This is a genomic window from Raoultibacter timonensis (genome assembly GCF_022845715.1).
Lineage (GTDB): Bacteria > Actinomycetota > Coriobacteriia > Coriobacteriales > Eggerthellaceae > Raoultibacter > Raoultibacter timonensis.
Genome location: NZ_AP025564.1, coordinates 2133843 through 2249185, shown reverse-complemented (window position 1 = coordinate 2249185; position 115343 = coordinate 2133843). Strand labels below are relative to the sequence as shown.

Below are 115343 nucleotides of genomic sequence, written 5' to 3'. Positions count from 1 at the left end.
CTAAGGGCTCGCGCGTCCGCATGGTGGTCGAGGAGCTGCGCAACGAGCGCGTCGACGTGATCCAGTGGGACGAGAATCCCGCAACCTACGTTTCGAACGCGCTTTCCCCGGCTAAGGTGACGCGGGTCACCATCGACGAGGATAACCATTACGCTACGGTCGTCGTTCCCGACGATCAACTTTCGCTCGCCATCGGCAAGGAAGGCCAGAACGCGCGTTTGGCCGCCCGCCTTACCGGTTGGCACATCGATATCAAGAGCGCATCGTTCGCCGGAGAGCCTCCCGTGGTCGACAACATGCTCATCGACGAGGATGCTGCCACCGATGAGGAACTGGTGTGCGCCCACGTGAGCGAAGATGGCGTGCGCTGCCGCAACCACGCCCGTCCGGGCAGCCGCTACTGCGGTATCCACGCGGGGGACGAGGCGTAGGCGGAAAACGATGGTCGAGATGCAGGACAAGCCGAAACGCCAACGCAGCTGCATTGCCTGCGGCGGTAAGGCGGGCAAAGGCGATCTGCACCGCATCGTGCGTGCAAGCGATGGAACCATCGCATTCGATGCAACGGGCCGTGCAGCCGGCAGGGGAGCGTACCTATGCTCCGAAGCCTGCCTCGAGAAGGCGGTTGCATCGAAAAGGTTGGATCGGGCGCTTCGGGCGTCGCTGACCGATGAGGATTACGAACGGGTTGCCTCCGATATGAAACAGGCGATCCGCGGAGCTACAGGATAGAATGAGGAGAATGTATGGCCAGCATGCGTGTACATGAGTTGGCAAAAGAGTTCGGCATGTCCAGCAAGGAACTGCTCGATAGGCTCGCGGAGATGAAGATCCCCGCTAAAAGCCATGCGAGCATGCTTGCCGATGCCTACGTTGCCAAGATCAGGAAGAACCTGGAACCTGAGATAAAGCAGCGTGCCGGCCAGCTCGAAGATACCGAGGCTGCCGAGCTCGCCGAAGAGCAGCGCGCCCAGGCAGAGAAGAAGGCCGAAGAGGAGCGCAGGCGCCGCGAGGCCGTCGAGGAGGAACGCAAGCGCCGCGAGGCGGAACGCGCTCGCCGCATGGGCGGATCCCCTGCAGCATCGCAGGACGACGAAGGCGACGAGCCAAGCGAGGGCGAAGCGTCCGACGCTTCCTCGCACACGGCGCCGTCATCGGCGTTCGAGAGGCTTGCGAGCCAGATCGAAAGCGAGAAAGAACGCGTTGCGCGCGAAGCCGAAGAGGCGAAGGCGCGTGCGCGGGCTGCCGTTGCGGCGAAAGAGGTCGCCAAGAAGCAGGCGGTAGCCGAGGCGCTGGCGGCGCGCAAGGCAGGCGGCAAAGGCGCCAAGCACAGCGAGCCCGCCAAGAAGGCCCCGGTTCTCGGTGCGAAGCCCAAATCGTCATTCGATTCGCTGCTTTCCCAGATCGAAAGCGAGAAGGCCCGTATCGAGCAGCAGAAGGCCGAGCGCCAGAACGCTCCCAAGCAAGGGGCTGCGAACCAGCAGCGCCAGAAGCCCCAGCGCGTTGATAAGAAGCAGGGTGCTCCCAAGCCGCAACAGCAGTCGAAGCGTTCGTTCGAACCCGAGGTTCCCGAGTTGAACCAGCAGGCCACGGGCGAGGATCGCTATGCCCAGATGGCCGTACAGGCCGAGAAGCTCCAGCGTGACAAAGTGCTCGCCGAGGCGCGCGCAGCCGTCGAGGCGGCAACGCAGGAGGGTGGCGAAGGCCGCCGCAAGAAGCGCAAGGAAAAGCGCGAAGCCGAAAACCGCGAGCGCTTGGAGCTCGAGGCCATCGAGAAGGGCCTCGATCCCACGCTCGTGCTCGACGATTCGGTCGTCGAGGTTGCGCAGGGTACTACGGTTTCCAAGTTCGCCGAGCTGCTCGGCGTGCAGCCCAACGACATCATCAAGCGCCTGTTCATGCTCGGGCAGGTGCTCACGCTCACGCAGTCGATGGGAGACGATCTCATCGAGCTTATCGCCGACGATATGGGCCGCAAGGTTCGCGTGGTCTCCCCCGAGGAGGAGTACGCCGTCGTGTTCCACGACAAGGAAGAGGATCTCAAGCCCCGTCCGCCGGTTGTGACCGTTATGGGGCATGTCGACCACGGCAAGACCTCGTTGCTCGACGCGATCCGCCATACCGGCGTTGCCGAGGGCGAGGCGGGCGGCATCACCCAGCACATCGGCGCATCGGTCGTCGAGATCGACGGGCGCCAGATCACGTTCATCGACACGCCCGGCCACGAAGCCTTTACGGCGATGCGCGCTCGCGGCGCGCAGGTGACCGACGTCATCGTGCTCGTGGTTGCCGCCGACGACGGCGTCATGCCTCAGACCATCGAGGCGATCAACCACGCGAAAGCGGCGAACGTGCCCATCGTCGTGGCTGTGAACAAGATCGACAAGCCCGGTGCCAACCCCGATCGGGTACGTCAGGAGCTTACCGAATACGGCGTCATCCCCGAGGAGTGGGGCGGTACGAACATGTTCGTGGAGGTTTCCGCAAAGCAGAAGCTCCATATCGACGACTTGCTCGAAACGATCCTTTTGCAGGCGGATGTGCTCGAGCTCAAGGCGAACCCCGATGCGTTCGCGTCGGGGTTCGTCATCGAAGCGAACCTCGACAAGGGCCGCGGCCCGGTTGCCACGGTGCTCGTGCATCGCGGCACGCTGCGTCCGGGCGATTCGATCGTCGCGGGTACGTCGTACGGCCGCGTCCGCGCCCTCGTGAATCCCCGCGGGTCTCACGTCAACGAGGCTCTTCCCGCCGATCCGGTCGAGATCCTCGGCTTGAACTCCGTACCGACCGCCGGCGACGAATTCCGCGTGTTCGAGGACGAGCGCGACGCGCGCAAGCTCGCAGAGGAACGCGCTCTGCGCGCCCGCTTGGCCGAGCAGGAGACCAAGTCGCACATGAGCCTGGACGATCTGTTCAGCCGCATCGAAGAAGGCAAGCAGACCGACCTGAACCTCATCGTGAAGGCCGACGTGCAGGGTTCCATCGAGGCGCTGCGCGATGCGTTCGAGAAGATGGACCAATCCGAGGTGCGCATCAACATCGTGCACTCGGCGGTCGGCGGCATCACCGAGACCGACGTTACGCTGGCGAGCGCTTCCGATGCCATCATCATCGGCTTCAACGTGCGCCCGACCGGCAAGTCGAAACTGCAGGCGGAGAAGGAAAAAGTCGATATCCGCCTGTACCGCGTCATCTACCAGGCCATCGAAGAGATCAATGCCGCGCGCGTGGGTCTGCTCTCGCCCGACATCGTCGAAGAGGACACCGGCATCGCCGAGGTCCGCGAGACGTTCAAGGTTCCCAAAGCGGGCACCATCGCCGGCTGCTACATCATCGAGGGCGAGATTTCGCGCGACGACAAGGTCCGCGTGGTCCGCGACGGCACCGTCGTATTCGAGGGCACGATCGATTCGCTGCGCCGTTTCAAGGACGATGTGAAATCGGTCCGCAGCGGCTACGAGTGCGGCATCGGCATCACCGGCTACCAGGATATCAAGATCGGCGACACGATCGAAGGTTACAAGATCGTGGAAGTCGAGCGCACCGAGTAACAACGGATACGAAAAGCGCTACCATATGCCGATGGCTCGGAGTACGTTGTGCCGGGCCATCGGCGTTTACCATTCGCCTCTTCTTCTGAAAGGAGACGGACACCATGAAACAGAGCTCATCCAACAGGAAGGTGAACGAGCAGGCGAGGGAAGTGATCGCGAGCATCCTCTTGTTCGAGATTTCCGATCCCCGGCTTACGCTCGTCACCATCACCGGCTGCGAAGTAAGCTACGACCGCAGCGTATGCAACGTGTACTACACGACCGAACCCGAGCGCTACGAAGCGGTGGCCGATGCGTTCTCGAAGGCGTCGGGTCGCATCCGCTCGCTCATGGCCAAGGACCTCTCGTGGCGTGTGGCGCCCGAGTTGCGCTTTCTGCTCGACAAGAGCGTTGACGAGGCGGAGCGTATCGCAACGGCCTTGCAGCGCGATGCCGCGCGCAACGAGGCGAGCGCACGCGATGCCGAAGATGCCGAGGACGACGCCGCGCAGGGCGAATCCAAGGGGGAAGAATAACGTGGCAACGACGCCGCAGACGAACACCAGCCTCGAAGCGATCGCCGAGATTCTTCGCGGGGTCGAAAGCGTTGCCGTATGCGGGCATGTGAGCCCCGACGGGGATTGCCTCGGCTCGCAGCTCGTCGTCTACCATGCTCTCGAGAATCTCGGCAAGAACGTCACGTGCCTGCTTGCGAAAAGCGATCCGGTTGAAGCGGGCTTGAGGTTTCTGCCCGGCATCGACTCGATGGTTCCCGCCGCTGAATTCAGCGGGACGCCCGAGGCGTTCGTGGCCGTCGACGTTCCGACTGTCGAGCGCATCGGCGATGCGGCAGCCGCCGTGCAGGCGAAATGCCCCATCACGGTCACGGTAGACCACCACGCGAGCGATACGGCGATGTCGGCCTACACCTACGTGGACCCTGACGCGGCCGCAACGACGATGCTCGTCTGGAAGCTGGCGGAACTGCTCGGTGCGCAGCGCACGCCCGAGATGGCCCTGTGCGCCTATACGGGCCTCGTCACCGATACGGGGCGCTTTCAGTTCCAGAACACCGACAAGGCGGCTTTTGCCGCCGCGTTCGAAATGGTGAGCGCGGGAGCCGATCCGGCAGCCGTAGCGCGCGAGGTGTTCCAGAACCGCTCGATCGCTTCGCTCGAGCTCGAGCGCATCATGCTCTCCCGTATGCGCTTCGGCTTCGGCGGCGCTTACGTTGCCAGCTATCTGACGCGCGCCGATTTCGAACAGACCGGCGCCGTCAAGGCCGATGCCGAGCCGCTGATCAATTCCATCAGGGCAATTTCAGGCGTGCGCGTAGCGTGCATGCTGCGCGAGGAGCCCGAGCACATCCGCGGCAGCTTCCGCGCGAAAGACGATACCGATGTGGCGGCCATCGCGAACACCATGGGCGGCGGCGGCCATAAAGCGGCGGCCGGCTTCACGCTTCACGGGCCGCTCGAACAGGCTATCGAACGCGTCGATGCGGCGGTCGCCGCGGCGCTCGGAGTCGATGGCGAGGCCGACGGATGGAAAGCGGGGGATATTCGCCTGTGAAGCGCGGAGCATCGGGACTTTCCCTCGTGGTGGGAATCAACAAGCCTGCAGGCATGAGCTCCCATGATGTGGTGAACCGCTGCAGGCGCATATTCGGCGAGAAACGCGTCGGGCACACGGGTACGCTCGACCCGTTGGCCAAAGGAGCGCTGCTCGTATGCGTGGGTCCGGCAACGAGGCTCGACCCGTTCTTTACCGAGCACGATAAGCGCTACCGGTTTCGCGTGTCGTTCGGCATCGGTACCGATACCGACGATGCTGCGGGGGAGGTCGTCAAGCGCGGCGATGCACCCGTGTGCGTGCTCGACGAGGAGTACGCCGAGCGCTTCGTGGGAGATCTGGTTGGCAAGCATAAGCAGATACCGCCGGTGTATTCGGCCATCAAGGTGGACGGGCAGCGCTCCTACAAAGCAGCCCGCGCGGGGAAGATCATCGATCTTGCTCCGCGCGACATCGAGATATACGAGGCTCGGCTCGAATCCGTGATCGCCGAGGGCGAGGACGGCTTGCCGGCATGGGATGTGGCCGTGTCCGTTTCGAAGGGAACCTACATCCGATCGCTTGCCCGCGACATCGGCAACATGATAGGGTGTCCTGCGTACGTCAGCATGCTTGAGAGAACGCAGGCGGGCTCTCTCGACTTGGCCGAATGCGTGACGCTCGAAACGCTCGAGGAGCGCGGTATCGCCGCCGCACTCGATCCCGTGAGGCTGCTCGGGTTCAGGTTCGTGTTCGCCGACGAGGCAACGGCGCGCGCCGTTTCGAACGGATCGCCGCTTCGCGCCAGCGAATGCGCCGTATTCGAGCGCAGGAGGGCAACGGTCGCCGCCGAGCTCTGCGCCTGCACGGCCGGCGTGCGCCAAAGCGATAAACCGTTAATGTCCGGCGAGGTTATCTCGGTGATCGCCGAGAACAAGCTGGTTGCACTGTACGAATACGATGAAACGCGCCGCGCGCTCATGCCGCGCTGCGTGTTCGCTCTGGGGGTTTCACGTGGCAGAGATTCTTAAGTGTGACGAGACGTTCGATCATACGTACTTTTCCGGGTCGTCGTGCGCATTCGGCGTGTTCGACGGCGTCCATTGCGGCCATCGATACCTGCTGTCGTGCGCGCAGCAGACGGCCTGCGAAAGCGGGGGAGCGAGCATAGCGCTCACCTTCGACATCGATCCCGACGAGGTGTTTCATCCCGAACGCCTCAAAAAGCTCATGACCAACGAGGAGCGCATCAAGGCGCTTTCCGAAAGCGGCGTCGATGCCGTAGTCGTACTTCCCTTCACCAAGCGGTTTTCGGCCTCTACGCCCGAAGAGTTCCTCCTGAACACCTTCAACGGCCATGCGCCGTCGTATCTGCACGTCGGATTCGATTTCAGGTTCGGTGCGCGGGCGAAGGGCACGGTCAGGGAGCTTTCGAATTGGGCGGAAGCCGCGGGAACCGAGGTCTGTGCCCACGATTTGGCGAGCGCAGACGGCGCGCCCATCACGGCGACGCGCATTCGCCTTCTGCTCGGCGAAAACGATATCGCCGAGGCGAACAAGCTGCTCGGGCATCCGTACTACGTTGTGGGTACCGTTGAGCAGGGTCGCGGCGAGGGCAAGGAGTTCGGGTTCCGTACGGCCAACCTCAAAGTGCCCTCGCAGCTGCAAGCGCTGGGCGCGGGGGTGTACGGCGCGTATGCCTACGTGAACGGGCGGCGGTACAAGGCGGCTGTGTCGGTGGGCGTGTCGCCCGTTTTCGAAGACCGTACCGACGCAACGTGCGAGGCACATCTGCTCGATTTCGAAGGGGACCTGTACGGAAAGCCCATCAAAGTCGAGTTCCACCATTTCCTGCGCCCCATGATCAAGTTCGAAACGCTCGACGAGCTCATCGCCACCGTCAACGGCAACATCGCCTGGGTGCGCGAGAACATGTAGCCGTTCTGCGGGTACGCGGCACCAGACGATCGCGCGTCTTTTGCGCCCCGCTGTGCAACCGGGCTTCGATCAGGAACCGAAGAGCAGGCTGTGCTGTACGATTTCCAATCGCGCGAGCGCCTCGGCCGTCTCGTCGGTTTCGCTTCCGTCGTAGCGTTCGTTGAGCCAATGCCATGAACCCCCCGCATCAAGGTAGCCGTTCACGTTCACTACGGGCAGGTCTTTCTGCGTATCGAGGAGGAGCCGATGGTAGGGGTCGAGCGGGAGCTCGGCCGCAGCGAGCATGTGGGCGCCAAGGTAGTTGAGGCTCATGGCCGTCGCATCGGGGTACAGGGGGCGTTCGAGCGCCTCGAGCTCGGATTCCTGGGTTTCGGCGACGAAGGAGCCGTCCAGGGCGCTGACCCGATCGGTTTCGTAGTTCGTCCATATGAGATACGGGACCTCGTAGCGCGCCTGAACCTCTTCGATCGAGAAATCGGCAAGCTCCTTGTCGAAGGCAAGGCTCGATAACCAATCGGAGAAACCCGGCTGGTGGTCGCCGAACAGGCAGAGCACGATCGGCCGATCGATCGCGGAGAGCGATTCGATCAGGTATTGCAGATCGAGATCCGATTGCTCGATGCAGCTTGCGAATTCTTCGAGTTCGGCCGTACGGCTCGATTCAAGCGGTATCGAAACCCCCATGCCATCGGGGATGAGCCCGGTGTCGTAGCCGCCGTGGTTCTGCAGCGTTACGTCGAAGATGAACTGGGGCTCGTCGGCGTCGGCGATGATCTGCAGTATGGCATCGTACGTTTCCCGATCGGTCGTGAATCCGCGCAAGGTATCGGCACCTTCGAAATCGGTGACGTCGAGGAAGGTGTCGAAGCCGAGCTGCTCGTACACCGTGTCGCGCCTCCAATTGGTCGCATCGGCGGGATGGATGGCGGTCGTCTCGTAGCCGAGCGCTTTGAAATATGTGGCGAGGTTCTCGGTGCCGTCGAGGTCGTAGAGCATATAGGGGTATACGCCTTCCCCGAGGTTTGCCATGGTTGTTCCCGTCAGGAACTCGAACTCGCTGTTGCAGGTACCGGCACCGAGTGCCGAAACGTATGCCGTGCCTTTAAGGTATGCATCCTGAATCGAATTGAAGAAGGCGGGGCCTTCGTAGATGTCGGCGAGGTTCGGGTAGGTCGAGAGATCCGAAAACGTTTCGTTCATGACGGCGATGACGATGGGCTTTTCCTCGTCGGAAAGATCGGCGAACCCGTCGGTGTCGTTCGCGTACGGTGCGAGTATGTCGGCGGCGGCTTCGGGGGAGTACCCTGCCGGTTCGGCTGGCTGGAGGTCCTGCATGCGCTTGAGGAAGCAGAGCACCGAGCCCTGCTGCGAGTACGAATCGGATGCTGCCCAGCCGTCGACTTGAATCCCGTAGGCTTTTTCGATGTCGAAGTGCGAGAACCAGAAGCCGAACGACGCGACGCAGAGGGCGGCCACGGCGGTGTTCGCGACGCCGCGCTTGACGGCGAACTTCGTTTTCGGGAGGTACATGACGAGCGCGATCCCGCATGCGAGCGCGCAGAATGCCACGGCGACGTTATCGTTGACGGCGTAGGTGTAGCCGCCGCCCACCGCAGCAGCCGTGCTGAGAGCGAACAGGTCGGCGGGAAGGACGGGCTGTCCCTTGAACGCGATAACGAAATAGTTCGCAATGCCCGCTATGAAGCACAAGCTGAGAAAGGCGATCGCTGCCGCTTTGGTTTGCTGGCCCGCGAAGTAGACGATGGCGAAGAGCGCCGCGATAACGCAGAGGTTTACGAAGGCATAGTAGGTTCCGATATCGAACAGGGCGGCGTTGTAGGGCTTTTCAAAGAGGTAGAACGCCAGAAAAACGAGTCCGACGAGCACGAAGGGCTTCGCCTTCGAAAAACCGTCTTCAAAGCGGTTTGCGAGGTGAGGTCGGACCATGAGCGCGGCCAGGAGCAGCACGAAAACCGCGATGACGAGCGGGGCCGTCCACGCGTTGTCGTGCATGACGAGACCTGCGGCCTCGAAGGCGCAATATGCGGCAAGAAGGATAACGAACGAGACGATGCTTGCAACCGTCGGCTTATCCCATGATGCCGTGAGGGACTTGAGAACGTGCATGATGTGCGATGCTCCAACGTATTCGTGGCGATTCGCGTAGGCGAGTCGCGGTAGTAATCTCTTACATTGCTCATCGTTATTGTACCAGATCCGCCCGTTTCCTCGCTCGATCGCCGCAAAGGCGGCGCAATGTCATCCTGTGGGAGTAGGGCTATTCGCCGCGCCGAGCGGCTAGGCTGGCGAAAAATGCCGCATTCGCAGTTCACGAGCGGGGGCAAATATCCTAGAATGGGCAGCGTGCATTCTTCCGGCCTCGATGCCCGGCTCGAAGAATCCACGGAACTGTAAGACAAATCAAGGAGGAAACAAGTGACCGTCCAAGTCGCATGGATGGCTCCCATCTGCGCTCTCATAGGCATTTGCATGGCGGGCTACCTCGGTTCATGGGTCCTGAAACAGGATCCGGGTCCCGAAAAGATGAACAACATCTCGCTGAAGATCCAGCAAGGTGCAAAAGCGTTTCTGATGAGCGAGTACAAGCTGCTCGTCATATTCATGGTGATCGTAGCCATCGTTATGGCCGTTGCCCTTTCGCCGATAACCGCCGTCGCTTTCGTTACGGGCGGCATCCTTTCGGCTCTTGCCGGCTACATCGGCATGCATGTGGCGACGCGCGCCAACACCCGTACCGCCTACGCGGCCGAGGAGAGCGTGGCGAAGGCCCTGAACATCTCGTTCAAATCGGGTCTCACCATGGGTCTTTCCGTGGCTTCGTTCGCGCTTCTGGGCCTGTCGCTGTGGCTCATCATGCTCGTGTTCGGCGTTGATACGTTCGAACTCATGCACGAGCACGTCGGCATGGTCGAAGGCTTCGCCACCGGTGCTTCCGCCGTGGCGCTCTTCGCCCGTGTGGGCGGCGGCATCTACACGAAGGCTGCCGACGTGGGCGCCGACCTCGTGGGTAAAGTCGAGGCGGGCATCCCCGAAGATGACCCCCGTAATCCCGCAACCATCGCCGACAACGTGGGCGACAACGTGGGCGACGTAGCCGGCATGGGTGCCGACCTGTTCGAATCCTACACCGGCTCCATCCTGGCTCCGACCATCCTCGCCGTCACGTTCGGCGCGCTCGGGTACTTCGGGGGCGTCGGTACCGTCGATGCGACGTGGGCGATCGTCGTTCCCGTCATGATCGCGGCCTGCGGCATCATCACCTCGATCATCGGTTTGTTCGCAGTGCGCACCAAGGAGGGCTCCGAGCTCCATAAGGCGCTCAACCGCGGCACCTATCTGGCTGCGGGCATCGAGATCATCGCCATCTTTGTGATCTTCTTCATGTGGAACGGCCAGAGCGACAACCAGCCCATCTGGCTGCTCGGGTCGGTGCTGTGCGGTCTGGTTGCCGGCCTGCTCATCGGTAAGACGACCGAGTACTTCTGCTCCGATCACTACAAGCCCGTCCATCAAATCGCCGAGGCGTCCGAGACGGGCCCTGCCACCAACATCATCCAAGGCCTCTCCACGGGCATGCTCTCCACGATCATCCCGATTCTGCTCGTGGCGTTCGCCATCATCGGCGCGTACACGTGCGGCAACATGGCGTTCCCGAACATCGTCACGCCTGAAGGCGGCATCGCCGTCGGGCTGTTCGGCGTTGCGCTCGCTGCGACGGGCATGCTCTCCAACACCGCCATCACCATCGGCGTCGACGCGTACGGCCCTGTGGCCGACAACGCGGGCGGCATCGCCGAGATGGCGGGGCTTCCCGAGGAAGTGCGCGAGCGCACCGACTCTCTCGACGCGGTTGGCAACACCACAGCCGCTATCGCCAAGGGCTTCGCCATTGCGAGCGCGGGCCTCTCGGCCATCTCGCTGTTCGTGTCCTATCAGGCGACCATGCACCACTCGATCCCGAACTTCGAGCTCACGCTCACCGATCCGCTCATCATCGCGGGTATCTTCATCGGCGCCATGATTCCGTTCATGTTCGCCGCGCTTACCATGGGCGCTGTTTCCCGTGCCGCCCACGCGATGGTCGAAGAGGTTCGCCGCCAGTTCCGCGAGATCAAGGGCATCATGGAGTTCAAGGCCGAACCCGAGTACGACAAGTGCGTGGCCATCTCCACCAACTCGGCACTGCGCGAGATGATGCTTCCGGGCATTCTCGCCATCGTGATCCCCGTGGTCATCGGCTGCTTCAACCCGGCTATGCTCGGCGGCTTTTTGGCCGGTGCCGTGGCGACGGGTATGCTGCTCGCCATCTTCATGTCGAACGCGGGCGGTGCCTGGGACAACGCGAAGAAGTACATCGAGGGCGGTGCCCACGGCGGCAAGGGCTCCGAAGCCCATAAGGCCGCCGTCGTCGGCGATACCGTGGGCGATCCGTTCAAGGACACCTCGGGCCCGTCGATGAACATCCTCATCAACCTCATGACCATCGTGTCGTTGACGTTCACCCCGCTCTTCATCGCCATCCAGGCTATGCTGTAAGCAGGTAAAGCGCATTCGGGCTCGGACGGTAGCGCCGAGCATCGGCTCGGCCCCGGCGATCGCGTCGAGGCCGAGTTTTTTTCGACCTCTAGCCGTGCGCCCGGAGGGCCGCGTGGCCGGAAAGCGGTGTCGGGGCAAGCGCGGGAGCCGTTGCTACAGCGCGAGCCCCATGGCTACCGAGGCGAACGCCACGAGCACGCCGACGACCGACTCGCCGCCGAGCAGTCCCGACGCGATCACGAGTCCCGATTCGTCTTGGGCCTTCCGCTTGGCTTCCGCTTGTTCAGGCGAGAGCTTTGCGCGGCGGCGTTTGCACGCCAGATCGTAGGCGACCTTCGCCATCGCGCCGAGAAACGCGGTGAACGACATGTAGAAGGGCAGGTAGATGCCCAGACCGAGCATCATGACCGGGAGTCCCAGCAAGTAAAGCACGCATCCGACCGCAAGGCCGACGGCGAAAGCGGGAACCGACGGGATGCCCGACACCATGGTGGCGACCACCGACGCCTGTGCGGCAACGAACGAACCGCCCAACCCGAAGGCGTCGGCACCGTAGGCTGCTACAAGCACGAACATGACGGCCACGGCCACGAACGCGCCGAGAACGCCGCCGATTGCCTGGCCGATCCATTGGGCCTTCGGATCGGTGCCGAGCACGTGTCCCGCCTTGAAGTCGTTCATGACATCGCCTGCGAGACCGCATGCGACGGCGATGATGCCGGCAACGAAGAAGAGCTGCGCCTGCGCTACGTTGGATACCGCTGCAACGATCAGAAGCACGATGAGGCCGAAGATCTCCATGGGGTCGATGCCGGTCTGCCCGACGCTCTGCGCGCTCATGGCGGTGGTCACCCAGGCGAGCAGCACGACGATGATGCTCGCAAACGGATCGAGCCCGAGCCCGATGCAGAGCAAGAGCGCCACGGCGGCCGCCGCGCACGCGATGATGCCGGCGGTCAGTCTCATGCGCCTGCGTCCGGCGGTCGGTGCCGTATTGGTGCGGGATGTGCCGCTTGGGGTCGATCCGAACGTAGCCGCGCCTGCGCCGCTTCTAATCATCGAGAGGGCTTTCGGGAGGATGTGCTTGAGGATGACGCCTACGCCGCAGCCCATCATGACGCCCATGCCGAGGCTCGAGGCGAGCCCCTGTCCGGTGGCCGTATCCCACAGACCGAGACCCGATCCGCCGACGATGATGCCGAAGTTGCCGATGATCGCCCCGGCGAACCACACGACGACCGATGCGGTCCCCACGAGGAATCCGACCGCGAGCAGCATGGGGGAGTTGTAGATGCCGAAGGCGACTCCGGGGATCGGCACGTTGCCGAAGAACATCGCGGGGATCACGCCGAACCAATCGCGCAGCGCCGTGTAGATGCCGGCAATGCCCATCGAACCGAAGAGCTGCTTGCCGACCTTGCCGCCCGCATCGCCCGCTTTGAGCGTCTGGGCAGCCGCCATGCCGATGGGAAACTCGAGTTCGGCATCTTCGATGAAGTACCGTCGCATGAAAACGGTGCAGACGAGGCCCAGGGTGACGCCCGCGAGCGCTACGATGAGCATTTCCCACCAATCGACGGTGTTCGCTTTGGTGATGATCCAGATGCCGGGGATGGTGAACGCGAGGCCGCCTGCGACCATCGCTCCCGCCGACATGATCGTGTGCGTGACGTTCGCTTCGTGCAGGTTCGTGTTGCCGAGTGCTTTGAGGAAGAAGAGAGAGATGATTGCGGCAAAGATGATGGGCCAGGGAAGCGCCCCCATTTTGAGGGCCGTGTACGCCGAAGCCGCTGTGATGATTGCGCAGCCAACGCAGCCTATGGCGACGCCGCGCGCAGTCAACTGACCTTTCGCAGGTTTCATGATCGAAAGCTCCTTCTTGTATATCCGCTTCCTTCGGAAGTCGGGTTACTGAACGGACTCGTACAGTATAATCCCTTCAGAAGGCAATCGAGCCGAACATCGGCGAAGGAAATGCGAGAAGGCGGGTGGTAGCGCTATGGAGGCGAACACGGGCGAAAGCGCAGCGTTTGTGCTGGCGGTCGATGTGGGGAACACGGCTACGCGGTTCGGCCTGCTCGACGGGCTCAAGTTGTCGGCATCGTGGGAGTTTGCCACGCGAAGCCGCATGACCGCCGATGAGACCCGTCTGGAAATAGCCAATTTCCTCACTATGCTCGAGCGCGATTGCGCAAGAGGCATCGTCGATTGCCCAGGGTTCGCACCTGAAAGCGGGGGCGGGATCGCCGCGGGGCCTGCCGATGCCATTCTGTCATCGGTCGTCCCCGATCTGACGGACGTGTGGGTCAGCGCGCTTACGATAGAATGCGCCCGCAGGCCGTTCGTCGTAGGCCCGGGGCTGAAAACCGGCTTGAAGATGCATTACAACGATCCTTCGGAAGTGGGGCCCGACCGGGTGGCTACGTTGGTCGCGGCGCGCGAGGCCTACGGATATCCCCTTGTCGTGGTCGATTTGGGAACGACGACGAACTTCGATGTGCTCGACGAGCACGGTGCGTTCGCCGGCGGCGTCATAGCCCCCGGCCTTGCGCTTTCGGCCCACGCGCTCGCTCAAGCCGCCGCCCGCCTGCCCGTTATCGAAATCAAGGTACCTTCGTCGGTAATCGGGAAAAGCACGCGGGAGGCGATGCGGGCGGGCGTCGTTCTCGGTGAAGCGGCGCGCATCGACGGACTCGTCGATGCGATCGAGGAAGAACTCGGTTGCAAGGCGCGCGTCATCGCAACCGGCGCACATGCGGCTGCGGTTGCCGCGCTGTCGGAACGGATCGAGCGCGCCGACGAATCGCTGGTGCTGCGCGGGCTCGGAATGCTGTTCGCGCTGAACAGCAAGCGTTGAGCCCCTGGGTTCCCTACCGAGGGCCCGGCATGCCGCACGGCTTTCTGAACGGGCGCGTTGTTCGAAGTTCGGCAACGCGACCGGGTTCGTGCCCCGAGCCGCACCGCTCCGCGCAGCTACAGCGAGGATACGTGTTCGCAGAAATCGCCGTAGAGCGCATACGCTTCCCCGGCGTTGATCTCGGTTCCGTCGTAGGGATCGAGCGCGGTGAAGTTGCCGAGCTCGAGGTTGTCGGGATCGCTCGCATCGTGGTAGCCGATGAGGGTTATCCAGTGCTCGCCGTAGGCGCCTGCGACGTGGATGACGGTCGGTTTGCCTGCTGCTATCTGGTCGTAAGCCTCACGGAGAAGCGCCTCGTTCGAGCCGAGGGAGCGAAACGACGAGTTGCCGCCGCCCCAGCCGGGCCAGGTGCACATGCCGCATCCGTAAGCCGCATGATCGGTTGCCGTTCCCTGTACGATCGCGTCGCCGTACGCGCAAGCGTAGCCGGGGCAGCAGATGGTGTGCCCGCTTGAAGCCTGGTTGCCGATGGCAGCGATGGCCTCGGGGTCGTAGGCGAGCAGCTTATCGCTTGCTTCGAGCGCGGCAAGCCGCGCGGCCTTCTGCTCTTCTTCGGCGAGTCTCTGCTCGTAATCGGCCTTCATCTCGTCGAGCGGAGCGGCTTGATCGATATCGAACGACGAAAGCGGAATTGCGGTCGAAGGGGATAAGGCCGCTTCGTAAGCCTTTTCGGCATCGATGGGCTTATCGGTGCTGACGGGGCCGACTGGCTCTTTGGCTTTTTCGGAGATTGCGAGCACGGCGGGTGGCAGCGCATTCGGGTCGGCGATCGAATCGGCGGATGCGGAGTTGAGGGGAAGGGAGCACGCGATGGCCGTCGCAAGTGCGATGGCTGCTCCGGGAAAACGACGTTCCAGCAAGTCGGTTCCTGCCTTTCTGGACCGGGTAGGCGAATAAGTGGTGTGATTCCGGTCACGAGAACGGGCAGTATGCTATCCGAAACGGAATGGGAACGCAGCAGCTTGGACGAATCTTGCAGCGAAGCGCCACAAGTGCTGCATGAAACCAACATAACGGTTCGGCAACGGTTACTGCGGCCCTTTGAGGGTGCGATACTCGCGTGGACTGATGCCCTGACAGCTCTTGAAGGCTTCGGAAAAGCTGCTTTGTCTCGTGTATCCGATCGATGCGGCGATTTCGGCCATCGTCAAATCGGTAGTCGCGAGCAGTTTGCACGCTCGGTCCATGCGAAGGTCGCGCAGGTGCTCTTGGGGCGTTTTACCTTCGGCCCGCCTGAATATCCCGGTGAGCTTCGTTGCGCTCATGCAGGCGATGCGGCAGAGCTCTTCGGTTGAAACGGGTCGATCGAGGTTGACCTTCATGTGGTCGAATACGCGGGCGAGCGCAGCGCGGTCGGCTTTGCTCATCGCGGCATTCGGATAGTGCGTGCGTGCTACCTGCCAGTCGACGAGAAGCGCTGTGCACTCTAAGACTTTGCCCCCGAAGAAAGCCGGAGCAGCAACCGCTCCCGGCCGTGCAGTCCTTATTTCGTCGAGAGATTTGACGAGCGGGGGAATGGCGTGCGTGCCATCGAGTGCGGCGATCGCCGAAGTGAGTACGAGTGGATCGCAGTGGCATGCAAGGCTGAGCTTGCGCACGGCGGGGGGTAGCAGCGCTATGCCGTACGTTTCGACGGTCTCGTTTGCCGCGATGTCGATCATGGGGGGAGGCGCGCAAGCTTGCTGAACTCGACCGACGGGAGCACGGTTTACGCGGTTCGACGTAGCGGTGCGGGGGCCGGGCAGCCGGGTGCAGGTGCCGAAAAGAAAGCAGTCGAGGGCGCGGGCTGAGGTTCTGACGGCCTGGGCAACCGCAAAGTCGCACGAAAAGAGGGCGGTTGCGTCGTCGATGGAAAAACACCAGAGCGTTCCATGACCGTAGGGTGCAGTGATGTGCCATGAAACGGTCGCGCCCCCGCAGCCGAGGGGGTCGGCGATCGGCTCGGCGTGGGTTACGAGCGCGAGATGCTCGATCAACGATGATGCGGTTGTGCGTATGCGTGAATCCTGCTGATTCACCGATGTCTCCTCGCTGGTTGAAGGCTGGTATGCGGTACTGTCTGCTTGCTTGCCGCGTCGAATAGTAACCAATGGCTAACAAACAGGACGAGTATAGCAAAGGATCGGGGCGGTGCGACGGCAAAGCCGTCTGTTTCGGGATGCAGATTCGCTGCGCCTTTGCCGGATGCCGATCGAAAGCGAACACGTTGTGCGCCTAGGCGTTCGCTCGTCGTCTTGCTCTGAATTCTCTCGGGGTTACGCCGAAACGTTCTTTGAAAGCTTCCGAAAAACTGCCCTGACGCGCGAAACCGAGCTTTTCCGCTACATCCGAAAGGGGAATGTCGGTTTCTTCGAGCATCCGGCATGCCCGATCCATGCGAACCGACCGAGCGTACTCTTGGGGCGTCATGCCTTCGGCCTGCTTGAAGAGGCGCGTGAGCTTGCTTGGGCTCGCACAGGCTATCCTGCAGATTTCATCGGTTGATACATGTCGTTCGACGTTGTTTTCGATATGCGTGCGCGCTCGGTTGAGCGCGCTGCGGTCGGACGGGCGCAGCGCATTGCGGGGTTCCTGGGCGCGCAGCAGGTTCCAGTCGAGCAAAAGCGAGACCGCTTCGGTGATCTTCGCCTCGTAAAACGCATGCGCCGTCACGGCGCTCGGCCGAGCTTGGCGTATTTCGTCAAAGACTTGGTTGAGCCCCAGCACGTCGCGGTTTCCGTCGAGCGAAGCTATCGCGCGGGAGAGAACGAGCGGGTCGCAGTGGCAGCGCATGCTCATGAGCTGCATTGCTTTGGGTAAAAGCACGATGCTCGTTACATCGTACTGTTCGTCTGCCTTAGTTGTCTGAACGTAGGGCTGGCCTGCCCATGCGTAGCCGAGCAGCGTCCTATCGGCGGGGTCGGTGTTCTTTCCAAAGTAGGGCACCATGTTTTTGCCGTAGGATCCGAAACAGAAGAAGTCGGGCGTTTCGCAGGAAAACTCGAGCGGTGTTTTGAAGATGAAGTCGTACACCGCGACACCCATTATGTCGTCGATGGCATAGAACCAGTAGGTTCCGTTGCCGAATGATTCGTCGATCTCCCATAGCCTTCCGACCCGTCCCCGCAGAGGCGGCTCGATGGGAATGCCGTGTAAGGCGGTAGCCTGGGGCACGAAAAGCGCATCGAATTTCGTATCGAAGCGAGCCTTGGGAAAGGTGCGTTTCATTTCGGCATGATCGTTGGGTATTTCGTCTGAAACGTCGCGTTCTGTCATCGTTCTGCATACCTTTCGGGCGATTCGCTAAATTATTAGCCATGACTAACTTTAAGCATACATCAGATGCAGCCGTTGCGGCAAGCACATGGCTGCACGAAGGCACCGAATCCCCAAGGACCGCTCGCCGACTTGATCCGCGCGTGTCTCTTTCGATTCTCGTCTTACTCAACCTGATCGCGTTTGCGCCGACGAATCGCCTGGTCGAGATAAGCGCCGTTGTCGTGTGCGCCGCGGTCATGGGGTGGTGCGGCCGACGCTCTGCCATGTTCAGATGGCTTGCTGCTTACGCGGTTATCTTTGCGGCAGGGTACGCTATCGTGCGGTTTCCCAATGACGTAACAGCATCGTTTGCCGCCATGATCATCACATTTCGTCGGGTGTTCTGTGTGGGAATGTTCGCTTCGAACATGATCGCAACGACGCGTGTGGGCGAGATGGCCTCGGCTTTGCAGCGCATCCGTGTTCCGCGCGGCATGATATGCGGGCTGTGCGTTGCATTGCGCTTTTTCCCCACGATGGGAAAGGAGTTCGTATCGGTTGTTGAGGCTATGAAGGTTCGCGGATTCGCCCTTACGCCGGCTTCGATCCTGCGTCGTCCTGCGGCAACGGTGGAAAACCTTTTGATTCCCGTTATGAGCAGGCTTGCGATCGTGGCCGATGAGCTTTCGAACGCGGCCATAGTGCGCGGGATCGACTCGGACGAGCCGCGAACGTCGTATTACGATTTGCGCTTTTCGGGCATCGATGCCGTATTCTTGCTCCTGTTCTGCGCAATCGCCGCCTCCGTTGCCCTCGCGAAGACCGGGGTGGTCGCATGAGCGCGCCAGAGCAGGCGGCAGGGAGAGCCGAATTCGCCGTCGATATAGAAAACGTCTGCTTCTCGTATGCTTCGGATCCGGGGGTTCGCGCTCTCGACGGCGTGACGCTTCGGGTTCCCTGGGGGCAATGCATCGTGCTTACGGGATCGTCGGGCTGCGGGAAAACAACGGTGACGCGATTGGTGAACGGGCTTATCCCCGCTGCTTACGGCGGAGTGCTCGAGGGCGGGGTGGGCATAGCGGGCACGTCGCTTACCGACTGGTCCGCCGACAAGCTGTGCCGTCGGGTCGGCTCGGTGTTTCAGAATCCACGCAGCCAGTTCTTCAACCTTGATACCACGTCTGAGGTTGCGTTCGGATGCGAGAACCTCGGACTGCGGCGCGACGATATCCGTCGCCGTGTCGACGAGGCGTTTCGGATGCTCGGGATCGGGCATCTGAAAGACCGCGACATCTTTGCCCTTTCGGGAGGCCAGAGGCAGATGGTCGCCATCGCCTCCGCGTGTGCCATGGGGCCCGACATCCTCGTATTCGACGAGCCGACCGCTTCCCTTGACGTCGCCTCGATGCGCCTGCTCGCCCGCACCATCGCGCGACTGAAGGCGCTTGGGAAAACGGTGATTGTAGCCGAGCACCGATTGTGGTGGCTTGCGGAAGTTGCCGATAGGGTGGTGGTTATGCGGGAAGGCCGAATCGACCTCGATTGCGATGCGTCGTCGTTCTCCCGTTTGGATGCGGGGGAGCTCGCGCGGCTCGGGCTGCGCGCTTGGAATATCGAGCAGACGGGCTTGCCGCCTGCTTTCCTCGGAGGCGATGCGGGCGGTGTGGGGCTCGAGGTCGAGAATCTCCGCGCCTCCTATCGGACGGGCCCCGAGGTTCTCAAGGGCGTCGAAGCATCGGTGGAGCGGGGCGCTATCGTTGCTTTGGTCGGGAGAAACGGCGGAGGCAAGACGACGTTTGCGCGCTGCTTGGTCGGCCTTCACCGAGAGTCGGCGGGAACCGTAAGATTCGGAGCGACCGTACCGAAGCGCCGTGCGCGCCCCGAGCACGCTTTTCTTGTTATGCAGGAACCGGGATACCAGCTTTTCGCCTCCAGCGTTCGCGGCGAGCTCGAAAGCGCGCTTGGGCAAGGGGGTTCGAAGCGGGAACCTGGTGAAATCGACGATACGGTTGACGGAGCGCTCGAACGGTTCGGGCTTGCTCATCTCGCCGATCGCCATCCCCTTTCGCTTTCGGGCGGGCAGCGCCAACGGCTTGCCATCGCGGCGGGGACTTCTCAGGGTGCCGAACTGCTCGTCTTGGACGAGCCGACAAGCGGACTCGATTGCGAGAACATGAAGCGGGTCGCACGCGAGCTGCGGCTCGCGTGCGAATCGGGTACGTGCGCCATCGTCATAACGCATGATTTCGAATTCATCGAAACGGCGTGCCAGTCGGTCCTGCACCTCTCTGACGGCGTCATCGGGGAAACCTTCCCCGTCGACACATCAACATTGCCTCGAATCAGAAGCATTCTCGGATTCGGCGGTTGAACCAACAGGCTTGAAAGCCTGAAATCCGGTAGCAAGAGAAAAGGAGTACGCATTATGGGAAGCGCTGTGCAAGCAAAAAAACCAAGTACGGTAGTGGGGGCTGGGAACGCCTCGGGAAAACTCGTTGGAAAAGACTACATTACGATAGCCGTGTTCGGCCTGCTCATGTTTTTGGTTTTCTTCGCCTTCTCGATGGTGCTCGGCATGAACGCGAACGCGTTCTGGTTCACCCATGCGGCAGGGTCGCTCGTTGCGGGTATCGTCTGGATGTACGTAGCCGCCAAGGTGCCCAAGCGCGGCGCATTCGCCGTTATGGCGGTGCTCGTAGCGGTTGTCGCGCTGCTGCTCGGCATGGTGTGGACGGGCCCCGCTGGCATTGTGGTGGGCGGTCTCGCAGCCGAAGCCATTGCCGGGGCAGGGGACAAGAGGACCGCAACGCGCAGCATCGTCGCCTTTGCGGCGTTCACGCTTTGCTTTTGGGTCGGGCAGGAATCCATGGTGATTATGGCGGGGCAATCCTACGTGGATATGGTGGTGGAAATGGGCATGAGCGCCGAGTACGGCCAGACGTTGGTCGATTTCACGAAAAGCCCGCTTGCTTTGGTTGCCTTGGCTGCAACGGCGGTGTGTCCGCTTATCGGCGGCTGGATCGGCTCGAGGCTTTTTTGCAAGCACTTCGCCCGCATCGCCGCGTGAGGGCATGGCTTTCGGAATGATGCGCCGGTATTTCGGCTTCATCGTCAATTCGGCGCAAGGCGGTGCTCTATTTCGGCTTGGTCGTTCTATAGTTTGCCTAATCTAACAAATGGGACTCGCTCTATGCGGGCCGCATCGCAGGTTTCATCCGATGCGGCCCGCAGGCGCGTTGCAGCAAGAGAAAGGAAATCTTATGGCCGACGATGCGGGCTCGACGCCGCAAACCCATCCATCCCGGGGCCCGGGCGCAGCTTTTGGCGTTTCAGGTTCCGAAGCATCTCACCGGAAAAACCCCCTTATGCGGTTGCTCGATTTTGCGGGACCGCATAAACGGCTGACGATTTTGGGCTGCGTGCTTTCGGCGGTAAACGCGCTTCTGTCCATCGCAATGCTCGTGTGCGTGTGGTTCGTCGTGCGCGACCTTGTGGCCGTCGCCCCCGATTGGGCCGCCGCCCAAAGCGCCCCGCTATACGGCGCTGGGGCGCTCGGATGCGCGCTTGCGGGGCTTATCGTGTACTTCTGCGCGCTTATGTGCACGCACCTTGCAGCGTTTCGCACTGCCACGAACATGCGCAAGGCGGCGCTCGAGCATCTTGCGAAGGTGCCGCTCGGGTTCTACAGCGCGCGTTCGACCGGCGAGCTGCGCCGCATCATCGAGGGGTCGACGGGGCTTACCGAGGGCGTGCTTGCGCACCGCATCCCCGATTTTGTGGGTGCGCTTGTGACGCCGATCGCGTATTTGGCGGTACTGTTCGTGTTCGACTGGGTGATGGGGCTCGTCTGTCTCATCCCCATAGCCGCTTCGGCTTTTTGCATGTTCCTCATGATGGGCGGCGGCATGAAAGACAAGGACGGCGAGGGCAACTCGAATGCCATGTCGTTCATGATGAACTATCAAAACGCACTCGATCGGATGAACAAAGCGGCGGTCGAGTACGTGCGCGGCATCCCCGTCGTAAAGGTGTTCCAGCAGACCGTGAACTCGTTTCGGGCGTTCCGAGAATCGATCGCAGCCTACCGAGATTTTGCGACCGCGTATGTGAAGATGTGCGAGGCGCCCCAGGTCGCCCAGCTCGTAGCCATCAACGCGACGTTCTTCGTGCTCGTTCCGACGGGTATCCTTCTCGCCTATGCGGCGGGCGATTTCGGGGTGTTTCTCACGAATTTCCTGTTCTACGTCATCTTCTCGGCGCTCACCACCATGATGATGAGCAAGGTCATGTACGCTTCGCAGGCGGTTACCGAAGCGCAGGACGCCGTCGGCAGAATCGAGGGGATCCTCGGGGCGCCGCTCATGGCGGAGGTTCCCGTCGAGGGAGCCAAAGTTCCTGCTGACGATTCGATTGAATTCGATCGCGTAGGCTTTCGCTATCCCGGAAACGACGCATGGGCGCTCGACGGCGTAACCTTGCGCATACCGGCAGGAGCCACGGTCGCGCTGGTCGGCCCCTCGGGCGGGGGGAAGACCACGGCCGCAAGCTTGGTGCCGCGCTTCTGGGACGCTTGTGCGGGCCGTGTGCTCGTGGGCGGCGTCGATGTGCGCGACATATCGAGCGACCTGCTTATGGAGCGCGTGGCCTTCGTGTTTCAGAACGATCATCTTTTCAAACAGAGCCTCGCCGACAACATCCGTGCGGCAAAGCCGACTGCAACGCGTGCCGAGGTGGAGCGTGCAGCGCATGCGGCGCAGTGCGACGACATCATCGAGAAGATGCCCCAAGGGCTCGATACGGTGGTGGGAACCAAGGGCATCTACCTTTCAGGGGGAGAATGCCAGCGCATCGCACTTGCCCGCGCGATCCTGAAGGATGCGCCGATCATCGTGCTCGATGAGGCGACGGCGTTCGCCGATCCCGAGAACGAAGCGCTCATTCAAAAGGCTCTTGGGACGCTTACCGAGGGAAAGACCGTGCTTATGATTGCGCATCGGCTTTCGACGATCGTCGGCGCCGATTGCATCTACGTGCTCGATGGCGGCAAGCTCGTCGAATCGGGTACCCATGACGGATTGCTGGAATCTCGGGGGCTGTACGCCCGCATGTGGGCCGATTATCAAACGTCGGCTTCATGGCGCATCGAAGGAAGGGGGGACGGCCATGCTGCATAGGGTATTCGGCCTCACCGAGCAGGGTGCGAAAAACTTCAAACGCGGCGTTTTTTTCTGTACGCTCGCAAACCTCGTGCTCATGGCTCCCATAGGCATTCTGTTCATGCTGGTCAACGATTTCATGAACCATCTGACGGGGAACGCTCCGCTGCCCGATCCCTGGCTTTATCTAGCGGGCTGCGTTGCCATCCTCGTGGCCATGGCCCTCACCCAATGGGCCGAGTATGCGAACACCTACCACGTGGTATACGATGAGAGCGCTCGCAAGCGCACCGATCTGGCCGAACATTTGCGCGAACTGCCCCTTTCGTTTTTCGGCAGGCGCGACCTATCGGATCTGACGAACACGATCATGAAGGATTGCGCCGATCAGGAGCGTATGTTCATGCACGTCATGCCGCAGCTGTTCGGCACCGGTATATCGACGGCGATCGTCATCGTAGGCATTTTCTTCTATGATTGGAGGCTGGCGCTCGCGGCGTTCTGGGTTGTGCCCGCGGCTATCGGCATCATGGCGGTATCGGGAAAGCATCAGCAACGCAAGGCCAAGGTCATGGAGGATGCACGTCTCGCTATGAGCGACGGCGTGCAGGAATTTCTCGAGTGCGCTCAGGAGATCCGCGCGACCAACCGCTCGGGCGATTTCCTCGCCGAGCTGTCGGGTAAGCTCGATGCGTTCGAGCGCGGCCAGGTGGTCTCGGAGCTGACGACGGGGGCGTGCGTGACCTCCGCTCAAGCGCTGCTCAAGCTCGGCATCGGTACGACCGTTTTCGTCGGTGCTGCGCTGCTCGTCTCGGGCCAGGTCGATTTCATGACGTACTTTGCGTTTCTGCTCGTGGTTACGCGCGTGTACGACCCGGTCAACATCATCCTGCAATCGATCGGCGAACTTCTGGCCATGAAGCTTTCGATCCGCCGCACGCAGGACATCGCCGCCGAAGAGGCCATGCGCGGTTCGTCGACGTTTGCGCCTTCGGGCCACGATCTCGTATTCGACGATGTGACGTTCTCGTACAAGACGGGCGAGCGCGTGCTCGAAGGTGTGAGCTTCTGCGCGAAGGAAGGCGAAGTGACGGCGCTTGTGGGGCCGTCCGGCTCGGGGAAGTCGACCGTCGCGAAGCTTGCGGCGCGGTTTTGGGACGTCGATTCGGGCCGCGTGCTCGTGGGGGGCGTGGATGTGTCGGGGGTTGATCCTGAAACGCTGCTGTCGGATTACGCCGAAGTGTTCCAAGACGTGGTGCTGTTCGACGATACCGTAAGGGAGAACATTCGCCTGGGAAGACGGGGTGCGACCGACGAGGAGGTTCTTGCCGCTGCTCGGGCTGCAAACTGCGATGAGTTCGTCAGTCGTATGCCGCAAGGCTACGATACGCTTATCGGAGAGAACGGCACGCGTCTTTCGGGCGGCGAGCGCCAGCGCATTTCAATTGCGCGCGCTCTTTTGAAGGATGCGCCGATCGTGCTCTTGGACGAGGCGACCGCATCGCTCGACGTGGAAAACGAGAGCCAGGTGCAGGCGGCGCTCTCGCGCCTGCTGGCCGACAAAACGGTGCTCGTGATCGCTCATCGCATGCGCACGGTGGCCAATGCCGACAAGATCGTCGTTCTCAAGGAAGGCTCGGTGGCCGAACAAGGCTCGCCCGAAGAATTGATGGCGCAGCCCGGCGGCGTGTACCGGCGCATGGTCGAACTTCAAAGCGAGAGTGCGAGCTGGGCGATATAGAAACGGCGCAGGGCTTCGTTGTGAGAACGAAGCCCTGCGGCCTAAGGCGCTTTGGACGGGGGCTACGCTGCGAGCAGCGCCCCGAGGCGCACGCATTCGGAGGTCGCTTCATCGTCGGGATAGTCCTTCGCAATGACCGAGTCGACGAGCTCGAGACCTGCGCTGACGGCGCGATCTTCCCATAGCTCCATCCACTCTCCGTCGTTCCAGTCGTATGACCCGAACAACGCGACGGGTTTGCCTGCGAGCAGCGGCTCCACCTCGTCGTACATGGGTAAAAACTCAGAATCTTCGAGCTCCTCGTCGCCCATGGCAGGGCAGCCGAACGCGTAGGCATCGAACGCGTCGAGTCTGTTGGGGCCAAAATCGCTTGCGCAGATGAGCTCGGCGTGCGCTCCCTTGCCCCGAACGCCTTCGGCGACGAGCTGAGCCATGGCTTCGGTGTTGCCCGTGCCGCTCCAATAGACGATTGCTACGTTTTTCATAGTGCAAACTCCTTTACTGAGTCGGTTACCGAGACGGTCCTGTCGCATGCGGTGAGGCTTTCGAGGGTTGCGCCCCCGTCGAAGAGGTTCTGGTAGAGGTTCGTGCAGTTCCTGAATCGACAGAAGCAGGCTTGTGCGTCGTGCGCGTTCGCGTACACCTTCCAGCAGCCGCTGCACAGGCTGTTCTCGCCTCGATGCTCGATGAACCCGACGACGTCATCGAAGGGGTATCCGAGGAAGAAACCGATCTCGTGGGGGAACTCGCACGTTCCGCGCAGCCTGCTTTCGAGATCGGTCCCGCAGATGCGATGGTGCAAACGCTCGATGCAGCCGGCGAGGCAATCGGGGTCGTACCCCGCTTTTCTGAGATAGGATGCCACGTTGGGTTGCCGGATGCTTTCGCAGAGGATGGCGGGGCGGTAGACGAGCAGCAACGCTCCCGATTCCCGCCGTGCGAGAACCTCGAGACGTACGCCACGCGGCTCGAGCCGCGCTCGACAGGTGTTGAGCAGGCTCGGCTCGCATTCGAGTCTCGCCGCTTTGCGGGGGACGGTAAAGAGATTCGCCGGCTTAAGGCAGGCAAGGGTCGGGGTGCAGTGGCGCACGATCTTTCGCTCGAGCGAGCGGATCGGCGTGGTCTTTTCTTCCATAACGCTCCTTATCCACGTAGACGGGCGAATCTCACGGAGGGATGTCGCGCGCTGCGCTTGGGTAAGTTGACCAGCTGGCGGTCGAACAAAGTAAACTATGGTTAACATATAGGCGAGAAGGGGGATCAAGTCAAGGAAAAAAACGGTAGGGGAAGAAAACGCACGCATTCCGAAACCGTTGGTTTCTTCCGTCGGCAGGCGTGCGTGCGAAAACTGCGGGCGCGTTGGCGGGACTGACGCGGACGGCGGTTCCCGTTCCGAAACCGCAACCGTTCTTTCGGCGTGTGGCGCGCTGCGGCCATTGCCTCGGTTGCGCTGCTGTGCTATAAAGTTATCTATAGCTAACAATTGAAAGGGGCATGGGTGTCATGATGGAGTTCGGGGCGGCGGACGCCAACGGGGCGTTGGACTTCACGTGCGAAACCTGCACGACGAAGCAGACGTCAAAGCTGTTGCATGATCTGATCCAGAGCATTGTTTCGGCTCTTGAAGCGCGTGACCCGCATACCGCCGAGCACTCGTTGCGTGTGGGCGATATGGCTGAGAGGACATGCTCTCTCATGGGTTTGCCGGACGACGTTACGGCGACCATCCACATGGCGGCCCACGTACACGATATCGGTAAGATCGGCATTCCCGACAGAGTCCTTCTGAGAAACGCCCGTCTGACGCCTGCCGAGCACGCGCTACTGCGCAACCACCCGAGAATCGGCTACGACATCCTTTCGGGATGCGAGAGCCTCGACGGCGTCGCCGAGATCGTTCTGCATCATCACGAACGCTGGGACGGCTCGGGCTATCCCGACGGGCTGGCGGGCGAGCGCATTCCCCTCGGTGCCCGCATCGTTGCGGTGTGCGACTCGATCGATGCCATGCTGGGAAAGCGGCTGTGCAAGAAATCGATGGCGCCGCGCGAGTGCGTACAGGAAATATTCCTCAATGCGGGTTCGATGTACGACCCCGACATCGCCTGGTTTGTGCTCAAGCACTGGGACGCCATCGTCGGCCGCGTCGAGTTCAGGGATTTCATCGTTGCCGAACCGGGGGCCTATCATGCGCTGTGCTGCAGCGTTCCCGCTCCCAAAGCGCTCGACCTCATCGCTTGATCCGGTTTCTGCCGCACGCGAGGACGGTTGGGTTTTTCTCGCTCGACGGTCAGCGACTTCCACCGTATCGCTCGCACGTTTTTTCCTTTGACGTCACCAAGACCTTCCCTTTGTGGCACAATTTGGAAGATTGGGTTCGGACGGAACCGAACAGCCGCCGTGCGCGGCGTTTCGTAAGAAGGGGAGATGACACGTGAGCAAAAACAAGCCAACGCCCACTATGGGGGCCCAAGACAGCCCGGATGCGGTATACGATGCGCGTACGCTCGGTGCGCCGAAAATGGCATTGTTCGGTTTACAGCACATGTTTGCCATGTTCGGCGCGACGATCCTCGTGCCAACGTTGACGGGGTTGTCCGTGTCGGCAACGCTCCTGTTCGCCGGCGTGGGAACGCTTCTGTTCCACCTGCTGGCCAAGGGCAAGGTGCCGGCATTTCTCGGTTCGTCGTTTGCGTTCATTGCGGGTTATGCCGCTATCGCGCCGAACGGCGAGGCCGACCTGCTTCCGTACGCTTGCCTGGGCGTTGCCTGCGCGGGTCTTCTGTACCTCGTGCTGTCGGCGCTGTTCAGGATATTCGGCCCCACGCGCGTCATGCGGTTCTTCCCGCCCGTCGTCACCGGCCCCATCGTCATTGCGATCGGCCTCATCCTTGCAAGCTCGGCGATCGGCAACGCTTCGACCAACTGGGCCATCGCCATCGTTGCCATTGCGGTCATCGTGGTGTGCAACATCTGGGGCAAGGGCATGATCAAGATCATCCCCATCCTCCTCGGCGTTATCGTGTCCTACGTCGTGGCGGCGGTTGCGGGCGTGGTCGACTTCACGCCGGTGGCCGAGGCCGCATGGATCGGCGCTCCCTTCCAGTGGAGCGATACGGTGTTCTCCATCTTCGGAGCCGATTTCAACGCGGGCCTTGCGATCACGGCCATCATCACCATCATGCCGCTCGCGTTCGCTACCATGATCGAGCACATCGGCGATGTTTCGGCCATCTCGTCGACGGTTAACCGCAACTACATCGCCGAACCCGGTCTGCACCGCACGCTTCTGGGCGACGGCCTGGCCACCATTCTCGCGTCGCTGTTCGGCGCGCCCGCCAATACGACCTACGGCGAGAACACCGGCGTGCTTGCGCTCACGCGCGTGTTCGATCCGCGCGTTATACGCATCGCTGCCGTTTTCGCTATCGTGTTCTCGTTCTGCCCGAAGTTCGCGGCGGTCATCTCGGTCATGCCCGCCTGCGTCATCGGCGGCGTCTCGCTCGTGCTGTACGGCATGATCTCGGCGGTCGGCATCCGCAACCTCGTGGAGAACCACGTCGACTTCATGAAGAGCCGCAACGTCATCATCACCGCGCTCATCCTCGTGCTTTCGCTCGGCATCGCCTACAGCGCTGCAGGTGCCATCGTGGTTCCCGTCGGGGAGATCACCATCTCGCTGTCCGGTTTGGCAGTGGGCTCGATCGTGGGCATCCTGCTCAATATGATCCTGCCGGGACACGAGGACATACCGGGTCAAGAACCCCAGGCGCTCGAAGAATACGACGAGTTGGATCGATTGCCGCTCGAGGGATCGTATGAGGGGCTGGCGAACGCAGAGAAATAGCGTTTGCATCGCGCATGGCGATCAAGCAGTCAAGGAAGCGCCTTCGGGCGCTTCCTTTGTTTGGGCGAAGGTGCTGTGAGGAAATCGTGCTATTGGTGCCCATAAGTTAACAATAGCTAACTTATGGTATCATGGTTTCGGTACAGGTTGGCGAAAGGCGGTTTTCATGGTGGTTGGCGTTTGCAAGTCGCTTGAAGAGGGGCGGACGTATTCCTATGCGGATCTCAGCGAGCGGTTCGGTTTGCGCAAAGCGGAGTTCGAGCAGATCCTCGACTACCTGATCGACCGCGGCTGCCTGAAGCCGAAGCTGTTCGAATCCGTCTGTCTCGACGGGGCGACCGTCGTGACGTGCATCCCGTTCGAGCACCGCGTGCGTTGGGAGGCCTAGCGCCGCGCTTCGGCGGCGACGGCAGCGGGCGCTTCGTCTGAAGCGCACTGCCCGCCCGGCTCCGATTGCGGTATCATGGCGGTACTGCAGCGAATACGAGCCGGGGATCGGAGGACCATGCAACGAGACGACGCGCGGAACGGGGCGGGCGCGCGCGAGCGCGTCATGTCGTGTGCGGTGCGGGAGTTCATGGACAAGGGCTTCAACGGGGCCTCGCTCAGAACGATCGCCGCTGCCGCCGAGGTGACGACTGGTGCCATATACGGGTATTTCCCCAGCAAAGAGGCGCTGTTCGACGCTATCGTCGCGCCTGCCGGCGACGAGCTCCTCGCGCGCTACATCGCCTCCCAGGAACGGTTCTACGCGCTGCCGTTCGAAGATCAGACTTTCGAGGGCATGCAGGACTTCGAGAGGGGGCTCGTGCACGAGATGCTCGATTTCGTGTACGACCATCGCGGGGAGTTCCTGCTGATCTTCGCCAAGTCGGCCGGTACGTCGTGGGAGACCTACATGGAGCGCTTCGTCGACGTCGAGGAGGAGAGCACCCACCGCTACACGCGCGAGATGCGCGAGCGGGGCGTCGAGCTGGCCGCGATGTCTCCTGCGACGGCCCGCATCCTGTCGAGCATGTTCTTCCGCGGCTACTTCGAGCCGCTGCTCGCCGGCATGCCGCGCGGGGAGGCGCATGGTTTCATCGCCGACTACGAGCGGTTCTTCCATGCGGGCTACGTCGCGCTCATGGAGCCGCAGCAAAGCGAGGATTCGAAAGACGCGCAGTAGGGCGCGTGTTCCAGGGGCGGAGCGATGCGGGCGCTTGACGGGGCACTGACGCGCCTGCTAGGTGCGACCGCGCAGGCGAAGCGGGGGTTCGGTGCAAGAAATTGCGGTTTTGCGTTCTGGGACGGCCTCGAACGGTCGACACTCTCCATTACCGGTTGATTGCGCGTATAGCGCGTTTTCGTTTTCGCAGATGGCGCTTAATGCGCTGGCCTTTTTTGGTTCTGGGCGAACCTTCGATGAGCGCACAACGGCAGTTTCTTGTATCGAGATGGCGTTTTAAGCAATTGAAATGCCTTACCGAAATGAGATGTGCCGATGCGCCATGGCGAAAGGACAGCTTGTTTGAGCGGATCTTCCTTTCGGTGGCACGGCGTTTCGAGCGCAAAGCGGCGCAACGTTCGATCTCGCCGGATCCCGCAGCATTTGCGCGGGCAACGGAAAACCCTTTGGCCGTCTTCAAGTCATAGGGTTTTCCAAGACGGCGGTTATCAACCGCCGAGGCCGTTTTCATGCGAAAATTCAGCGTGGCATGTCTTGGGTGCCAAAAACGTGTCCCGGCGACAGAAATGTTCGGTTTGGGAGAGGTAAAGCGCGGATTTCTGTAAGTTCGAACATCATCTCGAGGCCTCTTGCGCATCTTCAGCTGCGTTATCCCTGGTGAGCGGTAGCCTGCAGTTGGACAGGACACCGATCATCGCCGTCCGTGCGTCCAAACCGAACATTTCTGCACGCAGAGACGCCTTTTACTGCCCGAGAGCCTGCCTTCGGCTCGGCGTCGGACCTTAGGCTCGAGGCGGAAAACGGAAGTTTTCGTCGCAGCGGGCATCCATGTAGAAGAATCGGCGAAAAATACGCGGTATCGGCTTGCCGTTTCCTCATTTCCGGATCAGCGAAGAGCCAAAGAAATCGATCGAAGGAGAAGCACGGAGCGGCGACGAAAAGCTTTTGCTTTCTGTTGTTCTCGGACTTCTTCGCTGTTAGGCGCAGGGCTGGACTCATGGGGCGCGTTGGATGCAGGTACGCAAGCGCATCGGATGCGGGTACGGAAGAAAAAGTTATCACTGTCTAACATAACAGTGTTATACTTCCCATGTAAGCCATAGATAACTTTCAATACGCGTGAAAGGACGAGCGTATGGATGTTGGAAACACGGTCTCGGCCGACGTGGCGGGTGCGACCGAAGAGGGAGTGAGTCTTGAACCGGTAGGCGCAACCGGGACAGTTGCCAGATCTGAAGCGGCGGGTACGCCTGAAAGGACAGGTGCACCCGTAGCGGCTGCCGAGCCCGAAGCGGGGGATGTGCCCGAAACTGCTGTGGAAGAGGGAAGGGGGCGGCCCGCAAACCCGGTTGCCTTGCTGCTCTCGTGGTCGGGTGAGAAAAGGTCGTGGTACGTTGCCTCCGTGCTGCTCGCCGTTATCGGGGTGGCGGGGAGTATCGTGCCGTACTTCGCGGTGGGTCAGATGATCGCAGGTGTGCTCGCCCAAACGCGCGATTTCGCGTTCTACCTCGGATGGTGCGGGATCGCTGCGGCGGGCTACCTCATCTACATCATCTGCCACAACGCTTCGACGACCCTATCCCACAAGGCCACGTTCGCCACCATCTCGAAGGTGCGTCGCCGCCTGGCGGACAAGCTCACGCGCGTGCCGATGGGATACGTGCTCGATACGCCGTCGGGTAAGCTCAAGAACATCATGGTAGAAAAGGTGGACAGCATCGAGACCACCCTCGCGCACGTTGTGCCCGAGATGACCTCGAACCTGCTCGTGCCCATCGCCGTGATCGTGTTCATGTTCACGCTCGATTGGCGCATGGCGCTTATTGCCCTCGTCACACTGCCCATCGGGTTCATCTGCTACATGGGCATGATGCGCGACTACGCGTCGTGGTACGAGAAGACCGTCCAGGCCGGTGAGGAGATGAGCGCGGCATCGGTCGAGTACGTGGGCGGCATCGAGGTGATCAAGGCGTTCGGCCAGTCGGCAAGCTCGTACGAAAAGTTCTCGAATGCGGTCACACGATACGCCCGCTCGTTCATCGATTGGATGCACCACTGCCAGATATTCCAGGACGGCGGCCTTGCCATCTGGCCGGCGACGCTCGTCACCGTACTGCCGGCGGGGTGCTTCTTCGTCATGGAAGGCACGCTTGATCCTGCTACGTTCGTCATGGTCGCCGTGCTCTCGCTCGGCATCTTCCCGCCCCTTTACGCCGCGATGAGCTTCATCGATTCGCTCGCCCAGATCGGGACCGTCGTCGAGCAGATCACGGGTATCCTCGATGTGCCCGAGCAACGCCGCGCAACCTCGCCCGCTGCAACGGACGGCACGCGCATCGAACTTGAGAACGTGCGTTTCTCCTACGGCCGCGAGGAGGTCGTCCACGGTATCGATCTGACAATCGAGCCGAATTCGGTGACGGCGTTCGTGGGGCCGTCCGGCTCGGGCAAGTCGACGCTCGCGCGGCTCATCGCGGGTTTCTGGGACGCGAGTTCGGGCGCGGTGCGCATCGGCGGCGTCTCGGTCAACGATATGCCGCCCAGCCAGCTTATGGATCTCGTCTCGTTCGTCGAGCAAGACAACTACCTGTTCGACGATACGGTTATGGAAAACATTCGCATGGGCAAACCCGGCGCCTCTGACAGCGAGGTTATCGAGGTGGCGAAGCAAAGCGGGTGCTACGAGTTCATAGAGAGCCTCGAGCACGGTTTCGAAACCGTGGTCGGCGGCTCGGGCGGACATCTCTCGGGAGGCGAGCGCCAGCGCATCGCCATCGCACGCGCCATGCTCAAAAGCGCGCCGATCGTGATCCTCGACGAGGCGACGGCCTACACCGACCCCGAGAACGAGGCGGTCATCGAGGCGGCGGTCGGCAAGCTCGTCGCCGGCAAGACGCTCATCGTGATCGCCCATCGCCTTTCGACCATCACCGACGCCGATTCGATCGTCGTGGTGGCGGACGGCCGCATCGAGGCGCAGGGGACCCACGGCGAACTGCTGGCGACGTGTCCGCTCTACGCGCACATGTACGAAGCCCACATCGATGCCAAAGACGCTGCGTAAGGAGGTTAAGTTGTTCTCAACGTTCAAAAAATACTTCGCCTTCGGCGGCAGCTATGCGAAATACCTCAAGCGGGGCATGGCGTTCTCGGTGCTCAACTCGTTCTTCGAGGCCTGGCAGATGATGGCGTTCGCCGTCGTGCTCTTTGCCCTTGCGAGGGGCGCCGTTACCCAAACGACCCTGTTGACCTCGCTCGCCATCATGCTCGCGAGCATCCTCGGCTGCTTCGTCACGGCGCACTTCAAGAGCGAGAACTTCTGCAAGGGGAACTTCTCGATGACCGGCGAGAAGCGCACGCAGATCGGCGACCGCATGCGGTACCTGCCGATGGGTTACTTCAACGAAAACAGCCTCGGGAGCATTTCGGGCACCATGACCAATACGCTCGACGACGTGCAGAACGCGGGCGGCATGGTGTACACCAACGTGATCTCCGGTTTCGTGTTCTCCTCGATTATGGCTATCATGCTGCTGTTCTTCGATTGGCGCATCGGGCTCATCGTCGTGGCGACGAGCGCGCTGTTCCTCGGCATCAACGCGCTCATGCAGCGTGCGTCCAAGAAGGTGACCGGGCGTCGCGTCGCAGCACAGAGCGCCATCGTCGGCGCCGTGCTCGAGTACGTGCAGGGCATCGGGGTGGTGCGCGCGTTCTCGCTCGTCGGCGACGCGGAGCAGAAACTCAAAGGTGCCATCGACGAGTGCGAGCGCATGAACGTCCGTCTCGAACTCAAGTTCATCAAATACGCGATCGCGCAGACGCTGCTCACCAAGGCCTCGAGCGTGGCGATGTGCCTCGTTGCGATATGGTGCTGGATTGCGGGCACGATGGAGGCGGGCGTTTGCCTCGTTATGATCGTCGCCTCGTTCATGGTGTACGGTAAGATCGAGATGTCGGGCGTATTCGCAAGTTTGCTGCGCATGATCGACATCAGCATGGACAAGGTGAACGCGATGATAACGACGCCCGTGATGGACGGGGGAGCGTGTGCTGCTAGCCCCGAAAACTTCGACCTCGTCGTGGAAGATGCGTCGTTCGGCTACGGCGAGCGTGCGGTCGTCGACCGCGTATCGCTGTCCATTCCCGAGAAGACCACGTGCGCGATCGTCGGCCCCTCCGGGTCGGGCAAGACTACGCTCACGCAGCTCATGGCTCGGTTCTGGGACGTGGATGCGGGCAGGATCACGCTCGGCGGCACCGACATCCGCGATTTCGAGGTGGACGCTCTGCTCGCGAACTTCTCGATGGTGTTTCAGGGAGTGTATTTGTTCGACGACACGATCGAGAACAACATCAAGTTCGGACGGCCGAGCGCGACCCATGCCGAGGTGGTCGATGCGGCGAAGCGCGCGTGCTGCACCGAGTTCATCGAGAGCTTGCCTGCCGGCTACGAAACGCGCATCGGAGAGGGCGGTGCGGCGCTTTCGGGCGGCGAGCGCCAGCGCATCTCGATTGCGCGCGCCATCCTCAAGGATGCGCCGATCATCATCCTCGACGAGGCGACGGCCAACGTCGATCCTGAAAACGAACGCGATCTGCAGCGGGCGGTCGCCGAGCTCACGCGGGAGAAGACCGTCATCATGATCGCCCATCGCCTGAAGACCGTGCGCAATGCCGACCAGATCATCGTACTCGATCGGGGACGCATCGTGCAGCGCGGCACGCACGACGAGCTCATGGGCGAGACGGGCATCTACGCCGACTTCGTGAGCATGCGCGAGCGCACCATCGGGTGGAAGCTCGCCGGCCGCACGGTAGCGGCGGCAGGGTAGGGCCGAGCGCTGCAGCTGTTGCGGGGTGCGGCTCGGGTGCCGTGCGAGGGCGCGGCACCCGTCTGGGCGCGCAAAGCGTCCCGACTTGCTTGCGCTCTGCGGTGGCGGCTGCTGCGAGGTCTATTTTCTCTTATACCCCGTATAGAGCGTCATGGCGGCGCATACCACGCCCGCCCAAGCCCAAAAACGATGCTGCTTCATGGATGGGCACCTCTCTTTCTGGCGGAAAATGTGAAGTTAACCACCGTTGACTAATTATTCTGACCGTATTATCGTATATAAAGTTAGGTTAATGCAACTTATTTGCATTAAAGGAGAAACGTTCAGGAAGACTGGAAGGCGGTTTCATGAAAACGAAAACGAAGGGCGGTTTGCTGGTGGGTGCAGGTTTCCTTCTGGGAACCGTGGGCGTGAAAGCCCTTACAAGCAGTACGGCGAAAAAAGCCTATGTGCAGGGCGTTGCGAAGGGGATTCAAGCCAAAAACTGCTACGAGAACATTGTCGAGCAAGCGAAAGCCCAAGTCGACGACATCGTAGCCGAAGCGCAGTACATCAGCGTGGCGTCGGGTGACGACGCTGCGGAAACGCAGGTGGCTGCCGAGGACGGCAAGGCGAAGGCACAGGCTAAATCTTCCGCGAAGAAGTAACGCATGCATTACGCGATAGAGCACGAAATACCGGGTCGCATACGGGTCCGGTTGCCTGGCAGCATCCCTGATCGGGATATCGACCCTTTGACAAGAACGCTCTGCCGATGCGACGCGGCTAAAAAGGTTGTGGTATACCCCCGTGCCGGGTCTGTAGCTATCGAGTATGCGGGGGTGGGCGGCCGTGCTCGGGTTCTCGAGAGGCTTTCGTCGCTCGACGCGGCCGAGATCGAGCATGCGCGCGACGATTGCGCCCTGGCTCTTGTTCCGCGAACCCATTCGCTTCTCATGGACATCGCAGCGCTTGTCGGATCTTATTTTGCGCGCCGGTGGTTTCTTCCCAAGCCGATTGCGGCGGTTGTCACCCTATGGCGCTACCGCACATTCCTCCGTGCGGCGATTCGTTCGCTCGGAAGATCGCGGCTCGACGTTCCCGTTCTCGACGCGGCGGCCATCGGCATGTCGTTTATCAAGCGCGATCCCCGGACAGCGGGCCAGACGATGTTCCTGCTCGACCTCGGCGAAACGCTCGAGGAGTACACGCGAGCGCGCTCCGAAAGCGAGCTCATCTACACGCTCCTCGATATGCCCGAAACCGCCCAGCTCGTCAAGGGCGGGCAAGAGGCGGCGGTTTCGTCGAGCTCGCTGTGCGAGGGAGATCTCGTGGTGGTGAGAACGGGTATGTCCATCGGCATCGACGGCGTTGTCGAGAGAGGCGTCGCCATGGTGAACCAGGCCACGCTGACCGGTGAGCCGCTCGCCGTCGAGCGTACGGTTGGCGACGACGTGTTTGCGGGCACCGCTGTCGAGGATGGCGAGATCTTCGTGCGGGTGAAAGCGAATACGGGCGACACGAAGCTGCGCTCGATCGTTTCGCTCGTGGAGCAATCGGAGGCATGCAAATCGGGGAGCCAATCGCGTATGGAGGCGCTTGCCGATAGCATCGTGCCGTGGAATTTCCTGCTTGCGGGAGTCGTCGCGCTTGCGACGCGCAGCCTGCTTAAGACATCGGCCGCCCTTATGGTTGATTACTCGTGTGCGCTTAAGCTGACCGGTTCGATCGCCGTGCTTTCGGCGATGAGCCAAAGCGCGAAGGCGGGCATAACGGTAAAGGGGTCGAAGCATTTCGAAACCATGGCTGCAGCCGATACGATCGTGTTCGATAAAACGGGTACGCTTACCGAGGCGTTGCCGAAGGTCGCCTGCGTGCTTGCGCTCGACGGATGGAACCGCCGCGAGGTCTTGCGTTTCGCCGCCTGCCTCGAAGAGCACTTTCCTCATCCCGTCGCTCGTGCGGTCGTGCGCGCTGCGGCGGAAAAGAACCTCAAGCACCGCGAGCGCCATGCTGCCGTCGAATACATCGTCGCGCACGGTATCGCCTCGTCGCTCGAGGGAAAGCGCGTCGTGATCGGATCGGAGCATTTCGTCGTGGAAGACGAGGGTGTTCCCATAAGCGACGAGCAGAAACAGAAGATCGCCTGCGAAACAGAAGGTCTCTCGCCGCTCTACCTTGCGGTTGACGGCGAGTTGATCGGCGTGCTCGGCATCGAGGACCCGCTGAAGGCGGGTGTGGCGGAATCGATCGACGAGCTTCGCCGGCTCGGGTTCAACCGTGTCGTGATGTTGACCGGCGACAACGAGCGGACTGCGGCGCGCATCGCCGAGGACGCGGGCGTCGTCGAATTTCACGCCAACATGCTGCCGGCAGACAAGCATGCGTTTGTGGAGGCCCTGCGTGCCGAGGGAAGTTGCGTGGTCATGGTGGGCGACGGCGTGAACGATTCGCCCGCTCTCTCTGCGGCCGATGTCGGAATAGCGATGGGGCAGGGAACTGCCATCGCCAAAGAAGTGGCCGATGTGACGCTTTCAGGCGGATCGCTCGAGGCGCTCGTAGAGCTTCGCAAGCTCGGCAGCGCGCTCATGTCTCGCATGAACGGTTCGTATGGGGGCGTTATGGTTGTGAACAGCGTTTTGCTGGCAGCGGGCATCGGGGGCCTCCTGCAGCCGCAGACTTCGTCGCTTCTCCATAATGCGACAACCGTTGCGTTGAGCGCGCGCAACGGTTCGGCATATCGCTTGAGATAAGGCAAGGGCGGGTTCGCGACGTGCCGAAAACGTAGGTGCAAGCCCGCCCAGCGGCTTGGGTGCGGGCGGTTGCGCGCGATAGCCCTGCATCGATTGCGCGTCCCGTTGCGGCGGGATGCGTTGCAACGGGGCATAGGGTTCTGTCACCCAAAAATTAGATATGGTTTACATTTTATCGATCTTTGGGTACCATGTCCCTATAAGTTAACTTAAGCAAACTAAAATGCGAGGCCGAGACGGAACTGCAAGGAGGCGGGTGCACGCATGAAAAAATTCGAGCTGGTCGGCGATGCGGTCGAGGGCGTGGCGGTCGAAACCGTCCCGACAGATGCGGCGCAATCGCCTCACGCTGCCAAAGCCAAGGAGCGCAAGGGCTATGCCAAGGCGCTTTGGGCGGCGGGCGGCTTCGCGTGTTTCGGGCTCGGGGTCGTCGGAGCAGTGCTTCCAGTCATTCCGACCACGCCGTTTCTGCTCGCTGCCGCGTTCTTTTTTGCCCGCAGCTCCGACAGACTCAATAGTTGGTTCAGATCGACCAAGCTCTACAAGCGGGTTCTCGAAGGCTACGCCACGAAGCGCTCCATGACGGTGAAGGCGAAGCTCGCCATACTCGTACCGGTGACGATTCTGCTTGCCATCGGGTTCGCCCTTATGGCGAACGTGCCGATCGGGCGTGTGGTGCTCGCCGCCGTATGGATCGGACACATCGTCTACTTCGGTTTCATCGTAAAAACCGACAAGGCGGGCTAACGGCCGCCCGGCTTTCAGCGCACTGTCTCGCCGCGATCCCTCGGCGTCTATCCCGTCGGTCTCTCGTCGGCGTACTCGGCAGTCTCTCGGCGAAAAGTTGACCAAATCTAACCGTATTGTGTTAGTCTAGGATAACTACTTAGATGCGACTGCAAAGGCGAGGTTCGATGTTCAATAAACGGCTTTTGGCCATGGTGCCGACGGCCATGCGCTATATTCTGGCTAACGTTGTGTTCCAATGGGTGTCCCTTATCGCCAACATCGCGATGATGGTGACTATCGGGCTTTTCATCTACGACACGCTTGCTGCGACACCGGGAGGCGTTACCCTCGGCACCGTGCTTCTCGTTGCCGCGGCCGCCATCGCCGTCCGCGCAATCTGCACGACGGCGGCCCAGTCGATGAGCTGCAAAGCCGCCTCCATCGCCAAGAAGACGATGCGCCAGGCGGTGTACGATAAGCTCACGCGGCTCGGTCCGGCCTATGCCGAGAAGGTGCCGACGAGCGAAGCCGTGCAGATGAGCGTCGAGGGCGCCGAACAGCTCGAGGTGTACTTCGGTTCGTATCTGCCGCAGCTGTTCTATGCGATCGTCGCGCCCATTACGCTGTTCTGCTTTTTGGCGCCGTGGAGCCTTCCCGCCGCTATCGTGCTGTTCGTGTGCGTGCCGCTCATCCCCGTTTCCATCATGGCCATACAGCGGATCGCCAAGCGGGTCGTGCGCTCCTATTGGGGCAAATACGCCGATCTCGGGGGAACGTTTCTCGAGAACCTGCAGGGTCTTACGACGCTGAAGATATACCGTGCCGACGGTGCGCGCCATAAGCGCATGAACGAAGAGGCCGAAGGCTTCAGGCAGGCCACCATGAAGCTGCTCTCGATGCAGCTCAACTCGATCAACGTCATGGACCTGCTTGCATACGGCGGCGCGGCGGTGGGCATCATCGTCGTGCTGTTCCAGTTTGCGGGGCAAGCGGCGTCGCTGGCGGCGGCGTTCGTCATCGTGTTCCTGTCCGCTGAGTTCTTCATCCCCATGCGCACGTTGGGCTCGTTTTTCCATACCGCCATGAACGGCATTGCGGCGGCTGAAAAGATGTTCGATCTCATCGACGCGCCTGAACCCGAGCGCGGGAGCGAGCGCATCGATCCCGCCAACTGCTCGATCGAGTGCCGCGGTCTCACGTACTCGTACGACGGCGTGCGCACCGTGCTCCGTGACGTCGACTTCGATGCGGGGCAAAACCGTTTCACGGCAATCGTGGGGGAGAGCGGCTCGGGCAAGTCGACGCTTGCCGGCATCCTCTCGGGCCGAAACGCCGCCTACGCCGGTTCGGTTACGATCGGCGGGACCGATGCGTTGGAGATTTCCCGCGAATCGCTCATGAGATCGCTCGTGACCGTGTCCTTTTCGAGCTACCTGTTCAAGGGGAGCGTGAAGTCGAACCTGCTCATGGGTAAGCCGACCGCCTCTGACGATGAGCTTTGGCACGCGCTCGACCGCTGTCGTCTCGGCGATTTCGTTCGCGCGGCGGGCGGTCTCGGCATGCCGCTTGCGGAACAGGCGGCGAATCTTTCGGGCGGCCAGCGCCAGCGTCTCGCCATGGCGCGCGCTCTGCTGCACGACGCCGACATCTACGTTTTCGACGAGGCCACCTCGAACATCGATGCGGAGAGCGAAGCGGCGCTCATCGAGACGATCGGCGAGCTTGCGCGCACGAAGACCGTCATCATGATCTCGCACCGCCTTACGGCCATCAAGGGCGCCGATCGCATCTACGCGATGGCGGACGGGCGCATTGCCGAAGCGGGAACCCATGACGAGCTTCTCGCGAACGATTCGGTGTATGCGCAGCTGTGGAACCAGCAGGCAAAACTCGAGGCGTACGCCGCCCGCGAGCATGCCGAAGCAGCGCCCTCGACGGCGGTGCCGATGGACGCGGCCGACGCGTCGCGGGTCGGCGGGCAAGGCGCAGACGGGCCGACCGATGCGGGGGGGATATCGACGGCGCCGGAGAAGAGGCGTTCGAACCTCTCCATCATGCTTCGGCTCATTGCGCTCGTCGGCCCCTTGCTGCCGTACATGGTCCTCGCCATCGTGCTTGGCGTAGCGGGCTTTCTGGCGGCGATCTTCCTCACCACGTTCGGTGCTTACGGCATCGTCGACGCAGCGGGGATGCCTGCCGGCATCGGCTTTACCGCAGCGTGCGTGCTCGTTGCGGTATGCGGCATCGTGCGCGGGCCCCTGCGCTACGGCGAGCAGCTCTGCAACCATTTCATTGCGTTCAAGCTTCTCGCGCTCATTCGCGATAAGGTGTTCGGCGCCTTGCGCCGCCTTGCGCCGGCGAAGCTCGAGGGTCGCGACAAAGGCAACCTCATATCGCTTTTGACCTCCGATATCGAACTGCTCGAGGTATTTTACGCTCATACCATATCGCCTATCGCCATTGCGATCATCGTATCGCTGATCATGACCGTGTTCATCGGAACGTTCTCGCTGCCGCTCGCTTTGTTGGCTCTGGGCGCTTACCTGGTGATCGGGCTTGCCGTACCCCTTGTTGCTTCGCGTATGGCGGGCAAAGGCGGGCGGGCGTTCCGCGATCAGGTGGGCGATATGAACACGTTCGTGCTCGACAGCCTGCGCGGATTGCGCGAGACGCTCCAGTACGGGCGCGAAAAGAAGCGCTCGGTCGAGCTCGAAGAGCGCACCGACGGGCTTGCGACGGTCGAGGCCGTGCTCAAGCGCAGGACGGGCCGCTTCATGGCGCTCACGGGCGCCCTTGTGCTCGCCTTCGATGTCCTCATGGTTGCGCTAGCCTTCGGTCTGTATGCGGCGGGGGAGGTCGGATTCCCGGGCGCGCTTATCTGCTCGATGGCCTTCATGTCCTCGTTCGGCCCGGTGATTGCGGTTGCCAACCTCGGCTCGACGCTGCAGCAGACGTTTGCTTCGGGCGCGCGCGTGCTCGACGTGCTCGATGAAAACCCGGAAGTCGAGGATGTGGCCGACGGCGCCGACATCGCCTTCTCGGGCGCTCGGGCGAACGGCGTCGGCTTCTCGTACGGAAGCGAACCTATCCTCGACGATGTGAGCCTGGAAATTCGACCGGGTACCGTCGTGAACATCGCGGGACGCAGCGGGTCGGGCAAGTCGACCTTCCTTAAGCTGCTCATGCGGTTCTGGGATGTGACGAGCGGATCCATCGCGCTTTCCGGTATCGACGTACGCAGCGTCAACACCGAGAGCCTGCGTGAAAACGAGAGCTACATGACCCAGGAAACCCATCTGTTCGCAGGAACCGTGCGTGAGAACATCGCGCTGGTGAAACCCCAAGCGAGCGATGCGGAACTCGACGAGGCCTGCCGAAAAGCGGCGATCCTCGACCTGATCGAACGGCTGCCGCAGGGCTTTGACACGCCGGTTGGCGAGCTCGGCGATACGCTGTCGGGGGGCGAGCGCCAGCGCATCGGGCTTGCGCGCGTGTTCCTCTACGATGCCCCGTTCGTGCTTCTCGACGAACCCACCTCGAACCTCGACAGCCTCAACGAAGCGTCGGTGCTTTCGGCGCTCGAGGCGAGCAAGGCCGACAAGACCATCGTGCTCGTGAGCCATCGAGCATCGACCTGCATGTTCGCCGATGCGACGTACTCGGTGGAAAGCGGACGGGTCAGCTGACGGGGTGCTTTGACCTCGCCGCCCTTCGTTTCGGATCCGCGATGTCCGCCAACCGCCTTCGTGCGATGAATCTCGGGGCACCATAGCATTATTCGGCCGCATCGTCGCAGGTCGCGGATAACGATTCCGATAATAGACGCCGAAAGGCCTCGCACGAAGGCGGTTGGCGGACATCGGGTGCGCGGCAAGGGAAAGCCCCCGATTCGAAAAGCCCCCGATTCGATCGCCAGGCGATGACGCGGGGGCTTTGGGGATTCGTGCGAAGCGGATTACTTCGCGGTTTTGAAAGCCTTCCAGATAACGGCGGCAAGAGCTGCTCCGACGAGCGGCGCGACAACGAACACCCATACCTGGGAGATCGCGGTCGGATCGATCGGGGCCATGAGCAGCGCGGGGCCGAAGCTGCGTGCGGGGTTCACCGAAGTTCCCGTCAGCGGAATGCCCATGATGTGGACGAAGGCGAGCGTGAGGCCGATGATGATGCCCGCGTAGGGGGCCGTCTTCTCGTTCGCGGTCGATCCGAGCACCGAAAGAACGAAGATGCAGGTGAGGATAACCTCGACGACCAATGCGCCGATCAGGCTTATGCCCACCGAAGACGCGGCTTCGTAGCCGTCGCATCCGAGGCCCGTTGCGGCCACGCCGCCGAGGCTCGCGCAGTTCGCGATGATGAAGTAGAGGAGCGCCGCGCCGACGATACCGCCGACGAACTGCGCGACCCAGTACCCGATCAGATCTTTGCCCGACAAGCGCTTGTCGAGGAACAGGCCGAATGAGACGGCGGGGTTGATGTGGCAGCCCGACGTCCCCCCGATTACGAACGCCATGGCGACGATCGACAGGCCGAACGCGAGCGCGATACCGAGCGTGCCGAGCACCGATCCCGCTACCGCTGCGCTTCCGCAGCCGAACAGGGTGAGCACGCAGGTGCCGAAAGCTTCCGCGGCGTACTTTTTGATGGAAGATGATTCCATGCTTTGTCCTCCTTGCAATGGTGGGTGTTTGTGCAAGCGCCCATGCTACCACCAAGGAAGGCGGCTTTTTTCTGGTTCATCTAACGGTTGCGGCGGACAGGCGACCCCAGATCGCGGGGCGGATCGCAGGGCTAAAGCGCGGCTTCGGCGATCGGTTCGCCCGAAAGAGCCTTGAGCGAGAAGACCCCGTCTTCGAACAGGGCGAAACTGCGGCTTCCGTCCTTCGGGATCGAGACGCTGCCGGGATTCACGAGCAGGATGCCGGCAGCGTTTTCACGCTCGAGCTGCTTTTTGTGCGTGTGCCCGTAAAGAAACGCACTGCCGAAGGCGAGGTAGGGAAGGTTTTCGGGGTTCCAGAGGTGGCCATGGGTGGCGAACAGCATCCTGCCCCGATCGTCGACGAGCTCGGTGTGGTCGGCCATGCAGGGGAATTCGAGCACCATTTGATCGACCTCGGCTTCACAATTGCCGCGCACGGCAACGATACGGTCTTTGAGATCGTTGAGGATGCGGGCGACGGTTTTCGGATCGTATCCGTCGGGCAGGGCGTTGCGCGGCCCATGGTAGAGCAGATCCCCCAAGAGGAGGATGCGATCGGGCGCTTCCTCGTCGATGCGGTCGGCGAGCGTGCTGCAGAAACGGGCGGAGCCGTGTATGTCGGAAGCTATGAGAATCTTCATGGTGGTCCTGTTCGCTTGGCGGTTTCATCGGTTTGAGGCTGTGCGCTCGGGGTGCTCAGCCTCGCAGGTCGGCGCAATAATCCTGCGTGATGATGTGCTTGTCGCTTTTCGGGAAGAGGAACTCGTAGAGGGTCGTGAAGTAGCTGTCGGTCATCGAGGCCATGTAGTCGACGACGATCTGATCGGGATTCTCGGCAAGGTACTCGTCGGCGCGGACCGTTCGCGATTTCGTGACGAGGTTCGCTATGTGGTGGCGGAATATCGGCGAGCCCTCGTCGCGCGCGACGAGCTGGGCGCGCAGCTTTCCGTACATCTCGGCGAACATCTCTTCGACGATGTTGCCGTAACCCGAGATCACGCCTTCGTTGAAGTAGATCTGCTCGTAGTTCTGCGTCTTTGCGCGCTTGAGGTCGTCGAATACGGCCTTGCTCATGGCGATGCGGTCCTTGCCGTAGCTGTTGTTCACGATATCGACGGTGAGGTTGTTGATGATCTGGGCGTTCCCTCGGCCGATCACCTGGGAGTCGAAGCTCGAAAGCGAACCGAGCACGCCCATGTCGATGGCGTCTTGGCGGTCTTTGCCGAGGTAGGCGATCATATCGCTCACGCGCACCACGCATCCTTCGAGCGTCGAGGGCCGCAGGGTCTTGATCGTCGTTTCGTCGGTGTAGCAGCGTTCCACGATGGCGTCGAACGTATCGAAATCGGGAAGGTCGCTCATGGAAAGCACTTGCTGGGCGAACTCTCCGTTGTGGCAGAGCACGCCGTCGAGCGTTTGCAGGCTGATGTTGCGCCTGAAGAGCTTGTCGAGCACGCGTACCGAGTGGACGTTATGGTTGAAGAAGCGGCCGGTGTTGGCGTGGTAGAGCTTGCCGAGGAACTTCTCGCCGGCGTGGCCGAACGGGGTGTGTCCCACATCGTGGCCGAGGGCGATCGCTTCGATGAGATCGATGTTGAGACCGAGTATTCCGCCGATGTTGCGGGCGATGCGGCTCACGAGCTGCACGTGCAGGCCGCGCCTCGAGATGTCGTCGTTCTGTATGAACGAGAACACCTGCGTTTTGTCCGCATAGCGGTTGTAGGCGGGAACGTTGATGATCTTCTCGATATCGCGTCCGAAAGCGGGACGGGTGAGCGTCGCTTCGTCGTGCTCGTTTGCCTGACGGCGAACGACGTGCTCGTCGTCGAATCGATAGGGGTTGCCGACACCGTTCGCCCGATCGCTGCGTATCGCATCGGCAATATCGGGATCGAGCGAAAGGTAGGGGATGGGGCTGCGGGCTTCCCGCCCGGGGTCGTTCGATGCGCTGCTCATGTCGTGTGCTCCTACTGTGCGGTGGCGATGCGCTCTCGGCGCTTGCTGTTCAGCGCTATTGTATCGCATCGGGCCCTTCTATACGGCAGCATGCGGGTTTCTTCGGATGTTTGGCTTTGACGCCGCGTCGCTTTGTCGTGGTACTATAGGCGCTGCGCGCCAGATTGCCGCACGATGGCCTGCGTGGCGAGTTTCTATCCGACAAACGAGGTAGCCGCATGAAGTTCGACCAAAGACCGGATCTATCCCTCAATCAGCATCTGCATCTCACCACCGAGCTCAAGCAGGGCATATCCATCCTGCGCATGTCGGCGGCAGAGTTGAGCGAGTACGTGCGGCAGTGCGTTGAGGAAAACCCGTTTCTCGACGAGGACGATTGGGTCGAACCGCGTCATCCGGCCATCCCCGAGCGCTATATGCAGGACGTGAGCGCCGATGCGCTCTTCGAAAAGCGGGGGCACGGCAGTCCGGAGAGTTTCGACAGAGAGCGAAGCGACATGTCGCAGCGATCCTTCTCGATCGACCGCTACCTGACAGAGACGGATTCGCTCGATGCGTTCTTGAGCGATCAGCTGCGCATTCAGTCCGATTGTACGAGGACGATGGTTGTCGGCAAGTACCTTATCGGCAACCTCGATTCGAACGGCTATCTTTGCATGTCCGTTGATCAGGTGGCAGCCGCCTTGGGAATCTCCGAGGGGGAGGTCGGACGGGTGTTGTCCCTTGTCCAGCAGTTCGAGCCGACCGGGGTGGCCGCACGAAATCTTGCCGAATGCCTCGAGCTGCAGCTGAGGAAGAGCGGCGATTTGACTCCGATGCTCGAGCGTTTGATAAAAAACTATCTCGCTGATTTCGAAACGCGAACCCCCGCTTCGATCGCCCGGGACATGGGAGTCACGCTTGCGGAGCTGAACGAGGCGCTCGATGTGATTCGGACGTGCAACCCGCGTCCCGCCGCGCAGTTCGGCCAGCCGTCGCGCCCCATTTGGCCCGAAGTGGTCGTGGAGCTGGACGCGGACGGTGAATATACGGTGAGCCTTCAGGATTTTTACCTTCCCCATATGAAAATCAACCCCACATACCGCACGTTGGCCTCGACTGCGAAGGAAAGCGAAGCGAAGGCGTATCTTACCGAGAAGCTCAAAGAAGCCGAAAGCCTTATCGACGGCATCAACTTCAGGCATGCTACGCTGTATAAGATCGCATGCTGCATCGTGCAGATGCAGATCGAGTTCTTTGTGAGGGGTTACGATTGCCTGAGGCCCCTCACTATGGCCCAGGTAGCCAACGCTTCCGACGTGTCCGAGTCAACGGTGAGTCGCATCGTCCGCGGCAACTACATGCAAACCCCCCGCGGCGTATTCGAGCTGAGGTTTTTCTTTCACTCATCGGCCTATCGGGCGGCCGATCGCGTGGTGTCGTCGGTGAGCGTCAAACACCGCATAAGCGAGCTCATTGCGAACGAGGACGCTTCGGCGCCGCTCAGCGATCAAGCGGTATCCGACCTGCTTGCGCGTGAAGGCGTTTCCGTTTCTCGCAGAACGGTCAACAAGTACCGAGACGAACTGGGCATTCCCGCCCGCGCCGCCCGTCGGCGCTGCTAGATCTTGCTTGCGAGCGAAGCGGCCGCTCTTCGCCCAAAGGCGCCGAGCGGATTTTCGCATGATCCGCTTTGCCTGAGCGCGGACTGATCCCCGCGTCTCAATCATTCTCATACATTCTCATATTGTGACGGACTGCTTTCATCCGTTTCGAAGGAATCCTTCCTGACCTGCCCTATTCGTGAAGCGGGAAAGTGGCATGGTTCTTGCATCGATACATACGAGGCGTCTTTGGCTTGGCTGGAAGGGACCAGCCGCACGAACGGGCGCGCAGCTTCTCGGGGGAATCGCGAAGCTGTTATCCCTGCATCCGTTCTAAGCGAGAGCGTTTTAGGAACCGGTTTCATGCATAGACGGGTATTGCCGGAATAAGGAGGAATCGGATTGACTAAAAAACAGAAGACGGCGGCCGCATGGGTCGTTGTGATCATCGCGTTCTTCGGCGGCTTTGCACTTGCCAACGTTCAAAACAAGACTCCACCGTGCCTCGACGTTATCATGCTGTACTTCAACATCGGCGAAACGGACGCAGGTTGGCTCACGTCCGTTTTCACTATCATGGGTATGGTCACAGCCATTCCCGCATCGATGCTCATGCGCAAGCTGGGCCCGAAGAAAATCGGCGCCATTTCGCTCGCATGCGCCGCCATCGGCGGTATCATCGGGGCTTTTGCTACCGATCTCACCGTGCTCATGGCGACGCGCGTTCTCGAAGGCGTGGGCGTCGGCATGATAGCCGTCGTCGGGCCCGCCGTGATCTCGATGTGGTTCCCGGCGGAGAAGCGCGGTCTGCCCATGGGCCTGTGGGGCTCGTGGATGATGTGCTCGCAGACGTTGCTGTTCTTCATTGCGGGAGGCCTGACCACCGCGTTCGGCTGGCAGGGCGTCTGGTGGTTCTGCGTGGCGTTCTGCGTCGTCGTTTTAATCCTGTACATGTGGAAGGTCGACGCGCCGCCCGCGGGCACGCCGAACTACGCCGAGGGCGAAGACGAGGAGGAGTTCAGGTTCGGCGACGGATTCAAGTCGTCTTCGACCTGGATCCTCACGTTGGCCGGCACCATCTTCACGTTCTGCTGCTTCGGGTTCGCCACCTACATCTCGCTGTACTGGGCGCAGACGTTCTTCAACGGGGACATGAACCAATCCAACTGGTGGGTATCGATCATGTACGCCATCGAGATTCCGGTCGTCATCCTGATCGGCTGGTTCTTGAACCACATCAAGCTCAACCACCGCCGCTTCGTCGGCACGGTGGGGTTTGCACTGTACACGTTCATCCTGTTCATCTGCTTCAGGCTCAACGAACCCGGCCTGCTGATTCCGTTCATACTCGTCTATCCGTTCCTCGAGGGCTCCATCCCGACCGTGTACTGGACGCTGTGCCCCTCGACGGCCAAGAAGCCTGAGTACTCGGGTACCGCCATCGGCATCCTGAACGTTGGATTGAATATCGGAACGCTGCTCGGACCCCCGGTGACCGGGTATTTTATCGAGTACTACGGATGGGCGACCGCTACGGTACCGCTGGCTGTAGCGTCCGTCATCGGCGCAGTGCTGTTCATTTTCGTTAAAACGTACGACCACGATTCGAGCAAGGCGGACGCTCGCGTCGGGCAGGGCAACGGCTAGCGATAGCCCTGAATCGTCAATGCAATCGGAAGGATTGGGATTTATGAAAACGAAACGGGCCTGGATCGTCGCGTTTGCGACCATCTTTGCCGGAGTGTCGTTGGCGCTCGTGCAGAACAAAGTAGCACCCAGCATGACCACCTTGATGGATGCCTTTAGCATCGATATGGCTACGGCCGGCTGGTTGAGTTCGCTTTTTTCGCTTGTGGGCATCGTGATCGCCATCCCCACGGCAGTCATTCTCAACAAGGTGGGTCCGAAGAAGGGCGGCATCATCGCCTTAGCGTGCGCCGTTGTCGGCTCCCTTATCGGCGTGCTCTCCGGCGGCAGCGTCGCGATCCTCATGGCGAGCCGCGTGATCGAGGGAATGGGCGTCGGCCTGATGTCGGTCATCGGCCCGTCGCTTATCGCGATGTGGTTTCCCGAGGCCAAGCGGGGCCTGCCCATGAGCATCTGGGCAGCGTATCAGATGGGCGCGCAGGCGGTCATGTTCTTCTTGGGCGCAATGCTCACGTCGAGCTTCGGCTGGCAGGGCGTCTGGTGGTTCGGGCTCGCTGCGTGCGTTGTCGCTCTTGTATTCTATATCCTGTGCGTGAAGAGTCCGCGGCCCGAAGACAGCTACGCGGACGTCGAGAGCGACGATGTATCCATTGCCGAGGGCATAAAATCGCCGTCGGCTTGGATTCTATCGCTCGCTACCATGCTGTTCTGCATCGGTTGCTTCGGATTCGTCAACTGGATCGCCACCTGCTGGGCGCAGACGTTCAGCTGGGGGGAGGGCGAGGCGAACATGTGGGTCGGTTACTTCTCCATCTTCGGCGTGGTGGCCGCCGTGATCATCGGCGCGCTGCTCAACCGCGTGAAGAACCGCAAGCTGTTCGGCGTCGTGATGCTCATCGCCTACGGCGCGGCTTCGGTGTTCGGCATGTTCATGGACAACCCGAGCTTCCTTATCGGCTTCGTGATCGTCTACGGTTTCGTCGATGCGGGCTTTCCGTGCGTTCTGTGGACGATGGCGGCCCAGACGGTCAAGAAGCCGGAGCTTGCGGGCGTGGCGCTCGGCGTCGTGTCGATCGGGTTCAACGTGGGCGTGCTGCTGGGCCCCCCGATCATCGGAGCCATCGTCGAGGCTGCCGGTTGGCATGCGGGCGCCATCGCCATCTGCGCCTCTTGCGTACTCGGCGCGGTGGTCCTGCTGTTCACGAAGCTCTACAGCGCCGACGGCGCGTCCGAGCACGAAGGGGCCGAGCGAACGGTTCCTTCGGCGCTTTAGCGAAATCGTTTACGGCGACAGCGCTTCCAGACGTCGCATGCGCCGAATCCCGAGGGTATGGCGGGCATCCGAGCACGGGTGCCCGCTTTGCCTTTCCGATGCGGCGTATTGTATCCGCCGGGAAGCGTTTCGCATCCTGAAGCGCCTGCGCTTTACCGAGCGTTCTCAATATGCGAGTCATTCGCATATCGAGAAGAGCCGAACCGAGAAGCGGTGCGAGAAAGACTGCGCCAACGGTTCCCAACCGCTGGAGGCAAATTCGCAAAAAAGAAAAATTAATCAATCTATCAGGTAGAACAGTAAATTTACCACCATGTTCCTTGAAGTTGGCACGGTGCATGCAACTACCTATAGCGAAAGGCCCGAACGGCTGAGTCGAAGTCGAACGAGCTTTGAACTTCATTGTATGCCATAGAACATGGCGCAGGTTTTTCGGAAGGAGGACTTTGGTATGGCAGATGAAAGAAAGGACTTGGACAAGGATTTCCAGCAGGACAGGAAAGCCAAGCACATGGCTGATCCGAACAAGAACAAAGAGGCTTGGGAGCAGAAAGCCCAAGACGCCTCTGGACGCGATTGGACGAAGCCTCGGCGTCCGACGCTGAAAGACGGGGAAGTGTAGATCGGCCAGACGAGGAGAATTTGAGAGAGAGGGATAGCAAGCTATGCTTACCAATGAACTCGAAGGCGTCAACAAAGACGTCTACAAAACCGATTGGCAGTGGCAGGAAGGCGAGTACACGGTCACGCGTACGAACATGTGGACCGCCCCCGGCTGCCATAACGGTTGTTCCGTTCTGTATTACACCAAAGACGGCAAGGTCGAGAAGATCGAAGGCGACCCGCTTTCGCCCTACAACCAGGGCCGTCTTTGCATGCGCTGCCTCGACGTCGTCGAGACGTTCTACCATCCCGACCGCCTGAAGTACCCCCTGCGTCGCGTAGGCGAGCGCGGCGACAACCAGTGGGAGCGCATCACGTGGGACGAAGCGTACGACGACATCGCCGAGCACGTTCGCGCGATCTGGGACGAGTACGGCCCGGAGAGCATCGTTTCCATGCAGGGCACCGGCCGTAACATCTGCTGGCAGACCCCGTATCTGAGCTACGCCGCGTTCGGCAGCCCGAACTTCGTTCTCGGCTTCCTCTCGGGCGATGCCTGCTACCTGCCCCGTACCACCATCGGCCACTGCTTCATGGGCGACTTCTTCGTAGCCGACTGCTCGCAGCACCTTGAGAAGCGCTTCGCCGACCCCGAGTACGTGTTCCCCGATTACATGTTGATTTGCGGCAACAACGCTCTCATCTCCAACGGCGACGGATTCTTCGGCCACTGGATCGTCGACGTCATGAAGGAAGGCGGCACGAAGCTGATCGTGCTCGATCCCTCGTGCACCTGGCTCGCTTCGAAGGCCGAGCACTGGCTGCAGGTTCGCCCCGGCACCGATGCCGCAGTCGTCATCTCCATGCTGGGCGTCGTCATCGAAGAGGATCTCTACGATCACGACTTCGTCGAGAACTGGTGCTACGGTTTCGACGAGCTGGCCGAGCGCTGCAGGGAATACCCGCCCGAGAAGGCGGCTGAGATCGCCGGAGTCGACGCCGAAGCCATCCGCGCCGCTGCCCGCGCCTATGCGAGCGGCAATCCCTCCACCATCCAGTGGGGCCTCAAGGTCGACCAGACCGTCTGCGGCATCCCGTTGGCCCAGGCGTTGCTTTCCCTGGGTGCCATCTGCGGCGACATCGACGTTCCCGGAGGCATGATGATCCCGCGCTGCGCCTACGACATTCCCGACTCGTACGGTTGCGGCATGTGGAACCTCTCCGATGAGATGCTCGGCAAGATGCTCGGCGTCGACACCTCGCCGCTCCACGCGCTCGGATTCGACCCGACGGCGAACGGCGATACCGTGCTCCAGGCCATCGAGACCGGCGAGCCCTATCCGATCCGCATGCTGTTCATCCAGTCCACCAACCCGATCGCCAACATGGCTTCCGACGCTCCCCGCGTGTACCGCGCCATGCGCTCGGTGGATTACAACGTCGTCGTCGACGTGTTCATGACCCCGACGGCCGTTGCCTGCGCCGACATCGTGCTGCCCTGCGGCATGAGTTGCGAGCGCAACTCCGCCCGCGTGTGGTGGTGGCCGCTGCGCTCCATCGTCAAGGTCGCCGACTACTACGAGGCCAAGTCCGACGAGCAGATCATCCTCGAGCTCGGCAAGAGGCTCAATCCCCGGCTGTTCCCGTGGGAGACCGACGTCGAGCTCATGACGTGGTGGATCCAGTCCGGCAACCGCTTCCATGCCGGTTGGCCGCACAAGACCGACCAGACGTTCCTCGACCTGACCGAGAAGGTCATCGATTGGCCGGACGACTGGGCGTACCGCAAGCACGAGCTCGGATGGCTGCGCGACGACGGACAGCCCGGCTTCAACACGAACACCGGCAAGTGCGAGCTGTTCAACACCCTGTTCGACGCATGGGGATTCGATCCGCTGCCGTACTACGAGGAGCCGCCGGAGAGCCCGATCTCCACGCCAGAGCTGTTCGCCGAGTACCCGTACGTTCTGACTACCGGCGCCCGTACGTGGGAGTACTTCCACTCGGAGGAGCGCCAGGTCGCACGTCTGCGCGAGTCGCATCCCGATCCGCTGACCGACCTGCATCCCGACACCGCCGCCAAGATCGGCGTGTGCGAGGGCGACTGGATCTGGGTTGAGAACATGCGCGGCAAGTGCAAGCAGCGCGTGCGCTTCAACGCGTCGCTCAAGCCCGACACCGTGCGCTCCGAGCACGGCTGGTGGTTCCCCGAGACGGACGGCGCAGAGCCCAACCTGTTCGGCGTATTCGATTCGAACATCAACAACCTGACGGTTCAGGGCGTTACCGGGCCTACGCTGTACGGTGCTCCGTACGCCAACCAGATTTGCAAGATATATCCGGTCACGAAGGAGAACGACTGCTCGCCCAGCGAGATCGTGACTCGCAAGGGAGGTTTCTAAGATGGCGGAGAAATACGGTCTTTTGATCGACTATACGTGGTGCACCGGCTGCCACTCCTGCGAGATGGCCTGCAAGGTCGAACATGGCTGGGAAGCCGGCGAAGCCAACGGCATCCAGCTGTTCGAGGACGGCCCGCGCAAGATGCCGAACGGCAAGTTCGAGTACAATTACCTGCCCGTTATGACGTCGCTGTGCGACCTGTGCGCCGACCGCACCGCAGCGGGCAAGCTTCCGACCTGCGTGCATCATTGCCAGTCGGCTTGCATGAAGTACGGTACCGTGGACGAGTTGGCTGAGATGGCCAAGGAAATGCCCCGTACCTGGGTCTACGTACCCGAGCAGTAAGCATCGAGTCTCATCGGCGCTCCGTGTTTCAGCGGAGCGCCGAATCTGAGAATTCGTATCAGTAAGGAGATTGCCATGTGTTACAGACCAGCCAACACCGTCACTATCGTCAAATGCCTCGAGTGCGGTGCGTTCAACAAACCCACGAACGAGACGTGCTCGAAATGCGGAGCCGATCTGAACGAGTCCCGCAAGGCGGCAGACGAGGCCGTGGCTCCCCCCGCGGGCAAGCCCAAAGAGATTTCCCTCACGCCGCAGGGCCTCGATGGCGCCCCCAAGGCACCGGGAGCTCCCTCGGCCCCAAAAGCACCCGGCGCCCCGAAACCGCCGACGCCGTAGGGTCGTCGGGTTCGACGGCGTACGCCGGATGTTTCAGGATGAGGCGAAGCAGCCATGCCTAATTGCAGGACATGCAGTCCGTGGTGCAGTCGTTGCCATAAAAAGGCGGAGTACAAGTTCCCCGTCGAGTGTCCGGAATGCGGGTGGTACAACCCCTACGAACGGGAAACGTGCAAGAAGTGCGGCTCACCGGTCCCCCACAACGAAGGGAAGGCGGTAACCCACCTCAACGCCGAGGTGAAGAAATCCTGCTTCTTCTGCACGCCGTTCGAGAGGCCCTTGTGCAACGAATGCGTTGAGAAGGGGCGCACGAAAGTCTGCCCGGAATGCGGCAGCTACGTGTTGGGAACGCGGACCGTATGCAAGAAATGCGGGCATGCATTCTGAGGCGATCTGCTGGGCGTAAGCTCGAACGGCGTCGAGGCGCAGCCTGATATCGAAGCGGGGCAGGGCGCGTAGAACCGCGCTGAAAAGGTTTATCGGGCTGGGACGTGGTTGCCACATGTTTCCAGCCCTTTGCCGTTCTGGGATTTTGCGGCGATCGCCGCAGGCGGGAAGACGTTTACGAGTCTTTGAGCTTACGGTAGAGCGTCGCCTTGCTGATGTCGAGGATGGCTGCAGCTGCGGCGATGTTGCCGTCAGCCTGCCTGATCGCCTCGTTGATGGCGATGCGCTCGAGGTCGCTGAGGGAAAGCGTCGGCAAAGGTGAATCCTGCGCGACGCAGAACGGTTCGCTCGCGGTGTTCGATGCGGGAGCGCAGCCGTCCTGTACCTTGACAGAAGAAGACGATTCATTTTGGGTCAAGGCCCCGGAAGGTTCGGAGCCGAGATGTTCCGCTGGGGCGCGGTGATTGAGGTTCTGCGCGATGTACAAGGGGAAATCGTCTATGTTGATCACGCCGTTCTCGCAGGTGTAGTACGCGGAATAGATAGCGTGTTTGAGCTGGCGAACGTTTCCCGGCCATGCGTAGACGCTGACGAAATGCGCGGCCTCGTCGGAGAGCGTGACCCTGCCGTTTCCGGTTCTGATCTGGCATTCGTTGAGGAAGAACCGCGCGAAGTAGAGCGCGTCGCCGATTCGGTCGCGCAGCGGGGGGAGATTGACGGTGAGCACCGATATGCGGTAGAGCAGGTCTTCGCGAAACCGGTGCTCGCTCACGAGCTTCGGAAGGTTCTGGTTCGTTGCGGCTATCAGGCGGAAATCTATCTGCTTGTACGTTTTCCCGCCGACGCGGATGACGCGCTTGTTCTCCAGGACGCGCAGCAGCGTGGCCTGGAGTTCGAGGGGCATGTCGCCTATTTCGTCCAAGAAAAGCGTGCCGCCCTCGGCAAGCTCTATCTTGCCTGGCTTGCCGCCCTTCTCGGCACCCGTAAAACTTCCGCTCTCGTAGCCGAACAGCTCGCTTTCTATGAGGCGGGGGGGAATGGCCGCGCAGTTGATCGACATGAAGGGGCCGTTCGGGCATGCTTGATTGTGAATGGCCTGGGCGAACAACTCTTTACCCGTGCCGCTCTCGCCCATGAGAAGGATGTTCTCGGTCGATCGGGCGAATCGCGAGGCGAGGGCTTTCGCCTTGTTGATCTGGGTGCTTTCCCCGAGTATATCTTTGAATAGGATGTCGGCGGTGTCGCCGACTTTGCCGCGCGAGGCTCCGAGCGTCGTACGCTTGGCTTCCTTGAGCGATATGATGAAGCCTTCGAGTTCGCTCTTACTGCCGAATATCTGCGAGATCTTGGTTTCGTGGAGCTCCTCGTCGATGATGACCGTCGTCGAACCGCCCTGTTCGACTATCTCTTCGAAGGAGCGTCCGTCGCCCACGAGCGAGCGTGCGTTGGTTCCCATCAGATCCTCGGGCGGTATCTTGAGCAGGTGCGCGGCTTCGGGGGTGGCAAGCGTTATCGATCCTTCGGCGTTGCAGATCAAAACGCCGTCCTTCACCGCGTTGATGACGGTGCGCGAGATGCTCTCGAACCGCTGGGCTTCAAGGGAGGCCTGGCTGTACTTCTGCTCGGTTTCGGCGAGCTTGACCTCTTGCTGGTTGATGCGCAGCTGGTCGCTCAGGGCGATGGCGAGCGACGACACGAGGCTCATGGCATGGACGAGAACCTTTTCGTCGGATGGCGAAAGCGGACCCTCCGGTATGGATTGCGTGAGCGTGAGCGCTGCGATGCTCGTATCGGACTGGTCGATAACCGGTGCGGCGCAGGCTATGAGGCCCTGCAGGGCGAAGCAGTAGTGCTCGGGTCCCACGACGACGAACGGTTTCTTGTAGCGCATGCACAGGGTATGCGCGTTCGTTCCCACGTTCCCTTCGTCGCAGCGGTAGAGCGGGCCGACGAACTGATGCTGGTCGAGGTTCCCGATCTGGACGAGCGCTATGCCGCTTGCGTCGAGCAGTTCGAAAATGTAATCGTTCTGCAGGTTCAGCGATTCGACGTTCTTGATGAGCGAGCGAGCAGTATCCGCTATCTCGGCGTTTTCGGCGAGAACGCGCTGAAGCTCATCCTCGGTGATGTGCTCCCCGAGGTCGGAGTCGTCGGGCTTGAGCCCGCTGTTGTACGAACGAACCCACGAGTCGGCTATTTCGGGTCGCACGCAGCTTGCTTGGAAGGGGTCGGCATCGTTGTTGAGGAAGTCGAGCTTGGCCTCGAAGATGCAGTCCCAAAATGAATCGTCTTCTCGAATGGATCTGATGAGTTGGAGGTCTTCCACGTAATCAGAGTCCACGGTACCTGCGGCGTTGTCCATAAGAGCCTCCGTGCGCTGGCAATAAAAGTGCTTCATGACATTATAGGATATCATTGTGCTTCAAGCTAAAGTAGAAGATCATTTCGAGAAAAGCCTCAAGGGCGAGAACCCGCCGACGTGCGAGTCGCCGTTGCGCGGCGCCGTCGGGCGCAGGCCCTGGGGGCTCGACGCCTTGGGCGCAGACGTCGAGCCCGCGGCGCTCTCCTTCGACCACGGCATCCGCCGTTCTCCTGCCGAGAAGCTCGTCTCAAAAGCATCTTCGGATTCGCCTCGGCGCTCTTGCGGGGCGGCGAATGCCCCCGAGCGGGTTTGCGGCGGGTACCGCTACCGCATCAACGGGTCAGGCGCAATCCGGCTGCTTGCCTACGACGGTTGCGCTGCCAGCGTGGACGTGCCGGAGCGCATCGACGGCGTAAGCGTGGTTTCGCTTGCGACCAACATCTTCAGAGGCCACGAGGAGATCGAGTGCGTCTCGCTGCCCGATTCGATCGAACATGCAGGCAACCACGTGTTCGACGGTTGCACCAACCTGAAGAGCGTCAGGCTGTCGGCGGCGCTCGCGGACGTGAACCCCACGATGTTTCTCAACTGCCCAGCGCTCGTCGAGGTCACCCTGACCAGCCCCGTGGTTCGCCTTGAGGGCAACTCGCTTTCCGGCGCTCCCGTCAGAACCGTTGCCTTCGGTCCGCTCGTGGAGGCCCTCGACGCGAAACCTCTCGGTCTGCCGCATCTCGAGAGGATACGGGTCGACTCCGAAAACAAGCGTTTCGTCACCGATGGGCGGGCGCTCGTCTCGAAAGACCGCCGTCGTCTCTACCGCCTTGTCGTTGCGGGCGAGACCTACGAGGTGCCCGAGGGATGCGAGGTCATCGACGAGCGCGCTTTCGATTCGCTTTCGGAACTGAGGGAGGTGACCCTGCCGAATACGCTGACCCGCATCGGCAGGATGGCATTCGCGAAAACGTCCCTGGCGAAGGTCCGCTTGCCCGCTTCGCTCGAGTCGATCGGGAGCAAGGCGTTCTTCCACTGTTCGAAGCTCGAGCACGTCGAGATGCCGAGCGGGTTGAGGGAGATCGGCCCCGAGGCGTTCGCTTTCACCGCCGTCTCGCGCGCCGAACTGCCGTGCGCCTTGGAGCGCTTGGGGTTTCGCGCGTTCGACCATACGCCTGCGCAAGAGCGCGTAGTCGATGGGCGCCTGCGCATTGACGCGGGCAATCCTTTGCTTGAGCTGGACGGCGAAGGCGGCCTGTATCGCCGCGGTACGTTCCTTGAGCTTATTGGGCCGGTTGGGCGCTACTGCGTGCGCCCCGGCACCCGCGCGATCGCAGACGAGGCGTTCAAGCGCCACGGGAAGGTGCGCGCGATCGAGCTGCCCGAAGGCGTGCTCGAAATCGGACGCGAGGCGTTTCGGGGCAATCGTCAGCTGCAGCACGTCGGGTTGCCCGAGAGCCTTGCGCGCATCGGTGACGGCGCGTTTCTCGACACCTCCATCCGATCGCTTCGCCTTTCGAAGAACGTGCGGCGCATCGGGGACGGCGCCCTGCTCGTCCAGGGCTCGAACCAGCTGATGCCGCGGGCTCCCCTCGGATCGCTGTTCCTCGATGCGGAAAACCCCGTGTTCTACGTGGAAAGCGGGCTTCTCTGCGAGCGGGGCGGGGCGAAGGCGGGCGGCGACGCGTGCATCCTGTACGTGGGCCCCGATTCCGTCGTGAGGATTCCCGATCGGGTGGTGCACATCGCCGGCCTCGCATTCTGCGGTACGTCCGGCGTAGACGAGCTTTACCTGCACGGCCATCTGCGCAGCATTTGCATCGGGGCCTTCTCGACGGCGCGCACCATTCCGCTCGTGCACGTGGAGTTTCCCGAGCCCGTCGACGGCTACGCGTCGGGCGATTTCCCGGTCCCCGACCTCTCTTCGCGGTACCGATCGCCGTCCTACCTGTTCGATGCGGGCCCGACGGGAACCGTCTTCGACTTCGACTACTACGACTCGTGGGCGACCCATGCGGCCGACGTCGGCCAGTTCGCCTCGGCGGCCCTCGAACGTCTGAGGCATCCGATGCGCCTCGCAGACCATACGCGCGGGCTGTACGAGGGCATCATTCTGCGGAAGAACCGGCCCGTGTGCCGCCACTTCGCCGAGCGGGGCGATCTGGAATCGTTGCTGTGGCTGGACGGCAGGGGGCTGCTCGACGCCGACAGCGTCGGGGCCGAGCTGGACGCGGCGATGCGAGAGGGGAGGACGCAAGCTACGGCATGCCTGCTCGAGCTTCGGCACCGATCGATGCCGAACGCGGGCGTGGACTTCAGCTTGTGAGACGCATGAAAGACCTGACACCCATAGCCGAGGGAGACGTGGTGCTCAAAGAGCGAAAGCTCGGGCGCGCCCAAGGCGACCCGGCGCCCAAGGTCGGCCTGTCTTCGGAGAAGCGCATGGCCGAGAAGCGCGAGCGCTACGAGCGCTGCTTGCCGGTGGCCGCCGACATCCTGGAAGAGGCGCGCGCATCGCTTGCGGTGCGCTTCCGCTTCCTCGACCGCGCGCTGTGGCGCATGCCGCTCGTGCCGAGCTTCGAGATCTACGGCCTTGCGAGCGACGGCGCGAAGCTGTACTTCGATCCCGAGTACGTGGTGGCGCGGTTCAAGATTTCGCCGAACGAGGTGGTGCGCGACGTCATCCACTGCCTGTTCCACTGCATATTCCGCCACCCGTTCATGCTGTACTCGGTCCTGCGCCAGCCGTGGGACGTCGCGTGCGACATAGCCATCGAGGCGTTGCTGCTCGACCTGGTGGGCGACTCCTTTCCCTGCAACATGGACAGGCGCGCCAAAGAATCGCTCAAGGTCATCGGAGCGCAGCTCGGCGGCGTGGTGACGGCCGAGCGGCTGTACCGCTTCTTCGCGAACGAAGGCAACCAGATAGATCTGCGCTCGCTTGCGCCCCTGTTCTACCACGACTCCCACGGCCTCTGGTACGGCGAGGGGCAAGACGGTGCGGCGGGGGGCGCCCAGGGCGCCGCGCGCCAGATGCCGGAGGATCGCGAGGGCGGCGAGCTGCCCGCAACCGAGGGGAGCGAATCCCTCGACGACGCGCTCGATGCTTCCTCGCAAGGGGAGGGGGGTGGGGATCGGGATGGCGAAGAGGCCGACGACCCGCAAGACGAAAGCGAGGCCGCCGACCAGCAGGAGCAAAGCGATGCCCCGGAAGACGAGGGCGGCGCGGAGGACGAAGGCGGCGCGGAGGACGCATCGGCACCCGACGAGGCGCTCATGGAGACGTGGGAGGATATCAGCCGGCGCATCCAGATCGAGCTCGAGGCGCATATGCTTCGGCAGGGCGACGGCGCGGGAAGCTTCGCCGCCGCGCTCGAAGCGGTCAATCGGGAACGCTACGACTACGCCGAGTTCCTCAAGCGCTTCGCCACGCTGCACGAGCGCATGCGCGTGAACCCCGACGAGTTCGACTACATCTACTACACCTACGGCTTGAACCGATACGGCAACATGCCGCTGATCGAGCCGCTCGAATACAAGGAGACGCGTTCGGTGCACGATTTCGCCATCGCCATCGACACCTCCGAATCGGTTTCGGGCGATCTGGTGCAGGCTTTCATCCGCAAGACCTACAACATCTTGAAGCAGGTCGAGAACTTCGCCGAGCGCGTGAACATCCACATCATCCAGTGCGACGCGCGGGTTCAGGAGGATACGGTGATCACCTCGCTCGACGAGCTGGACCTCTACATCGACACGATGGAGCTCAAGGGGTTCGGCGGAACCGATTTCCGCCCGGTGTTCGAATACGTCAACCTGCTGGTGGAAAAACGCGCGTTCTCCGATCTGCGTGGGCTCGTCTACTTCACCGACGGGCAGGGCACGTTCCCGCCGAGAAAGCCGGCCTACGAAGCGGTGTTCGTGTTCCTCGACGACGGCTATTCCGATCCGGCCGTACCCCCGTGGGCGCTGAAGGTCATCTTGGACGAGAGGGGGCTGCCGTGACGGATGGCGGTGCGAACAGCGGGCGGAAAGAACGACGGCAGGCGGATACGAGGAGCAGACGATGAACATTGCAGACGCTAAACAGCAGGTGAAAGATACGATAGAGGCGTATTTGGCCACCGATGCGCACGGGCGGCCCCTTTTGGACATCGCGCGGCAGCGCCCGGTGTTTCTCGTCGGCGCGCCCGGCATCGGAAAGACGGCCATCATGGCCCAGATCGCCCAGGAGCTCGGCATGGGGCTCGTGTCGTACTCCATGACGCACCATACGCGCCAAAGCGCGCTCGGCCTGCCGTTCATCGTGCACGAAAAGTACGAGGGCACCGAATACGAGGCCTCCGAGTACACCATGAGCGAGATCATCGCCTCGGTGTATGCGTACATGAAAAATACCCAGGTCAAACAGGGAATACTGTTCCTCGACGAGATCAACTGCGTATCCGAGACGCTCTATCCCTCCATGCTGCAGTTCCTGCAGTTCAAGACGTTCGGGCGCCATGCGGTTCCGGACGGGTGGATCATCGCCTGCGCGGGCAATCCGCCCGAGTACAACAAATCGGTGCACGAGTTCGACATCGTCACGCTCGACCGCGTCAAGAAGATCAGCGTCGAGCCCGATTTCGGGGCATGGAAAACCTATGCCGTGTCGAAGGGCACGCATCCTGCCGTCCTCACGTTCCTCGAGATCAAGAAGAACCGCTTCTACTCCATCGAGGCGTCGCTCGAAGGGAAGTCGTTCGTCACCGCGCGCGGCTGGGACGACCTCTCCGACATGATGGGGGTATTCGAACAGCTGGGCAAACCGGTCGATTTCGACCTGATCGTGCAGTACGTGCAAAACGATACGATCGCCCGCGAGTTCGCCGCCTACTACGATCTGTTCAACAAGTACCGCGACGACTACCGCATCGACGAGATACTCGACGGCGGCGACGTGGACGAAATTGCCGATCGAGCGGGTTCGGCGGAGTTCGACGAGCGCCTTTCCCTCATCGGCCTTCTGATCGACGCCGTGTGCGGCGAGATGGCGGCCGTTATGGGCGATACCGACGTGCTCGTCGCCCTGCGCGACGATATGCGCAGCGTGAAGGTTGCCGTCGAGGACGGGGGCGACGTGCGGGAGTGCATCGAGTCGGTTGAGCGCGGCCGAGCCTCGCAGCTCGAGCTTGCGGTGGCTGCGGGCACCATCGGGAAAGGCCGCCGCGAGACGGTCGAGCGCGTGCTCGATGATCTGGCCGATTTCAGACTCGCGGTGGGCAGTGCGGATTCCCCTGCGGGTTTCGCGTTCGTTGCGCAGGCGTTCGACGACAGGGTCGATGCGCTGCGGGCCCGCGCGGATGCCGTTGAAGCCCGGCTTGCGCGTGCGTTTTCCTTCGTGGCGGCCGCGTTCGGCGAGCAGCAGGAGATGCTCGTGTTCACTACGGAGCTCACGTCGCGTACGAGCTCGGCGCGCTACATAGCCCAGTACGGAAGCGAGTCGTATTTCGCCCACAACGCCGACATGATACTTTCGGAACGCCAGCGAGATCTGCGCCGACGCATCGAAGACCTGAGCTTATGACGCGTTCGATACGCGTTTCGATAACGGAAAGCACCTTAGAAAAAAAGGAGAAGGAACAATGAAGAAGTACACGCTCACCTCGTACGACCCGATCGAGCTCGACCTGCCGAAACCCCAGGTTCCCGAATCGCTGGTCGACGCCCAGATCGAGAAGCTGCTCGAGCCTTTGGCCGAGTACCGCGAGATCGCCGAAGATCGCGGGGTCGCCATGGGCGACCACGTGGTGGTGACGACCGTCGATGCGCGCATCGACGGCAACCCCGCCTCGAACTTCGTGCTGGAGCACTCGCTCTACCACGTGGGCGGAGGGGAGATGCCGCGCACGTTCGACGAGGAGCTCGTCGGCATGGCCGCGGGGGAAACGAAAGAAGCCGAGGCGAAGATCAAGCTCCCGCTCGCGCAGGACGGCGATGCATCGAGTTTGACCATGGCCGTGACCGTCGAGAAGATCCTCAGCTGCTGCGCACCCGAGCTGACCGACGAGTTCGTGGCCGAGCACTTCGCCCCCGCCACGACGATCGCCGAGTTCCGCGAGGGCGTCGCCAAGCAGTTCGGCAAGCCCGACATGGCCAAAGACGACGCGCAGTTTCCCGACCTCGTGCTCGACGAGCTGGCGAAGCGCCTGGTCGAGGAGCCCGATCCGGCCGACCTGCTGCCCGGCCAGCCCCTCGATGCGCTCAAGGTCACCTGCGCGATCGACGCGCTTGCCGAGCACCTGAACATCGAGTTGTCCGACGACGACATCACGGCCCAGATGCCCGGCAACGATCTCGAACAGCGCATCAAGATTCGCAAGCAGCTCGAAGAGCAGGGCTTGGGCGACGAGGCCGTCGTGTTCGCACGCCGCGAAGCCGCCTTGTCGTGGCTGGTCAACAACTCGCGCGTGTCGTATCGGTAGCCGAGTCCGCACAGCCGGGGTGATGAGCATGAACGAAGGACAGCCGATCGACGAGGGTGCCCTGAAAGCGCATTACGAGCAGACGCCTAGGGAGTACGGGTTCGCGAGCCAGTGCAAGATGGTGCTCTTGGGCGGCATTGCGGGCAAGCGCGTGCTCGATGTCGACTGCCGCCGGGGCAAGGGGGTCGTGAAGCTCTCCGACTACGTCGGATCTCGCGGCCATGTCGTGGGGGTCGATCCGAACCCCGCATGGATCGCCATCGCCGAATCCTTCGTGGAAGACGCGTGGCGCCGAAACGGGCTGCCCGAGAACAACATGGAGTTCCGCGTGGCGTACCCCGAGGATCTCGCGGCGGCAGGACTCGAAGACGATGCGTTCGATCTTGTGTTCGCCAACAGCAGCATCAACATCGACTACTGCCCCGAAGCGGTATTTCGCGAGCTTTTCCGCGTGCTGCGGCCCGGCGGAGTGCTCGTGTTCGACGGGGTGGTCGCCGCAGGGCCGCGCGATGCCGGTACGGTGGCCCGCGCCCGCGCCCTCGGCAACGCGGTGCAGGCGGCGCTTTCCCGCGCAGAGTTCGAAGCGCTGGTCGGCCGCGCGGGGTTCGAGCCTCCCGAGTACTACGAGGAATCGGACGTCGCCGCCGAGACGGGCTTCGAGAACGGTTTCGAGGTGCCGGTCGCCGAGACCGACGAGAAGGTGCGGTTCGTAAAGACCACGGCGCGCATCTGCAAGCCGCGGCGCTAGATTGGCCGTGTAAGGGCGCCCGTATGCGGGCGCCGAAGGCAAAGGCTGCGAGGCACATGCCTTAGCGGCAACGTATTCAAGGGGAGACAATGAACTATGAAGATCTGAAAGCGCAGGTCGAGGCAATGGATGCCCCGCAGGCGAAGGACTATCGCGAACTGTTGGCCCTGGCGAGCATCGCGGGCGGCGTTTGGCCCCAATTCGGCGAGCATCTCGAGCGGGCCGAGGATTGCCGAGGGTTCTTCAAGGCGATCTACGACGACGATGCCTGTCGCTTCGAGAACGCATGGGCGTATTGGGCGAAGATGAACAAGGAGCCCTGGGCCGATCGCTTCGAGCCCGAACGCGCGCTTCGGGGCGTGCTGCTCGAGAACAAAGGCCTCTTCCTCGAGGGCAAGGGAAACGAGCTGCTCATCCCGCTGCACGGCCGTGGGCACGGGGCGAACGTGTACCTGCTTGCCGACAGCGGGTTCAATGCGAAGGCGGCGGAGCTCTACGGCTCGATCAACGGGTCGTTCTCGTGCGTGGGCATCGAGCTCGAGGGTGCGTTCGACGTGTACCGCGGACACAGGACGCTCATCTTCGAGCGATGGACCATCGACAAGCTGAAGCGGCGTGCTCACGGGAAAGGCCAGGTCCGCACCGGTTGCGACTGCGCGACCCCATGGTAGGGCGCTTCGACGGAACGACGCTGGGCGCATCTTCGCCCTCGGTGCCCGACGGAGCGAACGGGCCGTACGCGCATTCACCGCGAGGGTGAGAGAAGGCGGGCGATCCTGCGAGCGGCGCTCTTGCCGGGCGGGTGCGAGCGCGGTTCTTCTCGCAGCCGCCCGGAGCGCTTCGCGGTGTGTTGTCTGCCGTGCGGCGTGCGTCGAGGCGCCGCATATGGGGTATACTGCAAAGGAACATACCGTTATAGGCGTTTCATGGCGAAGGAACACTCAGTCAGTGGCAGGATTCAGCGAAGAGGACATCCGAAAGGTCCGCGAGGCGAACGACCTCGTGTCGGTCGTCGGCGATCGCGTGCCCGTGCGCCAGCGTGGACGGGATTTCTGGTGCTGCTGCCCTATCCATGACGAGAAAACGCCGTCATGCAAGATCGATCCGGCATCCCAGCTGTGGCACTGTTTCGGATGCGGTGCGGGCGGCGACGTATTCAGCTTCGTCATGCAGGTTGACGACCTCGATTTTCCCGATGCGGTGCGCAAGCTCGCCGAGCGCGGCAACGTCCAGATCACCGAGAACGGCAAGCCTGCGGTAGCCCACGGCTACAAGGCCCGGCTCAAGGACATCTGCAAGGAAACCGCCGAGTTCTACCATACGCAGCTCATGCGCGGCAAAGATCCCGGAGCCGCCTCGGCGCGCACGTATCTGGCGAGCCGCGGGTTCGGCGGCGAAGTGCCCAAGCGCTGGGAGCTCGGATACGCGCCCGGTTCGGGCCAGCTTGTCCGCCATCTCAAGGCGAAGGGCTTCAAGGATAAAGAGCTCGTCGACGCGAATGTCGCCCTCGATGGCAGCGGGGACTCTCGGCGCGGCGGCCTGAAGGACCGGTTCTACAACCGCGTGATGTTTCCCATCTTCGACGTGCAGGGCGATTGCATCGCGTTCGGCGGTCGCATCATCGGGGACGGGCAGCCCAAGTACCTTAACTCGCAGGAAACCCCGGTGTTCCATAAATCGGAGGTGCTTTTCGGCCTCGACAAGGCGAAGACGGCCATGGCTTCCTCGGGCATCGCCGTGGTCGTCGAAGGCTATACCGACGTGATCGCGCTTCACGAAGCGGGAATCCAGAACGCGGTGGCGACGTTGGGGACGGCCCTCACGAACCAGCATATCCGGGCGCTTTCGCGGCACGCCAAGCGGCAGATCATCTACCTGTTCGATGGCGACGAGGCCGGCCAGAGGGCTGCTGACAGAGCCCTTGGGTTCATCGATCGGTCGATGACTCCCGAAGCGGGCCGTACCAAGATCGAGTTGGCGGCCGTCACGCTTCCCGACGATCTCGATCCGGCCGATTTCGTGGGCCAGCGCGGGGCCGATGCGCTGCGCGAGCTGCTCGCTTCGGCGCGCCCGCTGCTTAAATACGGCATCGAACGCCGCATTGCCAAGCACAACCTTGCTTCGGCCGAAGGCCGAGCCGCCGCGCTCGCCGACGCGCTCGCGGTGCTCGCGCCCATCAAAGACTCGATTCTCGCGAAGGACTATGCGATCCAGATCGCCGGCATGGTGCGTGCGCGGGAGGACGACGTGCTCGAACAGCTCGAACTGCTCGAGGCTCCTCGCCAGGCGCCTTCGCATGAAGAGCAGGCTGCGGGGGATAAACCGGTTCGCAGGCGGCCTTCGTCTGCGCTGCCGCAAAGCGAGCTGTCGCGCCGACGCTACGAGCGCGAGTTCTTGAGCCTGGTGGCAAGGCGTCCCGAAGAAGGCCTGCGCTTGGCAGACGCGCTCGCTCAAACGCAGTGGCACGAGCCGGTGCACGGGCTTCTTTCCCAAAGTATCCTTGCCGCTCTGGCCGACAACCCCGCTGCGAAAGGACCCGAAATCATCACCGCTGCACAGCAGGCGGTGCCCGCGGCGGCGAGCATCCTCACTTCGGGCACGATGTCGGAGGAGTCCGGAGCTGCGCAGGTCGCTTCGTTTCTGGCCGAAGAGCTCGCTATCGGCGATATGGAGGATGCGGTTGCGGCTCTCAAGGCAGAGCTTGCGCAGGCGGACAGGCTCGATCCCCAGGAGTACGAGTTGCTGTTCGAGAGCGCTGTTGCCATGCAGAAGGAGCTGGCGAAAAGAAGGCTCGCGCATACGTCGGGCGGACAGTCGTAGCGAGCCTTGCTGCGACGCGATGGGATCCATCCCGTTCGTCGCAGCGCATCGCTTTGCGTTCGGCGGCGTTGTCTTTGCGGGAGCGAAGCGTGTAGTATGAGTGGACGGGTTGCACAACGGCGTTGACTGACCTTATATGATATAGAATATATTACATTAATGAGAACGTACCGTTAGGAAAGGAGGCGCAATGAGTCCCTTCGTTTGGCTGGGGGTCGCAGCGGTAATGGGCATCGTGGAGGTGCTTTCGTTCGGCCTCATCACCATGTGGTTCGTCGTCGGCGCGCTTGTAGCGTTTCTCGCGAATCTGCTCGGCTACGACATCATCGTGCAGCTCGTCGTGTTCTTCGTCGTCTCGATCGTGTGCCTGATCGTGCTACGGCCGCTGTTCATCAAATACCGCAAACGCGGTGAGCAGGAAGAGCCCGACGTGGTCGGGCAGTCGGCTCTCGTGGTCGAAGCCATCGACAACGAGCGCCTTTCGGGCCGCATCGAAACCGCCAACCGCATGACGTGGGCGGCTCGAAGCGCCGATGGTTCGGTAATACCGGCCGGTGAAACGGTCGTCATCAAGGACAGGGAGAGCATCAAGCTCATCGTTGAAAGGAAACCCTCATGAATCTTCTGATCGTCGTTGCGGTGCTCGTCGTTTTGCTTGTCCTCTTCTCGGTCACCTGCATCAAGATCGTCCCCCAGGCGACCGCGGCGGTTGTCGAGCGCTTCGGATCGTATTTGACTACTTGGAACAACGGCCTGCACGTGAAGGTGCCGTTCATCGACCGCGTGCGCGGCGGCATCTCGCTCAAGGAGCAGGTGTTCGATTTTCCGCCTCAGCCCGTCATCACGAAGGACAACGTAACCATGTCCATCGACACCGTCGTGTTCTTCCAGATCATGGATCCGAAGCTGTACTGCTACGGCGTCGAGAACCCCATCATCGCCATCGAGAACCTCTCGGCCACCACGCTGCGCAACATCGTGGGCGATCTCGATCTCGATACGACGCTCACCTCGCGCGATGTGGTCAACGCGAAGATGCGCGCCATCCTCGACGAGGCGACCGATGCCTGGGGCATCAAGGTCAACCGCGTAGAGGTGAAGAACATCACGCCGCCTGCCGCTATCCAGCAGGCTATGGAAAAGCAGATGAAGGCAGAGCGTGAAAAGCGCGAGGCGGTGCTTTTGGCCGAAGGCGAGAAGCAGGCGGCCATCACGATCGCCGAAGGCAACAAACAGGCGATCATCCTCGCCGCAGAGGCAAACAAGCAGCAGACCATCCTCGCCGCCGAGGCGGAGCGCGAGAAGCAGATCCGCGAGGCCGAAGGCGAGGCCGAGGCCATCCGCAACGTCCAGCAAGCGACCGCCGACGGCATCCGCGTAGTGCGCGAAGCCGGGGCCGACAACGCGGTCCTCACTTTGAAGGCGCTCGAGTCGCTCGGCATTCTCGCCAACGGCACCGCCACCAAGCTCATCGTCCCGTCCGACATCCAGGGCATTGCGGGTCTGGCCGCATCGCTCAAGGAGGTATTCGTTGATGATGCTTCTGTCAAGCGCGATAAAACCGCTGGACAAGATCGCTGACCTGTTCGACAATGGCTCTGAATAACGGGGACCTGGCGGGCGCACGTGCCCGCAGGTCCTTTTACACATAACTCTGAAAAGGAAACGAATATGAACATCGTGCTCTCCCCAGACCCCATGCTCCGGCAAGTGTGCGAGCCGTGCCGGGTCGAGGATAAAAGCATCAAGAAGCTTGCAAAGCAGATGGCGAAGGCCATGTACAAGAACAACGGCTGCGGCCTTGCGGCGCCCCAGGTGGGCGTGCTCAAGCGCGTCGTCGTCGTCGATTGCGACACCGAATCCGACGAGAAGAACCCCATCTACATGATCAACCCCGAGCTGGTCGAGCTCCAGGGCGATCCTATCGTCATGGGCGAGGGCTGCCTTTCGTGCCCGGGCATCACCGTGGAGATCGCCCGACCGCCTTTTGCGAAGGTGCGTTTCCTCGATCTCGACGGCGAGGAATGGACGATCGAGGGCGACGGCCTTTTGGGTCGCTGCCTCCAGCACGAACTCGATCATCTTGATGGCAAAACCATGTTCGAAGTCTGCGATCCCATGACGAGGATCGAAGCGCTCAGGGCATACGAAGTGGCGCTTGCGAACGGCGCAAAGCCGGGAGAGACAGGTCCGGAGCAATGAGAATAGTCTTCATGGGCACGCCCGAATTCGCGGCAACCATCCTTGAGGACCTTGTGCAGCAGCACGAGGTCGTAGCCGCCTATACGCGCCCCGACGCCGTGCGCGGAAGGGGAGCCGAAGCGGTTGCGTCGCCCGTGAAGCGTGTTGCCGAGCGATACGGCATCGAGGTGCGCTGCCCCAAAACGCTGCGCGACGAATCCGAGCAGGACCATCTCGCCTCGCTTGCGCCCGACGTCGTATGCGTCGCGGCGTACGGCATGATCCTCCCGCCCGCCGTCTTGGACATACCGGAATACGGCTGCATCAACGTGCATGCGTCGCTGCTTCCCTCATGGAGGGGAGCAGCACCGGTCGAGCGCGCCATCCTCGCCGACGAGGTCGAGACGGGCGTATGCGTGATGCGGATGGAGGAGGGGCTCGATACCGGCGCCTACTGCATATGCCGTACGGCCAACATGGAGGATAAAAACGCCGACGAGCTGACCGACGAGCTGGCAAACCTCGGGTCGCACGCCCTTCTGACCGCGCTCGTCCATATACAGGAGGGCGCCGCCGAATGGATCGAGCAGGACGAGGACCGGGTCACCTATGCGGATAAGATCGGCAAGCACGAGCTCGACCTCGATCCGGCGGATCGTTGCCGCGCGCTTGTGCTGAAGGTGCGCGCATCGAGTGCGGCGCACCCGTCGCATGCGGTGGTGGCCGGCCGCGCGGTTACGGTTTTGGAGTTGAAGGATATCTCGAACGACGAGCGGGCTTCGGAACTTGCCGCAGGCATGGAGCCCGGGGAGGTGCGCTTCGCCGCCAAGAAACTGTTCCTCGGTGCGACGGGCGGCGCTGTGGAGGTTGTACGGCTCAAACCCGACGGAAAGCAGGCAATGGATGCGAAGTCGTTTGCGGCGGGCGTGCAGGGCATCAAAGACGGTCGTATGAGCTGGGGGGCGCCCGATGGCGTATAAGGGAACCGAGCGCGGGCGTGCGAGCGATCGGGTCTCCGGCCGGGCGAACGGCTCGGTCGGGGCGCAGCGCGCCGCCAAGGCGAGCCCCGCGCGAAGGGCGGCTCTCGAGGTCGGCTCCATCGTGCGTACGCGCAGCGCGTACGCGCAGGACGTCATCGCCAAGCACGTGGACGCCTCTTCGCTTTCTCCGGAAGACCGCGCGTTCGCAACCAAACTCGCGCTTGGCGTTGCGAGCAGCTCGGGAACGCTCGACGAGGTCATCGACCGCTGTCTCAAATCGCCGTCCGACATCAAAAGCGATGTGCGCGATGCGCTCCGTATCAGCACCTACGAGATCGTATTCCTCGACAAGAGTCCGCATGCGGCCGTCGATCAGGGCGTCGAGCTCGTCAGGGCGATTGCTCCGAAGGCGGCCGGGCTCGCCAACGCCGTACTGCGCAAGATCGTGGCCTCCAAGGCGGAGTTCCCGTTCGGCGATCCTGCAACCGATGCGGCGGCGCTTGCGCGGTCGCATGCGTTTCCCGTCTGGTTGGCGAATCGGCTCATAGCCGATCTCGGCCGTGACGGGGCGATTGACTTCATGGCGGCCTCGAACGAGCCCGCCCCCGTATTCGTTGCGGTGAACAGCTTGAAGGCAAGCGACGAGTCCGTGCTCGCTGTATTCGAGCGGGCTTCGGCGCCGCTGCAGACAGTGAGGATCGGTACCGAAGCCGTTGCCGGGTGCTATCGCCTTGCCGCGCCGAAGGCCTTGCAGGACGAGGGCGTGAAGCGGTTGTTCTCCGACGGCAAGATACTGGTGAGCGATGCCGCTTCCCAGATGGTGGCTGCGGGAGTCCTCTCGAAAAGCAAGAAGCCGGCAACGTTTCTCGAGATCGGGGCGGGGCGGGCAACGAAGACCATCCTGCTGCAGAGCAACGCGAACCGCCTGTACGAAAGCCAGCTCGAGTTGAGCACGCTCGACAACCACGAGTTCAAGACGAAGCTGCTCGTAGAGCGCGCGAGCCGCTACGGCGCGCGCGTTTCGGCGGCGCATACCGGCGACGCGACCAAGCTCGACGAGGTGCTGCCGGCAGCCGTCTTCGACGAGGTTTTCATCGATGCGCCTTGCTCGGGGCTCGGAACCCTCCGACGCCATCCCGAGATCCGATGGCGCATAACCGAGCAGGACATCGACAGGCTCGCCGAAACGGGTCTCGCGATGCTCGAATCGGCTGCCGGGCACGTAGCGCCGGGCGGCGTGCTCGCCTATGCCACCTGCACGGTGCTCAAGGCCGAGAACGCGGCCGTGGTCAAACGGTTCCTCGAAAGCGAGGCGGGCTCGCCGTTCGCGCTCGACGAGATATGCAAAACGCGCGTATTCTCTACGCGGCTCGCTCCGCGTTCTTCTGATGCGCATTTCGCGGTGCGTATGGTGCGCACCAGATGAGTGGTGTAGAATCGCGCTCATCAGCTCTACTCAATGGACATCTACGAAAGGGTAAGTATGCAAGCTGCACGAATCATGGAAATCCTCAACGTAGCCGAGACTGCAGCCATCGCGTGTGCCGATTGGTCGGGCAAGGGCGATAAGGTCGCAGCCGATCAGGCGGCGACGACCGCCATGCGCAACGCGTTCAACGACATCGAGTTCTCGGGACGCATCGTGATCGGGGAGGGCGAGCGCGACGAGGCCCCCATGCTCTACATCGGCGAGGAGCTCGGGCGCGGCGGCGAAGAGATCGATATCGCAGTCGATCCGCTCGAGGGTACGAACCTGTGCGCATACAACAAGCCCAATGCACTGACGACCATCGCCATTGCGCCGAAGGGTGCGCTCCTGTTTGCTCCTGACACCTACATGGAAAAGATCGCTGCAGGTCCGGCATGTGTCGGCAAGGTCCATATCGACAACACGCCCGAAGAGAACGTTCGCGCCGTCGCCGAGGCGCTCGGCAAAGAGGTTTCCGATGTGAACGTGTGCATCCTCGACCGCGATCGCCATAAGGATCTTATCCAGGGTGTGCGCGATGCCGGCGCCCGCGTGCGCCTGATCGACGACGGCGACGTGTTCGGCGCGATCGCTACGGCGGTTCCCGGAACCGGCATCGATTTGTACATGGGCTCGGGCGGCGCTCCCGAAGGCGTGCTCGCCTGCACGGGTCTCAAGGCTATCGGCGGTACGTTCATGGGGCGCTTCCGTTTCCGCTCCGACGACGAGCGCGCTCGTGCCGAGAAGACCGCCGAGGTGGATCTCGACGGCGTGCTTACCATGGATATGCTCGTTCGTTCCGATGACGCTGCGTTCCTCGCGTGCGGCGTAACCGACGGCGAGATGGTTTCCGGCGTTTCGAAAACGGACGGATGCATTACCACCGAATCGGTTGTTATGAACGCTGCCGACAAGACGGTTCGCTTCATCAAGACCTGCCGTCGCGGCGAAAACGGAGTCATCAGATTCCATTAAGCCCGAATGGTTCGGTCATAGACGACCGAAACGATAATATTTTTACCGAGAGCAGCTCAGGTTCTCGGCAAAGAGCATGATATGATGCCCTACGGACCATGCCGTAGGGCATCTTTTTTTACTTGAACGGAGCGAGCGTGCAGGAACGAAACACGTTGTTCGAATACATGTATCGCGATATCGCGCGCAAAATCGAAGACGGTACGTTGCGCGACGGCGATACGCTTCCGTCAATGAAAGACCTTTCAACGCGCTACCACGTCGGCCTCAGAACGGTTCGCGATGTGCTGAGCGCATTGCGAACCGACGGCTACATCGCCACCGAAGAGCGCAAACGCGCGACGGTAACCCATCGCACCGAAGCCGAAGAGGATGTCGAGGCAACTGCGCGAAGGGTGCTTGCTGGAAAACAGGATGTGCTCGAAAGCCTCAAGGCGCTCGAGCTCATCATGCCTCCCTTGTTCTACTGTGCCGCACAGCATTGCAGCGAAAGCGAGATCGGCGAGCTGTGCCGCGCTGTCAAAGGGAAGGAATTCGAAGTGTGCAAGGGCGATTGGCGCCTATCGCGGTCTTCGCTGGTGCTCCATGGGCTCCTCAACAAGACGGGCAATCCCTTGCTTTCGGAGTGCTATGCCAGTTTGGAACGCATCAGCATCGTTTCGGTGCACCCGTCTTTCGAGAGTCCCTACGAGAAAGCTTCGATTGATTCCGGTAACACGTTGCCCTGGATCTTCGAATCGCTGAAAAGCAAGGATTTCGATGAGGTTCAGTACCGCTTCGGGTCGATGTACAGCGGTACGGCGGCGTACATCGAATCGTATTTCGAGGAACTTGCGGCGGCGTATCCTTACGACGGTCCCCGGGAATTCGCGTATGAGTGGGATGCCAAAGCCGGGAAAAGCTACGTGTACGCGCAGGTTGCTCGCGATATGGTGAGCCGTATGGCGGTGGGCGAGTACGTCGACGGCGAGGCGCTTCCCTCGATCGCCGCGCTGTCCGAGGAGTACGGCGCATCGCCGTCGACCATCCAGAAGACGCTCGGCATGCTCAACACCATGGGCGTTGTGGAGACGGTGAACGGCCGCGGTTCGCGCGTGCGCCTGTCTAACGTGCGGCTCGATCCGCGCTCTGTTGCCGATAAGGTCTTCATGCGCGATGTCGATGTGTTCGTCAATGCGGCGAAGATGGTCTGCGTTATCCTTCCCGCAGTCGTGAATTCGGTCTCCGACGATTTGGGTGGCGTCGAGCGGGACGCGTTGGCGTACCTCTCGCAGAAAACGGGCGAATGGGTGGTGCCGAGCGCCTTGACGGAAAGCCTGATCGCGCACATCCCCATCCGCCCTTTGCGTGTCGTGATGACCGAGCTGAACGATCTGCTGATATGGGGGCATTTCCTCATGTTCATGGGGCCCTCGGAGGCACGGAGAAGCGAATTGCTCTCATACGGCTACGATGGCATCGATGCGCTGCGGGAGAGGGATCTGCAGGGTTTTTCCGACGCGATGGCAGGCTACTACCGTTGCATGTTCGCCGCCGTGCAGCAGTTTTTTGCCGCAACACGGCGGGCGAACGAGGCGCTTGCCGATCAGTAGCGATACAAAGCGGCGACACCAGTTTCGGCGGGCATGCGGTCGTGCGGGAGCACGAACACGTCGCCGCCTTGGGCGTAGGTTGCCTGAGCCAGGTCGTCGGTGAGGTCGTCGGAAGCGTCGAGCATATCGGCACCGTACGACAACGAGCCCGTTTCGGGATCGAAGCTGCCGGGGATGAGCTTGTCCTGCTCGACGAAGAGCGTTTCCACCTTCCGCTCTGCAAGCGCATGGCCTATTTCGCGTGGATCGGCCGAGGCGCGCCCTTGAACCGCTTCGTCACCGAACCTGCCGAGCCGCTCCCGGATGCGCGTTTCCTGTATGCCCTCGATGATCCGTACGGCGCGTTCGAGGAGCTCCTTCTCGTCCATAGACTCGACGGGCTTGTCGATGCTTTCGTTGAGAAGCGTGGGCATTGCGGCGACTTGCCTGAAAATCGCTTGGTTTTCGGGTAGTCCTACGAGCATTATCGGACAGGAGCGGAATTTGGCGAAGTGGTCTTCGACCGTCTTGGCCGCATAGCGGAAGTGCTCGGCGGTATCCTTTTCGTCGACGTTGCTCTTGTCGCCGTAGCGATGGTACGTGGGGGAATGGCTTCCCTGATGACCGTTCATGCCGGAGAGCGAGTTCGTATAGTCGTCGAACGCTTTGCGGAACTCGGTTTCGACGCCATCGGGCATTTCGAGCTTTTCTATGGAATGAAAATCCCCCTCGAAGAGCTCGAAGCCGTTCTCGTTGATCGCGAGCAGATAGTAGTGCGAGCCGAACTGGAAATTCCTGATGAGCGGCTTGACGTGGAACTTATCGGTGATGGAGACGAACTCGTCGACGGGATAGTCGAGGTGGTATACCGTCGTTTTGCTGTTCGAGGCAAGCACGGCGAGGCCGTCTTTCGCATGGGTCCATACATCGGCGTCGCGATACGCCTCGAGCAGGTCGAGCTGTGCAAGGACGCTCTCGTAGTCCTTGCGGTCGTAGTTGAGCTCGAGCAGGTTCTTCGCTTCGGTTACAAGGTTCTTGTACCGTATGGGGTCCTGACGGTTTTCCGGTGCATGGCGGTGGGTTGTCATATACAGCGATACGAGCGGCCCCTCGTGGTTCGAAAACAGGGCAGGGTCGAATTCGCTTTGTACGGTTATGTCCGACAGATCGGGTCTCATGGGTGCTCCCTTCGGGTGCTTGCTTGCAGGTTCGGTACCCGCAATCGATAGTGAACTTGATACCTACCATACTCGTTGCGCGTGTTGGGAGCCAGAGAACGAACGGCACTGTTTTTCGATGGTTGCGATGCTGTTGAATTGCGTATAAGAGGACAGCTTGTGTCCTCTCTGGACGGCTACGATGCTGCTACACTGGAAGGCGGACTGGTTTGCGCCCGCAGGGTCGGATGGGCACGGGAAAGCGAGCAACCTATGGAGATCATATCGGTAACACCCGACAACATCGATGCGGAGCACATCTGCTGCGCGATCACCGAGAAGAGGGGCGAGTCATGCGTCTCGCAGAAGAAGGTGTGGATGAGCGAGCGTTTCGCCGACGGGCTCGTCTTCAGAAAGCTCGATGCGAGGGGAAAGGTTTTCATCGAATACATTCCCGCCGAAAAGGCTTGGTGCCCCATCGAAGCCGACGGATACCTGCATATCGATTGCTTTTGGGTGTCGGGCCAGTACAAGGGGAGGGGTCATGCAACCGAACTGCTCGAAGCGTGCATAGCAGACGCAAGGGAGCAGGGAAAACTCGGTATCACGGCGCTCTCTTCGGCCAAGAAAATGCCGTTTCTCTCCGACCCGAAGTTCTTGCGGTACAAGGGGTTCGAAACCGCCGACACCGCAGAGCCGTTCTACGAGCTCTTGTACCTGCCGTTTTCCGAAGACGCTCCCGTTCCGCGTTTCATGAGCCACGTCAAGAAGCCCCGGGTGGACGAAGACGGCTTCGTACTCTACTTCACCAACCAATGCCCGTTTGCCGAGAAATACGCGATGGCGGCTGCAAGGGAGGCGAAAGCTCGGGGCGTACGGTTTGAGCTGCGCAAGATCGAGACGCTCGATCAGGCGAAAGCCGCGCCCGCGCCCTTTACCGCCTACACGCTTTTTCGCGATGGCGCATTCGTCACCAATGAGATTCTGAGCGAGAAGAAGCTTGCCACCTTGTTCGCGGCCGACTGAGACGGCGAGAGTGCGCTCGGTCGAGGAGCGTATCGCGCCCGTCGCGTAACGTGCACATGGAATCTCGACATTCTCGGAAACGCCCTTGACTTGGAGTCGGCTCCAGGATGCATGATGGGAAGCGAACTGCGAAACCATGCGATAAGGAGACATCCATGCTCGGTAATTTCAGCTACTGCAATCCGACCCGCCTTCATTTCGGAAGAGACGCCCTCGATCGTTTGAACGAAGAGCTGCCTCGATTCGGCTCGCGGGTGCAGCTCGTCTACGGGGGAGGATCGATCAAGAGGACGGGCTTGTACGACCAAGTCGTAAGCATACTCGAATCGAACGGAAAAGAAGTGTTCGAAGATGCGGGCGTCATGCCGAACCCGACGGTTGAAAAGCTCTACGAAGGCAGCCGCACCGCTCGGGAAAACGAAGTCGACCTGATTTTGGCCGTCGGCGGCGGATCGGTATGCGACTACGCGAAGGCCGTTTCGGTTTCGGCCTACTGCAACGAGGACCCGTGGGAGAAGTATTACCTGAGGTTCGAGGAGCCCGACTGCGCGATCGTTCCCGTGGGGTGCGTGCTCACCATGGCCGGTACCGGTTCCGAGATGAACGGCGGTGCCGTGATTACCAATCCGGAGACAAAGCAGAAGATCGGCCATGTGTTCGGAACCGAGGTGTTCCCGAAGTTCTCGATCCTGAACCCCGAGCTTACCTACACCGTGCCGCACTATCAGATGGTTGCCGGCATCTTCGACGTCATGTCCCATATCATGGAGCAGTACTTCTCGGGAACCGACGACAACACGTCGGACTACATCATGGAGGGCCTTATGCGCTCGCTCGTGCATAGCTCGCGCATCGCAGCCGAGAATCCCGAGGACTACGAAGCGCGCAGCAACATCATGTGGTCGGCTACCTGGGCGCTCAATACCTTCGTTGCCATGGGAAAGAGCACCGATTGGATGGTGCACATGATCGGGCAGGCCGTCGGTGGCTTCACCGACGCGACCCACGGCATGACGCTGTCGGCCGTTTCGGTTCCCTATTATCGCCATATCATGCCCTATGGGCTGCCGAAGTTCGTCCGCTTCGCCCAAGCGGTATGGGAGGTAGATTCCTCAGGGAAGACCGACGAAGAAACCGCGCAGGCGGGCCTTGCTGCCATGGAGGCATGGATGCGCGAGATGGGTCTTGCGATGAGCGTTTCGGAACTCGGCGTTACCGAGGGAATGCTTGCAGGCATCGCGGATGCGACGCTTGCCATGGACGGGGGATACCACGCTCCCGACCACGACGAAATCGTTGCTATCCTGAGGGAGAGCCTGTAGGGAATCGGGCGTTTCGGCCGCACCCTATGCAGGATGCGGCCGACAGGTCTCGCTGCTTGTCTGTGCTCTACTTTTCTACGTGACAGGTGTTGCATTCGTAAACATCTGCGTGATGGCAGTTTCTGCAAACAGCAGGTGCTGTTTCGGCTGGCCCCTCTGGTGCGTGGATCTTGTGGCATGAAGAACAGGTGATATCTGCGTGGTCTTCATGTTCGGGAAGCGCATGGGGGTTAACCGTGAGGCTGTTTTTGTCGGTAAGCACCGTGGCCGATGCGGTCGCATCGGCTAACGCGGTTGCGTCATGGCAGGGTATGCAGGTGTCGTTGCCGATTTCCGTTTTCTTAAGCGTTGCTTTCTTCTTTTTGCTGTCGAGCGTCACTTTCTCATGTGCTTTCGCCAGTCCGTCTTTATCATCGTGGCAGCTGAAGCAATCGTCTTTTTGATTCGCATGCAGCGATGCGGTGCAGGCTGCGTCGTCGAAAGAGGCCGCAGCGTTTCCATGGCAGGCTGTGCAGTCGCTGGTTTCCGACCAGGTGAATTCAGACGACATACTGCTTGAGTCTGCTTGGTCCGTTCTGTTATCGTCGTTTGGCGCCTGCTCTGGGGAGCACGCCGCGAGAAGCATGGCTATCAAGCAAATCGCAGCGGCTAAAACGAGCAGGACGGGCTTGCGCAAGTGCGCTGATGCCATTGGCTCCTCCTAGCTGAACGGGGTCGACCGCTTGGGTCGACCCCTGCCGATATTCTATATATTCAAAGCTATTGCTTTGCATCCCACGGCTCGAGGGCTGCGCATTGTTCTCCTGCAATGCGTCCCGTCGAAACGGCTTCGCTTATGTTCCCGCCGCCGTTGTACATGTATCCGTAGATAGAACCGAATTCACCTGCTGAGTACAATCGCGGAATGGGCTGTCCGTTAAGGTCGAGCACTTCGCTCATCCCGTTGCGTTTAGCGCCGCCTTGCGTGTTCAAAAGCCCAAGAGCGATTTCGATTGCGTAGAATGGCGGCTCAATAGGCTGGATAGGAAAGGCTTTTATGATTGCGGTCTCATCGCTCGACAGCTCTCCTTCGCCATAGGCGGTTGAGGCGTCTGCGGCATTGAAATAATAATCATCGTACACGGCATTGCCGCGGCCAAAGTCTTTATCTGCGCCTTCGGCACAATACTGGTTGTAGGTTGCGATCGTTTCCGCAAGCGTCTCTGGCGGATAGCCGATTTTTTCGGCAAGCTCTTCGATGGTGTCTGCCTTTATCATGATTCCCGCATCGATAAGTTCTTGGTTCGTTGTTTTTCCTGTTTCCATGATGACGGGCCATGCCATGTACGTAACGGCTCCGAGGATATCTTTTGCTCCGGTATCTTTGCCCATGATCATATAGGAGGGAGTCGGAACGGCAAGCAACGGCCAAACGCCCCGCTCTTTACCTTTTCCGTGGCGAAGGGTTCCCCGCAGTTCCTCGTACATGAATCGCTTACCTTCGTTGTTTACGTAGATGTAATCGACGCCCATGGGGTAAGGTATGTTGCATACAAGCGAATCGGGGGATTCAGCGCGGACGCAGGTGCTTGCAGCGGCGTAGCTGTTCATATGCCAGAGATCCGCTCCGATTTGTTGAGCCATTCTTACGCCGTCGCCAACATTGTAAGGACTGCCGCATACGAAACTTCTCGGACAGCCAAGCGAAACCGAATAGTTTTTCAGCATTTCAGGATTTGCGGCGAATCCGCCGCAAGCAAGCACGACGCCTTTGTTTGCCTTGATGGCTTTTCCGCCAGCAATCAAGCCGTATACCTCTTTGGTTTCGTAATTGTAGATAAGTTCGGTTGCGCGCGTGTCGTACATGATTTCAACGCCGAGTTCGTCGGCTGTATCTTTCAGCGGTAACCAGAGGGAGGACATACCGCAGATACCATCGACGTAATAGGTTTTTATCTTGTCGCCGCCGGGGATTCCGGGAAACTCCGGCGAGGCCGCCGTAGCGGGTTGCAGGTCGTAGCCGAGTTCGTCGGAGAGCCATGCCATGTTTTCGCATACCCCCTCGGCCCATGCCTTCATGAGGTCTTCGGGAACCTCATAACCTGCGTTTAGTTCGGTTTGGTAGGTTATTGCATCATCGACGGACTCGGGAATCATGAGCATGTCTCCCGATACGCGCGTTGTGCCGCCGGACAGTTCCTCGGGAGCTACCTCGAGTGCGAGCACGTGCTCGACGCCAGCCATCTTCGCTGCAATCGAGGCTGAAAGACCCGCAGCGCCGAGTCCGACCACTACGACATCGGCCTCCGAATCCCATGAGTCGGGAAGGTTGCCGGTCGGCTTTCCTTCGCTTTGGCCTCCGCACCCCGCGAGACCCGTTACCGCGAACCCTGCGGCGGCAACAGTTGTTCCCTTGAGGAAATTACGCCGCGAAATCCCCTGATTGGCTTGTTTGTTCCCCATGACCATCTCCCTTCAATCGTCTTAAGCGCCATATGCGCTTGGCTAGCGATTACGGTACTGGTGATCTGGGCTGAAGGGAAACGATGCCTGGGAATGGGATTGTGCCGTTTTGGAATAAGCGCAGGTTGGGATTCATCGGCCAAATTGTTCCAATTCGGCATAAGCGAAAGACGGTTGGGAATAAAGCCTGATCGAGCTATAAGCGACAGAAAAGATGCGGATAGGATGTACTATAATCTAATCGAGGGTGCCGCCTTAGGCGGTATGGATTTGAATTGCCGTAGGGGAGCAATAGGGGATGTCGCTATGGATATTGCCTACTGTAGGGAATTGATCGAATTGGCCGATCAGCTGAATTTCAGTAAAGCAGCCGAAAAACTCTATATCACCCAATCGACGTTGAGCAAGCATGTGGCGCTCATGGAGCGAGAGGTCGGGTTCAGGATCTTCGACCGGAGCACCTCGCGCGTCGAACTCACGAAGAGCGGCAGGGTGTTTATCGAGAGCATCCGAGATGTGGTCGATCGATACGACACGGCGCTCAAGGAAGGCCGTGATTTTGAGCGCGAGCGAGAGACAACGGTTCATATTATCGGCCCCTTGCTCAACGAACGCATAGTCGATCGGGTGACTACTGCAAGGACCGTTGTGGCGGCGATGGGCATTGACGTGAAGCTGTCGCTCGCCGATACGGGAGTGAGAGATTGCCATGAATCGCTTACGGATGGTCGTGCCGATATAGCCATTGGGTTCAGGTACGGGATTGACGAAGAGGGTCTCGAGTGCGTGCATCTGTCCGACATTCCTTTTGGAATCGCCTGCCATGGAACCCATGAACTGGCTCATAAAAATCTCTTGAGGTTCGGTGACATCGCTGGGCAAAAGATAGTGTCATACCCGATGGCGGGTCGAGCTCGATACCATGCTTTCGTTCGCGCCGTCTGCTCGAAGCATGGGATTGCCCAAGAGATGGAATTCCTAGAAGAAGGCGCCCTTTGCTTTCCCGATGCGGAGCGAAGCATCGTCTTCGGCATTCACTTTCCTGGATATGCTCGATACGGGGGGGATATGGTTGCCCGGGCGCTTGATGACACAAGCGACTCATTCGATGTATGCGTGATGAAGCGAAAAGGGAGGTCGGCGCCAGCGGTTGACGCATTGTTCCGCGCGATCGCAAAGAAGTGATTTGCGACAGGATAAGAAAGGACCTCCTTTGAGGTCCTTTCCGGTTCGTACGCTTGGGAGCAGAGCGGCTTTACTCGCTCTCGAGATCCTTGTTGCGGATGACGGCTCGGCGAATCTTGCCGTTGACGGTTTTCGGCAACGCATCGACGTAGTCGATGATGCGGGGGTATTTATACGGAGCGGTCTGGTGCTTCACCCACGTTTGCAGCTCCTTGGTGAGCTCGGCGTTGCCGGTGAATCCGGGTGCGAGCACGACCGTCGCTTTGACGGCGAAACCGCGCAGCTCGTCGGGGACGCCCGTGACGGCGCACTCGGCTACCGCATCGTGCTCGAGCATGACGCTTTCGATCTCGAAGGGCCCGATGCGGTAGCCCGACGACTTGATAACGTCGTCGTTTCGGCCCACGTACCAGAAGTAGCCGTCCTCGTCGCACCAGGCGGTGTCGCCGGTGTGATACCAGCCATCATGCATGGCGGCTGCCGTCTTCTCGTCGTCGAGGTAGTACTCGAGCATGAGGCCGGGCATCTTCGGCTCGCATTTGATGCATATCTCGCCGGTTTCGCCGGTGTTGCAACGGGTGCCGTCGTCGCGCAGGATGTGGATCGTGTAGAGCGGGACGGGCTTGCCCATCGAGCCGGGGCGAGGCACCGAGTTCGTGAGGTTGGCGATCGTCAGCGGCGTTTCGGTCTGGCCGAAGCCCTCGTAGATCGTAAGCCCGGTGTGCTCTTTCCAGAACTCGAAGATATCGGGGTTGAGCGCTTCGCCGGCGGTCGTCGAGTAGACTAGGGACGTCAGGTCGTAGGCGTCCACGTCATCCTGCATGAACATGCGGTACATCGTGGGCGGGCAGCATAGCGTGGTGATGCCGTATTTTCCGACGAGCGAGAGGATGTCGCCTGCGTGGAAGCGGTCGTAGTCGTAGGTGAACACGCAGGCCTCCATGAGCCACTGGCCGTAGTACTTGCCCCATACGGCCTTGCCCCAGCCGGTGTCGGCGATGGTGAAATGGATGCCGTCCGGGTCCACGTTGTGCCAATGCTTCGCGGTGATAAGGTGGGCGAGCGCATAGGCCGAATCGTGCAGAACCATTTTCGGGTTGCCCGATGTGCCGCTTGAGAAATACATGAGCATCGGATCGGCCGAAGCGGTTTCGCAACGCTCGAAATCCTCGGAGGCCTCTCGGACGAGCGTGTTGAAATCGAGCCAGCCCTCGCGGGGGGCGGGCTTGGCGCAGATCCCCTCGGGTCCCGAGAGCTCGGGTCCGATCGGATGGTCTTCGGGGGCGAATACGAGGTTATGGTCTTCGTCCTCGGGCGTGAGGCCGCCGCCTGCGCCGTTGACGATTATCTTCGTTTCGAGCGTGGGGCAGGCGTCCGCCACGTTGTCGCATACCTGCGTGATATCGCCGAGCGTCGTTGCGATGATAGCCTTGATCCCCGCGCCGTTGAGACGGTATTCGAGATCGTGTTCCTTGAGCATGAACGTGGCGGGAACCATGACCGCGCCGAGCTTGTGGAGCGCGGTGGCGACGAACCAGAACTGGTAGTGGCGCCGCAGGATGACCATGACCATGTCTCCGCGGCCGATGCCCTGGCCTTTCAGGAAGTTGGCCGTCTTGTCGGACCAGCGCTTCATGTCGGCGAACGTGAAGACGTGCTCTTCGCCTTCGGGGTTGCACCATACCATGGCGCGGCGGTCGGGATCGTTTTCGGCTATGTCGTCGACGACATCGTAGCCGAAGTTGAACGTATCGGGGCAGGTGACCGAGAAGGTTTCAAGTTGATCGAGGTCGTTGTACGTTTCGGAAACGTAGCGGAGGTTGATGTTTCGCATAAGACAATCTTTCTTTCGAGCAAACGGCACTGAGGCCGTGAACGGATGATGACGGGAATTCGGTTTGCGGCACTGTCGGCGCGTGCGGCAGTGCCTAAGAAATCTTGTCTTCGCCGGGCTTCATGACGATGGCGAGGAACGTACACGGCTCGCCGCCCGTTGCGATCATTCCGTGTCCGCGGCCCGAATCGTACATGAGCATGTCGCCCGCTTCGAGCTCTTCGACGTGGTCTTCGTACGCGAAGCGCATTTTGCCTGACAGGATATAGTCGATTTCCTGTCCGGCATGGCGGGAGAGGTGGATGGGCTGGTTCTGCTCCTCTTCGAGATACGGCGCCGTAACGAGAAACGGTTCGGCGAGCTTGTTCTTGAAGTGCGGAGCTTTGTGCAGGTATTCGAAGCCGGCGCGCCGCTTGATGGACAGGCCGTCGTTGGCTCGCGTGAGCGAGTAGCCGCTCAGGTGCGGGTTCTCTCCCGTGAGAAGCTCGATCACATCGACGCCGAACTTTTCCGCGCAACGGTACAAAAACGTGAACGAAAGATCGTGCTCGCCGGTTTCCTGTGCGGAATACTCGGCAACGCTGCGACCGGTTGCGTCGGCCATTTCCTGCATGGTGAGGTCCATGTCCTCCCTCAGCGCACGAATTCGACCCGCCACCTCTTTGATATTCGGCTCCATGAACAATGCACCTCTCTTTCTGTTTTCGCTGATTGCCGCCGCAGCATATCGGTGCGGCTCCGCATCCGATGTGCGGTTTTCCAATTGTATAGCAAGCGGTTCGGGATTAGCTTGAAGATCAAATAAATCTCCAAGGTGTTCCAGATAATCCGACAAGAGGCCGTTTCCGAGCGCGCCGTGCGGCTGTCGGGGTGTTCCGTCGGTGCCGTTTGCGCGGAAAACCACTGAACGCTTGACTTGGAGCCGACTCCAAGTGCTATAAAGGGCGCAAGGATAAACAAAAGCAACGATGCGAGGAGCGAACGATATGCTGATCGCCGAGGTAAGCAGGAAATACGATATATCCGCCGACACGCTGAGATACTACGAGCGCGTGGGGCTCATCCCCGCCGTCCATCGCCGCGACAACGGTATCCGCGACTACGACGAGGGCGACCTGAATTGGGTTGAATTCATCAAGTGCATGCGCTCGGCGGGAATCCAGGTCGAAGCGCTCATAGAATACGTTGCCCTTTACCAGCAGGGCGACGAAACCAACGAGGCCCGCAAGGAGATACTCGTCGAGCAGCGAGCCCAGCTCATGCAGCGCATGGCGGACATGGAATCTACGCTCGAGCGGCTCAATTACAAGATCGACAACTACGATCGCGTCATGAGGAACAGCATCGACATGTCGAAGTGCAAGAATTCGGACGGATAAGAAAGCTGCGGGCTTCACCGCTCGAGAAGGCGATGAGCCGTCGAGAAACTGTTTTTGCGCCGAGCCGCAAGCCGTGTCTGGTTCGTCCGATGTCCGCGAAGGGCCTTCGTGCGAGGAAAATCGGCGTGCTTCGGCTCGGTCGTCTGATATATTCGCAGGTCGGAAAAACCAAAGCCGCCGAAAGGCATCGAAAAACGTCGCACGAAGGCCCTTCGCGGACATACTGATATGCGGACGCGCGGACGGGTTTCCGAATCGAATGTCACCGAACATCGGGCCTCCATGCGAAGGGTCTTCGCGGACGTGCGGGCGGGCTTCGCCGATGTATTTCAGACGACAGCGAATTTTCCACCCGTGTTTTCAACCGCGGCTATCGCTGGGATGGTATAACGTGCCGATGGGGGCATCTTGCCTGCAGGTCGATGCCGGATGTGGTTGAATGGAGCTCTACTCGAAAGGATCAGCGTATGCGCGAAGGTACCGGAGAAGAACGATATCAGCCGAAGGCGACAACGGCTCCGCCGTTTCCCCTTGCGCCCATCACGGTGATCGTGGGGCATTACGGGGTGGGGAAAACGAACTTCTCGATCAGCCTCGCACTCGATGCCGTCGCGCAGGGGTGGGAGGTTACGCTTGTCGACCTCGATGTGGTGAACCCGTATTTCCGCTCAAGCGACTATCGAGAGCTGCTCGAAGAAGCGGGCGTTCGCGTGGTGAGTCCCGTCTTCGCTGGCACGACGCTCGATTCGCCGAGCCTCTCGGGTGCGGTGTACACGGCCATAGAGGATGCGATCAGGCAGGGTACCGGCGAGCGCAAGCGCGTGATCGTCGATGCGGGCGGCGACGATGTGGGCGCAACGGCGCTCGGGCGGTTCGCGCCGCGAATCGCCGAGCGCGACCATGCTGTCTGGTACGTGGTGAACCGGTATCGCAATCTCACGCAAACGCCCGAAGAGGCGGCGGCGCTCCTTGCGGAGATAGAGGCGAAAGCGGGTCTGCGCGCAACGGCGATCGTGAACAATTCGCACCTCAAGCAGGATACGGAAGAGGAGACCGTGATCGAGTCGTTGGGTTTTGCGCGGGCGGTCTCGGCGGCGCTCGGTTTGCCCATCGTGTGCACTGCGGTGCCAAAAGAGATCGTTGACCAGAAAAACGACTCGTTTTCGGAAAGCTGCGCTACCCAAAACGTGTATCCTGTGCAAGTGTATGTTCGTACTCCGTGGGGCACCTGAGAAACCCGGTACATAGTTGCACCGAGCGGCCGCGTCGAGCGGCCTTGGTTGTTCGTAGAGTGCGTATTCAGACGAGGAAGGTTGACCATGCCGAGAATTATCGTAGACGATCATTTCTGCAAGGGGTGCGGCTTGTGCGTCGACGCATGCCCGGTGGACATAATCGAACTGGATTACAAGAAGATCACCGCGAAGGGATACCATCCTGCGTATCTGACCGATGAAGACAAATGCACCGGGTGCATGTCGTGCGCCACGATGTGCCCCGATGTTGCGATTACGGTGGTGAGGTAGCCATGGCTGAGAAAGTACTGATGAAAGGCAACGAGGTTTTGGCCGAAGCCGCCTTGCGCGCCGGATGCCGTTTCTTCTTCGGTTACCCGATCACCCCGCAAACCGAGCTGGCCGCCTACATGTCCAAGCGCATGCCGAAGGTGGGGGGAACCTACCTTCAGGCTGAAAGCGAGATCGCGGCCATCAACATGGTCTACGGTGCATCGGCGGCGGGCGCCCGCGTCATGACGTCGTCCTCTTCGCCGGGAATCTCGCTCAAGGGCGAGGGCATCTCCTATATGGCGGGCGCCGATCTGCCGGGCGTTATCGTGAACGTGCAGCGCGGCGGCCCGGGTCTCGGCGGCATTCAGCCCTCGCAGTCCGACTATTGGCAGGCGACGCGCGCGACTGGGCATGGCGACTTCCAGCTCATGGTATTCGCTCCCTCGACGGTGCAAGAGATGGCCGATTGTGCGTTCCTCGCATTCGAGAAGGCCGACGAATACCGCATGCCGGTGATGATTCTCGCCGACGGCATGCTCGGCCAGATGATGGAGCCGGTGGTTCTGCCCGAGCCGAAGGCCGATCTCCCCGACAAGCCGTGGGCGACGACCGGCCATCAAGGTAAGCGCGAGCACAATATCGTAAACTCGCTGTATCTGCAGGCCGCCGATCTCGAGCGCCTGAACAACGAGCGTTTCGAGCGCTATGAGAAGATCAAGCAGACCGAGCAGCGAGCCGAGCTCTTTATGACCGACGATGCCGATATCGTGATCGTCGCTTTCGGGGCGTCGGCCCGCATCGCGCGCAGCGCAGTCGTATCCGCCCGGGAGAATGGCATCAAAGCGGGTTTGATCAGGCCCATCACCCTATGGCCGTTTCCGACGGACGCGATCGAGGGCGTTATCCCCCATGCGAAGGCGCTTCTGAGCGTCGAGATGAACATGGGTCAGATGGTAGACGACGTGCGACTTGTTTCTGCGGGTCGTGTGCCCGTCGAGTTCTTCGGCCATGCGGGCGGCATCATCCCCACGCCCGCCGAAGTGCTCGCTCAGATTGAAAAGCTCAACGGAAAGGCAGGTGCTTAAAGCCATGGCAACCGAAGAAAAGGTCATCTTCGAGCGCCCCCATGCGCTCCTTCCCGTCATAACGAACTATTGCCCCGGATGTCCTCACGGCATCGTTCACCGCCTTGTCGCCGAATCGATCGACGAGCTGGGCGTTGAGGGCAAGACCGTCGGCGTGGCCCCCGTCGGGTGCTCGGTTACCGCAACCGACTTCTTCGGGTGCGATATGATCGAGGCCGCTCACGGCCGTGCGCCCGCGGTGGCAACCGCGGTCAAGCGCGTGCATCCCGACAACGTCGTGTTCGCCTATCAGGGCGACGGTGACCTGGCGAGCATCGGCATGGCCGAAACGATCCATGCGGCCACCCGCGGCGAGAACATTACCGTCATCTTCATCAACAACGCGATCTACGGCATGACCGGAGGCCAGATGGCCCCCACGAGCTTGCCGCATCAGGTCACGCAGACAAGCCCCTACGGGCGCGACGTGTCGACGGCGGGCTATCCCATTCGCGTGTCCGAACTGCTCTCGTCGCTCGACGGTGTTGCCTACATCGAACGCGTGACGGTTGACAGCCCCAAAAACGTGCGCAAAGCGAAGAAGGCCATTAAGAAGGCGTTTCAGAACCAGATCGACGGCGTGGGATATTCGCTTATCGAGGTCGTGTCGACTTGTCCCACCAACTGGGGCCTGACGCCGCAGGATGCCTTCACGTGGATGCGCGAGAACATGCTGCCGTACTATCCGCTCGGCGTGTACCGCGACGTGATCGCGGACGGCTTCGAAAGCGTTGCCGCTGCGGCTGCGCAGCGTGCGAAAGATTGTCCGATCGCCGCAGGTGAGGGGAGATAGCCATGGCCCAACCGTACAACATCGTGCTCGCAGGATTCGGCGGCCAGGGCATCCTGTTCGCGGGAAAGATCATCGCGACGGCAGGCCTCATCGACGATCGCGAGGTGTCGTGGCTCCCCTCATACGGCCCCGAGATGCGCGGCGGTACGGCGAATTGCAGCGTATGTCTCGCCGACGATCCCATCGGCAGCCCCCTTGTGGTGACCCCCGATACGCTCATCGTGATGAACCAGCCTTCGCTGGAGAAGTTCATCGACACCGTGGCCGACGGCGGCATTATCGTTGCCGATTCGACGCTTGTGCAGGACATCCCCGAACGCGAGGGCGTCAAGGTGTGCGCGATACCGGCAACCGAGATCGCCGAAAAGGCAGGCCTGAAGGGTCTCGCCAACGTCGTGTGCGTGGGCAAGCTCTTCAAGGAGACGGGTTTCTGCAGCGAGGAAACGCTTGAGGCGGCCATCGAGAAGTGCGTGCCTGCATCGAAGAAGGGCATGCTCGACAAGAACAAGCGCGCGATCGCGCTCGGAATGGAAGCATAAGGAGGCCGCATGGTCACGGAGTTCGCCGAAATCGGCTTGCGCATCAAAGGGTTGCGCGAAGCCTGCGACGTTACCCGCGAAGAAATGGCGCAGGAGCTGGGCGTGCCGCTCGACACCTACGTAAACTGGGAGGAAACCGGCGCCGATGTGCCGATTTCCGCCATCTACCACCTGGCCCATAAGTTCGGTGTCGAATTTACCGAGATACTCACCGGCACGGCGGCTAAGCTCAACAGCTACCACGTGGTGAGAAGCGGGGAAGGCCGCGAGGTCGATCGCTATCCCGGATACCACTTCGAGGATCTGGCTTGGCGCTACAGCGGAAAGATCATGCAGCCGTTGCTCGTCGTACTCGACCCGAGCGACGAGACGGCAAAGCTCGTTTGCCACTCAGGTCAGGAGTTCAACCTTGTGCTCGAAGGCTGCGTGGTGGTTACCTGGGGCGATAAGGAGTTCGAGCTGTGCCCTGGCGATAGCATCTACTTCAACCCCGAATACCCGCATGGGCAGCGATGCGGTGGAGACGTGCCCGCAAAATTCGTTACGATAATCGCAGAATAGGATCGGCTCGTGAACTACATCTTAAACAAGTATTGCCCCCGCATCGACTTCGATTCGTACGAGGACTTCTTGGAGAACTTCAGGATCGATGTTCCCGCCGATTTCAACTTCGCCTACGACGTCGTCGACGAGTGGGCGCGCGTCGAACCCGACAAGCGCGCACTTCTGTGGTGCGACGACAACGGCGAAGAGCGCGAATTCACGTTCACCGACATCTCGAAGCTCTCGAACAAAGCGGCGAATGCGTTTTGGAAGCTTGGCATCCGCAAAGGCGATGTCGTCATGGTCATCCTGCGCCGTCGCTGGGAGTACTGGATCACCGCCATGGCCCTGTGTAAGATCGGCGCGACGATCATCCCCGCATCGCTGCAACTGACGAAGAAGGACATCGAGTACCGTGCTGCGAGCGCGAACGTCAAGATGATGGTTTGCGTGAACGACGAGTACGTGTGCACGCAGGTCGAAGAGGCCCTTCCGAGCTCCCCGAGCATACAGGAGCGCATCGTGGTTGCCGGCGATCGCGACGGCTGGCGGCGCTTCACGACGCTCATCGAGGAGGAGTCCGACGAGTGGGAGCGCCCGTTAGGCGATGCGGCCACGACGGCCAAGGACATCATGCTCATCTACTTCACGAGCGGCACGACCGGGCTCGCGAAGGCCGTCTCGCACAACTTCGCGCACCCGCTCGGCCACATCATCACGGCGAAGTACTGGCAGCAGGTTCAGGAAGACAAGCTCCACATGAGCGTGACCGACAGCGGTTGGGCGAAATTCGGTTGGGGAAAGATCTACGGGCAGTGGATAGCGGGAGCGTCCATCTTCGCCTACGACATGGACAAGTTCGTTCCGACTCATCTGCTTCAGAAGATCCAGGATTACAAGCTCACCACGTTCTGCGCGCCGCCGACGATGTATAGGTTCATGCTGCAGGAGGATGTGGCGTCCTACGACCTTTCGTCGGTCGAGAACTTCGCAACGGCGGGCGAGCCGCTCAACGCCGAGGTGACGCTCGCCTGGGAGCGTTTGACGGGCAAGAAGATCCGCGAGGGATTCGGCCAGTCCGAAGGCCCGGTGCTGCTTGCGACGTTTCCGTGGATCGATCCGCGGCCCGGCTCGATGGGCAAGCCCTCGCCGCTTCTGAACATCAGGCTGCTCGACGCGGAAGGCAACGAGGTCGACGACGGGGAAGAGGGCGCTATCTGCGTGACGAAGCTCAAGCAGGCGTATCCTCCCGGGCTGTTCGTCGGCTACTACAAGGACGAAGAGCGCACGCAAGAGGCGGTCGGCGGCGACTTCTACAACCTGCACGACATGGCATGGCGCGACAGCGACGGGTATTACTACTTCGTGGGCCGCGATGACGACGTGATCAAGTGCAGCGGCTACCGCATCGGGCCTTTCGAAGTGGAGAGCGCGCTCGTCGAGCACGACGCGGTCATCGAATGCGCGGTCACGGCAGCGCCCGACCCGATTCGCGGCAAGGTCGTGAAGGCCACCGTCGTACTCGCGAAGGGCTGGGAGCCGTCTGACGAGCTCGTCAAGGAGCTGCAGGATCATGTGAAGCATACGACGGCACCCTACAAGTACCCGCGTATCGTGGAGTTCGTCGACGAGCTGCCCAAGACCATCGGCGGCAAGATCAAACGCAAGCTCATTCGCCAGAACGACGGCATCCACGACTAAGGTGCTGTCGATTGCGGGAGCAAACGGGGGAAGTAAAAAACGGGCGAGCCAACGGTTCGCCCGTTTTCTTTCATGCGTGAGACTGGGGCTCGAAGTCAGTCGCGCCAGAGTGCCAAAATAAACGGCCCTATGCAGATCGCGCTACAAACGCGTGACGGTTTCGCAGGGGAGGGCGGCGTGTGCCTATGATGAAGAGGAACTTACTACCGAAGGGAGATTAACCATGAATGGCCCTCATGATACCTTTGTTTTGCGCAACGGATACGAGATACCCTGTTTGGGTTTCGGCACGTGGAAGATGCCCGAGGGGCAAGAAGCCATCGACGCCATCAACGTGGCGCTCGATGCGGGGTACCGCCATTTCGATACGGCGGCAGCCTACGGCAACGAAGAGAGCGTAGGGAAGGCCCTTAAGCAGTCGGGGATCGACCGCAGCGAACTTTTCGTCACCAGCAAGCTCTGGGCGAGCGATCGGGGCTACGAGAGCGCGCTTGCGGCGTTCGACGCGTCGCTGAAGAAGCTCGGCCTCGAGTACCTCGACCTCTACCTCATCCATTGGCCCGCAGCCAAAGGGTCCGACGAGGAATGGCAGAAGGAGAACGCCGATACGTGGCGCGCTCTCGAGAAGCTCTACAGCGAAGGCTATGTGCGCGCCATCGGTGTGAGCAATTTCAAGGCGCACCATCTCGAGCCGCTTATGAAGGCGAGCGAGATCGACCCGATGGTGAACCAGATCGAAATGCACCCCGGGTTTCCCCAGCAGGAAACGCGGAAGTTCTGCGATTTGAGCGGCATCCTCGTGGAAGCGTGGTCGCCGCTCGGCCAGGGGCGCGTGCTCGACGACGACCGGCTCGTGCAGATAGCGGTCAGCTACGATTGCACGGTAGCCCAGCTTTGCATTCGCTGGTGTTTGCAGAACGGCGCGGTGCCCCTGCCCAAATCGATGACGCCCGAGCGCATTCGCGAGAACGCAGATGTGTTCAGGTTCGATATCGGCGCCGACGACATGCGCAAGATCAACGAACTCGAGCAGTTCGGCATGTCGGGCCTCGATCCCGACGAGGTTGATTTTTAAGAGCGAGCTGCTCGCCGAAGTCGAACTGCATCTTGCGGCGGCAACCGCAATGGGCCCCCGATTATCGGGGGCCCATTGCTTCCGGCGCTGCAAAGAGGTTATAGCGAAATCGGAAGTTTGACTTCGATCTTCTCCTTGAAATTGTCGAATGCGATGTAGTAGTCTCCGCTGCCCTCGTAGGGGATGTCGAGCGTCGCCTCGATGGTTGCACCAGGGCGCGCGTCGCCCGCGAAAGCGATATCGGCTTCCATAAAGTAGCTCGATACGTCGTCGAGCTCGGTGCCGCTCGGGCCGAATGCTTTGTAGTAGAACATGTTGAGGCCCTTGGTCTCGTCCGAGTTGTTCGTGACGGAGATCGGTATCGCGGCAACCGTCGTTCCGTCGAGATCGCTGAACTGGTTCTCGAGCGTCGCAGCTTGAACGTCGGATCCGAATGTGATGGTGAGTCCGTCGAACTCGAACGGAACGTCAAACGTTATTTCGGCAGGCGCTTCGGGTTCGGCGACGGGTTCGCTCTTCGGGGCGCTCGATCCCGAAGAGTTTGCATCGCCGTCAGCGGGTTCCTTGTCGCCCGAAGACGAACAGCCGGCAAGGGCCAATGCCGTAATGCATACAGTTGCGCACAAGGCGATCAGTTTCGATTTTGCTTTCACGTGAGTTTCCTCTCTCTTGTTTGATCCGTTTGGGGATACGTGTCGATCATAGGGAAGCGGACGGTCTCATTCATTAGCTGCCAGCTAAGAAAAGGCAAGCGGATTTTAGGCGTTTTAGGAGGTGAGGCCATTAGCTGGCAGCTAATGAAAAGGGGTTAGGTTTTGTCTAGCATTGATAAATCTGGGCGATACTCTTCCCTTGAACGAAGCACGGCGATCGGACTCGTACCCAGAGGTCCGAATCGCTACAATGGAGCAACCGGTGATTCGCAAAAGAAAGCGACGTATGAAAGAACCTTTGACAGAAGAACTACTCCAAGAGCTGCTTGAGTCGTCCGATCCCCTCCGGTTCGCCGAGAAAAACAACATCGGCAAACGAAGCTTGCCCGAATACCTGCAGCAGCTTCTCGATGAGAAAGGGCTCGTGCGATCGGAGGTCGTGCGAAAGGCGAGCATCAACGAAACCTTTGGGTATCAGATATTCATGGGACAGAGAAACGCATCGCGAGACAAGATCCTCCAGCTTGCCTTCGCCATGGGCCTTACGCTCAAAGAGGCGAATCGCCTCCTGCAGGCGGCGGGGGCAAACGAGCTGTATTGTAAGAACAGGCGCGATGCGATCATCATCTTCTGCCTGGACAAGGGTTATTCGCTGCAAAAGACCGATGAGGAGCTTTACCGCTTCGGCGAAGAAACCATCTGCTAACATACTCGCATGACCTACGACGAGCTATCGGAACACCTGAATGCCCTGCAGCGCGATGATTGCTATCGTGTTGATACCGTTATGAAAGAGGGTCCGTACGAGAGAACCGAAAAGGTTTACTTCGTCGGAGCCAACGGGTCGGAGCAGGGTCCGTATGTGAGAAAGATCATCAAGGCGGAAAGCGGCCTCGGCTCGGCATACGAATGCATATTTCAGGCTCAGAAGAACGGCCGGAGATTCTCGTACCTTCCCCGGGTGGCCGAGTGCTACTCGACCGGATCGGACCGGGTCGTTGTCATGGAGTACGTGTACGGGGAAACGTTGCAGGATGTGGTATATCGGTGCGACCCATCGGTTGCGCTGGCCGTCGACCTGTTTCCGAAGCTCTGCAAAGCGGTCGAAGAACTTCATGCCGCGTTCAGCCCGCCCCTCATACATCGCGACCTGAAGCCTTCGAACGTCATGGTCTCACGCGACAGCTTGACGATCATCGACTTCGGGATCACGAGAACGTACAAAGATGGCGCCGATGCCGATACGAAGCATTTCGGAACGCGGGCGTATGCACCTCCCGAGCAGTTCGGCTTCGGGCAGACCGACGTGCGCAGCGACGTGTACGCGTTGGGGATGCTCTTGTACTTCTGCTTGACCGAGAAAACGCCCGATGCGAAAGCACGTGCCCATGCGTTCGCCGCTCCGGCGGTGCCCGAGGTGCTGAGGATGATCATCCAGAAAGCCGTCGAGCTCGATCCCGTCGATCGGTACCAAACGGTTGCGGAGCTGCTCGCGGCGTTCGACCGCGCTACGGCTGAACCCGCCTACGTTCTGAGCGGCGCGCGATACCGAAACGAAGCGAGCGGCTCGGCGGGTGCGGGGCATTTTCCGAGCGCTCCGGCAGCGCCCCAGAGTCCGCCGATCGCGTTTCCGGGATCGGTTCGGTCTTCCATGCCTCCTGGTGCCGGCGGATCGCATCTACGCCAAGCAGGCGGGCCTCTCTCCCGCATACCTGTGGGGTTGGGAATCGCTTGGGATATCGTGGTGCTGTTCGTACTGTGCATTTTTCTCGCAGCTACCGTCGGGCTGATCGCATCGCCTGATCCGACGGCGGTATACGCAGGGTATCCGCTGGCCAAGCGGATTGTTTTGTACGGTAGCCTGTTCGTTTTCTTCTTCGTTCCGCTCGCGTACTTCGTTTCCGATAGACGGCCTCTTAAGAAGATGGTTCCCGCTTTGGGAAAGCTTACGGTTCCCAAAGACGCCTTGATCCTTCTCGGCGGTTTTGCGCTTGCGGTTATCATCATCGTCGCCTGCACGGCTCTGTGATCGGCTCTCGATTGTCGGGTTTTGCATTATTGTTGACGTGGGCAATAAGCCGTTGCATGGTTTGGGATTTGAAACCTATTTTTAAGGTTTGTGCAGACAGTTGCGTAATTTTGTAGCATTTGCCTGGCGAAAAACCGCCAAATAACAGTATTGTGTTACCATAGCTATTCGAAGTCTAGTTCATTTTTATCCGAGGAGCATAGAGCGATATGGCCCTCGGTCCGCAGGCGCCGCCCCGCGCGTGGATGGCTGTCGCATCGGGCGACAGCGGGGCAAACATCCGCAACCACATCGGTGGTACACCGCATAACGGTCTTGTGCGCACACATTGACGGGCGACCTGCCGTGCTGCTTCAAGCAGCGCGAAGCGAGGCAAAGGAGATGCATTTTGAAGTGGAAGAACGAGATGAGGGAATGCGTTAGGACGCTTGAGGATCTGGAAGAGTTCGTCTGTTACGACGATTCGGAACGGGCGAGGATAGCCGAGATCCTCGAAAGGGCTCCCATGGCGGTTCCCCGGTACTATCTCTCGCTCATCGACTTCGACGATCCGGAAGATCCGATCAGGAAGCTCGCGATTCCATCGCTTCTCGAAGCGGATCCTTCCGGCAGTCTCGACACGTCGGGCGAAGCGGATAACACGGTGGTCAACGGCCTTCAGCACAAGTACCGCGAGACGGCGATGATGCTCTCGACCAACGAATGCGCCATGTATTGCCGCCATTGTTTCAGGAAGCGCCTCGTCGGCCTTCCGGACGAGGGCATCGCCCGCGATCTCGAAGCGATCGGCGCGTACCTGAGCGAGCACGACGAGATCACCAACGTGCTTGTCAGCGGCGGGGACGCCCTGCTCAACTCAAACGAGCACATCGCCGCCATCCTCGATACGCTGACCGCCATTCCTCATCTCGATTTCATCCGCATCGCGACGCGCGTTCCCGTTACGCTTCCGTCGCGCATCACCTCGGACGGGGCCCTGCTCGACGTACTCGGGCGGGCGCGGGAAAAAAAGCAGCTGTTCATGGTGACCCAATTCGATCATCCGCGCGAAGTGACGCCCGAGGCGGCCGCCTCCGTGCGCGCTGTGCTCGACCTCGGTATCCCGGTACGAAACCAGACGGTGCTGCTCCGCGGCGTCAACGACGATCCCGAGGTGCTCGGAAGCCTGCTCCAGAAGCTGACGTCCATCGGCGCCGAACCGTACTACGTGTTCCAATGCCGCCCCGTCACGGGCGTGAAGAACCAATTCCAGGTTCCTCTGAAGGAGGGCTGCCGCATCGTCGAGGGTGCGAAGGCGATGCAGAACGGCATCGGGAAGTCGTTTCGGTACTGCATGTCCCATGTGACGGGAAAGATCGAGATCCTCGGCGAGCTCGGCGACGGGTCGATGGTGTTCAAGTACCACGAAGCCAAGGACCGCAGAAACCTCGGGCGGGTGTTCGCTCGCGAGGTTGCGGACGACCAAGCGTGGTTCGAATAGGACGGGACGAAGGCCGGCGATTCCCGCGAGCGTTTATCCAAGAACCTACAAAACAATAACGGCTTAACAAGCAATGCGTGACATCGCTCGATTGCCGCTTTCCCGAGAGGTACAGTAAGCACGGGCAAGCCACCGAGACTGCGAAAGGCTCTGCCGCAGTAGGAGGCTGGTGCTATGAAAACCAAGACGTTGGAAAAAGCGAGCGGCGGGCAAGCGGGCAAACCCAAGCTCAGGCAGATCATGTCGGTTCCCGATATGGTTGTGTACGGACTCATTTTCATGGTCCCCATTGCCCCGTTCGGCATTTACGGCGGCATTTTCACCGAGTCGGGAGGCATGCCCACGCTTGTCTATATCGTCGGCACCTGCGCTATGGCGTTTACGGCGCTTTCGTATGCCTCGCTGGGAAGGGAATACCCTGTTTCGGGCTCGGTTTACGCATATGCAAGCAGGGCGATCGGGCCTGCGGTGGGTTTTCTGACGGGGTGGGCGCTGATGCTCGATTACATCTTAAGCCCCGTGCTGCTCTACGTGGTGTCGTCGGCGGCGCTTCACGGCATCGTCCCCGAAGTTCCCGCATGGGCCTTCGGCATCGTCTTCGTGGTCGCGAACACGTTGGTGAACGTACGCGGCATAGAGACGGCGTCGATGGTGAACCGCATCGCGCTGGTGCTTGAGATACTCTGCCTTGCCGTGTTTGCGGTCCTCGGAGTTCATTGGATCATGGCCGACCCGTCTTCGAAGGGATTTTCGCTCGACCCGGTGTTCAACGCGTCGACGTTCGATCCGAACCTCGTCATGAGCGCCGTGTCTTTGGGCGTGCTCTCGTTTCTCGGATTCGATGGTATCGCAACGCTCGCCGAAGAAGCGAAGGATGCACGCAGGGGTCCCGGCCGCGCGATGATGGTGTCGCTTGCGATCGTGGGCACCCTGTTCGCGGTGCAGACCTACATTGCCGGATGCATCAGCCCCGATGGCGCGGCGTTTGCCCATGATACGGATAATGCGTTTTACATCGTAGCGGGCATTGCGGGAGGAAAGGCGCTTTCGATTACCTGCGCGCTGGCGACCGCTCTCTCGTGGGGCATCTTTACCGCGTTGGCCGCGCAGACGGCCATTTCGCGGATTTTGTTCGCCATGGGGCGCGACGGCAATCTGCCTCGCGTGCTCTCGAAGATTCATCCTAAGTATAAAACGCCCTACGTGGCGACGCTGTTCGTGGGCGCGGTATCGCTCGTGCTCGTTCTCGCGTTGGGAAGGTTCGGCACCGATACGATATCGCTGTTCGTGAACTTTGGGGCGCTCACGGCCTTTCTGGTACTGCATGTAACCGTCATCTGGCACTTCTTCATCAAAAAGCGCGACGGAAAGGTATTCGCGCATCTGATATCGCCGCTGATCGGCTTTGCTGTAATCGCTTATACGTGGGTGAGTTTGAGCATGCCGGCGAAGCTGCTCGGCATTTCGTGGGTGGCGATCGGCATCGTCTACTATCTGGTCATGCGCAAGGTGCTGAAGAGGGAGGTGACGTTAGCGTGATTGCTTTCGTTGCTCCTTGTCGCGGTACATAGCTTCGTCTGCTTTGTCTAAAAGCTGCCAATAGCTCGTACCGTCTTCGGGGTAGTGAGCTATGCCGACGCTTCCTTTGCAGGCGATCTCCTTATCGTTGAGGACGAACGGTCGTCCGAGTGTTCCGAGGATGGCTTCGCGGTATTCGCACGCGCGAGTTGGCGACGTGTTCTCGAATAGGAATATGAACTCGTCGCCTCCGTACCGGTAGCAGCGGTCGGCGGTGAGCGCGTTTTCCAGGAACATATCTGCAACGTGCTTGAGCAGGTAATCGCCCCCGTTGTGTCCGTAGACATCGTTAACTTGTTTGAATCCGTCGAGATCCATGAACATGATGGCTATGCCTTCATCGCGCGCTTGGGCGTTGGAGAGAGCGTTTTCCATGTCTTCTTCGAATTTTCTACGATTGGGCATTCCTGTCAGCATGTCGCAGTACGCCATGCGCTTGATGAGCAGCTCGTTGTTTTTTGCCTCGTTGATGTCGGTGCTTGAAATGACATGGGCGAGTCTGCCGTCCGTCCACGTAAACGCCGTGCTGATAACGCGAAACCATTTTCCGTCGAAAGGGCGTTGGTAATCCCACGAGTACGTTTTGCTCGGGTTTCCCTGTTCGTCGATCAGATGCTTTTTCGGGCAATACGTGCATTCGTCGCTTTGCCCGCTGTAGAGCGCTTCGAAGCAGGTTTTGCCCCGCATGTTCTCCCATCCTCCGTAGGGCTTCGCCATGGACTTGTTGGCGTAGAGCATTTCGTGCGTGTCGAAGTCGTTTACGTAGATGTCGAACCCGATGTGGTCCATGATGCTTTCGAGCGTTGTGACAGCGTAGCCGAGCTTACGTTTGTAAACGCGCAGCCGAGCTCGTTCCGCGAGCGGCTTGAAAAGCATGTTCGCCTGATCGAGCTCGTCATCTTCAGGCGGTTCGTGACGTCGCGTGTCCGCCATCCCCACGCACGCGACGATCGCTTGGACGTCGTCGCTGATGAACACGATGAACATGCTTTCCGAGGCGAATAGCTCCCTTATACGGCAGGTTGTGTCGGTTTCGGCGGAACCGGGCGCGTCGGTGTAGAGAACGGGAAAATCGACGAGTTGAGCTGTCTGGTCGGCTGTAAACACCGAGTCGAGCGTGAAGCTTTCCGGCAGGTTCGTGCGGCCGGAGGTGCTGGCACTCTCCTGAAGCGTGAGGCGTCCCGATGGCTCGTGTTCGTAAACGAATGCGCTGTCGAAGCCGAAGTGATCTCTGATGTCGGCAAGCACGGTAGACAAAGCGGCACTGTCGATGTTCTCGTCTGCCACCTGAACGACGCGTACCAGCAGCTGGTAGAACGCAGGCGAGCTGTTGGCTGGGGGAGCGCTTCTTCTTTGAATCATCGGCATCGCCTTGTCGATCACGGGAATAACGTCGGACGAGCAGGTGGTTGACTGTCCGATTGATTGAATGCGTTGACTGTATCACGAGGTGATCGCCTTCGCAAGATCGCGGCGGGCAGTAGCCGTCGCGGCTTTGCCTGCCGTGTTCTATTCGATCGCTCTGCATATTTTTCCGAGAAACTTGCATAAAGGGGTTACAAAGCAAGTCGAAAGCGCATATACTGCGCTGCAGTCCTTTAAAAGCGGTACAGAGAGACCGACAAGGCTTGCAAGCTGCACCTACCCACATACGCAGTCAGCAACTCGGAAGCCTTTGTCTGTTGCAAAGGCGTTTTTTTTGCCTCGGCACAGGCAGGCGAGAAGCCTCGCGGCTAGGGCGGGGATTCGACGAGAGCCACCTGGTCCGTCTGTACGCACTCGAAGAAAGAAAAGGAGTGTGTATGAACGACAACGACAACGTCAAATCCGTGTGCATGGATGCGGAGGAGATCGAGCGATCGCTTACGCGCATCGCGCATCAGATCCTCGAGCACAACAGGGGAGCGGGCAACATCGCGATCGTGGGCATCGTGACTCGCGGCGATCTTCTCGCCAAGAAGCTCGCCGAGAAGATCGAGGAGATCGAGGGCGCGAAGGTGCCGCTCGGAAAGCTCGACATCAGCTTCTACCGCGATGACTTCCTGACCCACCTTTCCCCCGAAGTGCACGCAACCGACATCCTATTCAACATCGACGGCAAGGACATCATCCTCGTTGACGACGTCCTCTATACCGGCCGTACGATCCGCGCAGCGCTCGACGCCATTATGGACCTCGGTCGCCCGGCAACCGTTCAGCTCGCCGTGCTCGTCGACCGCGGTCACCGCGAGCTGCCGATCCGCGCCGATTTCGTCGGCAAGAACGTTCCCTCGTCGTCCGATGAGAACGTGCGTCTGTTCCTCGAGGAAGTCGACGGCGTGTCGGCTGTCGAAATACTGGATATCGAGGCGGGCGGCCGCGCGGGTTCCGCACCGCTGGGAGGTGAATAACCGTGGCGTTCAACCATAGGCATCTTATCGACATCACGGAGTATTCCGCCGATGACATCATGCTCGTCCTCGAAACCGCCGTGAAGTTCCGCGAGGTCAACGAGCGAAAGATTAAAAAGGTCCCCACGCTCAAGGGCTTCACGGTCGTGAACATGTTCAACGAGCCTTCCACCCGCACGCGCTCGTCGTTCGAGATCGCCGAGAAGCGCCTTTCGTGCGACAGCCTGAACTTCGGCGGATCGTCCACCTCGGCGGTCAAGGGCGAGAGCCTCGTCGACACGGTGGAGACGCTCTGCTCCTACAAGATCGACATGGTCATCGTGCGCGATAAGCATGCGGGCGTGCCGCGGCTCATCGCCGACGTGTCGGGCGCGCACGTGATCGACGCGGGCGACGGCAAGCACCAGCATCCCACCCAGGCGCTTTTGGACCTGTACTCAATCTGGGAGAAGAAGGGCGATCTTGCCGGTCTCAAGGTTGGCGTCGTAGGCGATATCGGGCATTCGCGCGTGTGCGGATCGCTCATCCCCGCGCTCAAGATCATGGGCTGCGAGGTGACCGTCATCGCTCCTCCTACGCTCATGCCCGCACGCCCCGACGTGCTCGGTGCGGATCATGTGACCTCTAACTTCGATGAGGCGTTGCCCGAGCTCGACGTGGTCTACATGCTGCGCATCCAACGCGAACGCCTCGAAGGCGCGCCGTATCCGAGCCTGCGCGAGTACAACCAGCTCTTCGGCCTCACCAAGGACCGCGAGCCGCTCATGAAGCCCGACGCGCTCATCTGCCATCCGGGCCCGATCAACCGCGGCGTAGAGCTCGACAGCTACATGGCCGACCATCCGAACCGGTCGGTTATCCTCGATCAGGTCTACGCGGGCATTCTCACCCGCATGGCCGAGATGTATCTACTTCTGGGAGGGAGCGAAGATGGCCTTACTGCTTAAGAACGCCCATGTGATCGACCCGCAGGTCGGGTTGAACGAAGTTGCCGATATCGCGATCCGCGACGGGAAGATCGTCGAGGTCGGCCAAGGCCTGTCCATCGAGAAGGGCATCGAAAGGGATCTGTCGGGCAAAATCGTCGTCCCGGGCCTGGTCGATATGCACGTTCATCTGCGCGAGCCCGGATTCGAGCAGAAAGAGGACATCGCGAGCGGCACGAGGGCTGCGGCCCATGGCGGGTTCACCGCGGTCTGCTGCATGCCCAATACGAAGCCCGTGACCGACAACGCGACCGCCGTCGAGTTCATCCAGGCTCGCGCAAGCGCGGTTGGAAAATGCCGCGTACACGTGGCGGGCGCCTGCAGCCAGGGGCTCAAAGGGGAGACGCTCTCCGAGATGGGCGATATGGTGGCGCACGGCGCCGTCGCCTTCACCGACGACGGCCGCGGCGTGCAGGACGCGGGCATGATGCGCCGCGTTATGGATTACGGCAGCATGTTCGACCGCGTGATCATGAGCCACTGCCAGGACGAGGCCCTTGTCGGCGACGGCCAGGTGAACGAGGGCATCGCCTCCACGCGCCTCGGCATGCTCGGTTGGCCTGCCGAGGGCGAGGAGCTTCAGATCGCCCGCGACATCGCGCTCTGCCGTCTGACGGGCTGCCCGCTGCACATCCAGCACCTGACCACGGCTCGGGGCCTCGATCTGGTGCGCGCCGCGAAAGAGGAGGGCCTGCCGGTTACCTGCGAGGTAACGCCGCATCATCTCTTCTTGAACGAATGGTCCATCGGCGACGATTACAACACCTTCCTCAAGGTGAACCCGCCGCTGCGCACGCCCGAGGACTGCAACGCGCTTATCGACGGCGTAGTCGACGGCACCGTCGACGCCATCGTTACCGACCATGCGCCGCATACTGCTTGGGAAAAGAACTGCGAGTTCGAGATCGCGCCGTTCGGCATGATCGGCCTCGAGACTTCGCTTGCGCTCATGCTGACGAACCTCGTGGATCCCGGGCATCTTTCTTGGGAGCGCGCCATCGAGCTTATGAGCGTGAACCCGCGGGCGATCCTGCGCGTCGAGCGCGTGGCGATCGAGCCAGGGAGCACGGCCGACCTGACGGTCATCGATCCCGAGGTCGAATGGACGGTGGATGCTGCGGACTTCCTCTCGAAAGCCACCAATTCCGGATTCATCGGCGAAGAACTCAAGGGGCGTGCGACCGACGTGTTCGTGGGCGGCTACGCAACCCTGGAAGACGGTGCAATCGTCGAATAAGAGGCCTGAGCCTGATTTTTGCAACGGGTCGAGGACGCTTGCCGCCTCGACCCGTTGTGCTTTTCGGACGAGGGGTTTAAGCGGCCGCAGCGTCGGCTAAGAATTCATCGTCGAGGAAGAGAAATCCTTCGAGCATATAGGCGAATCCGCGATAGAAGTCCGTTCTGGCGAAGCGCCTTATATCGTTTGCCATAAGGGGAACCCAATTCATGAGGTGCGCGTCGAGGAAGTCTTTCTGCTTGATGAAGGCTTCTGCGCTCCCATCCGTTTTCAGGCAGAGGATTTGCATGAACTCCAGTTCGGTAGCAAGGTGGTCTTCGCCTTCTCCCCAAGAGGATCGCGTTTTGACCCCGTATGAAGCGTATATCCCCGCAACATCCTTACGTGCTTGTTGCATTATGAGCCTCTTGTCCGACGTATACACCGATTCGTACGGATATGCGGCTGAATGGCCATCTGTTCCATGCCCAATGAAAACGCGTGCGAAGTCGACGGCCAGCTCGGTCAGCCGATCGTTTTCGCATTCGTTTTCAGCGTTGACGTACGAACCGATAAGCTCAAGGCCTCTGCCTATGGCATCGTCGTTTCGCGGCGATTGATTTTGGAAGCGCTTCAGCTCGTCGAAGGTTGCGCGGTCTATCTCTTCTCGGCATAGCCGGGCGAGCAATCCGTATACGGCTGCTCGTTCGCATGAAAGCTCGGTGAAGGTGTTTTCATTGTCGCTGGATGCCGGGTTCGGACTCCGCCTGGTAAGACTCTCCATGATGTACTCCTTTCGCTTTCGCCCGCCCGCATCGGTGCTGCAATCTTGTGCTCGTCGAACGTGCGATTACGCGGCAGGCCGCCGGCTTTACGCCAGGCCGGCGGCCTGCCTTGCTTTACGAGGAAAAAACTTCGTCCAGATCGTTCTTGCCGCTGTAGAGGTAATAGACTGCGGGGATGGTGCCTTCCGATTCAAGGAGAGCCTTTCCCTGGGCTGCGAGCTTGGATACCTCTGAAGACTCGTCGTCAAGATCGCCGAAAACGCGGGCATCCGCTACGCAGGTCTTTACGCAGAGGGGCTCCTCACCGAGCGATCTGCGGTCGGCGCAGAACGTGCATTTTTCGGCTACGCCGACTTTGTGGGCGACGAAGTGGTGCGCTTCGTGTTCGGTCGGCCCCGCTTCCCCGTGATTGGAGTCAACGCTGTCGATAACGGTGCGTGCTCCGTATGGGCATGCGGTCTCGCATGAGCCGCATCCGATGCATTCGTCTGCATCTACCGTGACGATGCCGTCTTCGTCTATTTTCGTTGCACCGGTTGGACAGACCGCCATGCAGAGAGGTTTTTCGCACTGCATGCAGAGCGTGGGAAGATACGTTATTTCCAGATCGGGAAATGTTCCAGATGAGAATTCTTTGACATGGGACCAGCGATCGTCGGCGGGTAGGCCGCGAGACACTGCGCATCCGACGGAGCAGGCGTGGCAGCCGATGCACCGATCCAAATTGATGACCATTCCTAAACGAGCCATGAGATCAACTCCTTGCTTTGCTCGAAGACGTTATGCTTTTGCAACTTCCATGAGAAACGATGAGATATCGGGGGATTGGGAAATAGGGTCGCGTGCAACGTTGTCGACAAGCGCGTTCATGTTGCTGTCGGGCTTGTCCCACGGGTTGCCCCAGCCGCCGTCGACCCATGCAACGCCGGGTTTGACCCTCTCCGAAACGCGCAGGGTGAAATATGCTTCCCCGCGGTGGGAGAAGGCCTTTACGGCGTCTCCGTCTCTGAGGCTTCGCGCTTCGGCGTCGGCGGGGTTCAAACTCAGTTCAGGCTCGGGATGGTTTTCGAGCAGATAGGGGTTGTTGCGGTACTTGTAGTGCACGTAGTGAACGGTGCGCCGATTCGTTCCCACGAGAGGGTATTTTTCGGCTAGCTCGGGACTTCCCTCGGGCGTGCCGAATCCCGGAACGTAATTGGGCAAGGGGTCGTAACCGTTTTTCTCGAAGGGGATGTTGTAGAGAAGAACTTTTCCGTTCGGCGTGTCGAATCCAGGCTCGCCATCGGGGCGCAAACCGCCCGTTTCGTATTTGCGATACTCATGTGTCCCCACGATTTGAACCGGATTGTCTTGATAGTCAGCCAGGGTTAGGCCGCTCGGACTGAGTGCGTATTCGATGAACTCCTCATCGGTAGTCCAGGGATAGCCCTCGTCCATTCCCATAAAACGAGCGAGTTCGATCTCCATTGTGTAAGGGGTTTTACATTCGTGCAAGGACTCGATTGCCGGTTGGCGAAGCGCGATGACGGCTCCTTTTTCAGAGGGATAGGTGCGGTAGTCGTACCGTTCCGCCCACGTTACGTCGGGAAGGACGATATCGGCGAGCTGTTGGCACGTTTCGGTCATGAAAATTTCGGTATAGCAAATGAAGTCGAGCGTTTTCAGCAAGTCGAGGTTGCGGTGATAATCGCCTTGGGCCATGATGGTGTTGGTGTGGTAGCCCATGAGACCGCGCGGCGTATAGGGGTCGCCCGTTTCAATGGCATCGAGCGCGCCGGGCAATCCGTTCAGAAACATTGGGTATCGTTTTGAGTTCACATTCACCGCATCGGCGGTAACCGTGGTTTTCATGCCCGTCGGATTACCATTTTCAACTGCGACGGGATGTCCGACCACCGTGGGGAAGCATACATTGCAGCCTTCTTTGTCGAGCTTTCCGCAAATGGCGCGCAGGCATCCGATCGAGCGGACCGCCTGCACGCAATTGCTGTGCAATGCGAGGCTGTTTCCTTCGTGCAAGGCGGCTTTTTCGGTTGTTGCGTACAGTCGCGCCAGTTCGCGAATGGTGTCCGCCGGCACATCGGTGATGCCTTCGGCCCACTCGGGGGTGCACTGCTCGATGCACATCTTGTACTCGTCGAAACCATGGCACCACGTTTCGACGAAATCATGATCGTAGAGATCTTCGGAAATGATCACATTGGCCATGGCGTTTGCCAGAGCGCCGTCTGTTGAAGGTTTGATGGGGATGAACTGGTCGGCTTTTGCAGCCGTTTCCGTAAAGATGGGGTCGATGACGATGAGTTTTGCCCCTCGCTCTTTTGCGTCGAGAATGGGCGAAGCGTTGCCGTGCTTTTCATAGCACATGTAGGCACCGGGGCGAAGCGATGCGAAGGGATTGCCGCCCCAGCAGATGATGAGGTCGGTGTTGTTGTAGTCTTCTTCATCACGAAAACCGTAGGTGCTCTTGAGCGCGACAAGGCGTGGGACGAAGCACAGGTTCGGTGCGCCAACCATGTTATTGGTGCCGTACCGCGCATAGAATTCGCAGAACGCATTGCGGACGATGTTCTGTACGGGTGCGCCGTTGGTGTAGAGAAGCGTTTGTGCGCCGTACTGGTCTTTGATTGCGGTCAGCTTTTCTCCGATGAAGGCGTACGCCTCATCCCAGCTGACGCGTTTCCAGTCGTTGCTTCCGCGTTCACCCACCCGTATCATGGGATATTTCAAGCGATCGGGCGAATAGACGACGTCGACGAACGCTTGGCCTTTCGGGCAGAGCGCACCCTGATTGAATGGATGGTCAGGATCGCCTTCGATCGACGCGATAACGCCATCCTGGATGTTGATGATTACTCCGCAGTCGTTATGGCAGTTGCCGCAAGTCGTGCGTATTTCGGTTATGGGCGACTCGGACGGCTTCGGCGCCTCGGTGCCTTCGCCCTTTTCCTCAAGCGTCTGGGGCGCGCATCCGGTAGCGCTCAATGCGGTTATTCCCGCGCAGGCGGCTGACAGTTTCAGAAAACTCCGGCGGTTCAGTTCCATGTTCCTCCTCCTTGTGGTTCGTGCTCGGCGGATTCGCCGCAGAGCTTGCCAGCAGTGTGCGCCGAGCGGAATGGCAAAGCTTCACCCCAACGGTGGTAGATGAATATTTCACCTCGGGGTGGCTCTCACCCCGGGCGCGGGTACAATAGGCGCAAGGAGGCAGTGCGATGGGAGGGAAATGGACAAGAGGATCAAGGTGAAGGTGGCGAGGTCCAGTGCGCGGTCGGTTGGGCTATGCGCCGGGCTCGGGTTGTTTTTCTGCTGGTTCTGGTCGGTTATGCAGAATCCCAATATTCCCGTACATCAGGGAGTCGAGAATCCCGGGCATGCGCTGTATTGGTCGCTCGTTCTGGCAAGTGCGACCCTCTCGTTTCTCGTTGTCTTGGTTTTGGCGAAAAGGGTGTCGGCGGGAGGAAGACGTCTCGTTGAAAGCAGGATAACGGTGGCGCTGCTGGCGGCCTATGCCGCAGTCTCCTACGTACCCAAATTGAGCGGGACGGAAACGCTTGGCAGCGAGTATGCTGAAATCGTAGTTGTCGGGGCGCTTGCCGCGTGGCTTTTCGTGCAATGGGGGTCGATCGTGGGGGACCTCGGCCCGCGAAAGCTTCTGAAGGTGTCGAGCGTATCGCTTCTCGTATCGTTTTCCCTAGCGGCTGTTCTCTACCAGTTCGAAACGAGCTTGGCGACGACGCTGCTATCGTTTCTGCCCTTTGCTTCGGCGGGCGCGGTGTTCGCCTGTCGTTTGTCGGGGTGGGAGGTTGATGCTGCGGAAAGCGAGGGCATCGTCGAACCGGGGCATTCGGGTGCATGGCATTTTTACGTTACCGTGCTTGTCCAAGGGATGGCCTTCGGGCTTCTCCATCTGCTCTACAGCACCATCGTGCTCGAGCAATGCGAAGATCCGTATTGTCCGTTGCGTTTTCTCAATACGTTCTTTCCCCTCGTGTCGGTTGAGGACTTTTATGGTCTGATGAGCATCTTCGGTGTCGCTTTGGCGGCTGGTATTGTTTTGTTGGGTACGAGCGTGCTGCGGCTGAACTTCCGCAAACTCATTTACGTGGTGGGGTTCCCTCTCATGGCGGTAGGGTTTTTGATTCTTGCCTCCGATACGGGGTTTCGGCTTACCGAAGTGGTAAGCCATGCGTCGGGTGTCAATTTTACTGCTGGAGAAGTGGTTTACATTGCTGGGTACTATTATGTTGTGGTTACAACGTGGGCCCTGTGCTCGTATCTGGTACGGATGAAGAAAGGCGATCGTGTGACGGTGTTCGCCCGATCGGGGCTTGCGCTCATATCCGGTCAGCTTCTCGGCTTCCTGTCGAGCATGGTGGTGGGGTTCGAGCATCTTTCGCGGGCCGATTTCTGCACGATGGCCATTTTTCTTCTCATGCTCGCGAGCTTGCTTATTGCGACCAACGATCGGCTGTGGAGCGATTGGGGCGGCGTTCGCCCCAACGAGACGGATCGCCCAAGCGCATTCAAGGTTGCCTGCGAAGCGGTGGCTCGACGGTACCGTCTCACCGAACGCGAGCGAGACGTGCTCGTGCTGCTCGCCCGTGGCCGCAACATGTCGTTTATCGCCGAAAGGCTCTGCGTGACCAAGGATACGGTGAAAACGCACTGCCGCAGTTTGTACAGAAAGCTCGAGGTTCACTCTCAGCAAGAGCTGATCGATAAAATCGAAGCGGAAATCGGTATTGACAAGGATCAGAGGCTTTCTGACGGCCAGCGGGGTTCTGCGTTTCTCCGGAAAAAGACCCCGGGGCGATGACCGGCAGAAAAAAGGGCGCATCCCGAAGGAGCGCCCTTGAAGGATTGCGTATATGTGCCGAGAGCCTATTCGGAGCCTGCGGGAGGTTATTCGAAGCGGCTGATGAAATTCTCAACGGCGGTGAGGCATTCCTCGGGATGCGTGACGTTGGCGATATGCGGCGCACCTTGGATGAGCGTCCATTCGCAATTGGGGATGAGGTCGACTCCCTCCTTGATGACGAGCGGAGTACCCTCGTCATCGGTGCCCGAAAGGGCCATACACGGCACCTTGATGTTCTTTACCTCTTCGCGGATATCCCAATCTTTCATCTTGCCCGTGACAACGAACTCGCTTGCGCCCTGCATGATCATGTAGCACTCGCCCACGCCGTCGAACGAGGCCTGGATGAAATCGGGGTAGTCCTTCTCGTAGAGGCCCACAACGTGACGCTTGTAGTACTCGTCGTAGGCGGCTTTGGCTGCGGGCGTTTCGTAATCGCCGGTGCGCTCCGCTTCGGCGATGGCCTGCTGCATCTCCTCGGGCATGTATTTGATCAGGCGGTTTGCCTCGGAAAGCCACGTGGCGATGCGCACGGGGGAGGAGTTGATGACGAACGAATTCACGCCGGTATCGTCTTTCATCATGCAGAGCATGCCGAGCATGCCGCCCCATGAGTTGCCGAACAGGTGGATATCGTCGAGCCCGAGCGCCTCGCGGACGGCGTAGAACTCGTCGACCCACAGATCGTAGTTGTAGAAATCGTCGTCCTGATGGGGAATCATGGATTTCCCGCATCCGATCTGATCGTAGAACACCACCTGGCGCCCGTACTTGTCGGCCAGATCGGCATAGGTCAGAAGGTAGTTGTGGCAATCGCCGGGGCCGCCGTGCAGCACGAGCAGCGTTTTTTTGCCCGGGTCGTTTTCCCCAACGATCTTGCAATAGGTTTTGAAGCCCTTGAAGTCCACGTACTCTTCGCGAATCTTTGCCATGAAAGCTCCTCTCGATCGGATGGTTCGGTATGGACGGGCATCCGCAAGACAGGCGCTGCGCTTGCGCGGCCGGTGTCGGGCGGGATGTGTCTTCCTCCGTGAAAGTATGGGCGAATGGGTCAGATTTTGCAATGTACGGACTCGTTTCATCCGCTAGGGGGAGGGATTTAGGGCGGCCGCACACGTCATGCCGATGCGCTCGGCTCGGCGGGACGCCGAGTGTGCGGGCTGCGCGAGAGCCCCGGATTGCCGCTCGAATCTTAATTTTGCATAAAACTGTGCGAATACCTGTAAAAATTGCATTTCTGCTTATCGATACGCACGATAGGAGTATACTTACCCACGACCTTTAAGGGCGGTTCAGAGAGACCGACAAGGCGCGCACCACAACCTATGATGCATTCATGCGCCCGCGTCCCATGGGCGTTTTTTTATAGGCAGGGTGCCCGAACGGAAGGAAGCATTTTGAGTGAAATGAGCGAACGGTTGCTACGGGGGACCTCGAAGCCGTGCGGAGTATCGGCGTTGCTCGTCTTGGAAGACGGGGCAGTGTTTCGGGGCTCGTCATGTGCGGCCGACGGGGAGGTGTTCGGCGAGATATGCTTCAACACCTCGCTCGAAGGGTATCTCGAGGTGATCACCGACCCCTCGTACGCGGGTCAGATTATCACGATGACCTATCCCCAGATCGGCAATTACGGTGTGAACGTGCAGGATGCGCAGTCCGAAAAGCCGGCGCTGCGGGGCCTTGTGGTGCGCGACCTCTGCACGACGCCTTCGAACTGGCGTAGCACGAAGAGCCTGCCCGACTACCTGCGCGAGAAAAACGTCGTAGCCATCGAAGGCGTCGATACCCGCGCGCTCGTACGCCACGTTCGCGATCACGGCGCCCAGCGAGCCGTGCTCTCAACGCTCGACACCGACGAGGCGAGCTTGCTTGCGAAGGTTCGTGCGAGCGAATCGATCGTGGGTCTAAACCTTGCGGCCACCGTATCGTGCGAGAAGACCTACGAATTCGACGACCTTCCGGAAAGACAGGCGTTCGCCGTGACTTCCGCCGGCGAGCGTCGCCATAAGGTCGTGGCATACGACTGCGGGGCGAAGCGCTCCATTCTCGAGAACCTCCTGCGCGCAGGCTGCTCGGTTGTGGCGGTGCCGTGGGATACGCCCGCAGAAGAGGTGCTCGCCATGGATCCCGACGGCGTGTTCCTGTCGAACGGACCGGGCGACCCCGAAGCCGTTGAGGGGACGTACACGCAGGTTGAAAAACTATTGGGCAAAGTGCCTGTCTTCGGAATATGCCTCGGGCACCAGATGATATGCAAAGCAGCCGGCGCCGAGATCGAGAAGCTCAAATTCGGCCACCGCGGCGGCAACCATCCGGTTATGAACCTTTTGACGGGCCGCGTCGAGATAACCGCGCAGAACCACGGGTTCGGGCTTTTGTTCCCGAGCCTCGGCACCCTCGTGCCCGAGCTTTCGGGCGGGTTCAAAGGCCACGAAGAGGATCTGCGCTTCTGGGCGCGCTCGCGCATTGCGCCCGTCGTCCAGAACGAGAAGTTCGGCCGCATCCGGCTTACGCACGTGAATCTCAACGACGGTACTGCCGAGGGCATCGCGCTTCTGGACATACCCGCTTTCTCGGTGCAGTACCATCCCGAGGCTTCACCCGGGCCCACCGACGCCCACTACCTTTTCACGGCGTTCGGGCGCCTCATGGACGGGCGCGACGACTACCTCGATATCGATATTGCGGCGGACCGTCTTGCAGGCTGGACGTTCGGCGACGTAACCGAGACAATCGAAGTGAAGCCGGCGATGACGGAAGGGGGGCGGTAGGCATGCCGAAGCGCGAAGACATCAAGACGATTCTCGTCATCGGTTCGGGTCCCATCGTCATCGGCCAGGCCTGCGAGTTCGATTATTCGGGAGCCCAGGCCTGCAAAGTGCTCAAATCCGATGGGTACCGGGTGGTTCTCGTCAACTCGAATCCGGCCACCATCATGACCGACCCGGGTCTTGCCGACCGTACCTATGTCGAGCCCATCACGCCCGAGTTCGTCGAGAAGGTCATCGAGAAAGAGCGGCCCGATGCGCTTCTGCCCACCCTCGGCGGGCAGACGGGCCTCAACACGGCGGTCGATCTCGCCCGGTCGGGCGTGCTCGATAAATACGACGTCGAGATGATCGGCTGCGACCTTGCGGCCATCGAGCGCGGCGAGGACCGCAAGCTCTTCAACGACTGCATGGCCGAACTCGGCATCGAGACGGCGCGGTCGGGATACGCCTACTCGATCTCCGATGCGGAATCGATCGTCGATACGCTCGGATATCCGGTTGTGCTGCGCCCCTCGTTCACGCTCGGCGGCGCCGGCGGCGGCATAGCCCACGACCGCGACGAACTCGTTGCCATCGTGGGGCAGGGCCTCGAGCTTTCCCCCGCGGGCGAGGTGCTCGTCGAGGAGAGCATCGAGGGCTGGAAGGAATTCGAGATGGAGGTCATGCGCGACCACGCCGGCAACGGCATCATCGTGTGCTCCATCGAGAACTTCGACGCCATGGGCGTGCACACGGGCGATTCGATCACGGTCGCTCCCGCGCAGACGCTTTCCGACGTCGAATACCAGCGCATGAGGGCGGCATCGCTTGCCATCCTCGAGAAGATCGGCGTCGAGACGGGCGGTTCGAACGTGCAGTTCGCCGTCAATCCCGAAAACGGCCGCATGATCGTCATCGAGATGAATCCGCGCGTGTCGCGCTCCTCGGCGCTCGCCTCGAAGGCGACGGGATTTCCCATCGCCAAGGCCGCTGCGAAGCTGGCCGTCGGCTACACGCTCGACGAGATCGTGAACGACATCACGAAGGCCACCCCCGCATGCTTCGAACCCTCCATCGACTACTGCGTGGTCAAGGTGCCGCGCTTCGCGTTCGAGAAGTTCCAGGGCACCGACGATACGCTGTCGACCCGCATGAAGGCGGTCGGCGAGATCATGAGCATCGGGCGCACGTTCGAGGAGGCGCTCGGCAAGGCCATGCGTTCGCTCGAGAACGGGCGCGCGGGCCTCAACGCCGACGGCAAGTGTCTCGAAATTCTCGACGAGGACGATTTCAGCGACCTCGTGGGCAGGCCCACGCAGGATCGCATCTTCTACATGGCCGAAGCGCTCAGGCGCGGATGGACGGTCGAGCAGGTGAGCGGGGCTACGGGCATCGATCCGTTCTTCGTCTCCCGCATGGCCGACATCGTGCGCGTTGAAGAGAACCTGCGGGGCGTGCACCTCGACGAGCTCGACGCCGACGCGTTTCGGGTGCTCAAGCGCATGGGACTCTCGGACGTGCAGATCGCGCATCTGACCGGATCCGACGAGACGACCGTGCGCACGTGCCGTAAGATGCTCGGCGTGAAGCCGGCGTTCAAGACCGTCGACACCTGCGCCGCCGAGTTCCCGAGTACGACCGCTTACCACTACAAGACCTACGATGCCGATGAGACCGAGGTTGCGCCCAAGACCAAACGGCGCGCCATGATCTTGGGCGCGGGGCCGAACCGCATCGGGCAGGGCATCGAGTTCGACTACTGCTGCGTGCACGCAAGCTACGCGCTTCACGAAGCCGGGTTCGAAACCATCATGGTGAACTGCAATCCCGAAACGGTTTCGACCGACTACGATACGTCCGACAAACTCTACTTCGAGCCGCTCACGTTCGAGGACGTCATGGACATCGTCGACGTCGAGCAGCCCGACGGCGTTGTCGTCACGCTCGGCGGCCAGACGCCGCTGAAGCTCGCCAACGCGCTCGCCGATGCGGGCGTGCCCATCATGGGAACGAGTCCTGAGGCGATCGACCTCGCCGAGGACCGCGACCGCTTCGCGGCGATCCTCGACGAGCTGTCGATCACGTATCCGGCTGCGGGTATGGCCTCCACGTTCGAAGAGGCCTGCACGGTTGCCGACCAGATCGGTTTCCCGCTGCTCGTGCGCCCGAGCTATGTGCTCGGCGGGCGCGGTATGGCCATCGTCTACGACGGCGCCCAGCTCGAGAAGTACATGGCCGAGGCCGCCAAGATCTCGCCCGACCACCCGGTGTACCTCGACCGGTTCCTCGAGGGCGCGGTGGAAGTCGACCTCGATGCGCTTTGCGATGGCGAGCGGGTGTACGTGGGCGGCGTGCTCGAGCACATCGAGATGGCGGGCATCCACTCGGGCGATTCCGCCTGCTGCACGCCTCCGTTCGCGCTCTCGGAGGCCGTTCAGGACCAGTTGCGCTCGATTGCGCGCCGTCTTGCGCTGCGCCTAGGCGTCGTCGGCCTCATCAACATACAGTTCGCCATCAAGGATCAGGTCATCTACGTGATCGAAGCGAACCCGAGGGCGAGCCGCACCGTGCCGTTCACCTCGAAGGCCACCGGCGTGCCGCTCGCCAAGCTCGCCGCGCGCATCATGGCGGGCGAGAAGATCGCGGACTTGGGCCTGCCGCCCGACGATCGCCGCCTCGAGCACTTCAGCGTGAAGGAAGCGGTCATGCCGTTCGGCCGGTTCCCGGGCGCCGATACGGTGCTCGGCCCCGAGATGAAGTCCACCGGCGAGGTCATGGGCATCGCCCGCAACTTCCCGGTCGCGTTCGCAAAGACCCAGCTGGCCATCAGCTACGCGCTGCCCGAAGGCGGCACCGTGTTCATCAGCGTGTGCGACCGCGACAAGCGCTCCATCGTTTCGATCGCGCGCGACATCGTGCGCCTCGGCTTCAAGGTGGTCGCCACGGGCGGCACCGCGCGTGCGCTTCGGGCCGCGGGCGTCGAGTGCGAGGAAGTGAAGAAGATCCACGAGGGCGAGCCCAACGTGAGCGATCTTATCGCCAACGGCGAGATATCCCTTATGATCAACACCCCGTTCGGCCACGCGACGCGCGCCGACGGCTACGAGCTGCGCCTCGAGGCCGTCAAGCACGGCATCACCCAGGTGACGAACCTGGCCGGCGCGCAGGCTATGGTGACCGGCATGGAGGTGTCCCGCGCCGACGGTCTCGACATCGTCGCGCTGCAGGATCTTCCTCAATGGGATTAAAAAAGGCGAGCGCTGCGGGCGCACGCGTCGTAGCGGCTTGATTCGCGTACTGAAGGAGCTCGGACCCTCGGGGGCGGGCTCCTTCGGCGTATACGGGCGGCCGCGCTGCTGCATCGATTTCGCGGACGGTTCGATCCTCTCTTGGCGGCGCCCGGCCGTCTTGTCGAACAGGCTGCTGCGAGGACGATTTTACGGCGCGTGCATCCGTTTGGGTCTTTTCTTTGATGCTGCGTCTTGTCGAACGCCCGCTCGTTTATCGTGATGCTACAATTGGAAAGATAAGTGATCTTCGCCGCTGTGCGCTGGCGGTTGGATGGAAGGATGTCCGTGGCTCTCATCAACGAACGGGTGCGCATTCTCGAAAACGAATGCGTCGGTCCGAACCTGTATGTCATGATCCTGGAGTCGCCGGGAATTGCGCAATGCATCGAACCGGGGCAGTTCGTGCATATGAAGATCCCGGGAATGGAGGCGCACATCATGCGGCGTCCGTTCTCGGTCTATGCACGCGATGCGAAAGCCGGAACCGTAGAGATCCTCTATCAGGCGGTGGGGGCGGGCAGCGAGCGCATGACCCGGCTGGCGGAAGGCGACGAGGGCGCTGAGCTCATCGGGCCCGTCGGGCGCGCATGGCGGCCGGGCGAGGCGAGGCGAGCGCTCCTCGTCGGGGGCGGCGTGGGCGCTGCGCCCCTGTTCATGTTGTGCGAGGCTCTCGTTGCGAAAGGGGTGCGTACCGACGTGGTTCTCGGCGCGCAGACCGAAACGGCGCTTGCGTGCCGGGGGCGCTACGAGGTGCTTTTAGCCGAACCGCCGCGCTGCGCGACCGATGATGGAAGCTTCGGCCGCGAGGGCTTCTGCACGACGCTCGTGCAGGAGGCGCTCGATGAAGCGGCAGCAGCGGGAGATCCCTATGATTACCTTGCCGTATGCGGGCCCGAGCCGCTCATGAAGATCGTGGCGGGCATGGCGGCGAGCGCGGGCGTGCCCTGCGAGCTCTCGATGGAGCGCCGCATGGCGTGCGGCATCGGCGCTTGCCTGTCGTGCGTCGTCGATACGACGGACGGCAAGCAGCGGGCGTGCGTCGACGGCCCGGTATTCGATGCGGGAAAGGTGGTGTGGGCATGAGCGTGGATATGGGCGTCAACCTCGGCGGCCTCGCGATGAAAAACCCGGTCACCGTTGCGTCGGGAACGTTTGCCGCAGGCCGCGAATACGGCGATTTCGTCGATGTCGCCGCACTCGGAGCCGTTACGACAAAAGGCGTGTCCCTCAACGGCTGGGAGGGCAATGCCAGTCCGCGCATAGCGGAGACCCCTTCGGGCATGCTCAACTCGATCGGATTGCAGAATCCGGGTGTCGGGCATCTCAAGGAGTGCGATCTGCCGTGGCTGGCAGATCGGGGAGCTACGGTTATCGTAAACGTCTCGGGGCATAGCTTCGACGAGTACGTGCAGGTTATCGAAGCCCTTGAAGGCGCTTCGGTCGATGCGTACGAAGTGAACATATCGTGTCCGAACGTGGACGCTGGCGGCATGACCATCGGATGCGAGACGGCGAGCGTCGAAGCGGTCGTATCGCGCTGCCGTAAAGCCACCCAGCGACCCCTCGTCGTCAAGCTTACGCCCAACGTAACCGACATCACCGAGATCGCCCGCGCCGCCGAGGCGTCGGGAGCCGATGCGCTCTCGCTCATCAACACCGTACTCGGGATGGCCATCGACGCACGTACGAGGCGACCTCAGCTCGCCCGTGTCGTCGGGGGGCTTTCGGGGCCTGCGATCAAGCCGATTGCGCTACGTATGGTGTACGAGACCCATCGTGCCGTGAGCATTCCCTTGCTCGGAATGGGAGGCATCTCAACCGGAACCGATGCGATCGAGTTCATGCTGGCAGGCGCGACGGCGGTGGCGGTCGGTACGGCGAATTTCATGAACCCGACCGCGACGCTCGATGTTCTCGCCGGCATGGAGTATTATTGCGAACAACAGGGTGTAGAGAGCATTACCGAATTGATAGGAGCACTGCAGTGTTAAGTTCGTTCGAAAGCATTCCGACACGCGAGCGGGTTATCGTTGCGCTCGACTGCGGAATCGATGAGGCGTTCGACCTTGCGGATAAGCTACAGGGCAAGGCGACGTGGCTCAAGGTGGGCATGACGCTGTTCTACGCGAACGGCCCCGCAATCGTCTACGCGCTCAAAGAGCGCGGATTCAAGGTGTTTCTCGACTTGAAGTTCCACGATATTCCCCATCAGGTGGAAGGTGCAGCGGCGTCGGCGACGGGCAATGGTGCCGACATGCTCACGATGCACACCGTGGGAGGCGTCGACATGATGAGTGCCGCCCAGAAGGGCGCCGAGCGGGCGGCCGAAGAGTACGGGTTCGAGGTTCCGGTGACTTTGGGCATTACCGTGCTTACGAGCATGAACGAGGAAGGTCTCCGCGAAATCGGCGTGAGCCGTTCGGTTGCCGATCAGGTTGCCGTGCTTGCCGAACAGGCGAAGATCGCAGGGATCTCCGGCGTGGTCGCTTCGCCGCAGGAGGCTGCGGAGCTGCGGGAGCTTCTCGGACCCGACGCGTATATCGTTACCCCCGGGGTTCGTCCTGCCGGTTCGGAGAGGGGCGATCAAAGCCGCGTGGCGACGCCGGCAGAGGCGTTTGCCGGCGGCGCTTCGCATATCGTTATCGGCCGCCCGATCACCCAAGCCGACGATCCGGCTGCCGCATTCGAGCGTATCGTCGCAGAACTTTAAGGCGGGTGGTGCGGGCGCATCGACGCCGGAAATTCGCATGGATCAGAACAGATGTTTCACGTGAAACATCTGTTCGTTTTTTTCTGAAAGCGAAAGCGATGACGGGCGGTTTCGGCTGCTTTCCCGGTTTCGTTGCAATCATTGGTTGACCCTGGGAAGATTCTTGCTGAAAATATGAAGTTAATACGTTAGATTTACCTGATGTACAGGGGATAATGTAACGGTTGAGCGACGAAAGCAGCCCATATGCAGCCGTA

94 protein-coding genes (1 of these 94 only partly in view) are annotated in these 115343 nt (G+C 60.8%); 71 read left to right on the top strand and 23 right to left on the bottom strand.

The genetic code is table 11. From position 1 onward, the window contains the following. From nusA to ribF, 7 genes are all read left to right on the top strand, one after another. Nucleotides 1-431: the 3' portion of a transcription termination factor NusA gene (gene nusA, locus MWL89_RS09220; RefSeq protein ID WP_102377959.1), read on the top strand. 778 nt of this gene lie to the left of the window's left edge; the window shows 431 of its 1209 coding nt (coding positions 779-1209); the start codon falls outside the window, past its left edge; it ends in the stop codon at nt 429-431. Between the two features lie 10 nt (nt 432-441). Beyond that, the gene (gene rnpM / locus MWL89_RS09215; RefSeq protein WP_244385807.1) at nt 442-732 is read left to right on the top strand and encodes an RNase P modulator RnpM; all 291 of its coding nucleotides are present in this window, start codon (nt 442-444) and stop codon (nt 730-732) included. Between the two features lie 14 nt (nt 733-746). Next, a complete protein-coding gene (gene infB / locus MWL89_RS09210) occupies nt 747-3551 on the top strand; it encodes a translation initiation factor IF-2 (RefSeq protein WP_244385806.1) in 2805 nt (934 codons plus the stop codon). A 104-nt stretch (nt 3552-3655) separates the two neighbouring features. Beyond that, on the top strand, nt 3656-4069 hold the full coding sequence (gene rbfA, locus MWL89_RS09205; RefSeq protein WP_102377962.1) for a 30S ribosome-binding factor RbfA: 414 nt from the start codon (nt 3656-3658) through the stop codon (nt 4067-4069). Between the two features lies 1 nt (nt 4070). Next, nucleotides 4071-5105 carry a DHH family phosphoesterase gene (locus tag MWL89_RS09200; protein ID WP_244385805.1) on the top strand — a complete coding sequence of 345 codons (1035 nt, stop codon included), beginning with the start codon at nt 4071-4073 and terminating at the stop codon, nt 5103-5105. Beyond that, a complete protein-coding gene (gene truB, locus MWL89_RS09195; RefSeq protein ID WP_244385804.1) occupies nt 5102-6115 on the top strand; it encodes a tRNA pseudouridine(55) synthase TruB in 1014 nt (337 codons plus the stop codon). Before MWL89_RS09200 ends, truB begins: the two co-directional genes overlap by 4 nt. After that, nucleotides 6099-7022, top strand: coding sequence for a riboflavin biosynthesis protein RibF (ribF, locus tag MWL89_RS09190; protein WP_102377965.1), 924 nt, complete (start codon nt 6099-6101; stop codon nt 7020-7022). The genes truB and ribF overlap by 17 nt, the downstream gene beginning before the upstream one ends. A 69-nt stretch (nt 7023-7091) precedes the next feature. Here the strand turns inward: ribF and MWL89_RS09185 are convergent, their stop codons facing one another. Then, complete coding sequence (locus MWL89_RS09185) at nt 7092-9149, bottom strand: LTA synthase family protein (RefSeq protein WP_244385803.1); 2058 nt, start codon at nt 9147-9149, stop codon at nt 7092-7094. 330 nt (nt 9150-9479) lie between these two features. Between MWL89_RS09185 and MWL89_RS09180 the strand changes: the two genes are divergently transcribed. Continuing rightward, nucleotides 9480-11579 carry a sodium-translocating pyrophosphatase gene (locus tag MWL89_RS09180; protein ID WP_244412600.1) on the top strand — a complete coding sequence of 700 codons (2100 nt, stop codon included), beginning with the start codon at nt 9480-9482 and terminating at the stop codon, nt 11577-11579. Between the two features lie 153 nt (nt 11580-11732). Here the strand turns inward: MWL89_RS09180 and MWL89_RS09175 are convergent, their stop codons facing one another. Then, entirely contained in the window at nt 11733-13442 is a 1710-nt protein-coding gene (locus MWL89_RS09175) for an OPT/YSL family transporter (protein WP_244385802.1), read from the bottom strand. Between the two features lie 136 nt (nt 13443-13578). Between MWL89_RS09175 and MWL89_RS09170 the strand changes: the two genes are divergently transcribed. After that, nucleotides 13579-14436, top strand: a complete 858-nt coding sequence (locus MWL89_RS09170) for a type III pantothenate kinase (RefSeq protein WP_244385801.1) — start codon at nt 13579-13581, stop codon at nt 14434-14436. Between the two features lie 116 nt (nt 14437-14552). Here the strand turns inward: MWL89_RS09170 and MWL89_RS09165 are convergent, their stop codons facing one another. The 3 genes from MWL89_RS09165 to MWL89_RS09155 all read right to left on the bottom strand — a co-directional run bounded on the left by MWL89_RS09165 (nt 14553) and on the right by MWL89_RS09155 (nt 17751). Further along, a complete protein-coding gene (locus MWL89_RS09165; protein WP_244385800.1) occupies nt 14553-15356 on the bottom strand; it encodes a cysteine peptidase family C39 domain-containing protein in 804 nt (267 codons plus the stop codon). A 168-nt stretch (nt 15357-15524) separates the two neighbouring features. Then, on the bottom strand, nt 15525-16514 hold the full coding sequence (locus MWL89_RS09160) for a helix-turn-helix domain-containing protein (RefSeq protein WP_244385799.1): 990 nt from the start codon (nt 16512-16514) through the stop codon (nt 15525-15527). Nucleotides 16515-16710: 196 nt separating this feature from the next. Continuing rightward, nucleotides 16711-17751, bottom strand: coding sequence for a helix-turn-helix domain-containing protein (locus MWL89_RS09155; RefSeq protein ID WP_102377970.1), 1041 nt, complete (start codon nt 17749-17751; stop codon nt 16711-16713). A 41-nt stretch (nt 17752-17792) separates the two neighbouring features. On the opposite strand from MWL89_RS09155, the gene MWL89_RS09150 reads away from it, so the two are divergent. The 5 genes from MWL89_RS09150 to MWL89_RS09130 all read left to right on the top strand — a co-directional run bounded on the left by MWL89_RS09150 (nt 17793) and on the right by MWL89_RS09130 (nt 24630). Continuing rightward, nucleotides 17793-18572, top strand: coding sequence for an energy-coupling factor transporter transmembrane component T family protein (locus MWL89_RS09150; RefSeq protein ID WP_279611912.1), 780 nt, complete (start codon nt 17793-17795; stop codon nt 18570-18572). Then, nucleotides 18569-20104 (top strand): ABC transporter ATP-binding protein, encoded by a 1536-nt coding sequence (locus MWL89_RS09145; RefSeq protein ID WP_244385797.1) that lies wholly within the window; start codon nt 18569-18571, stop codon nt 20102-20104. Before MWL89_RS09150 ends, MWL89_RS09145 begins: the two co-directional genes overlap by 4 nt. Nucleotides 20105-20158: 54 nt before the next feature. Further along, nucleotides 20159-20800 (top strand): MptD family putative ECF transporter S component, encoded by a 642-nt coding sequence (locus tag MWL89_RS09140; protein ID WP_244385796.1) that lies wholly within the window; start codon nt 20159-20161, stop codon nt 20798-20800. Between the two features lie 298 nt (nt 20801-21098). After that, on the top strand, nt 21099-22907 hold the full coding sequence (locus MWL89_RS09135; protein WP_102379508.1) for an ABC transporter ATP-binding protein: 1809 nt from the start codon (nt 21099-21101) through the stop codon (nt 22905-22907). Further along, entirely contained in the window at nt 22897-24630 is a 1734-nt protein-coding gene (locus tag MWL89_RS09130) for an ABC transporter ATP-binding protein (RefSeq protein ID WP_244385795.1), read from the top strand. The genes MWL89_RS09135 and MWL89_RS09130 overlap by 11 nt, the downstream gene beginning before the upstream one ends. Nucleotides 24631-24692: 62 nt before the next feature. Here MWL89_RS09130 and MWL89_RS09125 read toward each other — a convergent pair whose 3' ends face one another. Together MWL89_RS09125 and MWL89_RS09120 are read right to left on the bottom strand one after the other, a co-directional pair. Then, nucleotides 24693-25115, bottom strand: coding sequence for a flavodoxin (locus MWL89_RS09125; RefSeq protein ID WP_102377975.1), 423 nt, complete (start codon nt 25113-25115; stop codon nt 24693-24695). Next, nucleotides 25112-25765, bottom strand: coding sequence for a DUF3793 family protein (locus MWL89_RS09120; protein WP_244385794.1), 654 nt, complete (start codon nt 25763-25765; stop codon nt 25112-25114). The genes MWL89_RS09125 and MWL89_RS09120 overlap by 4 nt, the downstream gene beginning before the upstream one ends. A 368-nt stretch (nt 25766-26133) precedes the next feature. Between MWL89_RS09120 and MWL89_RS09115 the strand changes: the two genes are divergently transcribed. The 4 genes from MWL89_RS09115 (at nt 26134) to MWL89_RS09100 (ending at nt 29645) form a co-directional block, all read left to right on the top strand. Beyond that, nucleotides 26134-26871 (top strand): HD-GYP domain-containing protein, encoded by a 738-nt coding sequence (locus MWL89_RS09115; RefSeq protein WP_244385793.1) that lies wholly within the window; start codon nt 26134-26136, stop codon nt 26869-26871. Between the two features lie 193 nt (nt 26872-27064). Then, on the top strand, nt 27065-28477 hold the full coding sequence (locus MWL89_RS09110) for a uracil-xanthine permease family protein (protein ID WP_102377977.1): 1413 nt from the start codon (nt 27065-27067) through the stop codon (nt 28475-28477). A gap of 166 nt (nt 28478-28643) precedes the next feature. Then, complete coding sequence (locus MWL89_RS09105) at nt 28644-28865, top strand: hypothetical protein (protein ID WP_102377978.1); 222 nt, start codon at nt 28644-28646, stop codon at nt 28863-28865. A gap of 117 nt (nt 28866-28982) precedes the next feature. After that, on the top strand, nt 28983-29645 hold the full coding sequence (locus MWL89_RS09100; protein ID WP_244385792.1) for a TetR/AcrR family transcriptional regulator: 663 nt from the start codon (nt 28983-28985) through the stop codon (nt 29643-29645). A 148-nt stretch (nt 29646-29793) separates the two neighbouring features. Here the strand turns inward: MWL89_RS09100 and MWL89_RS09095 are convergent, their stop codons facing one another. Next, a complete protein-coding gene (locus MWL89_RS09095) occupies nt 29794-30282 on the bottom strand; it encodes a hypothetical protein (RefSeq protein ID WP_244385791.1) in 489 nt (162 codons plus the stop codon). A 498-nt stretch (nt 30283-30780) separates the two neighbouring features. Between MWL89_RS09095 and MWL89_RS09090 the strand changes: the two genes are divergently transcribed. The 6 genes from MWL89_RS09090 to cydC all read left to right on the top strand — a co-directional run bounded on the left by MWL89_RS09090 (nt 30781) and on the right by cydC (nt 41624). Further along, a complete protein-coding gene (locus MWL89_RS09090; RefSeq protein ID WP_244385790.1) occupies nt 30781-32709 on the top strand; it encodes an ABC transporter ATP-binding protein in 1929 nt (642 codons plus the stop codon). A 10-nt stretch (nt 32710-32719) separates the two neighbouring features. Continuing rightward, nucleotides 32720-34477 (top strand): ABC transporter ATP-binding protein, encoded by a 1758-nt coding sequence (locus MWL89_RS09085; RefSeq protein WP_244385789.1) that lies wholly within the window; start codon nt 32720-32722, stop codon nt 34475-34477. Nucleotides 34478-34824: 347 nt separating this feature from the next. Next, the gene (locus tag MWL89_RS09080) at nt 34825-35124 is read left to right on the top strand and encodes a DUF6110 family protein (RefSeq protein ID WP_102377981.1); all 300 of its coding nucleotides are present in this window, start codon (nt 34825-34827) and stop codon (nt 35122-35124) included. An 87-nt stretch (nt 35125-35211) separates the two neighbouring features. Next, nucleotides 35212-37209: a heavy metal translocating P-type ATPase gene (locus MWL89_RS09075; RefSeq protein WP_244385788.1), complete on the top strand. Its 1998-nt coding sequence runs from the start codon at nt 35212-35214 to the stop codon at nt 37207-37209. Nucleotides 37210-37473: 264 nt separating this feature from the next. Beyond that, nucleotides 37474-37956 (top strand): YbaN family protein, encoded by a 483-nt coding sequence (locus MWL89_RS09070; RefSeq protein WP_244385787.1) that lies wholly within the window; start codon nt 37474-37476, stop codon nt 37954-37956. Nucleotides 37957-38123: 167 nt separating this feature from the next. Continuing rightward, nucleotides 38124-41624: a thiol reductant ABC exporter subunit CydC gene (cydC, locus tag MWL89_RS09065; protein ID WP_244385786.1), complete on the top strand. Its 3501-nt coding sequence runs from the start codon at nt 38124-38126 to the stop codon at nt 41622-41624. Between the two features lie 269 nt (nt 41625-41893). On the opposite strand, the gene MWL89_RS09060 is transcribed toward cydC, so the two are convergent. The 3 genes from MWL89_RS09060 to MWL89_RS09050 all read right to left on the bottom strand — a co-directional run bounded on the left by MWL89_RS09060 (nt 41894) and on the right by MWL89_RS09050 (nt 44593). Further along, nucleotides 41894-42598: an aquaporin gene (locus MWL89_RS09060; RefSeq protein WP_102377985.1), complete on the bottom strand. Its 705-nt coding sequence runs from the start codon at nt 42596-42598 to the stop codon at nt 41894-41896. A 131-nt stretch (nt 42599-42729) separates the two neighbouring features. Beyond that, nucleotides 42730-43278 (bottom strand): phosphodiesterase, encoded by a 549-nt coding sequence (gene yfcE, locus MWL89_RS09055; RefSeq protein ID WP_244385785.1) that lies wholly within the window; start codon nt 43276-43278, stop codon nt 42730-42732. Nucleotides 43279-43333: 55 nt separating this feature from the next. Continuing rightward, nucleotides 43334-44593, bottom strand: a complete 1260-nt coding sequence (locus MWL89_RS09050; protein ID WP_102377987.1) for a deoxyguanosinetriphosphate triphosphohydrolase family protein — start codon at nt 44591-44593, stop codon at nt 43334-43336. A gap of 218 nt (nt 44594-44811) precedes the next feature. On the opposite strand from MWL89_RS09050, the gene rpoN reads away from it, so the two are divergent. From rpoN to MWL89_RS09010, 8 genes are all read left to right on the top strand, one after another. Next, on the top strand, nt 44812-46197 hold the full coding sequence (rpoN, locus tag MWL89_RS09045; RefSeq protein ID WP_244385784.1) for an RNA polymerase factor sigma-54: 1386 nt from the start codon (nt 44812-44814) through the stop codon (nt 46195-46197). Between the two features lie 381 nt (nt 46198-46578). Further along, nucleotides 46579-47823, top strand: a complete 1245-nt coding sequence (locus MWL89_RS09040; RefSeq protein ID WP_102377989.1) for an MFS transporter — start codon at nt 46579-46581, stop codon at nt 47821-47823. A gap of 43 nt (nt 47824-47866) precedes the next feature. Continuing rightward, on the top strand, nt 47867-49096 hold the full coding sequence (locus MWL89_RS09035) for an MFS transporter (RefSeq protein ID WP_102377990.1): 1230 nt from the start codon (nt 47867-47869) through the stop codon (nt 49094-49096). Between the two features lie 451 nt (nt 49097-49547). Beyond that, the gene (locus MWL89_RS09030) at nt 49548-49718 is read left to right on the top strand and encodes a hypothetical protein (protein WP_180995017.1); all 171 of its coding nucleotides are present in this window, start codon (nt 49548-49550) and stop codon (nt 49716-49718) included. 43 nt (nt 49719-49761) lie between these two features. Next, complete coding sequence (locus tag MWL89_RS09025; RefSeq protein WP_102377992.1) at nt 49762-52101, top strand: molybdopterin-dependent oxidoreductase; 2340 nt, start codon at nt 49762-49764, stop codon at nt 52099-52101. 1 nt (nt 52102) lies between these two features. Beyond that, entirely contained in the window at nt 52103-52447 is a 345-nt protein-coding gene (locus tag MWL89_RS09020) for a 4Fe-4S dicluster domain-containing protein (RefSeq protein ID WP_102377993.1), read from the top strand. 75 nt (nt 52448-52522) lie between these two features. After that, complete coding sequence (locus tag MWL89_RS09015) at nt 52523-52786, top strand: hypothetical protein (protein ID WP_102377994.1); 264 nt, start codon at nt 52523-52525, stop codon at nt 52784-52786. Nucleotides 52787-52840: 54 nt separating this feature from the next. Further along, the gene (locus MWL89_RS09010) at nt 52841-53173 is read left to right on the top strand and encodes a hypothetical protein (protein ID WP_146040592.1); all 333 of its coding nucleotides are present in this window, start codon (nt 52841-52843) and stop codon (nt 53171-53173) included. A gap of 175 nt (nt 53174-53348) precedes the next feature. Here MWL89_RS09010 and MWL89_RS16325 read toward each other — a convergent pair whose 3' ends face one another. After that, nucleotides 53349-55535 carry a sigma-54-dependent Fis family transcriptional regulator gene (locus tag MWL89_RS16325; RefSeq protein ID WP_279611911.1) on the bottom strand — a complete coding sequence of 729 codons (2187 nt, stop codon included), beginning with the start codon at nt 55533-55535 and terminating at the stop codon, nt 53349-53351. A gap of 55 nt (nt 55536-55590) precedes the next feature. On the opposite strand from MWL89_RS16325, the gene MWL89_RS09000 reads away from it, so the two are divergent. The 14 genes from MWL89_RS09000 (at nt 55591) to MWL89_RS08935 (ending at nt 72754) form a co-directional block, all read left to right on the top strand. Then, entirely contained in the window at nt 55591-57852 is a 2262-nt protein-coding gene (locus MWL89_RS09000) for a leucine-rich repeat domain-containing protein (protein WP_244385783.1), read from the top strand. A gap of 5 nt (nt 57853-57857) precedes the next feature. Beyond that, the gene (locus MWL89_RS08995; RefSeq protein WP_244385782.1) at nt 57858-59531 is read left to right on the top strand and encodes a vWA domain-containing protein; all 1674 of its coding nucleotides are present in this window, start codon (nt 57858-57860) and stop codon (nt 59529-59531) included. A gap of 61 nt (nt 59532-59592) precedes the next feature. Then, entirely contained in the window at nt 59593-61092 is a 1500-nt protein-coding gene (locus MWL89_RS08990; RefSeq protein ID WP_244385781.1) for an AAA family ATPase, read from the top strand. A 58-nt stretch (nt 61093-61150) separates the two neighbouring features. Continuing rightward, nucleotides 61151-61990 (top strand): trigger factor, encoded by an 840-nt coding sequence (locus tag MWL89_RS08985; RefSeq protein ID WP_244385780.1) that lies wholly within the window; start codon nt 61151-61153, stop codon nt 61988-61990. 28 nt (nt 61991-62018) lie between these two features. Then, nucleotides 62019-62738, top strand: coding sequence for a methyltransferase domain-containing protein (locus MWL89_RS08980; RefSeq protein WP_244385779.1), 720 nt, complete (start codon nt 62019-62021; stop codon nt 62736-62738). Nucleotides 62739-62827: 89 nt separating this feature from the next. Continuing rightward, the gene (locus tag MWL89_RS08975; protein ID WP_244385778.1) at nt 62828-63409 is read left to right on the top strand and encodes a hypothetical protein; all 582 of its coding nucleotides are present in this window, start codon (nt 62828-62830) and stop codon (nt 63407-63409) included. Nucleotides 63410-63686: 277 nt separating this feature from the next. Then, on the top strand, nt 63687-65558 hold the full coding sequence (dnaG, locus tag MWL89_RS08970) for a DNA primase (protein ID WP_244385777.1): 1872 nt from the start codon (nt 63687-63689) through the stop codon (nt 65556-65558). Nucleotides 65559-65748: 190 nt separating this feature from the next. Beyond that, nucleotides 65749-66177, top strand: a complete 429-nt coding sequence (locus tag MWL89_RS08965) for an NfeD family protein (protein WP_244385776.1) — start codon at nt 65749-65751, stop codon at nt 66175-66177. Further along, nucleotides 66174-67139, top strand: coding sequence for an SPFH domain-containing protein (locus tag MWL89_RS08960; RefSeq protein WP_102378004.1), 966 nt, complete (start codon nt 66174-66176; stop codon nt 67137-67139). The genes MWL89_RS08965 and MWL89_RS08960 overlap by 4 nt, the downstream gene beginning before the upstream one ends. Before the next feature lie 90 nt (nt 67140-67229). Next, complete coding sequence (gene def / locus MWL89_RS08955) at nt 67230-67760, top strand: peptide deformylase (RefSeq protein WP_102378005.1); 531 nt, start codon at nt 67230-67232, stop codon at nt 67758-67760. 11 nt (nt 67761-67771) lie between these two features. After that, nucleotides 67772-68719, top strand: coding sequence for a methionyl-tRNA formyltransferase (fmt, locus tag MWL89_RS08950; protein ID WP_341801919.1), 948 nt, complete (start codon nt 67772-67774; stop codon nt 68717-68719). Further along, nucleotides 68709-70145, top strand: a complete 1437-nt coding sequence (locus tag MWL89_RS08945; protein ID WP_244385774.1) for a transcription antitermination factor NusB — start codon at nt 68709-68711, stop codon at nt 70143-70145. The genes fmt and MWL89_RS08945 overlap by 11 nt, the downstream gene beginning before the upstream one ends. A gap of 57 nt (nt 70146-70202) precedes the next feature. Next, entirely contained in the window at nt 70203-71162 is a 960-nt protein-coding gene (gene glpX / locus MWL89_RS08940) for a class II fructose-bisphosphatase (RefSeq protein ID WP_244385773.1), read from the top strand. 137 nt (nt 71163-71299) lie between these two features. Next, nucleotides 71300-72754 carry a GntR family transcriptional regulator gene (locus MWL89_RS08935; RefSeq protein WP_244385772.1) on the top strand — a complete coding sequence of 485 codons (1455 nt, stop codon included), beginning with the start codon at nt 71300-71302 and terminating at the stop codon, nt 72752-72754. Here MWL89_RS08935 and MWL89_RS08930 read toward each other — a convergent pair. After that, nucleotides 72748-73911, bottom strand: coding sequence for a baeRF3 domain-containing protein (locus tag MWL89_RS08930; protein ID WP_244385771.1), 1164 nt, complete (start codon nt 73909-73911; stop codon nt 72748-72750). The genes MWL89_RS08935 and MWL89_RS08930 overlap by 7 nt on opposite strands. Nucleotides 73912-74163: 252 nt before the next feature. On the opposite strand from MWL89_RS08930, the gene MWL89_RS08925 reads away from it, so the two are divergent. Together MWL89_RS08925 and MWL89_RS08920 are read left to right on the top strand one after the other, a co-directional pair. Further along, nucleotides 74164-74916 (top strand): GNAT family N-acetyltransferase, encoded by a 753-nt coding sequence (locus MWL89_RS08925; RefSeq protein ID WP_244385770.1) that lies wholly within the window; start codon nt 74164-74166, stop codon nt 74914-74916. A 155-nt stretch (nt 74917-75071) separates the two neighbouring features. Beyond that, a complete protein-coding gene (locus MWL89_RS08920) occupies nt 75072-76238 on the top strand; it encodes an iron-containing alcohol dehydrogenase (RefSeq protein WP_244385769.1) in 1167 nt (388 codons plus the stop codon). 67 nt (nt 76239-76305) lie between these two features. On the opposite strand, the gene MWL89_RS08915 is transcribed toward MWL89_RS08920, so the two are convergent. Further along, a complete protein-coding gene (locus MWL89_RS08915; RefSeq protein WP_180995023.1) occupies nt 76306-76914 on the bottom strand; it encodes a cytochrome c3 family protein in 609 nt (202 codons plus the stop codon). 83 nt (nt 76915-76997) lie between these two features. Next, nucleotides 76998-78680, bottom strand: coding sequence for an FAD-binding protein (locus tag MWL89_RS08910; protein ID WP_180995024.1), 1683 nt, complete (start codon nt 78678-78680; stop codon nt 76998-77000). 306 nt (nt 78681-78986) lie between these two features. Between MWL89_RS08910 and MWL89_RS08905 the strand changes: the two genes are divergently transcribed. Beyond that, nucleotides 78987-79865 (top strand): LysR family transcriptional regulator, encoded by an 879-nt coding sequence (locus MWL89_RS08905; protein ID WP_180995025.1) that lies wholly within the window; start codon nt 78987-78989, stop codon nt 79863-79865. Nucleotides 79866-79935: 70 nt separating this feature from the next. Here MWL89_RS08905 and MWL89_RS08900 read toward each other — a convergent pair whose 3' ends face one another. Together MWL89_RS08900 and MWL89_RS08895 are read right to left on the bottom strand one after the other, a co-directional pair. Beyond that, nucleotides 79936-81699: an AMP-binding protein gene (locus MWL89_RS08900; protein WP_244385768.1), complete on the bottom strand. Its 1764-nt coding sequence runs from the start codon at nt 81697-81699 to the stop codon at nt 79936-79938. 94 nt (nt 81700-81793) lie between these two features. Further along, complete coding sequence (locus MWL89_RS08895) at nt 81794-82378, bottom strand: helix-turn-helix domain-containing protein (protein ID WP_102378019.1); 585 nt, start codon at nt 82376-82378, stop codon at nt 81794-81796. Between the two features lie 307 nt (nt 82379-82685). On the opposite strand from MWL89_RS08895, the gene MWL89_RS08890 reads away from it, so the two are divergent. The 9 genes from MWL89_RS08890 (at nt 82686) to MWL89_RS08850 (ending at nt 90361) form a co-directional block, all read left to right on the top strand. Then, complete coding sequence (locus MWL89_RS08890; RefSeq protein WP_102379511.1) at nt 82686-83078, top strand: MerR family transcriptional regulator; 393 nt, start codon at nt 82686-82688, stop codon at nt 83076-83078. Nucleotides 83079-83545: 467 nt separating this feature from the next. Further along, nucleotides 83546-84310: a nucleotide-binding protein gene (locus MWL89_RS08885; protein WP_244385767.1), complete on the top strand. Its 765-nt coding sequence runs from the start codon at nt 83546-83548 to the stop codon at nt 84308-84310. A gap of 87 nt (nt 84311-84397) precedes the next feature. After that, nucleotides 84398-84604, top strand: a complete 207-nt coding sequence (locus MWL89_RS08880; protein WP_102378021.1) for a 4Fe-4S binding protein — start codon at nt 84398-84400, stop codon at nt 84602-84604. Nucleotides 84605-84606: 2 nt separating this feature from the next. Further along, the gene (locus tag MWL89_RS08875) at nt 84607-85671 is read left to right on the top strand and encodes a 3-methyl-2-oxobutanoate dehydrogenase subunit VorB (protein WP_102378022.1); all 1065 of its coding nucleotides are present in this window, start codon (nt 84607-84609) and stop codon (nt 85669-85671) included. A 4-nt stretch (nt 85672-85675) separates the two neighbouring features. Further along, a complete protein-coding gene (locus MWL89_RS08870) occupies nt 85676-86503 on the top strand; it encodes a thiamine pyrophosphate-dependent enzyme (RefSeq protein WP_102378023.1) in 828 nt (275 codons plus the stop codon). Nucleotides 86504-86505: 2 nt separating this feature from the next. Then, a complete protein-coding gene (locus tag MWL89_RS08865; protein WP_244385766.1) occupies nt 86506-87042 on the top strand; it encodes a 2-oxoacid:acceptor oxidoreductase family protein in 537 nt (178 codons plus the stop codon). A gap of 9 nt (nt 87043-87051) precedes the next feature. Continuing rightward, nucleotides 87052-87603, top strand: coding sequence for a helix-turn-helix domain-containing protein (locus MWL89_RS08860; protein ID WP_244385765.1), 552 nt, complete (start codon nt 87052-87054; stop codon nt 87601-87603). 9 nt (nt 87604-87612) lie between these two features. Then, a complete protein-coding gene (locus tag MWL89_RS08855; RefSeq protein WP_244385764.1) occupies nt 87613-89286 on the top strand; it encodes an AMP-binding protein in 1674 nt (557 codons plus the stop codon). Nucleotides 89287-89509: 223 nt separating this feature from the next. Beyond that, nucleotides 89510-90361, top strand: a complete 852-nt coding sequence (locus tag MWL89_RS08850) for an aldo/keto reductase (RefSeq protein WP_244385763.1) — start codon at nt 89510-89512, stop codon at nt 90359-90361. 98 nt (nt 90362-90459) lie between these two features. Here the strand turns inward: MWL89_RS08850 and MWL89_RS08845 are convergent, their stop codons facing one another. After that, nucleotides 90460-91014: a DUF3558 domain-containing protein gene (locus tag MWL89_RS08845; protein WP_244385762.1), complete on the bottom strand. Its 555-nt coding sequence runs from the start codon at nt 91012-91014 to the stop codon at nt 90460-90462. Nucleotides 91015-91300: 286 nt separating this feature from the next. Here MWL89_RS08845 and MWL89_RS08840 point away from each other — a divergent pair, with 286 nt between their 5' ends. The 4 genes from MWL89_RS08840 to MWL89_RS08825 all read left to right on the top strand — a co-directional run bounded on the left by MWL89_RS08840 (nt 91301) and on the right by MWL89_RS08825 (nt 96062). Beyond that, nucleotides 91301-91720, top strand: a complete 420-nt coding sequence (locus MWL89_RS08840; RefSeq protein WP_102378029.1) for a transcriptional regulator — start codon at nt 91301-91303, stop codon at nt 91718-91720. Nucleotides 91721-91729: 9 nt separating this feature from the next. Continuing rightward, nucleotides 91730-93043 (top strand): serine/threonine protein kinase, encoded by a 1314-nt coding sequence (locus tag MWL89_RS08835; RefSeq protein ID WP_102378030.1) that lies wholly within the window; start codon nt 91730-91732, stop codon nt 93041-93043. Nucleotides 93044-93431: 388 nt separating this feature from the next. Beyond that, on the top strand, nt 93432-94523 hold the full coding sequence (locus MWL89_RS08830) for a KamA family radical SAM protein (RefSeq protein ID WP_244385761.1): 1092 nt from the start codon (nt 93432-93434) through the stop codon (nt 94521-94523). A gap of 174 nt (nt 94524-94697) precedes the next feature. Beyond that, nucleotides 94698-96062, top strand: coding sequence for an APC family permease (locus MWL89_RS08825; protein WP_244385760.1), 1365 nt, complete (start codon nt 94698-94700; stop codon nt 96060-96062). Here the strand turns inward: MWL89_RS08825 and MWL89_RS08820 are convergent. After that, nucleotides 96054-97463, bottom strand: a complete 1410-nt coding sequence (locus MWL89_RS08820; RefSeq protein ID WP_146040595.1) for a GGDEF domain-containing protein — start codon at nt 97461-97463, stop codon at nt 96054-96056. The two genes, MWL89_RS08825 and MWL89_RS08820, sit on opposite strands and share 9 nt — an antisense overlap. 440 nt (nt 97464-97903) lie before the next feature. Here MWL89_RS08820 and pyrR point away from each other — a divergent pair, with 440 nt between their 5' ends. The 3 genes from pyrR to MWL89_RS08805 are packed head-to-tail and all read left to right on the top strand — an operon-like array spanning nt 97904 to nt 100714. Then, on the top strand, nt 97904-98491 hold the full coding sequence (pyrR, locus tag MWL89_RS08815) for a bifunctional pyr operon transcriptional regulator/uracil phosphoribosyltransferase PyrR (protein ID WP_102378033.1): 588 nt from the start codon (nt 97904-97906) through the stop codon (nt 98489-98491). A gap of 2 nt (nt 98492-98493) precedes the next feature. Next, the gene (locus MWL89_RS08810) at nt 98494-99438 is read left to right on the top strand and encodes an aspartate carbamoyltransferase catalytic subunit (RefSeq protein ID WP_244385759.1); all 945 of its coding nucleotides are present in this window, start codon (nt 98494-98496) and stop codon (nt 99436-99438) included. After that, a complete protein-coding gene (locus tag MWL89_RS08805; protein ID WP_244385758.1) occupies nt 99422-100714 on the top strand; it encodes a dihydroorotase in 1293 nt (430 codons plus the stop codon). Before MWL89_RS08810 ends, MWL89_RS08805 begins: the two co-directional genes overlap by 17 nt. 76 nt (nt 100715-100790) lie before the next feature. Here the strand turns inward: MWL89_RS08805 and MWL89_RS08800 are convergent, their stop codons facing one another. The 3 genes from MWL89_RS08800 to MWL89_RS08790 form a co-directional block, all read right to left on the bottom strand. Next, the gene (locus MWL89_RS08800; protein WP_102378036.1) at nt 100791-101477 is read right to left on the bottom strand and encodes a TorD/DmsD family molecular chaperone; all 687 of its coding nucleotides are present in this window, start codon (nt 101475-101477) and stop codon (nt 100791-100793) included. Nucleotides 101478-101592: 115 nt separating this feature from the next. Continuing rightward, entirely contained in the window at nt 101593-102228 is a 636-nt protein-coding gene (locus MWL89_RS08795) for a 4Fe-4S dicluster domain-containing protein (protein ID WP_102378037.1), read from the bottom strand. 30 nt (nt 102229-102258) lie between these two features. Then, nucleotides 102259-104523 carry a molybdopterin-containing oxidoreductase family protein gene (locus tag MWL89_RS08790; protein WP_244385757.1) on the bottom strand — a complete coding sequence of 755 codons (2265 nt, stop codon included), beginning with the start codon at nt 104521-104523 and terminating at the stop codon, nt 102259-102261. A gap of 178 nt (nt 104524-104701) precedes the next feature. On the opposite strand from MWL89_RS08790, the gene MWL89_RS08785 reads away from it, so the two are divergent. After that, a complete protein-coding gene (locus MWL89_RS08785; RefSeq protein WP_244385756.1) occupies nt 104702-106294 on the top strand; it encodes a helix-turn-helix transcriptional regulator in 1593 nt (530 codons plus the stop codon). A gap of 86 nt (nt 106295-106380) precedes the next feature. Here the strand turns inward: MWL89_RS08785 and MWL89_RS08780 are convergent, their stop codons facing one another. Further along, a complete protein-coding gene (locus MWL89_RS08780) occupies nt 106381-107268 on the bottom strand; it encodes a proline iminopeptidase-family hydrolase (RefSeq protein ID WP_102378040.1) in 888 nt (295 codons plus the stop codon). A 465-nt stretch (nt 107269-107733) separates the two neighbouring features. Between MWL89_RS08780 and carA the strand changes: the two genes are divergently transcribed. The 5 genes from carA to pyrF all read left to right on the top strand — a co-directional run bounded on the left by carA (nt 107734) and on the right by pyrF (nt 115086). Next, a complete protein-coding gene (gene carA, locus MWL89_RS08775) occupies nt 107734-109107 on the top strand; it encodes a glutamine-hydrolyzing carbamoyl-phosphate synthase small subunit (RefSeq protein WP_244385755.1) in 1374 nt (457 codons plus the stop codon). Between the two features lie 2 nt (nt 109108-109109). After that, nucleotides 109110-112334 carry a carbamoyl-phosphate synthase large subunit gene (gene carB / locus MWL89_RS08770; RefSeq protein WP_244385754.1) on the top strand — a complete coding sequence of 1075 codons (3225 nt, stop codon included), beginning with the start codon at nt 109110-109112 and terminating at the stop codon, nt 112332-112334. 327 nt (nt 112335-112661) lie between these two features. Beyond that, entirely contained in the window at nt 112662-113459 is a 798-nt protein-coding gene (locus MWL89_RS08765) for a dihydroorotate dehydrogenase electron transfer subunit (RefSeq protein ID WP_244385753.1), read from the top strand. Next, nucleotides 113456-114367 carry a dihydroorotate dehydrogenase gene (locus tag MWL89_RS08760; protein WP_244385752.1) on the top strand — a complete coding sequence of 304 codons (912 nt, stop codon included), beginning with the start codon at nt 113456-113458 and terminating at the stop codon, nt 114365-114367. Before MWL89_RS08765 ends, MWL89_RS08760 begins: the two co-directional genes overlap by 4 nt. Further along, a complete protein-coding gene (gene pyrF, locus MWL89_RS08755) occupies nt 114361-115086 on the top strand; it encodes an orotidine-5'-phosphate decarboxylase (protein WP_244385751.1) in 726 nt (241 codons plus the stop codon). The genes MWL89_RS08760 and pyrF overlap by 7 nt, the downstream gene beginning before the upstream one ends. Nucleotides 115087-115343 lie beyond the last annotated feature (257 nt).

Bases quoted from the DNA above. Each gene is read 5' to 3' on its own strand.
- rnpM (WP_244385807.1), top strand. From the start codon at position 442: ATGGTCGAGATGCAGGACAAGCCGAAACGCCAACGCAGCTGCATTGCC.
- infB (WP_244385806.1), top strand. From the start codon at position 747: ATGGCCAGCATGCGTGTACATGAGTTGGCAAAAGAGTTCGGCATGTCC.
- rbfA (WP_102377962.1), top strand. From the start codon at position 3,656: ATGAAACAGAGCTCATCCAACAGGAAGGTGAACGAGCAGGCGAGGGAA.
- MWL89_RS09185 (WP_244385803.1), bottom strand. From the start codon at position 9,149: ATGCACGTTCTCAAGTCCCTCACGGCATCATGGGATAAGCCGACGGTT.
- MWL89_RS09180 (WP_244412600.1), top strand. From the start codon at position 9,480: ATGGCTCCCATCTGCGCTCTCATAGGCATTTGCATGGCGGGCTACCTC.
- MWL89_RS09175 (WP_244385802.1), bottom strand. From the start codon at position 13,442: ATGAAACCTGCGAAAGGTCAGTTGACTGCGCGCGGCGTCGCCATAGGC.
- MWL89_RS09170 (WP_244385801.1), top strand. From the start codon at position 13,579: ATGGAGGCGAACACGGGCGAAAGCGCAGCGTTTGTGCTGGCGGTCGAT.
- MWL89_RS09155 (WP_102377970.1), bottom strand. From the start codon at position 17,751: ATGACAGAACGCGACGTTTCAGACGAAATACCCAACGATCATGCCGAA.
- MWL89_RS09150 (WP_279611912.1), top strand. From the start codon at position 17,793: ATGACTAACTTTAAGCATACATCAGATGCAGCCGTTGCGGCAAGCACA.
- MWL89_RS09145 (WP_244385797.1), top strand. From the start codon at position 18,569: ATGAGCGCGCCAGAGCAGGCGGCAGGGAGAGCCGAATTCGCCGTCGAT.
- MWL89_RS09140 (WP_244385796.1), top strand. From the start codon at position 20,159: ATGGGAAGCGCTGTGCAAGCAAAAAAACCAAGTACGGTAGTGGGGGCT.
- MWL89_RS09135 (WP_102379508.1), top strand. From the start codon at position 21,099: ATGCGGTTGCTCGATTTTGCGGGACCGCATAAACGGCTGACGATTTTG.
- MWL89_RS09130 (WP_244385795.1), top strand. From the start codon at position 22,897: ATGCTGCATAGGGTATTCGGCCTCACCGAGCAGGGTGCGAAAAACTTC.
- MWL89_RS09125 (WP_102377975.1), bottom strand. From the start codon at position 25,115: ATGAAAAACGTAGCAATCGTCTATTGGAGCGGCACGGGCAACACCGAA.
- MWL89_RS09120 (WP_244385794.1), bottom strand. From the start codon at position 25,765: ATGGAAGAAAAGACCACGCCGATCCGCTCGCTCGAGCGAAAGATCGTG.
- MWL89_RS09115 (WP_244385793.1), top strand. From the start codon at position 26,134: ATGATGGAGTTCGGGGCGGCGGACGCCAACGGGGCGTTGGACTTCACG.
- MWL89_RS09105 (WP_102377978.1), top strand. From the start codon at position 28,644: ATGGTGGTTGGCGTTTGCAAGTCGCTTGAAGAGGGGCGGACGTATTCC.
- MWL89_RS09100 (WP_244385792.1), top strand. From the start codon at position 28,983: ATGCAACGAGACGACGCGCGGAACGGGGCGGGCGCGCGCGAGCGCGTC.
- MWL89_RS09095 (WP_244385791.1), bottom strand. From the start codon at position 30,282: ATGCGCAAGAGGCCTCGAGATGATGTTCGAACTTACAGAAATCCGCGC.
- MWL89_RS09090 (WP_244385790.1), top strand. From the start codon at position 30,781: ATGGATGTTGGAAACACGGTCTCGGCCGACGTGGCGGGTGCGACCGAA.
- MWL89_RS09080 (WP_102377981.1), top strand. From the start codon at position 34,825: ATGAAAACGAAAACGAAGGGCGGTTTGCTGGTGGGTGCAGGTTTCCTT.
- MWL89_RS09070 (WP_244385787.1), top strand. From the start codon at position 37,474: ATGAAAAAATTCGAGCTGGTCGGCGATGCGGTCGAGGGCGTGGCGGTC.
- cydC (WP_244385786.1), top strand. From the start codon at position 38,124: ATGTTCAATAAACGGCTTTTGGCCATGGTGCCGACGGCCATGCGCTAT.
- MWL89_RS09060 (WP_102377985.1), bottom strand. From the start codon at position 42,598: ATGGAATCATCTTCCATCAAAAAGTACGCCGCGGAAGCTTTCGGCACC.
- yfcE (WP_244385785.1), bottom strand. From the start codon at position 43,278: ATGAAGATTCTCATAGCTTCCGACATACACGGCTCCGCCCGTTTCTGC.
- MWL89_RS09050 (WP_102377987.1), bottom strand. From the start codon at position 44,593: ATGAGCAGCGCATCGAACGACCCCGGGCGGGAAGCCCGCAGCCCCATC.
- rpoN (WP_244385784.1), top strand. From the start codon at position 44,812: ATGAAGTTCGACCAAAGACCGGATCTATCCCTCAATCAGCATCTGCAT.
- MWL89_RS09035 (WP_102377990.1), top strand. From the start codon at position 47,867: ATGAAAACGAAACGGGCCTGGATCGTCGCGTTTGCGACCATCTTTGCC.
- MWL89_RS09030 (WP_180995017.1), top strand. From the start codon at position 49,548: ATGGCAGATGAAAGAAAGGACTTGGACAAGGATTTCCAGCAGGACAGG.
- MWL89_RS09025 (WP_102377992.1), top strand. From the start codon at position 49,762: ATGCTTACCAATGAACTCGAAGGCGTCAACAAAGACGTCTACAAAACC.
- MWL89_RS09020 (WP_102377993.1), top strand. From the start codon at position 52,103: ATGGCGGAGAAATACGGTCTTTTGATCGACTATACGTGGTGCACCGGC.
- MWL89_RS09015 (WP_102377994.1), top strand. From the start codon at position 52,523: ATGTGTTACAGACCAGCCAACACCGTCACTATCGTCAAATGCCTCGAG.
- MWL89_RS09010 (WP_146040592.1), top strand. From the start codon at position 52,841: ATGCCTAATTGCAGGACATGCAGTCCGTGGTGCAGTCGTTGCCATAAA.
- MWL89_RS16325 (WP_279611911.1), bottom strand. From the start codon at position 55,535: ATGGACAACGCCGCAGGTACCGTGGACTCTGATTACGTGGAAGACCTC.
- MWL89_RS08995 (WP_244385782.1), top strand. From the start codon at position 57,858: ATGAAAGACCTGACACCCATAGCCGAGGGAGACGTGGTGCTCAAAGAG.
- MWL89_RS08990 (WP_244385781.1), top strand. From the start codon at position 59,593: ATGAACATTGCAGACGCTAAACAGCAGGTGAAAGATACGATAGAGGCG.
- MWL89_RS08985 (WP_244385780.1), top strand. From the start codon at position 61,151: ATGAAGAAGTACACGCTCACCTCGTACGACCCGATCGAGCTCGACCTG.
- MWL89_RS08980 (WP_244385779.1), top strand. From the start codon at position 62,019: ATGAACGAAGGACAGCCGATCGACGAGGGTGCCCTGAAAGCGCATTAC.
- MWL89_RS08975 (WP_244385778.1), top strand. From the start codon at position 62,828: ATGAACTATGAAGATCTGAAAGCGCAGGTCGAGGCAATGGATGCCCCG.
- MWL89_RS08965 (WP_244385776.1), top strand. From the start codon at position 65,749: ATGAGTCCCTTCGTTTGGCTGGGGGTCGCAGCGGTAATGGGCATCGTG.
- MWL89_RS08960 (WP_102378004.1), top strand. From the start codon at position 66,174: ATGAATCTTCTGATCGTCGTTGCGGTGCTCGTCGTTTTGCTTGTCCTC.
- def (WP_102378005.1), top strand. From the start codon at position 67,230: ATGAACATCGTGCTCTCCCCAGACCCCATGCTCCGGCAAGTGTGCGAG.
- fmt (WP_341801919.1), top strand. From the start codon at position 67,772: ATGGGCACGCCCGAATTCGCGGCAACCATCCTTGAGGACCTTGTGCAG.
- MWL89_RS08945 (WP_244385774.1), top strand. From the start codon at position 68,709: ATGGCGTATAAGGGAACCGAGCGCGGGCGTGCGAGCGATCGGGTCTCC.
- glpX (WP_244385773.1), top strand. From the start codon at position 70,203: ATGCAAGCTGCACGAATCATGGAAATCCTCAACGTAGCCGAGACTGCA.
- MWL89_RS08930 (WP_244385771.1), bottom strand. From the start codon at position 73,911: ATGAGACCCGATCTGTCGGACATAACCGTACAAAGCGAATTCGACCCT.
- MWL89_RS08925 (WP_244385770.1), top strand. From the start codon at position 74,164: ATGGAGATCATATCGGTAACACCCGACAACATCGATGCGGAGCACATC.
- MWL89_RS08920 (WP_244385769.1), top strand. From the start codon at position 75,072: ATGCTCGGTAATTTCAGCTACTGCAATCCGACCCGCCTTCATTTCGGA.
- MWL89_RS08910 (WP_180995024.1), bottom strand. From the start codon at position 78,680: ATGGGGAACAAACAAGCCAATCAGGGGATTTCGCGGCGTAATTTCCTC.
- MWL89_RS08905 (WP_180995025.1), top strand. From the start codon at position 78,987: ATGGATATTGCCTACTGTAGGGAATTGATCGAATTGGCCGATCAGCTG.
- MWL89_RS08900 (WP_244385768.1), bottom strand. From the start codon at position 81,699: ATGCGAAACATCAACCTCCGCTACGTTTCCGAAACGTACAACGACCTC.
- MWL89_RS08895 (WP_102378019.1), bottom strand. From the start codon at position 82,378: ATGGAGCCGAATATCAAAGAGGTGGCGGGTCGAATTCGTGCGCTGAGG.
- MWL89_RS08890 (WP_102379511.1), top strand. From the start codon at position 82,686: ATGCTGATCGCCGAGGTAAGCAGGAAATACGATATATCCGCCGACACG.
- MWL89_RS08885 (WP_244385767.1), top strand. From the start codon at position 83,546: ATGCGCGAAGGTACCGGAGAAGAACGATATCAGCCGAAGGCGACAACG.
- MWL89_RS08880 (WP_102378021.1), top strand. From the start codon at position 84,398: ATGCCGAGAATTATCGTAGACGATCATTTCTGCAAGGGGTGCGGCTTG.
- MWL89_RS08875 (WP_102378022.1), top strand. From the start codon at position 84,607: ATGGCTGAGAAAGTACTGATGAAAGGCAACGAGGTTTTGGCCGAAGCC.
- MWL89_RS08870 (WP_102378023.1), top strand. From the start codon at position 85,676: ATGGCAACCGAAGAAAAGGTCATCTTCGAGCGCCCCCATGCGCTCCTT.
- MWL89_RS08865 (WP_244385766.1), top strand. From the start codon at position 86,506: ATGGCCCAACCGTACAACATCGTGCTCGCAGGATTCGGCGGCCAGGGC.
- MWL89_RS08860 (WP_244385765.1), top strand. From the start codon at position 87,052: ATGGTCACGGAGTTCGCCGAAATCGGCTTGCGCATCAAAGGGTTGCGC.
- MWL89_RS08850 (WP_244385763.1), top strand. From the start codon at position 89,510: ATGAATGGCCCTCATGATACCTTTGTTTTGCGCAACGGATACGAGATA.
- MWL89_RS08840 (WP_102378029.1), top strand. From the start codon at position 91,301: ATGAAAGAACCTTTGACAGAAGAACTACTCCAAGAGCTGCTTGAGTCG.
- MWL89_RS08835 (WP_102378030.1), top strand. From the start codon at position 91,730: ATGACCTACGACGAGCTATCGGAACACCTGAATGCCCTGCAGCGCGAT.
- MWL89_RS08825 (WP_244385760.1), top strand. From the start codon at position 94,698: ATGAAAACCAAGACGTTGGAAAAAGCGAGCGGCGGGCAAGCGGGCAAA.
- MWL89_RS08820 (WP_146040595.1), bottom strand. From the start codon at position 97,463: ATGATTCAAAGAAGAAGCGCTCCCCCAGCCAACAGCTCGCCTGCGTTC.
- pyrR (WP_102378033.1), top strand. From the start codon at position 97,904: ATGAACGACAACGACAACGTCAAATCCGTGTGCATGGATGCGGAGGAG.
- MWL89_RS08805 (WP_244385758.1), top strand. From the start codon at position 99,422: ATGGCCTTACTGCTTAAGAACGCCCATGTGATCGACCCGCAGGTCGGG.
- MWL89_RS08800 (WP_102378036.1), bottom strand. From the start codon at position 101,477: ATGGAGAGTCTTACCAGGCGGAGTCCGAACCCGGCATCCAGCGACAAT.
- MWL89_RS08795 (WP_102378037.1), bottom strand. From the start codon at position 102,228: ATGGCTCGTTTAGGAATGGTCATCAATTTGGATCGGTGCATCGGCTGC.
- MWL89_RS08790 (WP_244385757.1), bottom strand. From the start codon at position 104,523: ATGGAACTGAACCGCCGGAGTTTTCTGAAACTGTCAGCCGCCTGCGCG.
- MWL89_RS08785 (WP_244385756.1), top strand. From the start codon at position 104,702: ATGGACAAGAGGATCAAGGTGAAGGTGGCGAGGTCCAGTGCGCGGTCG.
- MWL89_RS08780 (WP_102378040.1), bottom strand. From the start codon at position 107,268: ATGGCAAAGATTCGCGAAGAGTACGTGGACTTCAAGGGCTTCAAAACC.
- carB (WP_244385754.1), top strand. From the start codon at position 109,110: ATGCCGAAGCGCGAAGACATCAAGACGATTCTCGTCATCGGTTCGGGT.
- MWL89_RS08760 (WP_244385752.1), top strand. From the start codon at position 113,456: ATGAGCGTGGATATGGGCGTCAACCTCGGCGGCCTCGCGATGAAAAAC.